Genomic DNA, 114012 nt, shown 5'->3' on the forward strand with positions numbered 1-114012 from the left:
GTTCACCGACGCACCCAGCGGCGGAAGCTCACTCAGGTGCGGCTGCAGGCGGATGTCGTGCCCCAGACGGTAGAACCGCGCACGCGTGTTGCGATACTCGCGCGGGGTCAGGTCCGTCGTCTTGAGGTCCTTGATGATGACAGCCTCAGTCGGAGGGTGCTTCTTGTTCCACTGCTCCCGCTGCCCCATCTCGCTGTTGTGCGCATCGCTCAACGGCTGCTTGCGGTGCTCGATCTTGTTGATGTCGGGAAGCTCTGACACCTGAATATCTGACATACGGCTCTCTCCTCCTGCTGTCGATGATGCGCGATCTCGCTCGCCCACCCGTGGCACCCGGCAGACGCGGCGCCGGAACTCAGTTATTCCGGCAAGTTACCAGCTATTGGATACAAGATCAACGGTTTCCTCTACGGCTCGATCGGCCCGCATGAACCCCGGTGTCGTGGCGGCCACGAGGGCACTCGGGTCGAGCCAATGGCCGCCGCGAAGGACGCGTGCCACGAATCCGCCGCCGCCCCCCTACTCCGGCTCATCTCACGAGGGGCCCACGATGTCGCGGCGCGCGACGAAGATCGCCGCCGCAACGGCAAGCGCCACGAACACGAGGAGCGATCCGTTGATCGAGAGCGAAGCGAGAGCGCCGGCGAGCAGAGCGAAGAAGGGTCGCAGGCCCAGGTGGGCCATCGTGAACGCCGCCATCACGCGACTCCGGTAGCCGTCCGACGCACTCATCTGTAACCCTGCGCTCAGCCTCGGGATACTCAGGGCGAAGCCCAGCCCGATGGGAAGCGCCCCAGCGACGGCCCACGCGAGCGTCGGCGAGAGCACGACGAGAATGAGGCCGAGGGCTTGAAGAGCGAACGCCGACAACAGGAGTAACCGCGGGCGGAGATGGCGGTCGGCCACGCCGAAGAGGAACAGACCGAGCAGCGCGCCGGTGCTGTACCCCATCACGATGAATCCGGCCGCCTCCGGGAGCCCTCGCTCGTCTGCCAGCGAGGGGGCCAGCGTGCGCAGCGCCTCCACGGCGCCGTTCGTCAGCACGATCGCGAGCAGCATGAGAAGCATGGTGCTGTCGCGAGCGATGTAGCGCAGACCTTCCATGATCGACCCCCGGGGTCGCTGCGCGCCGCTCTCCGGCTGCGCCGTCGGTCGCTCCGGAAACCGTATGATGAGCATGGCCGCGATGGGAGCGAGGTAGCTCACCGCATTGAGACCGAACGCCCACGTCGGCGACGACGTGAGGAGCAGTACCGCGGCCATGGCCGGGCCGGCGGCCTGGCCGATCTGGTACTGGACGATGTAGAGCGCGGTCGCGCGCCCGATCGCGCCGCGCGGCACCAGACCGGGGATCATCGCGCTCAGAGCAGGCTTGGCCAGCGGATTGGCAGACCCAATCACGAAGCACAGGAGGAGCAGGACGACCGGCGTCACGCCGCCGGCCATGCTGATCAGCGTGAGTGCCGCAGCGGCCACCGCTCCGAGTCCGCTCGAGAGACCCACGACCCAGCGTCGATCGAATCGGTCTCCCAGCACGCCGGCCGGGAGACTGAAGATCAAGTTGGGGATGAAGATGGCGAAGTTGAGAAGGCCGACCATGAGCGGCGATTCCGTGAGGGTGAACATCACCACGGATGCCGTGACGTTGTGCACCCAATTGCCGGGGGACGACACGAACCCGCTCCACCAGTAGATCGCGAAGTCACGGCGACGGAGCAAGGCGCGCGCGCTCAGCCACTCGGAAGGCTCGCCCGATACTGGCATTCGACGATCCCTCTTTCTCACGGCCCCCTGGCCTTTGAATAATCTATCCAACTATGCTGTGCTTCACTGCCACTCTCAACGACAGGGGGACGTCATGTCCGAGAACAGCACGCATCCGCGCGGACTGAGAGAGCTGGTCTACGCACGGTTGCCCGAGGGTGCGTCGCCCGTGGACACCGCTTGCCACCCCCTTCACCGTAGGATCATCGAGCGCGCCGGAGGCGATGTCATCGAAGAGACGACACGCAAGCTCGGGGCCGCGCTGGGCGGGCGTGCGCACATCGTCCTCGAGATTCGCGATGGCGATCTCGATCCGGCTCGCGATCACGAGCTCATGGGTCTCCTCACTCAGACAGATGGTGGCGTGCTGGTGTTCGGAGTGGCGTACGAGACTGCGGATGAGTCGTCGGTGCCGTGACCGCGTCGCTCATCCCGCGATCCGGAAGCACGTCAGTGACGCGCGCCGACCGTCGCTCACTGGCTGAAACGTCACCCCCGGGCACGGGAGTCAACCCCGCTGGCACACGTATGGCGGTCGGCTAGAATCCCCGAACCGGACACACGAGCCCTGGAGTGGAGAGCTGAACCATGACCGATGACCTTCGAGCCGACCCGTTGCCGCTCTCAGAAGGCATCGGTCTGATCGGGCTCGGCAAGATGGGCCTCCCGATGGCGAGAAACCTCCGAGAGAAGGGTTACCGCGTGCTCGGATTCGATGTCTTCGAGCCTGCGCGGCGAGCCGCGGCTGACATCGGTGTCGACGTCGTGAACTCCCCCGCGGAGATCGCGAGCACCACCGCACTGACTCTCGTGGTGGTCGGGTTCGACGAGCAGGTGCGCGAGGTCATCGAGGCCAAGACGACTGGTCTCCTCGCCACCGCGCGGCCGGGCCATGTCATCGCGATCTGCAGCACAGTCGAGCCGACGACGGTGATCGACGCAGCCCAGACGAGTGGCGCGCATGGCGTGCACGTGGTGGACTCACCAATCTGCCGTGGCGAGCCCGCAGCGGAAGACGCGACGCTCCTCATCATGCTCGGCGGTGACGAGAAGGTCATCGAGGCGATCAGCCCCGCCCTCTCCGCGATGGCCTCCGACATGTATCGGCTCGGTGGGTTGGGTGCCGGGCAGGTCGGCAAGATGCTCAATAACTTCGTGCTCTGGTCGACGGTCACCGCGAACTACGAGGCCATGCGATTGGGAGACAGTCTGCACGTCGACATGACCCAGCTTCGTGAGGCCCTGATGCTCAGTAGCGGCAACAACTGGGCTCTCGAGACGTGGACCCGCTCACGACCGATGCCCTGGGCGGAGAAAGACATGCGCATTCTCACCGAGCATGCCGAGAAGGCTGGTCTCTCCCTCCCCCTCGCGCGGCTCGTGGAGACCGAGATCGCTGCCATCAAAGTGGCGAAGAACGCGTGGACGGAGGGCGGCGGGGCGAGCTCGAGCATGGATGCTTTCGTGCGCAGCCTCAGCGAGACGGCGGAGTGAGTACCCTCGTCCACGCGACGAGAGCTCGTTGAGAGACGGGCCGCTTCGTCGCCTGCCCGATACGATTCACCCGGCTACCGAGCAGATTGGAAATTCATGTCATACGCCGAGACCTGTCCCGAGTGCGATTCCGCCGACAACACCGTGGTTCCCACGACGGAGGGGACGCCGGGGCTGAACACCGTCCTCCTGCAGTGCAACGAGTGCGGTGCGGCGTGGGACACGGTGCCGGGTCAACCCTCCCACGGGGGCGGACAGGTGCAACTGGCTCCGCGGAAGGACAACTCCTAGGCGGTCTGCGGCTCGGACTCGCGCCCCACGAGCTCCTGCAGCTTCTCCGAAACGCGACGGAGATGCTTCGCCAACCATGTGCGGGCGCCATCGAGGTCGCGAGCACGAACGAACTCGAACAGCTCCTCGTGCACCGGAGTATCGGCGACACGCTGCAGAAGCAGGTAGTGGCCGACCGAGGCGCGCAGGTTGTCGACGATGGTGACCGCGCGCGGGCTCTCCGCGTAGGAGTACAGCACGCCGTAGAAGTCCCGCCGCCGGTCGAGCCGTGACGGGGACTCGTCCGACGCGCTCAAGTCATCGAGAACTCCCTTGAGAGTCGCGAGGCCCTCGTCATCGAGACGTGCCAGCGCCTTCTCCAGCAGGAAGCTCTCCAAGACGATCCGGAGCTCGTATACCTCGGCAATCTCCTTCGCTCCGAGTACCGTCACCGAGGCGCCCCGGTGGGCGTGGATCGTCAGGAGCCCCTCGCCCTCGAGCTGTCGAAGGCTTGCCCGCACCGGCATGCGGCTGACACCGAGAGTCGAGGCGATGACATCGAGATTGAGTCGCTCCCCTGGCCGGAAGACGCCCTGGATGATCGCCTCCCGGATAAAGGTCTGCGACATCTCCTCGACAGTCTTGAACGACCCTCGAACGGAGTCCGCAATAGCGGCCAACGACTCAGGGGAGTCGGGTTGTTCTACGTTTTTGCCGGCGGTCATGCAGGTCCCTTAGCTATCTCTCGTCCACTCGATCTCTCGGTGGCGCGAATGCGGCCGCGCTTCGTTGACGGGGAAGGCGAGCAGACGGGCGAATCGACTCTATCGCAACCGACCTGCGCATCGAGGTTGGCTCACCCGACCGAACAGTACAGCATGAGCATGTTTTCCCTCGCGCGACACGGTCGAGTCTCCGTTCCGTAGCCTGAGACCGCCCCGTCGGGATGGGCGCGAGGGAACCTGCGGCGAATCGCGAGCTCGTCCTCCTCGACATTACGGTACGGTCGTGCTCGTGCACGCCCGGCACAGCCCCGAGAGCGCGTGATGCGACGCTTCCAGCTCGAACCCAATCTCTTCGCGCACGCGTTCGGCGACCTCGTCCATCAGGGAGCCTGGCAGATCGAACACTCGCCCGCACTGATGACAGAGCGCGTGAAGGTGCGCGACGTCCTGCGGCGACCCGAGCAGATGATAGGCCGCAGCGCCGTGGCCGAGGTGCACATGAGCCACGACACCCATCTCCGTCAATGTCTCGAGGGTGCGGTACACCGTCGCTCGATGGATTCCGGGGTGGTGCTGGGCGATCGTCGCAGAGAGGTCCTCGGCTGTGGGGTGTCCCCCCTGGGTGGCGAGGGCTTCGATCACCACGCGCCTCGCCGTCGTCATGCGATGTCCGCGGCGCCGGACCTGCTCGAGCGCCTGCTCGGCTATCGTGGAGCCAGCGGACCCCGCGTCCTTCTCGCTGAGTGACGACACGGTCGAAAATTATCACACCGGCCCGCACGCAGACCGGTGCAGAGTGCAGAGCTCATGAAGCCCAGGCCGAGTATCGACGGCCTTCCCCTGGCTACCAGCGCAGACTCTCTTGCGAGTTTGTCGCATGTAGGTGCATCATGTATTCATGCACGTACCCGACGGATTCCTCGATGTCCCCACGTCCATTGCCACCGGCACCATGGCGGCAGGCTTCCTCGCCCTCGCAAGCTACCGAGCTCGAGACGAACTCAGCATGCGGGGCCCCGCGCTGCCAGGCCTGACAGCAGCATTCATCTTCGCGGGCCAGATGGTCAACTTCCCCGTCGGAGTCGGAACGAGCGGCCACCTCATCGGAGCAGCGCTTGCAGCCGCCCTGGTCGGGCCGTGGATCGGAACGCTCGTCATGTCGGTCGTGGTCATCGTGCAAGCACTGGTCTTCGCGGACGGCGGCATCACCGCGCTCGGCACCAATCTCCTGCTTCTGGCGATCATCCCCGTGTTCGTGGCGTATGGAGTGCAGAGACTCGTGCTCCGGCTGGCGCGGTACCGCAGGCCCGCCGTCGTGCCGGCGGCCGCGCTTGCCGCGTTCGTCTCCGTCCCCGTGTCGGCGTTCGTCTTCACCGGCCTGTACCTGCTGGGCGGAGCGATCGAGCTTCCCGTCGGCGGGCTCCTCGCCTCCATGGTGGGCTGGCACCTCATCATCGGAATCGGAGAGGCCGTCATCACGGCCGCCGTGCTGGGTGCCGTCCTCGCCGCGAGGCCCGACCTGGTACGGATCGCCCGGCCGCTCACCGCCGAGGAGAGCTCCCAAGCCGCAGAGAGTCCCACGAGGGCCTCGAACCGCTCCATCGTGACCGTAGGCCTGGCCCTGTCGCTCATCGTCGGCGGCGGCGTGAGCCTCCTTGCCAGCGCGAATCCCGACGGTCTGGAGTACGTGGCCGAGAGCCTCGGCTTCCTGGACACCGCTGAGGAGTCGGTGGCGGTGGCGAGTCCTTTGGCTGACTACGCCCTGTTCGGCGAGAGCGTAATCGGTGCGAGTCTCGCGGGGGTGATCGGAGTCGTCTTCACGTTCGCTGTGACGCTCGCGATCGCATTCGCACTGCGCAGCCTGTCGACGCGCGCCTCGAGCACGGTGTGACGACGTGACACCGTGACGTCTACCGCGATCGCTCACCGGGTGGAGAGGCCGTCGGCCCGTGAGACAGGCGCGATTCCTGCCCACCCGAAGCTCCTCTCCCTAATCGTCTTCGCGCTGAGCGTCGTCGGCGTCTCCGCGGGAGCCTGGGAAGCACTCGCAGTGCACGCCGTGATCGTCTTCGTCGTGCTCGGCCTGGCCCGCGTGCCAATCGGACGCATCCTGCGCGGCCTTACCTTTGCCCTTCCCTTCGTCGTCTTCGCCGTGGTCACACCGCTCGTCGCCCTGGGGCCGCGCACTGAGGTGCTCGGAGTGTCGGTGTCGTCGCCCGCCGTTGACGCTGCGCTCCTCATGATCGCCAAGATCGTCATTGCGTTGCTTGCCTCGATCGCCTTTTCCGCCACGAGCAGCGCCCAGGAGCTGCTGCTGGCGTTCGACCGGTTGCGTATGCCCTCCACTCTGACGGCGATCGTCTCCTTCATGATCAGGTATGCGGTCATCGTCGGCGACGATGTCAGGCGCATGCGCATCGCTCGTCAGTCGCGCGGTGGGCAAGACCATCGCGTCGCGCACTTCCGCGCGATCGCATCCAGTGTGGGAACTCTCTTCATCAGGAGCTACGAGCGCGGCGAGCGGGTGCACCTGGCGATGCTGGCTCGCGCCTACGACGGCGTGTTCCCCGCCGCCGCAGGACGGTCGGCCTCCGCCGCGGAGTGGGCAGTGGCCCTGAGCCCCGCCGTGCTGGCGCTGATCGTGACCGTCGCGAGCCACGTCCTCGGATCGTGACTGACGGCATGACGGCGGCGATCGAGATCGAAAACCTGTCGTCGGCCTACCCCGATGGCACCCACGTACTCGACGGCGTCTCTCTGCGGATCGAGCGCGGCGAGCGCGTCGCGCTGCTGGGACCCAATGGGGCGGGCAAGACGTCCCTGGCGCTCCACCTCAACGGAATTCTCGGCATCGGTCGCGAGGGGTTGCGCACCGGACGTGTCAGCGTCGAGGGGATCGAGGTCTCCACGCGCACTGCAGCGGAGGTGCGCAGACGCGTCGGCATGGTCTTCCAGGACCCCGATGACCAGCTCTTCATGCCACGCGTTCGCGACGACGTGTCTTTCGGGCCGGCCAATCTCGGCCTGCGTGACGAGGCCCTCGACGAGCGCGTGCGCGACGCGCTGGCCGATGTGAACATGAGTGACCACATCGACCGCGCACCGCACCGGTTGTCCTTCGGCCAGAAGCGTCGCGTCGCGGTCGCGACGGTGCTCGCCATGAAGCCAGACATCATCGTTCTCGACGAGCCCTCAACTGGATTGGACCCTTCCAGTCGCCGCGAACTGGCGGACGTACTGGAGAGCCTCGACCTGACGATCCTCATGATCACGCACGACCTTCCCTATGCCGCGGAGATGTGCCACCGCGCCGTGATCCTCGATCAGGGGAGAGTCGTCGCAGACGGGCCGATCCTCGACATCCTTCGCGACACCGAGTTGCTCCACGCTCACCGTCTCGAGCTGCCCTACGGCTTCTCGCCTCCGTCGGCACACTAGGAAGGGTCGGCTTCGGTGTCGCGATGGTGAATCGGACCCGTCTGGCTGCCGAGGCGGGCTCCACTCCCCCCTGACGAGAGCGCGATGATCTCGGCCGCGATCGACACGGCCGTCTCCTCAGGCGTCCGGGCACCGAGGTCGAGGCCCAAAGGAGACGAGAGCCTCGACAGCTCCTCGTCCGTGAGTCCGGCATCCCGGAGCCTCTCCATGCGATCATCGTGCGTACGACGGGATCCCATCGCGCCGACATAGCGGATCTGCGGCGCCCTCAGGGCGATCTCGAGCACGGGAACGTCGAACTTCGCGTCGTGCGTCAGCACGACGAGCACGCTGCGATCGTCGATGCGTCGGTCCTCGAGCTCCTGGGCGAGGTACCGGTGGGGCCAGTCCACGACGACCTCATCGGCATCGGGGAAGCGGCTCGGCGTCGCGAAGACCTCTCGAGCGTCGCAGACGGTCACATGGAAGCCCAGGAAAGCTCCCACACGAGAGAGCGAGAGGGCGAAATCGACGGCCCCGAAGATTATCATCCGCGGACGCGGAGCGAAGGCCGCCACGAACACGCGCGCACCCGACTCCAGTCGCTCCCCCTCGGGCCCATAGGTCAGCGTCGTGCTGACGCCCGTGCTGAGAGCGCCGCGAGCGTCGGTCTCCACGGCGGCGTCCATGCGGTCCGACCCCAAGGACCCCTCCACTCCGACGGCTCCGTCAGGGTCAGCCCTCTCGTGGGACCTCACGATCATCCGTCGGCCCACGCGAGAGCGGTCCGGATGCTCGACGAGGGTCGCGACGGCGACAGGTCTGCCCGCCTCAACGTCGGCGACGATCGTGCCGAACTCTGGATAGCTCGCCGGGTCGATGCGCTCGATGAAGACGTCCAGCATGCCACCGCACATGAGTCCGACGGCGAACGCGTCATCGTCGCTGACGCCGTAGTGCTCAAGCGCCGGCTGACCGTCGGCGATCGCCTTCTGGGCGATCTCGTACACCGCACCCTCGACACATCCACCCGACACCGAGCCGACGACGGCGCCGTCGGAGTCGACGATCATGGATGCGCCGACGGGCTGCGGAGCAGACCTCCATGTCGCGATGACCGTGCCGAGGGCCACTGGCCGACCGGACTCCCATTCTTCGAGAACGTCACGAAGGAGTGCGCGCATACGCCCTCTCCCGCCGATCCTGCCTCTGCAGAACCGGTGACGCCATCCGATGTCTGCGACTACCGCCGCAGATGTTAGTCGGTCTCATCAAGATCGTTGAGGAGGCGCCACACGCGCTCGGGGGTCAGCGGCAGCCGCGTAGGCCACTTGCCCACCGCCCTGGCCACCGCCGACGCCACAGCGCCTCCGATGGGATTCAGCTGACCCTCCCCCGCACCTTTCGCGCCATAGGGGCCGACACCGTCCCGACGCTCAGCCAGGATGAGATCGAGTTTGCGTGGAACGTCCGTCATGCGAGGAACACGATAGTCGACGACGTTCGCGTTGATCAGCTGAGGACCGTCGTAGACGAGCTCCTCGTACAGGGCCGCGCCCAGACCTTGCGTCGCGGCGCCGAGATCCTGGCCCTCCACGGCACGCGGATTGATGGCGAAACCGACATCGGCGACCGTCACGAGCTTGTCGACCGTCACCATTCCCGTCTCCGTGTCGACGTCGACCGCCACTCCGACCATGCCCGTCTCCCAGAAAGGCGGCATCTCCTCGGTGACACCTTCTCGGCGAAGGAGACCGACGCCGGTCACTTCCCCCGCGGCGCCGCCGAACCATGTTCGCACGACATCGCCGAACGTCATCGTCGCGCCATCACCGTTCTCCACACCGCCGTCGACGTGCACAACATGCTCGGCAGAGCACTCCCAGATCTCCGCCGCCATGTCGCGCACGCGAGAGATCGCGTCAGCGCACGCCCGCTGGAGCGCGAGCCCGACAAGGGTCGTCGTGCGGCTCGCACCCGTCGTGCGCTCATACGGTGTGACGGAGGTGTCCGACTGCATGACGGAGACAACGTCCACCCTCACGCGCAACTCCTCGGCAGCGATCTGGCCGAGAGCCGAGCGGCTGCCCTGGCCCATCTCGGTCGAACCACTCAGGACGATGACGGAGCCGTCGGACTGGATGCGCACCTGAGCCGTGGAGATCGGGTAGGCGCCCGCGTCCGACGCCGAGCATCCGAACCCGATGCCGTATCCCGGACGATCAGTACGGTCCTTCTCGAGCGAGGCGACGACAAGCTCGAGATCGGCGGGCAGGTCCGCATCGATCCCGCGCTTGCCGCGCAGAATCGGCTCCCCGAACTGGACGAGATTGCGTCGGCGGATGTCAGCCGCATCGATGCCGAGCAGCTCAGCAGCGCGATCGATGTTCGTCTCGCCCGCGAGGTTGCCCTGCGGGGCGCCGAAGCCGCGATACGACGATGCTGGCGTCGTGTTCGTGTAGATCGATCGGCCTCGCACGCGGAGGTGGGGCACCCGATAGGGGCCGAAGCAGCGGTTCACCGCCTTCGCGAGAACGAGTGGACTGTTGTCGGCATACGCGCCCGAATCCATGACGATGTCAAACTCGCGCGCCTGGATGATCCCGTCAGCGTCGAAAGCGCTGCGAACATGGATCTTCGCGGAGTCCACGCGGGTGGTGTAGATGGAGTCCTCGATCGAGATCACCAGCTTGACGGGCCGGCCGCAGTACCAGGAGGCCACCGCGGCCATCGGCTCGACCTTGGTGTACGACTTCGTTCCGTACCCGCCCCCGAGGTAGGGCGCTGAGACGCGAACGCGTGACAGAGGCAGGTCGAAGATGCGGGCGAGATCATCACGCACCATGTAGGGGTGCTGCGCCGTGCTCGTGACCACCAGCTCGCCGTCACTGAACGAGGCGACCGCGTTGTAGGGCTCCATGGCGTACCCGTAGAGCATGGGATAGTGCACGGTGTCCTCGACGATCAGATGCGCCGTCTCGAAGGCCGCATCGACGTCTCCCCACGCGAGGCTCGCCTCGTGGGCAACATTCGACAGCGCGTCATCCGCCGCTGAGTCGCCGTCTGCCTTCTTGCCGGCAAGATTCTTGAAGCTGTCGTCCCCGGTGGCATCATAAGTCGTCTCATGCACGAGCGGAGCATCCTCGGCGAGCGCCTGCTCCGCCGTCATGACGGAGGGTAAGTCTTCATAGCTGACGTGCACCAGGCCGGCTGCGTCGTGCGCGGCCCCGCGCGTCTCCGCCAGGACGATGGCGACAGGCTCCCCGAAGTAGCGAACCTTCTCGGTCGCCAGGATGACGTGGTCGGCGATCACGTGCCCGAATCGGGCGAACAACGGCTCGAGATCGCTCGCCGTGACGACGCCGATGACGTCGGGCTGGGTGCGAGCATCCTCAGCATCGATGGTCACGATGCGCGCGTGCGCGCGGTTCGACCGCACGACCGCCGCGTGCACCATTCCGGGAACGGAGACGTCGACCGTGTACTGAGCGGTGCCGAGCACCTTCTCCACGAGGTCGGGGCGACGAACCGACGTCCCGACCGTGGCGTACTCACTCATGAGTCGACCCTTCCCTGAGCGGCGACGCGCTCGACCGCCTCGACGATTGGCTGATAACCGGTGCACCGGCAGATGTTGCCTTCGAGGTGGTCCACGATCTCCTCGTGCTCGACCTCCGGCGTGCTGTCCAGCAGCGCCTTCGACATCATGAGGAACCCGGGAGTGCAGAAACCGCACTGCAGCGCCTGGCAATCCACGAAGGCCTCCTGCAGGGGGTGCAGGGTCTTGCCGTCAGACAGCCCCTCGACCGAGGTGACGCGCAGGCCATCGGCGTCGACCGTGAGATACGTGCACGAACTGACCGGTCGCCCCTCGACGAGCACGGTGCACACGCCGCACACCTGGAGTTCGCAACTCACCTTCGTGCCGGTGAGCCCGAGATCGTCGCGCAGGAAGTCGACGAGCAAGGAGCGCGGTTCCACTGACCTGTCGACGACCGTCCCGTTGACCTCGATGCTCACGGGAACAAGCTCTGGCTGCCGACTCATGGCACCTACCCCACCTTCGCTAGGTTGTTGATCGCTCGATCGACGTAGACCTTGGTGATGTGACGCTTGTAGCGCTCCGACCCCGCGAGATCCGGTGTCGGGTCGATCTCGTTCGAGATCGCGGTCGAGTCGATGTCCTTCATGGAGGTGAAGTTCCACGCCATCGAGGTCTCCCCGACGGCACCGATGGCGAGCCGCGACTGTCCGGAATCCGGATCGTCGACGAGTGCGATGCCAACAGTCGGACGTTCCATCGTCTGGTACTTGAGATAGGTAGCCCGTGTCCCCTTCGCCGGTATCGGTATGCGCACGTCGACGAGCAGCTCGTCCGGCTCCTTCTCGGCGTAATAGGGCCCAACGATGAAGTCCTCGACGGTGAGCTCACGCCGACCGCGGGGCGATGCGAGGGTGACGGTCGCCTGGAAGGCTATGAGTGCAGTACCCAGGTCTGACTTGGGCTCGGCGAAGCACAGGTTGCCGCCCACGGAGCCCTGCGCTCGCACTCGTGCATTCCCGACGTTTCGTACGACGGAGACGAGCATGGGCAGATGGCGAAGCACGAACGGATTCGCGGCGACGTCCATGTGGGTTTCGCGTGCTCCGATCACGAGGTGGCCCCCGTCGACGGCGATGCCGGAGAGCTCTGGTAGGCGCTTGACGTCGACGAGAGCCTCCGGGCGCGTGAGCCCGGCCCGCATCGCGAGGAGCAGCTCGGTACCCCCGCAGTAGGCGACCTGATCCTCTCCCAGAGCCTCAAGCGCCTCGTCCAGAGTGGAGGGGCGTGCGAGCCTGAACGGGGGCAGCACTAGACCTCTCCGAGCGCCGCGACTGCCGTGGCGAAGAACTTCTCCATGATCTTCTCGGCTTTCTTGTTGATCGTGCCGGAACCCATGGAGGCGACTTTGCCGGACACCTCGTAGGAACCCTGCACCGTGACCACGGTGCCCGAGGGCTCGCGCGGCGCGAGGCGCACGCTGCCCTCGATCATGAGTCGAGATCCCACCTGGCGGTCTTCCCCGCTGGCCTTGCCCGCGAGGGACTCGCCCTCGACGACATCGAAGATGTCGATGTCGAGATCGGCGCGCAGCTTGAAGGGGCCGAGGCGATCCATGAGCACGGCGGTGTATTTGGAGAGGCGCTCCACCTCCACCGCGTCCTCGACGATGTCCACCCATCCCACGACGACCGGGACCGTCGTAATCACCTGCCAGGTCTCCTCCGGCGAGGAGGCAACAGCTATCTCTCGGTGGAACTCGTTGCGTGCCACTGGCCCATCCGTTCTCTCGTCGTCCACGGGAAACGTCGCGATCTGTCCCTCATTGGATATTAGATTCGACTGTACGCCGAGGTACCGTGTAGCGCAAAGCATGAACTGGCCGAGAATCGCCTGAGTCGGGCAGAACAGACGGCTGGTCGCGGCCCGCCTAGTCCCTCCTCTGCGGACGAGAGCGGAGGATACTGCGGGCATGAACACTTCGATACAGGGCGTGCTGCTCGCCGCAGGATCCGGGACGCGATACGGCATGCCCAAGGCACTCGCGCAGAACGGCGCATGGTTGGCCGACGCTGTGTCAGCGCTGCTCGGCGGCGGATGCCATGGCGTCGTCCTCGTCTTGGGGGCCGCCGACGCCACGAGAGTTGCGAGCCTCGGAGCGGTCGACCTCGGCAACCCCCTCGTCACGGTCGTTCAGAACGATGACTGGCAGAGCGGAATGGCCGGATCGGTGCGCGCGGGGCTCGACACACTCGAGCACACGACAGCCGACCTTGCCGTGATCCTCCTGGTGGACACCCCGGACGTCGAGGCCAGCATCGTCGCCCGGGTCATCGACGCCGTGACCGCGCGCGACACCGCGGATCTCGGTCAGGCCGCCGTGCCGAGTGCTTCGCGCGCGCCGCGCGGCGATGCGCGAGACGCGCTCGCGCGCGCCTACTTCGGATCCGTTCCGGGGCACCCTGTCGCGGTCGGCCGACACCACTGGCGCGCGATCACCTCGACGGCTCGAGGCGACGAGGGGGCTCGCCGCTTTCTGCACGATCACCCAGAACTCATCCGCGTACCGTGTGAGGACCTCGCGACGGGGATCGACCATGACGTCGCACAAGACAGGCGTGATGGGAGCTGAGGCCGCCCTGCACGACGTCGTGCCCGTCATACCTCCATGCCGCTCAACCCTCCATGCCGCTCGACACAACCTGCTTCTGTAGTGCATACTGTATTCAGTACCCTCGGCGAACATTTCGTCGATGATGACGCGCCTTTTCTTGGCTGTCCTGGTTGCGAGCCACGTTCGGTTCACCCCTCGACCTGACTTCATCCACTGCCGGGAGTACCATGCGCACTCGCACCTCGCCCATCGTCGCCCTCATCGTGGCCGTCACGGCCACCGGAGGCTGCACCGTCGTCAGTTCGGGCGCGGCGCCCGCTCCGAGCGCTCCCTCGAGCGGCGCCTCGCTCACCATCGACAACTGCGGCACGGAAGTGATTGTCGACGCTCCGCCGCAGCGAGTCGTCACCGTCAAGTCCTCCTCGACGGAGCTGCTCCTGGCGCTGGGGCTCGGCGACCGCATCGTGGCGCAAGCGTTTCCCGACGGCCCCGTGCCCGAGCGGTGGAGCGACGGCGTCGACATCCCGACCCTCTCAGAATCAGCCCCGGGCCGCGAGGCGGTCCTGGCCCTCGAGCCCGACTTCGTCTTCGCCGGCTGGGAATCCGTCTTCAGTGCCGACAGTGCAGGAGAACGCGAGTCGTACGCGGCACTCGGCATCGATACCTACGTCGCCCCCAGCGCGTGCAAGGACCCGGCGTATCAGCCTGAGTCGATGACCGTCGACCTGTTGGAGGAGCACGTGCGCGAGGTCGCCCAGATCTTCGACGTGGACCCTGTCCCCTTCCTCGAGGATCAGCGCGCGACGCTCGACGGTATCGCACCGGACTCGCGCGGCCTCACCGCTCTTTGGTACTCCTCGGGCACCGAGACACCGTATGTGGGGGCCGGCATCGGCAACCCTCAGCTGATCATGGACCTCATCGGTGTCGAGAACGTCGCGGAGGATGTTCGCGACACATGGACCTCCATGAGCTGGGAAGCCATCGTGGACGCGAACCCCGATGTCATCGTGCTCGTGGACGCGAGCTGGAACTCGGTCGAGGACAAGATCGCGCTCCTCGAAGGGAATGCCGCAACGTCACGGCTCGAGGCGGTCGTCAACGGCCGCTACCTGGTCATCCCGTTCGCCTCAACGGAGGCGGGTGCGCGAACGGCATGGGCTGCGGAAGACCTCAGCGCACAGCTCAGGATGGTGTCGCTGCCGTGACATGGACGCCTGTTCGTGAGGTGGCGGGGGGGCGCGCGTCACAGGGTCGACCGCTCGCTCCCCGGCGGACGCCGCGCCGACGCACCGTCGTCGCGACGTACGTGCTCGGGAGCGCGGCGCTCGTGCTCTCCCTCGTTCTCGGCGTCGTCATCGGGCCAGCCGACATCGGACTCGTCGAGCTGGGCGCCATTCTCGTCGACGGAGTCACCGGTGATCGGGCGGACCTCGCACTGCGGGCGAGCATCGTGTGGGAGCTCCGGTTGCCGCGCGCGCTTACGGCGGCGGCCGTGGGCGCGGGCCTCGGCATCGCCGGCGTGATCATGCAAGCCGTGACGCGGAACCCTCTCGCCGACCCCTTTCTGCTGGGCTTGAGCTCCGGGGCGTCGCTCGGCGCAGTCTCTGTCATCGTGCTGGGGGCGAGCCTGCTTCTTCCCGTCGCGGCCTTCCTGGGCGCTCTCCTCGCGCTCGGGGCCACCCTCATGATCGCGCGAAGCGCCGGCCCCCTGACGCCGGTGCGCACGGTGCTCGCGGGCGTCGCGGTCTCGGCGGTCTTCGGAGCGCTGACGAGCTTCGTGATCTTCTGGACGGCCACCGGCGACTCCTATCGCGAGATTCTGGGATGGCTCCTGGGTACCCTGGGCGCCGCCGACTGGAACAGCGTCAGGATCGCCGGCATCGCTCTTCTCGTCGTCGGCGGCGCGCTGCTGGCCACGGGGCGTACCCTCGACGCATTCACCTTCGGGGATCGATCTGCTGCGCTGCTGGGCGTGAACGTCGCGCGAACGCGCCTCATGCTCCTCGTCGCTACCGCGCTGCTCACGGGGGCCATGGTGGCCGTGAGCGGCGCCATCGGCTTCGTGGGTATCGTGCTGCCTCACATGGTTCGACTCATAGTCGGTCCCGGCCATACGTCGCTGCTGCCCCTCGTCGCGATCAACAGTGCCGCCTTCCTCGTGCTGGCGGACACCCTCGCGCGGACGGTGTTCGAGCCTCGGGAACTGCCCGTGGGGGTCATCACGGCTCTCGTCGGCGCCCCCGTCTTCGCCGCTCTACTCGCACGTCGGTCATCGATGGGAGTTCGATCGTGAGTACTACGCCTGGCCTGTCCGCCTGGAACGTGAACGTCGTCACCGGAGGCACGCCCCTCGTGGACTCGATCGACGTCGAGGCCGCGGCAGGAACGATCACCGCAGTCGTCGGGCCCAACGGGGCCGGCAAGTCCAGCCTGCTCGCGGCGCTGGCGCGCATCCACGGCACGGGAGTCGTGCAGCTCGACGACGAGGACCTGGATGGCCTGACCCGGCGTGAGCGTGCGCGCAGGGTGGCTCTCGTCGAGCAGTCCACCGAGGCGAGTGTCGACCTCACCGTGCGCGACGCTGTGGCCCTGGGCCGCACACCACATCTCGGCGCGTGGGGAGGCGACGACGCGCCCGATGTCGTCTCGGACGCGCTCGAGGCCGTCGGAATGTCCTCCTTCGAGCACCGCAACCTCGCCACGCTGTCGGGGGGCGAGCGTCAGCGCGTGGCCATCGGCATGGCGCTCGCCCAAGAACCTCAACTGCTCCTCGTCGATGAGCCCTCGAACCATCTCGACATCTCTGCTCAACTCGCGGTCATGACCCTGCTACGGGAGCGTGCCGACGCCGGCACGACCGTCGTGGTGGCGCTGCACGACCTCACCCTCGCCCTTGAGCACAGTGACCATGCACTCGTCCTGTCCCACGGAAGGCGGATCGTCTCGGGGCCGACAGACCGCACCTTGACCGCGTCTCTCATCAGCGAGGTCTACGGGGTCGACGCCAGTATCCTCGTGGATCCCGACACGGGGCGTCGGGCGCTCAGCTTCGCCCCGAGCGCGTCCCCCGCCCGCGACACGCGGATTCCCGCGCGGGAGGCAGAGCGCACATTCCGCGAGGTCGCCGCCGTCTAGCTGCTCAGGTGCGGGAGAACGTCCCGGCCGAACACCCGAAGGAACTCGTCGTGGTTCCGGCCGACATTGTGGAGCATGATCCGCGAGAAGCCCAGATCGAGGTACTTCTGGATGCTCGCACGATGCCGCTCGAGATCACTGGTGATGAGCATCCGCTCGTCGAAGTCTTCCGCGCGTACCAGGTTCGCGATCTGCTCCACGTCGTAGGGGGAACGGATGTCGCTCTTCGCGAAGCGCATCCCCGCTTGCGGCCACTCGGCGAGCGCGTTCGCCATCGCCTCTTCATCCGTCGGCGCCCAGGAGAGATGAATGCGTATGGCGTGCTGCGGATCGGCAGATCTCGATCGGCCGGCTTCACTCAGGCCCTCCGTGAAGCGCTGCAGGAGCATCCCCGTCTTCTCGTAGGGAACCGAATCCAGGAGGAGCCCGTCGGCGACCTGACCGGCACGCTTCGCGGTGACCGGACCGGCAGTGGCAATGAGCAAAGGGGGAACCTTCTCTGGCATGGTCCACAGTCGTGAGGACTCCAGCTGGTACCAGCGCCCGGAGTACTTGACGTCGCGGCCGCTCACTCCCGACGCGAAGAGCTTCTTGATGATCGCGACGGCCTCGAACATGCGATTGACCCGTTCGGCGGGCTCGGGCCAATAGCCCCCGACCACGTGCTCGCTGATGGCCTCTCCGCTCGAGACCGCCAACCAGTGACGATCCGGGTAGAGCGCCGCGAGCGTCGCCGAGGCCTGAGCCACGAGCGAAGGATGCCACCGGTAGGTTGGCGTGAGCGCACCGACGCCCAGGTCGCCCACCGTGCCGGCGCCTATGGCAGACAGAACGTTCCACACGAAACTCGCCTCGCCCTGGCGATGCGTCCACGGTTGAAACGCGTCCCCCGCCACCGTTCCGCGAAAACCGTTCTGCTCGGCGACGACCGCCCAGTGAACGGCCTCGAGCGGACGGAGCTGCTCGAGCGAGGGGGCGAAACCTATGAGTGGAGTGGCCACTGGCCCATCCTAAGGTTCGCCCTCTCGTCGACGAGCCTATCTGTCGGGCATCGGGACGCGACGCCCGACAGTCGCCGGAGCACTAGAGAGCGCGCAGTCGCGGTGCGAGGTCGCGCTCGAAGAGCTCCAGGAAGCGGCGCTGGTCGTGACCAGGGGCGTGGAACACGAGGTGGTTCAAGCCGTAGTCAACGTACTTGGCGACCTCGGCCACGACCTCATCAGGGTCACTGCCGACGATCCAGCGCTTCGCGATCTGCTCGATGGGCAACGCATCCGCTGCCTTCTCCATCTCGATCGGATCGGTGATGTCGTGCTTCTGCTCGGCGCTGAGCGACAGCGGCGACCAGAAGCGCGTGTTCTCCAGCGCCACGTCGGCGTCGGTGTCATAAGAGATCTTGATCTCGATGAGACGGTCGACGTCGTCGACGTGCTTGCCGGCGGCTTCCGCGCCCTCCTTGACGGCCGGGAGGAGCTTGTCAGCGTAGAGTTCCTCGCCCTTGCCCGACGTGCAGATGAATCCGTCGCCGAGGCGACCGGCGAACTTCGCGACCTGGGGGCCGCCCGCTGCGATGTAGATCGGGACGGGCGTCTCGGGGCGGTCGTAGATGTTCGCGTCCTGCGTGGAGTAGTACTCGCCGCGGTAGCTCACGCGCTCCTCGGTCCACAACTGGCGCATGAGCTCGATCGACTCGCGCAGGCGACCCAGGCGCTCCTTGAACTCGGGCCAGGTCTGTTCACCGGCGCCTCGGAACCCGGTCGCGATCTCATTGAGAGCCTCACCGGTACCCACGCCGAGGAAGATTCGGCCCGGATACAGCAGACCCATGGTCGCGAACGCCTGTGCGAGGACAGCGGGGTTGTAGCGGAACGTCGGCGTCATCACGCTCGTGCCGATCATGATGGACGAGGTGCGCTCCCCCACCGCCGCCATCCACGAGAGCGAGAAGGGGGCGTGCCCGCCCTCGTGCCGCCAGGGCTGGAAGTGGTCGCTCACCGCGACGCTCTCCATGCCGTGCGCTTCGGCCGCTACTGAGATCTCCACGAGTTCACGCGGATCGAACTGCTCAGCTGAGGCCTTGTACCCGAGTTTCAAAGGACGTGTCATGGCACCATTATCGCATACAGTATCTAACATCCACCAGGTCTCAAACGACTTCCCGGTAACCTGCCGTCCCCGTCCCCGGGAGGGGCGCCCACCTTCGTGAACTCCATGCCCATCGTAGGCATGGTGTCGCACTGTTATCCGTGGCGGAGATCATTTTTCAGTCTGGCTCGACAGGCGCAACCTCCGCAGTCGGATCGACACCCCCTCGCCTCGTTGTTGCGGCGACAGAGGCAAGTAGCGCACTGAGACCCCAGAAGATCCAAGCGGGCCCGGCGAACGCCACCAAAACACCCATAGCTGGTGGGACGAGTATCTGACCGGCCTGAATGACGCTCAACCGAGCACCAATTCCGAGCGATCGGTGCTCATTCGGAGAAGTGCGTACCAACCAAGCCATGGTGATCGGCTGGCCTACTCCGATACCCACACCAAAGATGAACAGCGCCACCGCGGCCACGACGGTTCCGTGAGGCAAGGGCACGAGGGGAGGAATCACGAGTGCGGCAGCGCCGAGAAGACTGCCCCCGACGAGTAGGCCAGACCGGCGCATGAGCGTGAGCAATCGGCCCAGCAGGAGCCTGCTCAAGATCGACGCGGCGGCGCGGAGCCCGAGAAGGACCGTCACTGTGCCGATGGACCAGCCTACGTGGACACCGTATGCCGGCAAGAACGTGCTGAGGAGGTCGACCGCGAGAAAGACCAGTGTGCTCACGAGCAACGCACGTCGAGCCGAGCCAGATCGAAGAATTTTCCCCACAGCCCGAGTCCCGTTTTTCCTCACGGTCGCTGGCACCGAAACTCGCGAATCTGGCAGCACTAGTGCGACCGCCGCGCCCATCACTGCGAGCACGACCACGCCCAGCAACGCTCCTCGGGCTCCGTAGGGCTCGTTTCCGGCCATGCCAAACTCAGCAACCGCACCAGCGAGTATCGGTCCAATGAGTTGTCCGGTCGCAACGACTACGGAGAAGGTTCCGAATCTTGTGTCTCCCCCAGAGAGCGGCCCCACGTTCGCCACAAGACTATGAAATCCCACTGCGGACCCCACCAACCCGACCCCGCACAACGCTTGCGAGACCAGCAGAACTGAGAAGTTCGGGGCCACTGTCGCTAGACCCGCGCCGCACGCGAGTGTCGCAACGGACCACACGATCACCGGCTTCGCCCCCCGCGAGTCTGCGGCACTCCCCAACGGCATGGCGAGGAGGAGAGCGACCGCCCCGAAAGAGAGGTTCAGTAACCCCAGCGACTCGGTGCCGACTCCGAGCTCGAGAGCACGGTACGAAGACATCGGTCGAACCCCGTTGATCCCCACATGCACGAGTAGTGCGCAGGCAAACGTCGCGCGGAGTCGGTACACCTTAGGCTCAGGATGCGACCGCGACCGCACGTGCATACTGAGCCGCCTCTCGACCTGCGAGACGGCCGTACACGGTTCCTGCGGTCAACCCACTGCCTCCGGGGTAGTTGATGGAGAACAACCCGCCCACGATCTCGCCCGCCGCGAAGAGGCCACCCATTGGCAGACCATCAGCACTCAATACCCGTGCCGACTCGTCGACCTTGAGGCCTCCGAAGGTGAACGTGATGCCACAAGTAACGGGATAGGCATAGAAGGGCGGGGAATCCAGCTCGAGAGCCCAGTTCGACTTGGGCGGTTCCGTGTGCGCGGCACGGCCATCCTTGATCGCCGGGTCGAACGGCTTCTGCTCGATACTCGCATTGAAGTCGTGTACGGTGCGCTCAAGTCCGCCAGGGTCGATTCCCGCGGCCTGCGCAAGTTCATGAAGAGAATCGGCCACGAATTCCGTGACTCCCGCACTCTCATACTCCTCACGACGCAATAGCGAGCGCGTCTTCGAGTCGTAGAGCTGGAATGCGCGGCCTTCTGGTTGCGCGAGAATCTGTGCGCCGTACTTCGCATAGGTGTAGTTGCGGAAATCCGCTCCCTCGTCGAGAAAGCGCATGCCCATCACATTCACCACCACACCGATCGGATAGCTCTGGCGAGTGTATTGATTGGTGAGCAAGCGGTCGCCTCCCGCAGCAGGCGCGGCAACGTCCCATGCCGTGGAGTGACAAGTACTCCAGTCACCGTGCCGCGATGCACCGTGCCGCAGCGCCAGCTCGAGCACATCGCCGGTATTGAGCGGGGTGCCACGAACATACGCTTGATCCCACCCGGTTCCGAGATGTTTCTCGCGCATTCGAGGATTGGCTTCGAACCCGCCCGCTGCGAGCACTACCGACTTCGCATGGAACTCCTCCTCACCGCCCCCCGCAATCGCGACCCTCACGCCCTCCACCGCTTCACCCTCGGTCAGAAGCTCAGTGACCTCGGCGCCGTATCGAACGTGAACGCCGGCGTTGGCGGCTGCCTCCTCGTGGGCGCTGATGAGGCCTTTTCCACCGCCAACGGGCGAGACGGCCAAACCCCCGAAGAAGACTTGCTTCCCCTCAGAGAAGTATGCCTGGCGCTCATACATGAGTCTCCACACGAACCCGTGCGAGGCCAGCCAAGGAACCACCTCACGACTCCCCTTCGCGAGAACCTGAGCCATGGTGCGATCGCCCCGACCCTCCGTCACGCGCTCGAGGTCGTCGAGGAACTCGCCTTCCGTATAAGGCGCGAGTTCGGTTTCGGGCAACCGAGCCTGCGTCTCCGCGTCGAAGTAGCTCCCGAGAGCATCTCCGCCGTCGTGGACGACGCGGAAGGCAGCCGCCGTGTAAAACGAATTCCCTCCTGACTCGTGTTCCTCGCCTTTCTCGACGAGCAGCACGCTCGACCCGTTCTCACGCGCCGAGAGCGCAGCGCAAAAGCCAGCGTTCCCCCCACCCACCACGATCACGTCGTACTGCTTGATCACGCTATTCATTCCTTCTATGCCTTTCGTTGTGTGTCGGGGCCAAGAACGCCTGTGCCGGCGATATCCCGCAACAGAGCTGAGTCGTACGGGTATTGGGTGAGGACCTCATATCCGCTCGCCGTCACGGCGACGAGGTCTTCGAGTCTCACTCCGCCGCCGCCGGGTACTCCTTCGACGACGATCGTCGGTACGACCGCAAGGATCATGCCCTCTTCCAGGACCAGTGGAGGGGTCGGACGGCCCGGGGGTGAGATGAAAGGCGGCTCCGCGTACCCCACCCCGATTCCATGAGCGATGATCATTTTCTGAAGCTTGTCCTCGTAGGGACTAGTGCTGAGGACGTCCCCAGCCACCCGCTGTAGATCTTCTCCGGTTACACCAGGCGCTATCGCCCCGATGATGGCCTCGTGCATCTCGTAGACCACGCGAAAGATGTCCCGTTGGCGTGCGTTCGGTTCGCCGCAGACGATGGTCCGAGTCGCCTCACTGAAGACCCCAGAGAAACAGGCTCCGATATCCATGAAGACGAGGTCTCCGTCACGTACTGCGCGTTCTCCCGCATAGCGCTGCATAGGCGCAGTGTTGTCACCCGTGCACACGATGAGGTTGCATTGCGGGACTTCCGCACCACGGCGGTAGAAGGTGCGCATGACTTCCGCGAGGATCTCGCACTCGAGCACCCCTGGTTGCGCCGTTGCGACCGCCACCGCCATGGCCTCGTCGACGATCGAGGACGCCTCTCGAAGGAGCTGCACTTCTTCGGGAAATTTGACTGATCGAACCCAGTTCAAACACGCGTTGGCATCAGCAACTTCGGAGTCTGGAACCAACGCCAAGAGATTCTGCAGGCTTGCCGGCGTCCCAATGTCGGTGCCGAGTCTTCCCTTAGTGAACCCCAGCTCCGCGAGCGCATCACCGATGGGCGCGAGAGCCTGGGCGCCACCGCCCTCGAGCATGACCCCGGTGGGAAATGCTCGCACATTGGCATCAGGAACCCATTCCATGAGCTGACGTCGATGGGGAGTGTCGTCCTGATGAACGAAGACGATGACCTCCGGGGATTGGAGAGTCACAACCACCGCCTGGCGCACAAGGAAATTCGGTGCGTACAGCGGACGCAGATCGATCGCGTAGCGCCCATTGGCGTACTCGAACACCACGAGAGCATCGAATCCGAATCGCTCCATGCCCTCCCGGAGCCGTTGGGTCCTCTTACGTCGCAAAAGCTCGATATCGATGGTCATCGTGGATTCTCCTTTTCAGTCGAGACGGCAAGCCTCAACCTCGCACTCTCGAGCACGTCGGGATTTGCGAGGAAACGGGGCGATCGGCCATCGAGCACATCCTCGATGTTGTCGATGACGCCACGGCGTAGTGATGCAGCGGACTCCTTGCCTTTGGCGGCGGCATGGCCCGTGAGAATCGCTCCGGGCAGGGTGCGGAGCGGATCCTCATCGGCCAGCGGCTCATGGAGCGTCACGTCGAGACCAACGGCACCAACCCGGCCGTCAGCGACGGCACGCGCAAGAGCCACCTCATCAACAAGAGAGCCACGCGCCGTGTTGACGATCACGACCCCCGGTCGCACGGCGCGCAGCGCCCGCTCATCGATCACCACGGCACCGCCGGGTGCGTGAAGCGAGATCGCGTCGGATCGCGCGACTACCTCGTCAAGCGGCACGATCCGGACGCTGTCGTGCATGCTCCGCAACTCGAGCAGTGGATCACAAGCGATGATTTCACCGAAGACGCTGCGCGCTTTCCGAGCGAGAGCGCGGCCGATGCGGCCAAACCCGACTATGCCCAGGGTCGTGGAGGACAACGGCGGAAGTGAACTGCCGATGCGCGCTGTTGCGGCGCCGTCCGTTGCACGAGCTGCGGCGTCGAATTCACTCAACCTGCGCAAGCCCGCGAGCAGAAGGGCAAGAGCGTGGTCCGACACCTCTTCAACTGACGCCGCAGGGACATTCCCCACCAGGATTCCGAGTCGACGTGCGGCGTCGAGGTCGATATTGTCGACACCGATTCCCCGACGTATGACAGCGACTACCGAGGGAATCCTCGCCAGAGTCTCCGCGTCGAGTGGTTCAACCGCTCCCACGACCAGAATGGTGGCCCCCTCCGCGGCCGCCGCGATCGAGTCGCGATCACTCAGCTCTGCGACGGCGACTCGCGCGCGGGGCAGAAGTTGCTCCTCCATCTGAGTGAGGGCGCCGAGTCTGGCACTGAACACGACGAGTGGCGCTGTCACGATGGTCCCCGTCTCCTGGCCACGTCAAGTTCAAGGGGCGGCAGGCCGTCGACGTCTAGCCGAACCTTGTCTCCCGGGCTGAGCGGCCCTACTCCCTGAGGGGTGCCCAGAAGTATCAGGTCACCGGCCTCCAACTCGATGACAGACGAGGCGAGCATCACAAGGTCGACGGCGCCCACGATGAGCTGAGCGAGTGTGCCCTCCTGCCTGAGCTCGCCGTTCACGGACAGTCGGAGCCCGAGCGTTTCCTCCATCCCCGGTGCGGCCGGCAGCACCGCCGGCCCAGTAGGGGTGAAGCTCGCAAAGGATTTTCGCATCGAGCGTTCTTCTCGGTGATCGGTCTCCAAGCGCATCGTGACGTCGAGAGCGCCCGTAAATCCTGCAATCGCCGCTCGCGCCGCTTCTCGATCCAGATCCAGACCGCCAGCTCCGATCACGATGGCGATCTCCCCTTCGTAGTGGAATTCGCGACCGGGCAGATCCGGCAGAGTCACAGAGGAATCGGGACCGCTCACGCTGCCGCTCGCCTTGACGAACAGTCCCATGTCCTGAACTGTGCCCTTCGAGGACCGTTCCGCTCCCAACTCGCCCTGATGCGCTCGGAAGTTCACCGGTGCGCCGAGCACGTTGATGGGCCGGGGAATGGGTGCCCGGACGACCACCGACTCCCAGGGCCGGCCCACGACCGCCCGTGCAACCTTCTCGATCTCGGGCCAGGCGGCGATCGCAGCGGGGAGGCACGCTCGTGCGTGATCGGGGCTCTCGTCCACCGCACCGTGCAGGACTTCGCAGAGATCTCGCGCCGCCCCATCTTCCAGGACTACCACCGTTCGGTGATCATCCACGGTCGCGAAGAAGGGTGCCGCGAACGCCGGGTCGTTCATGCGAAGTGCGGAATGACGTGTGAGCCCACCGCGTCGATCATGCGTCGTGTGCCCGCAAGGTCGTCCGTTGGCAAGAACGCGAGAGAGATGTACTCCATGCCTGCCGCCTTGTACTGCTCGATGTAGTCGATGATCTCGGAGGGCGAACCGGCGAGCACGATCGCCTTCTTGCGGAACTCCTCGCGTGAATAGGTCGACCAATCTGTTCGGCGACGAAGCATGTCAAGTGCGCGTTCAACCTCAGATGGGTCCTCCGTAACGACTGCATAGAACAGCGCAGCTGGCGTGACTACGCGTTCATCGGTGACCTGATCACGAATCTCCGCCATTGACTCGCGGAACGCCTCAGGCGTGATCCCGCCGTACTGTGGAGCAGCCGGGGTCCAACCGTCTCCGTGGTGTGCGACCAGGGATTTGATGGCGGTAGAGCCTCCACCCAGCCAGATCTCTGGCCGCTCCTGATACGGCTTCGGGAAGAACGGCACATCCCGCAGCACGTAGTGCTCTCCCTCGTAGTTCGCGACATCCTCGCTCTCCCAGAGTTCCCGGATGACCTCGATGCCCTCCTTGAGCCGTTCTACACGCCGCGCGAGATTCGGATACTCGAAGCCATACGACTCGTATTCGATCTTCTGGTGCCCGGCCCCCACCTGCAGCAACAATCGACCCTCCGAGATCTGGTCGACCGTCGCACCCCACTTCGCAATGAAGACAGGGTGCCGCAAACCTATGGGCGTGACTTGCGGTCCGACCTTAACGCTGGTGGTAGCTTGCGCAATCGCTGCCAGAGCGGTCCACGCGTCGTGGAAGTAGGGCTTCTCCACCGGTGCATTCGTGTAGCCGACGAGGCGGGAGCCGGGAAGCAACAGGTGGTCCACCACGAAGACGCCATCGAAGCCGACACCTTCGGCTCGACGAGCGAGGTCGATGAACTCTGAGAAGCGTGTGTCGGTGTGCTGTCCATGAATGCTGAGCTTGAAACCGAATTTCACGATGGGTCCTTCTGTGTTGAGGGAGTACCACTCTCGGGGGAGTCCGAGGTGGGTGATGGTGAAGTGGAAGGCGTGGAATTGGGGTCCGCGGTGGAGTCGCTAGTGACTCCCGGACGCCCGTGGGTGGCAACTGACCGCGAGGTCGCCGACTGCTCGGCGGCGGTCGCAGCCACGCGAGCGCGCATCCTGCGACTGGTGCGAATCGTGCCGACGATCCCGTAGACGAGAAGAAGAATGGAAATGATGACCATCGTGAGAGTGATGGGTCGCGTAAAGAACTGGCCCCAATCACTGTCGGTCAGGAGAATCCCTCGCCGGAGCAGGCCTTCAAATGATCCGCCAAGCACGACGGCGAGAGCGAAAGCCGCAGTCGAGTAGCCGTATCGCAGCATGAAGTATCCGATGCCGCCGAAGACGAGCATGACGACGACGTCGAAAATCGAATTGCGCAGGGCATACACGCCGATGATGCTGAGGACCAGCGCAATGGTGAGCACGATTGACCGGTTGATCGTGACGATGCCCAACAGCATTCTCGCGATGGGCCAGCCGAGCGCCGCAAGTACCAAGACCGCTCCGAGCAGGCCCGCAGTAGCCGCATACAGCATCTCCGGTGTCTCCTGGATGAGGAGCGGGCCCGGCACAAAACCATGCACGGTGAGTGCTGCGAGCAGCAGCACCATTGAGCCTGAACCGGGGATGCCGAACCCGAAGGTGGGTACCATTTCTCCGGCCTGTGATGCGTTCTGCGCCGACTCGTTGGCAGCAATGCCCTCGACACTGCCCTCGCCAAACTCCTCGGGATGCTTCGACCACATCTTGGCCTGCTGATACGCAAGGAACGTCCCTGCGGTACCCCCCACACCAGGGATCACCCCCATCGCGGTCCCCGTCACCGCGCCGATGCCAATCGGTCGCATCATTCGCCGCAGTTCGAACCAGCGAGGGAAGCGACCTTGGAAACCTCCCGACACTTCCTTCCAGGAGTACACCTGGCGGCTGGACCGGATAAGTTCGCTGATCGCGAGGGCGCCGATCACGACGGGCACCACCTCGAACCCTCCGCGCAATTCGAACACTCCGAAGTGGAAACGAGAAACGAGTGAGACCGGATCTGGCCCAACCATCGCCACGGCGAGCCCGAAGAGTGCGGCGATGAGTCCCTTGAACACGTTCTTGCCTGCGAGAGCGACGATCGCCGTCATCCCGAGCAAGTGAAGAGCCCACAGTTCCGGGGTCAGAAAGACGTAGAGCAACTGGGACAGAGGCACGACTAGGGCCACGAAGAAGACGGTGCTGATGAGCTGGCCCACGAGACCACCGAAGTATTGCGCGCCCAGTGCGAGGCCGCTCTTCCCTTGCATGTGCAGCTTGTAGCCATCGATCGCCGTGAGAACTGCAGTGGGGGTACCCGGGACCCCGACCAGAATCGCTGGGATGCTGTTGCCGTAGTTCACCCCGACGGTGATGGCGACGAGGAACGCTACTGCAGCTTCTGGGCTCATGACGAAGGAAAGCGGCAGTGTGACGCTCACGGCGAGGGTCGTCGTGATGCCAGGCAGAGCGCCGGCAATACTGCCGAGGATGGCGCCGATCAGCATGACAATGACGACGTTGGGGTTGACGAGCAAGAGGCCGGCTTCGGCGAAGGTATTCAGGAACAGTTCCATGTCAGAGCACCCCTTCTAGTAGTCCGTGCGGCAGACGCACCTGCAGAATCAGGCCGAAGAAAACGTAGAGTGCAGCGGTCGAAATCGACGACAGCAATAGGAGATGGCGCCAACGCCGTACGTCGAGTAACCAGAGCAATGCCCCGACCAGAAGGGGTGTGACTAACAAGAAACCGACCCACGGCAGGACTACTGTGTAGATGACGCAGGCGAGCCAGACCAGGCCGACCCTCGAGAGACTTGCGGAGTAGCCCGGCACATCCGCCGATCCTTCAGTCGGAAGGAGTTGGGGGTCAGCACGCCACCGCAGAAGCCTGCGGATCACCAGGCTGAGTCCCAGCAAGACAGTGAGCGCGCCGGTGATGAACGCAACGTCGCCCGTACCGATAGGACCCGCGATACTTCCGGGAGACAAGAGCGATGCCGCGATCATGAGAAAGATCCCGAACGCTGTCACTACGATCGCCATGCTCAGGTCAAGGCGCTTGTCCATGCCTTCGGCCCGATCGACGACTCTCTTCTCGCCGACTCGCTCTGGCTCGGTCGTCATCTCATCTCTCCCAGGATGTGGCGAATATTGCCACTGAGGATCGAGGCCTTCTCTTCCATGTTCAACATGTGGCTTCCCCGCACAAACCCAGCTGCGTCGACTTGCCCCATGTCGGCAGGAAAATCGGTACCCAGAAGCACGTGGTCCGAACCGACGACATCGATGAGGTGCCGCAGCGTCAGCTCGTCATGCACGAGCGTGTCGTAGTAGAAGCGCCGGTGAAGGTCGGCGCGCACCTCCAGTGCACGGTCGGTGAACTCGTGACGTACGCGGCTTGCATGCGCGAGTCTGCCCATCGCCGCGCACGTGTAGCCGCCGCCATGGGCGAGGCAATAGTTCACCTGTGGGTACTGCTCCAAGCGACCGCTCGCCATCAGGCTTGCTGCGGCGATGGTCGTCTCGAGCGGATTCCCAATAACGTTGCGGAGGTAGTGCTGGTCGAGAGCACCCATCCCGTCTCTCGGAGCGATCGGATGGATGAGCACGAAGCTACTGAGCTCGTCAAGCACCGTGAAGAAGGGCTCGAGCTCCCGCGCGTCGAGATTAACGCCAGCGACATGGGTTCCGATCGTCACACCGACAATTCCCGCGAGGGAAAGAGCCCTGCGCGCCTCCTCGGCCGCGAACTCCGCATTCTGTAGCGGTACAGTCGCCAAACCGAGGAACCGACCGGGATACCGAACGGTGAGTTCGGAGAGCTCGTCGTTGTGTTCGCGTGCGGCAGCGAGTCCTTCGGGCGCTGGTCGGTCGTAGCGGAACAGGGGCGGCAGCAGCGAAAGCACCTCCGTGTCCACTCCGCGCTCTTCGCTCAGCGCGATGCGCTTCTCGAAGGGTTCGAAGTGAAGAGGCGATCCGAACGCGAAGCGGCTTGCGCCCGTGACAGCCACGGGTACTCCGCCTCGTCCTGCTTCGAATTCGATTCCGTGCCATGCCCGACCCGAGCGATAAGCCGTCACCGCTGACTCGGGAAGGAAATGCGCATGCACGTCTATCGCTGCGTTGCCGCTCCTGTTCACACTCACGCCGATGACTCAGTTCTGCTCGTAGTGCAGGCCGAGCTCACGGATGATCGGCTCCGCAAAGTCGACCGCGTTGGCGATCGCGGTGCGGGCTTCATCACCGTCGAGCAGGATCGCGAATGAGCCAGGCAGCTGAGCGAGACGCTCGGCATAGACGGGCTGCTCGGAGGCCGCACGAATGAGTTCGAAGAGCCATTCCTTGTGCAGCTCAGGAATCTCGGGAGATGCCACGAAGCCTCGGGTGGATCCCCAGGGCTCGTCAGGCAGACCAATCGCAGCCGTGGTCACGGCATCCGGATAGCCTTCCGGGGCCTCCATCTCGGACGAAACGATGAGCAATACCTTGCCGCGCCCCGACTCAAGGTGAGCACGTGCCACTGACGGCGTCAGGACAGTGACGTCACCCTCCCCTGCCGCAACGATCGTGCCTGCTTCGTCGCTTCCGCCCGCAGGAATCTTCTGAGCATCCCAACCGCCCTCGGACTGAAGGCGCGTCATGGCGATGTCAAGCTGCGAGCCGACTGCCGCCATGTATCGCAATGTGCCGGGGTTGGCCTTGGCGGTCTCCACCATCTCTTCGTAGCTGTCCCACGGGGCGTCGGAGCGCGTCATGAGAACGAAGGGGGTCTGCTCCGTAGCGATAACCGGGTTGAGGTCGTCCAGAGTCAGTCCGAACTCATCGGTGATGGGCTCTGTGAGCAAGTCCATGCCCGAACCGGTGAGCGCGGTGATGAGCATGAGGTAGCCCTCATTGCCGCCCGGTTCAGACGTGAGCGTCTGAATACCTGCCCATGTTCCGAAGGTCGGGTATCCCTCATCGCGCACCGCGATGCTGACTGGCGAAATGCCATCTAGCGCCGCCTGAATCGCTCGCGCGTAGAGTCCATCGTCGTGACTGGCAACGTCAGGGTTGATGAGCGTGATCTGTTCGTTCGGGAATCCGTCGGGCAACGGTTGAAGTACGCCGTCGACATACTCTGGCGTCCACGACTCGGCGTCGCCGCCGCCATCTGGTTGTTCGGTTGGGGCGGTGCTGCTGCAGGCCACGAGAGCGAGAACTGCGAATGTTCCGAGTATTGCGCTGACACCTTTGTGAGCTTTCATACTGTGAGCCTTTCTCCACGGAGGGTCTCCGACGCGCGCCACTCTGCGCACGTACTATGCACCGTATACAGTGTGTTCAGAACGGTCAAGTGCTGAATTATGGGAGGCCGCGCCCACTCTGGAATAATCGTCGTATACAGCGCACATACTGCGTGCATCTCAAGGGTTGGGAGACATGAAGGTGGACATCGCCAAGGACACGACTGCCGCGGCAATCGCGCAGCTGTGGGATCAGTTCAGCACCCTGGGGCGCTCGTCGGAGGCTGTCTACCTGACTCTGCGAGAAGCGATCCTCTCCCGAGCTCTCGAACCCGGAAGTCAGTACAGCGAAGAAGATCTGTCAGGCATGCTCGGGTTGAGTCGCACTCCGATTCGAGAGGCATGCTTGCGTCTAGTTGCGGACCACCTCATGGTTCGTCGTGGGCGTCGTCTCGCAATCAGCGAAATCTCGCATGAAGAAGTGCTCGAGATCTACGACGTACGTGCCGTCCTCGACGGACTTGCCGCCCGACAGGCTGCCATCCAAGCAACCCCTCCCGAGATCGCACAACTGCGCTGGTTGCTCGAGCAGATGTCTCGCTCTGTGGCAAGCGGCAACACCGCCGAGAGCTTCAAGCTCAACCACGAGTTCCACGACTATCTGGCCTACGCGTCACACAACTCATTTCTGCAGGTTCAAGTTCGAACCGTGCAAGACCGGGTGCGGCGTTTTCCCACCACGACGTTCGAGTACCAAGGGCGTCCGCAGACAATCCTCCAGGAGCACGCCGCGATCGTCGATGCGATCGAGTCGAAGGACCCCGAAGGGGCAGACGCAGCGGCTGTCGATCACATCGCCTCGTCGCGTCTCATTCGACTCAAGATGCTGCCGGAATCGACGTGAGCTAGCTCGCCGGAATCGACCTTGCGCAGAGCGCAAGTGCGCCCCGGTGGCATCCGTGCACACGTCCTCGTTAGCGACCTTGCTCACCGAATGTCATGCATACCAACAGTCGGTGACCCGCTTCGCCGCTACTCTGCCTCGTCCGCCTGCAAGAACTCGGCGACCGCCCGCGGTACATAGGGCGCCACGTCTCCCCCCAGCGCGGCGACCTGCCGCACGAGCGAACTCGACACGTGCGCATGCGCAGGATCGGGCAGCATGAACACCGTCTCGACGTCGGCGAGGTCGCGGTTCACGATCGCCATCGGTGTCTCGTACGCGACATCGACCTGGCTGCGCACGCCCTTCACGAGAACACTCGCTCCCACGTCTGTGCAATAGTCGACGAGCAGGCCGACGCTCCAGCTGGTGACGAGGATGCTCTGCGGCAGCGCCCGGTCGGCCACGGCCTGCTCGATGAGGGTCACACGCTGCGCGATGGGCAGCATCGCCGTCTTGCCGGGGTTGTGCACCACGACGACGTGCACTTCATCGAAGATCGCCGCCGCCCGCTCGATGACGTCGAGGTGGCCCAGCGTGACGGGGTCGAACGACCCAGGAACAACGGCGATCCTGCTCATGACCCCAGCCTATCGGCGCGCACGCTACGGGGAGGTGACGGGCTCATCGGCACCGTCCGCGGTGCTGGCGTCCGCCACGGGCGACGCCTCCTCCGTGTAGTCGGCCTTCACGAAGATCGGCAGGTGATCGCTCGCGCCCTGCTCGAGAGTGGTGACGCTGCGAATGGTCAGCCCGATCGACGTCGCGAAGTCGAAGTGGCCGCGGAAGAACTTGTATCGCGTGTACGTGCGCGCGTCGCTCAGCGTCACCTCGTGCCCGGTCTGCTGCAGACGACGGTTGAGGAAATCCTGGAAGACGGGGTAGTTGAAGTCGCCCACCATGAGCGTCGGCAGCGTCTCGCCGAAGGTGTCGAGCGCGTCGTGGGCGGCCTTGATCTGCGTGCGGCGCAGCGAGTTCAGCGCCGTGAGCGGCGCGGCGTGGAACGACCCGAGCACGAGTTCGCGCTGCTTCGTGCGGTCGTGCAGGTGGCTGCCGAGCAATCGCTCGAGGGCCGGCTTGGCGATGATGTCGTGCAGCGATTTCTTGAGGGCGAACGCCTTCGTCTCGAGCGCCTCGAATCGCTCGTTGTCGTAGTAGATCGCGAGCCCGAGCCGGTTGAGCTTGGTCGCGTCGGCGAGGTGCAGGGGCCCGAGATCGACCGGGAGGCGGTCGGTGTCGATCTCTTGCAGGCACAGCAGGTTCGGCCGATGATCGGCGACGAGCGCGGCGAGCTCGCCAACGGCCGCATGCTTGCGCAGGTTGTAGCTGATCACTCTCATCGCCTTAACCCTACGACGGGCGACGCCACCCTCCGCCGCCTCGGGGCAGTCCCTCAGGTGTCGCACCGCGGCTCGAGTCAGTTCTTGGCGAGGAACTCGCGGGCGTCGTCGTCCAGTCGTCGCGCGAGAGCATCTGACAGGGCTGGATGCTCCGCCAGGCCCGCATCCGCCTCGAGCACCTCCGCCGCCGCGACGCGGGCGTCTCCGATGAGGTCGCCGTCGGTGGCGACCCTCAGCAGCGTGAGGCTCGAACGCCCTCCGCTCTGGGTCGCACCGAGCACGTCGCCCTCGCGCCGCAGCTCGAGGTCCACCTGCGCGAGCTCGAAGCCGTCGAGCGTCGACGCCACCGCCTCAACACGTTCGCGCGCAAGAGTCTCCGGCTGCGCGGCGGTCACGAACAGGCACAGCCCGGGAACCCCGCCACGCCCCACTCGACCGCGCAACTGGTGCAACTGGCTCACCCCGAAGCGGTCGGCCTCGACGACGACCATCGTGGAGGCGTTCGGTACATCCACGCCGACCTCGATGACCGTCGTCGCCACGAGCACGTCGACCTCGCCGCGTGCGAACGCCTGCATGGTGGAGTTCTTCTCCTCTGTCGACATGCGGCCGTGCAGCGGCTCGATGCGCCGACCCTCGAGCGCGGGATGCGCACGCAGCAGCGGCGTCAGCTCGGCCACCGTCGCCGGCAGTGGGGGCAGAGCATCCGGTGCCGCCTCGACTCGCCGGTCATCCTCGGGCGCGAGCGCGTCGGGATCGTCCTCGACGGTCGTCGGGTCGATGGCCGGCACCACCACGAAGCCTTGACGGCCCTGCTCGAGCTCCTCGCCCAGCCGCTGCCACGCCCGATGCCACAGCTCGGGTCGCTCGGCGAGTGCGACGACGTGGCTCACGATCGGCACGCGCCCGGCGGGCAGGGTCGCGATCGTCGAGATGTCGAGATCGCCGAACACCGTCATCGCGACCGTGCGAGGAATCGGCGTCGCGGTGAGCACGAGAACGTGCGGCGGCACGGCACCCTTGCGGCGCAGGCTCTCGCGCTGCTCGACCCCGAAGCGGTGCTGCTCGTCGACCACGACGAGCCCCAGGTCGACGAACTGCACCGTGTCTCCCAGCAGAGCGTGAGTTCCGATGACGATGCGGGATGCCCCGCTCGCGATGCTCAGCAGAGCGCGCTTGCGCTCGGCCGCGCCCAACTGGCCGGTGAGCAGCACGGGGCGCATCCGAGCCGCACGGTCGGGGCCCAGAGTGTCGACGATGCTGCGGTAGTGCTGATGGGCGAGCACCTCCGTCGGGGCGAGCAGCGCCGACTGGCCGCCGCCCTCCGCGACCGTCAGCATCGCCCGCACCGCCACGAGGGTCTTGCCCGAGCCGACCTCGCCCTGCACGAGGCGGTTCATCGGCACCTCCGCCGCGAGGTCGCGCGCGATCTCCTCCCCGACGAGCCGCTGATCATCGGTGAGCGTCCACGGCAAGGCGGCGTCGAACCCCATCAGCTCGTCACCCGCCACGCGGGGCGCGGCCGGCTGCGCGCGAAGGGCCGCCCGCTGCTGCAGCAGGGCCGCCTGCAGCACGAACGCCTCGTGGAAGCGGAGGGTGTCGCGCGCGCGGCGCCACTGGCTGTCCTGCTCGGGCCGGTGGATCCACTGCAGCGCCTGAGCGAAATCGAGCAGCCCACGCTCCTCTCTCAGCTGCCGCGGCACCGGGTCGTCGAGCGGCGGCAGGGTGTCCAGCACGATCGCGAGGGTCTTCGCGATCTGCCAGCTCGCGACCGTGCTCGTCGCCGGGTAGATCGGAATCGGCTGCATCGCCCACTTCTGGGCGTCGCGGCCCCCCGACCCCGGGTCGCGCTCGTCACCGGTCTCGAACAGCTCGTAGTCGGGGTGGGCGAGCTGGCGCGCCCCCCGGTACTCGCCGACCTTGCCGGCGAAAATACCGCGGCGGCCGGGCGTGAGCTCAGCCTTGCGCCACGTCTGGTTGAAGAACGTGAGGGTGAGGATGCCCTTGCCGTCGCCGATCGCCACCTCGAGGATCGAGCCCTTGCGCTGCTTCATCGTGCGCTCGCTCACGCTCAGCACGTCGGCGACGATCGTGACCGACTCGCCGACCGTGAGCTCGCTGAGGGCGGTGAGCTCACCGCGACGGGCGTAGCGACGCGGGTAGTGGGCGAGCAGATCGGCCACGGTGCGCATCCCGAACGCCTTGGTCAGCGCCTTCGCCGTGCGGTCGCCCAGCACGCCGCCGAGCCGCGCATCCAGGGGGTTGGTCACGGCCCCCACGCTACCGCCGCCTCCCCCCTGTGCCAGATCTGACGCGACGGGGCGATCTCGGCGGCGATGAGCGCCCATTCGCGTCAGATCTGGCGCGGGTGCGCGGGTCGGTGGGTGCGAGGGGCGGGGGTAGCGTGGGGGTCGTGACGCGCATCATCGCCGGCCACGCGGGCTCCCACACCCTGCAGGTGCCGAAGTCGGGCACCCGCCCCACGAGCGACCGCGTGCGCGAGGCGATCTTCTCCTCGCTGGAGGCCCGCGACCTCGTGGCGGGCGCACGCGTGCTCGACCTGTACGCGGGCAGCGGGGCGCTGGGGCTCGAGGCCGCGAGCCGCGGAGCCGCCGAGGTGGTCCTCGTCGAGCGCGCGAGCTCGGCCGCGCGCGTCTGCAGCGGCAACGCGCGGCTCGTCGCGGCGCGGGTCGAAGCCGCTGGCGACGCGCGCCGCGACGCGACGGGAGGCTCGGCCCCGAGCATCCACGTCGTCACGAAGGCGGTCGCGACGTTCCTCGCCTCGGCGACCGGCCCGTGGGATCTCGTCTTCATCGATCCCCCGTACGACCTCGGCGACGCGGAGCTCGCACGAGCACTCGAGTTGCTCGACCCGCTACTGAGTGAGGATGCGGTGGTCGTGCTCGAGCGAGGGGCGCGCTCGGCGCTGCCGGCGTTGCCCGCACGACTCGAGCTCGACCGGAGCACGAACTACGGCGACACGGTGCTGCACTGGCTCGTGACCACCGGCGAGTAACCGCCGACTGCGTCAGATCTGGCGCACAAGGGCGGTTCGGTGCGCCCCGAGCGCCCCTTCGTGCCAGATCTGGCTCGGGAAGGCGGCGGGGGGTTAGGCGCGGCGCTTGAGGTAGAGCAGCGGAACCTCGATGGTCACCTCGGTGCCTTCGCCCTGCAGGGTGTGCCAGTCGATGACGCCGCCGAGCTCGCCCTGGATGAGGGTGCGCACAATCTGCGTTCCGAGGCCCGAGCCGACCTTGCCCTCGGCGAGGCCCACGCCGTTGTCGCGCACCTTCACGGCGAGTGTGTCGTCGGTGCGGCTCGCGATGATCTCTACCTCGCCGTCGGCGCGGCCCGCGAAGCCGTGCTCGACGGCGTTGGTGACGAGCTCGGTGAGCGCGAGGGCCAGCGGCGTGGCGTACTCGCTGGGCAGCGTGCCGAAGCTGCCGGTCGACTTGGGGCGCACGGTCGTCGAGTGCCCGGAGGCGACTTCGGCGATGAGCATGAGCACGCGCGCGAAGACCTCGTCGAAGTCGACGTTCTGGCTGAGCCCCTCGGAGAGGGTGTCGTGCACGACGGCGATCGCGGCGACGCGGCGCATGGCCTGCGTGAGCGACTCGCGCGCGACGTCGCTGTGCGTGCGGCGCGCTTGAATGCGGAGCAGGGAGGCGACGGTCTGCAGGTTGTTCTTCACGCGGTGGTGGATCTCGCGAATCGTCGCATCCTTGGTGATGAGCTCGCGCTCCTGGTGCCGCACTTCGGTGACGTCGCGCACGAGCACGATCGCGCCGATGCGCTGGCCCTGCTGTCGCAGCGGGATGGTGCGCAGCGAGACGGTGACGCCTCGCGACTCGATGTCGGTGCGCCACGGCGCGCGGCCGGTGACGACGAGCGGCAGCGATTCGTCGACCTGAAGCTTTCCGCTGAGCAGGCGCGTGGTGACGTGCGCGAGCGATTCGCCTTCGAGCTCGCCGGCGAATCCCATGCGGTTGAAGGCGCTGAGGCCGTTGGGGCTCGCGAAGGTGACGGTGCCGTCGACGTCGAGCCGCAACAGGCCGTCGGAGGCGCGGGGCGCTCCACGGCGGGGCCCGCTCGGGGCGGTCATGTCGGGAAAGTCGCCGGCGGCGATCATCGCGAAGATGTCGTTGGCGCACTCGTTGAAGGTGAGTTCCTGACGGCTGGGCATGCGGGCTTCGCTGAGGTTGGTGTGGCGCGTCATGACGGCGATGGGATGCTCGCTCACCGCTTTTCCGCCCGCATCGCGGCTCAGCACGGGTATGGCGCGCAGCCGCGTGGGGGTCTCCTCGTACCAGTCGGGCGTGCTCGAGTCGATGATGCTGCGCGTGCTGTAGGCCTCGGTGACCTGGTCGCGCCACTCGGGGCTGATCTCCTGCCCGACGAAGTCGCGGTAGAACAGGGTCGCCGAGCTCGACGGCCGCTGGTGCGCGACGGCGACGAAGCCGCCCTCCGCGGTGGGCACCCACAGCACGATGTCGGCGAACGCGAGGTCGGCGATGAGCTGCCCGTCGGCGATGAGCAGGTGCAGCCACTCGATGTCGGTCTCGCTCGAGGCGGCGTGCTCGTGCACGAGATCGGAGAGGGTCGACACCCCCTCAGGCTAGCCGCTGCGTCCGGGCAGGAGCGCCGCCAGACCGTCGATGAACCGGCGCTGGGGTGGCGCAGCCTGATCGCTGAGCTGGAGGGCGTCTGCAACTCGCACGATGCCGGCGCGCAATGCCGACCGGGGTGCCGCGTCGACGACGCTGCGGGCGGTGAGCAGTGCGGCGTCTGCAGCGTGCGGATCGTCGTCGATGAGCACCGCGTCGTTGACGCCGCCGAAGCGTTCCAGGGTCTGTCGCACCTGCCCACCTGGATCGAGCCCGAGGACACTTGATCGCACGCGGTTGACGACGACGCGCACCCGCGTGGTGTGCACCACGTCAAGCAGGTCAGGGTAGATGCGGAGCAGTCGGGCGAGCCCGAGCGGATCGGCCGCGCCGACCGCGACGACATCGTCTGCCGCGCGCAGAGCGGCGATCGTCGCAGCATTACGCCGCGGTGCGAGCAGGTCGCTGCTGAGCTCTTCGTCTGTCTCGAGGTTGAAGCCGGTGTCGACGATGATGATGGGGCACCACCCTCGGCACTGTTCGAGCACGTTCGTCACGCGCTCGGCGGAGAGTTCGGGCCATCGGTGGGGTCGCCCGATGCCGGTGAGCACCCGCAGCTCGCCGTGCGGTGCGCGCAATGCTGAGCCCCGAGGTACGCGTTGAGCGACTCGATCGAGCTCATCCGCCGTCAGCGCACCCGAGCCCGCCAGGCGGCAGGCTGCTGCGAAGCCGGGCGATTCGTCGAGTAGCCCGAGCGACGGAGCGATCGCACCCCCGTAGGTGTCGGCGTCGACGAGGCACACGGGCAGTCCGCGGGCAGCGAGCTCCGCGGCCAGCCCGATGGCGATCGTCGTGCGACCGGGGGCCCCGGCGGGCCCCCACACGGCGACGATGCGGGGCGCGATGGAAGCCGGGTCGAGCGCCTTCCGGGTGAGTGCGCCGCCACGTGGTGCGCGCCCGTTACCCCCGTCAAACCGTGGGCGTGATCGCGTCGACCGCCGCACTCTCTGTGGCGCGCTCGGGGGCTCATCGTCGAGCACGAGTTCGTCGGCACGCGGGTCAGGCGCGAGCGCACCTTCATCCTCGACCGGCGCCACGCTCGTGGCGCCGAGTGGCCCCGCGTCGAGGGCGGCCAGGTCGATCGGCGCGCCCGGTCGAGCAGTGAGCTGCTCGTGCACGCCCAGGCGGCGGGCCGCTGAGCTGAGTGGCGAGCCCGTCGTGACGAGTACGCTGCGCACGCCCAGCATGTCGCAGGCCCCGACGACGGCGGTCGTCGCCACATCGACATGGTCGGCGAGGAGGAGGACGTCGGGTGCGACGTCGGCCAACTGGCCGATGATCCCATCAGCGTCGAACGCCCGCCAGACCACCCGGTGCCCGGCCCGCAGCAGGGCGAGCTCGAGGGCGTCGGCGTCGAGGCCGGGTGCGGCCAGGGCGATGCGCATGTCAGGGCCCCACCGCGAGAGACACCGGGAGCGCCGAGAGTGCATCACCGTTGGCGACCGCGTGCAGGATTCGTGCAATGTCGCGCCGAGGCACCAACAGTTCGACCCGAGCGGCCTCGCCGCCGGCGACGATGCCGTCGGGGGCAACCGTTCGCACGAGCTGCGCGCCGGATGCGAGAACGGTGGGCGCCCCGTAGCGGCCCGCGTCGAGGGCAGGCGCCGACCAGAGATCGAGAATGTCGCCGGCGCGCACGGTGCCGCCCAGATCGGTCGCCAGGGCGACGACGATGGTGGTCGAGGATGCTCCGCGCGCGTCACCGACCGCGGCGAGCGGCACGAGCTCGCCCGCGCCGACGCTGCGGCTCACGATGACGCCACCCTCCGGCAGCTGCCCATCGCGCAGATAGGCGCTGCTGTCGGGGCCGAGCGAGACGCGCCGCAGTTCGAGGTCCTGCGCGACGATGCGCTCGCCCACCATGAGGAGACGCGGTGCCGCGTACACCTCGACACCGTCGTCGACGGCCGCGACGACCCCCACGACACCGAGCACCGAGACGACGACGAGCACGAGGCCGATGAGCAGTCGAGGGTCACGGTAGCGCCGGGGTCGGGGCGCCGGCTGGTCTCTCGCAGTCTGTGCTGCCATGCGAGGGCCTCCTTCGGGGTGCTGGGCACGCGGTCGTCGGCACTGATCCTGACGAGAGCCGGAGTCTGCGGCTCGCAGTTATCCACACGCCGTACCGCTCGCGCGGGTCGACGACGATAATCGACTCATGCCCGATGACCCGCTGAACCCGATCGGACGGTTCGTGACCCTCGCCGATGTGGCGGAGATCTTGAGCCTGTCCGCCGCGGAGGTGCTCGCGCTCGTGCGCTCGGGGGAGCTACCGGCGATTCGTCTCGGCTCCGTCGGTCAATGGCGGGTCGAGTCGAGCGTGCTCGAGGCTTTCATCGCTGACAAGTACGACGAGACCAAGCGTCTCGCCCTGTGGAACGAGGCGGAATTCGCCGACGTCGCCGAACTCTTCCCGGAGCAGAGGCGGGCCGGTCAGAGGCGCACGAGCAGCACCTGATCCAGCCGTACGATCCTCACCTGGGTCACCGCGATGGCACGACGCGGCGCGTCTCGGTCGTGCACGGCCAGGTCGAGGTGGTCGCGTCCGACGCGATCGATGGTGCCGTGCAGATCGCCGACCGCGGTGCGCACGGTGAGCGTGACGCGACGCCGGCACAGATCTCGCAACAAGAAGCTGAGCCCCAGCCGAGCCGAGAGGTCGTCGCGCGCCGGGGCGGGCGTGAGCGTGCGCTGAGCCTGATCGGTGTCGAGCGCGAGCGACTCGACAGCCCGCAGGGGAATGACGGCCTGGGTCGCGGTGCTGTCGGTGAGGTCACCCGCAAGCCAATCGCGGCCGAGCGAACGCAAGCGCACGCGGTGGAGCTCACCGTTCTGGGTGCGCACCGTGAGGATGCGACGCTCAGGCTCGCGCTCGCGCAGGACGACCGCCAGCCGATCGCGCAGCTCGAGCCGACCCAGTCGCAGGCGTTCCTCCTCCTGCTGCAGATCGACCTCTTCTGCGTGGAGCTCATGTTCGAGTTGCCCAGCAAGATCGTCAAAGAGGTGGTCCCAGCGCATGCGGTGACGGTAGCGATCGGCCCCGACGCTCGGTCATGGGTTTTCCACAGTTGCTGCGCGGGCCTGGACAATTGAGAATAAGTTCTGATTGGGTAGGGCTACCCCGATCAGGGGTGCATAGACCGGTCTGCTCACGAGCGCTCCCTCGCGTGCTGACCCGACCCCTCACCGGGAGAGGAGCCGACGGTGTCCACCGCCCTTCCGCTGCACGCGCACGCCCCCCGAGGTCGCTCTGCGGCCGCCCGCATCGCTCAGGAGGAGTTCTTCGACTACCAGCCGACAGCGTCGAGCGAGCTGCCCGACCCCCGGCCGCTGGTGGAGAACCTCACGCGCTGCGTCATAGAGATTCTCGCGGGCGCACGCGAGCTCGAGCAGATCGCACGATGGGTGACCGATGACGTGTACCGCACCCTTCTCACCCGCTCCATCATCAGCGCTCGCGCCCGTGCGGCACGTCGAGCGCCGACCCGCCGGCCCTCGTTCAGTCTCGGGGGCGTGCGCATCTGCGAGCCGCGGGACGGAGTCGTCGAAGCCGTCGTCATCGTGATGAACCGCGCGCGATGCCGCGCTGTGGCGATCAGGCTCGAGGGGCTCGATCGTCGCTGGCGCGCGAGCGCCATCCACGTGCTCTAGCGCTTCTTGCGCTTCTCCTGCGCGCGCCGCTGTGCCCGGTTGGCCGGCGCAGGACCGCCCGCGGCAGGCTTGCGCTGCTGGCCGAACGCACCCGTCGCGCCGACCTGCTGGGCCTGGCCGCCCTGAGACTGTCCACCCTGCGCCGCAGGGCGCCGTGCCGTGCCGCCGGAGCGCGAGGGCGCGGGTGCCGCAGCGCCCGCCTGCGCACCGGCGAACGTCGGGCTCACCTGCTGACCGCGCGCCACCTCGGCGGGGGCGTTTTGGATCTGCCCGCGCTGGTTGCGCACCTCCACCTCGCCGTCGGCGCTCGGCGCCGTGTAGCTGAGGTTCTGCGGCGTCTGCGGGGCGTTGAGCCCCTTCGCCGTCACCTGCGCCGTGCCGGAGCTGCCCGTCACCTCGACCTCGAGGTTGAACAGGAACCCGATCGCGTCCTCGCGGATCTGGCTCATCATGCTCTGGAAGAGCGCGAAGCCCTCGCGCTGGTACTCCACGAGCGGGTCGCGCTGCGCCATCGCGCGCAACCCGATGCCGTCCTTCAAGTAGTCCATCTCATACAGGTGGTCGCGCCAGCGACGATCGATCACGCTGAGCACAACGCGGCGCTCGAGCTCGCGCGTCGCCGAGCGGCCGAGAGACTCTTCGCGGCGCTCGTACGCGAGCCGGGCATCCGACACCAGCTCACGAATAAGGAAGCCGCTCGTGAGCTTCGCCCCCGCCTCGCTGATGACCTCGTCGATCGTCAGCGTGATCGGGTACAGCGTCTTCAGTTCCGTCCACAGCTGGTCGAAGTCCCAGTCGTCGGAGTGGCCGACGGCCGTGTGCGTCTCCACGATCTCCGTGATCGTCTGCTCCAGGAACACCTGCACGCGATCCTGCAGGTCGTCCCCTTCGAGGATGCGCCGGCGGTCGGTGTAGATGGCCTCGCGCTGACGGTTCAACACGTCGTCGTACTTGAGCACGTTCTTGCGAATCTCGGCATTGCGCGACTCGACCTGCGACTGCGCCGAGCGGATCGCTCGGCTCACCACCTTCGACTCAATGGCGAGGTCGTCAGGCACGTTCGAACGGCCCATGAGCGCCTCCGCGGCACCCGCATTGAACAGACGCATGAGGTCGTCCTGCAACGACAGGTAGAAGCGGCTCTCGCCGGGGTCGCCCTGGCGGCCCGAGCGGCCGCGCAACTGGTTGTCGATGCGGCGCGACTCGTGGCGCTCGGTACCGAGCACGTACAGACCGCCGACCTCGACGACCTTCGCAGCCTCCTCGGCGACCTGCGCCTGCACGCGCTCGAACACCGCGTCCCACTCGGCCTCGTACTCCTCAGGCGTGTCGATCGGCGACAGCCCGCGGTTGTTCATCTCACTGACCGCGAGGAACTCGGCGTTGCCGCCGAGCATGATGTCGGTGCCGCGACCGGCCATGTTCGTCGCGACCGTCACCGAGCCGACCCGGCCCGCCTGCGCGATGATCGCCGCCTCGCGCGAGTGGTTCTTCGCGTTCAGCACCTCGTGCTTCACACCCCGCTTCGCGAGCAGGCGCGAGAGCAGCTCGCTCTTCTCCACGCTCGTCGTGCCCACGAGCACCGGCTGGCCCTTGTCGTGGCGTTCCTGAATGTCGGCCGCGACCTGCTCGAACTTCGACTGCTCGTTCTTGTAGACAAGGTCGGGCTGGTCGATGCGCTTCATCGGCTTGTTGGTCGGAATCGCGACGACGCCGAGCTTGTAGGTGCTCATGAACTCGGCGGCCTCGGTCTCAGCCGTACCCGTCATGCCCGAGAGCTTCGAGTAGAGGCGGAAGTAGTTCTGCAGAGTGACGGTCGCGAGCGTCTGGTTCTCCGCCTTGATCGTCACCCCCTCCTTCGCCTCGATCGCCTGGTGGATGCCTTCGTTGTAGCGGCGACCGGCGAGGATGCGGCCCGTGTGCTCATCGACGATGAGCACCTCGCCGTTCATCACGACGTAGTCTTTGTCGCGCTTGAAGAGCGCCTGCGCCTTGATGGCGTTGTTGAGGAACGAGATGAGGGGGGTGTTCGCCGACTCGTAGAGGTTGTCGATGCCGAGGTAGTCCTCGACCTTCTCGATGCCCGGTTCGAGCACGCCCACGGTGCGCTTCTTCTCGTCCACCTCGAAATCGGTGCCGGCGATGAGACGCTGCGAGATGCGCGCGAACTCCGCATACCAGCGGTTCGCCTCCCCGCTCGCGGGGCCCGAGATGATGAGCGGCGTGCGCGCCTCGTCTATGAGGATCGAGTCGACCTCGTCGACGATCGCGAAGTAGTGGCCGCGCTGAACCATGTCAGCCACCTGACCGGCCATGTTGTCGCGCAGATAGTCAAAGCCGAACTCGTTGTTCGTGCCGTAGGTGATGTCGCACGCGTACTGCTCGCGGCGCACGGGCGGGGTCTGGCCAGAGAGGATGCAGCCGGTCGTCATGCCGAGAGCACGGTAGATGCGCCCCATGAGCTCGCTCTGGTAGCTCGCGAGGTAGTCGTTGACGGTGATGACGTGCACACCGCGCGAGGCGATCGCATTGAGGTAGGCCGCGAGGGTCGCCACGAGGGTCTTGCCCTCGCCGGTCTTCATCTCGGCGATGTTGCCGAGGTGCAACGCCGCGCCGCCCATGAGCTGCACGTCGAAATGCCGCAAGCCCAGAGTGCGCTTGGAGGCCTCGCGCACGGCCGCGAAAGCCTCGGGCAGGAGGTCGTCGAGCGATTCGCCGTTGCTGTAGCGCTCCCGCAGCTCGGCGGTCTCGTTCATGAGCTCGTCGTCGGTGAGGTCGCTGAAGTCGTCCTCGAGCTGGTTGATCGCGTCGGCGTACGACTTCAGTCGGCGCAGGAGGCGGCCCTCGCCGACCCGCAGAACACGCTCGAGAACATTCGCCACTTGGTCACTCCCCGTCGTCGGGCCGCGTATGCGCCTGGGTGGGGGCACCGCGAACACGCCGCAGGCCCGCGCGAGCGCGGCGCGCCCATGCTAGCAAGCGTTGGTCGCCGCCCGGTGCGAGCGCGAGCGCTGACACCGGGCGCATCCCACTCAGCCCCGTCGGCGCGCCTTCGCGGGCGTCTCGGCAGCGGGCTCGGTCTCCAGGCCGATGACGCCGTAGTTCCAGCCGGTGCGACGGTAGACGACGCTCGGCCGGTCGGTCTCGGCATCGATGAAGAGGAAGAAGTCGTGCCCGACCAGCTCCATGTGGTCCACGGCCTCGTCGACCGTCATCGACGTGGAGGGGAAGACCTTCGTACGGATCACGACGGGGCTGTACGCCTCGTCACCTTCGGCCGCAGCCTCCCCCGCCGTCGGGATCGCGCCCGTGGCGACCTTCTCGATCATCTCGGGGTCAGCGGGCGTGATGTCGACGACGCTGAAGCCGTCGGCCGTCGCCTCCCGCAGCGACACCGGGCGGTGCTTGCCGCGATGCACCTTCTTCTTGTCCTTCGCGCGACGCAGACGCTCCATGAGCTTGTCGATGACGATGTCGAAGGCGACGTACTTGTCACTGCCGGAAGCTTCGGCGCGCACGACGGGGCCGGGGCCGATGAGCGTCATCTCGACACGGTCATCGCCGACGTGACCGCCACGACCGGCCTTGTCATGATGCCGCGACACCTTGATCTCGAGAACCTGCGCGCGATCGGCGAGGTGCTCGACCTTCTCGGCCTTCTCGGTGGCGTAGTCGCGGAACCGGTCCGTGATTCCCATATTGCGTCCGGTGATGGTGATATCCACGTCGACCTCCCTCGAGTCGGTGCGCGCCGCCCGGGGTCAGGCGGTTGTCGCGCCTTCCATGACCTCACGCTAGTCCCCCGCTTCGCGGTTGTCATCGATTCCGCCGAGAGGGTCATCGGAGATTCTCCAGAGGATGCTCGACTCGCCCACCCGGCGGGGTGTCGCCGCGATCGCCGCGCATGCCACGACCTCGGCTCCCGCCGTGCTGAGCGCGTCAACCGCCGCGCGCAGCGTGGAGCCGCTCGTCACGACGTCATCGAGCAGAACCACCCGCGCGCCCCGCACCCGCGGGCTCACGCTCCAGCGCGAGGGGTCGATCTCGCGCCGGTGCGCGAGAGTGAGCCGCTTCTGCGCTCGCGCGCGGCCCCTCGCCGGGCGCAGAACGCGCGTGACCGGCAGCCCGGCGCGACGCGCGAGAAGCTCGGCCGGATGGTACCCGCGCCGAGCCGCACCGGACGCGCCACCGGGCACGGGGACGAGCAGCGGCGGCGCGCCCGGGGTGACTCCCGCGCACGCACTCTCGACGGCGGCGAGCACTGCTGGCCGCAGAGCACCGGCGAGCTCGGTGCGATCGCCTTCCTTGAGCGCGAGGATGACCCGGCGCGCCACGCCCTCGTAGAGCAGGGGCGAGACGAGCGGCACGGCTCCGACCGGCCCGTCGAGGGTTGCAGCCCGCGGCCGCGGCCTCAGGTCGCCAGCGCACGCCGGGCACAGCACGACATCGGGGGCGGAGCATCCCGCGCATTCGACCGGGGCGATGAGCGCCCAGGCCGCTGCGGTCGCTCCGGCCGCCGCCCTCACCAGCGCATCCATGCGACGAGCCTGACGGCGCGGGCGCTACGGTGGTGCGCCTGGCCGGGAGCGGTGGAGAGCCCCTACTGCTGCGTCGCCAGGAAGGAAGCGCGCACACCGGTGCTCTGCCAGCCGCTGCCGCGCGGTTCGAAGATGGCGCCGTTCTGCCCGAGCACGCGGATTCCCTCCACGCCGCTGTTGCCGCCGACGATCTGCACCGCTCCCGGGGGCAGCCCCAGCGAGCGCGAGCGTCCCCCCACCTCGTGCAGCTCCACGACGGTGCCGTCTTCCGTCACCGACACGCTCGCGACCCGCACTTCGTCGACCCACGTGGCATCGATCGCGCCGTCGCCCGAGATAGGCAGCTCGCGAAGCTCGCCGAGCCGCACCGGAACCCCCGTCGCCTCATCCCGCACGATCGAGGCGACCACGAGCCGCGGCCCGGTCGCGCCATCGAGCAGCAGCAGTGCGCGCGTATCGTCCCGCGAGATCTGCATGCTCACGATGCGCTGATCGTCGGGCAGCGCGGCGTCGACCTCGCGAGGAGTGCCATCGAGCTCGAACGCGAGCACGCCGCCCGCGCCGTCCGCGGCAACCGACCATACGAACTGATAGCCGTCGATGCCGGGCCCGACGAGCCCTGGCCGCGCATCCAGCAGGAGGTCGGGAGCGCTGCTCGTGCGAGCGAGCCACACGCCCTCTGGCCCGAGGAGCGCGGCGATCGTGCGCGAAGGGCCCAGAACGAGCCGCGTCGCCTCGCGCTGCTCGACCGAGTCGGCGAGCGAGCCAAGCGCCTCCACCTCGCCGGCGCCCGTGACGAAGCCGAAGCCGTCCTCCGTGAGGGCGAGAGTTCGAGCGTCGACCTGCGGTACGACCTCCGGAGCGCCCGCGGTGAAGTCGGGAATCGCGAGGACGTTCTGATCGACGGTCACCTGCACGCCGGCGACGCCGCTTACCGCTCTGAGGCTCGCCGCCAGCTGCAGCCGCAGCAGCTGCCGGGCGTCGTCGCTCAGCCCGAGCACTTCGTTCGTGAGGTCGACGCGCGCGACGCCGTCGACAACCTCTACGGGCGCCGCTGCGAGCTGAGTGCCTTCCGGCACCGCCGACACGGTCGCGTCCTGCAGCCAGCTCGTCGGCGACTCGAGCAGCGCGCGTACGATCCTGGTAGGCACCTCGGCCCGCGCGGGGAACCATCGAAGGTCGGGCACGAGATTGCGGAACGCGAGGTCGTAGTAGTAGAGCGTGTGCTGGCTGAACGCGTTGGGGAACGCCTGCTGCGAGATCAGGATGCCGTCGCCGAGCTCGGCGATGCGCCACTCCCCCTCCACCTGCACGAAGCCGAACGGCGGCAGGCTCTGCGCCGTCGCTGACTCGCTCGACGTGTAGCGGCCGACCGAGTCGACCGATGCCGTCACCGGCACGGTGTAGCTCAGGGTCGTGTCGTCGACCCGCACGACGGTGCCCTCGCGCGCGCGCACGAGCGTGCCGGCGTAGGGGTTCCAGGTCTCGGCGGTGTCGTCAGCGAGGTAGGAGCGGGCGATGCGGTAGTTGTCCTGCGAGGCCGTCGTCGCCGTGAGGAAACCGGAGAGGATCTCCTCCTGGCTCGCACCCTCGCTCGGCCCTGACGGCAGAAAGTCGAAGTTCGCGTCGACCCCCGTGTCGATCGGGCCACCCGCCTCGACCCCGCTCTCGAAGGGCACCGAGACGCAGCCCGCGAGCAAGATCGCCGGCAGGGCGAGGAGAGCGAGCGCGCGCCGACGGATGCTCCGCCCCCGTGTGCGCGTCGCGCTCATCGCTGCCCCTCCCCTGCTGCGCGCTCGCCCGGCGCGTCGTGCGGCAGAGGCGCGTCGTCGGGCCGCAGCGCGTCGTCGAGCGGCTCAGCCGGCGGCAGGTCGATCGGGGAGCGGCCGATGGCCTCGCCGCGACGACGGGGCAGGGTGAGCCGGAAGCACGTGCCCTCTCCTGGCCGTGACCAGACATCGAGCTGCCCGCCGTGCACGTGAGCGTCCTCCGTCGCGATCGCGAGCCCGAGACCCGTGCCGCCCGTCGTGCGCTGCCGGGAGGGGTCGGCGCGCCAGAACCGGTCGAAGACGCGCTCGAGCTGCATCTCGTCCATGCCGAGGCCGTAGTCGCGCACGGCGATCGCCACGGCGTCCGAGTCTGAGTCGACGTGCACGACGATCGGCTTGCCCTCGCCGTGGTCCACAGCGTTGCCGAGCAGGTTCTGCAGGATGCGCCGCACGCGCCGGGCATCCACATCGGCTTCGAAGTAGCCGCCGGGGGCGACCAGCCGAAGCTCGCTGCTGCGCTCGTCGGCGAGCGGGCCGATGCTCTCGAGCGATTCCTCGACGAGCCGCACGAGGTTCGTCGGCTCGACGTCGAGCTCCACCGCGCCGGCGTCGTAGCGGCTCATCTCGAGAAGGTCGGCGAGCATCACCTCAAAACGGTCCACCTGCGTGTGCAGCAGCTCAGCGGTGCGCGCCGTCGTCGGGGTGAACTGGTCGCGCTGGTCGTACAGCACGTCGCCCGCGAGACGGATCGTCGTGAGCGGGGTGCGCAGCTCGTGGCTCACGTCGCTCACGAACCGCTGCTGCACGCGCGAGAGGTCGGCGAGCTGCGTGATCTGCCGCTGCAGACTGTCGGCCATGCGGTTGAAGGAGCGCGCGAGGGTCGCGATGACGTCCTCCCCCCGCTCGGGGATGCGCTGATCGAGCTGCCCGTCGGCGAGACGCTCGGCGGTCTCGGCCGCGAGGCGCACCGGGCCGATCGCGAGACGCACGACGAAGTAGGTGACGAGGCCGATCGTGCCGATCAGCAGCAGCGAGCCGATCACCAGCGTCTGCTGCACGAAGTCGAGGGTCTCCTGCACGTCCCGCACGTTGTAGACGAGGTAGAGCTCGTACTGCCCTGCCGTCGGCACCTCGAGGGCGCTGCCCACGACGATGCCGGGGTCCATGCGCTCCTCCTGGGGAATCGACACCGCCTGCGAGTACAGCACCCCGTCGTCGTCGGCGACCTGGTCGCGCAGCTCATCCGAGATGACGCTGAGGTCCAGCCCCGTGCTGAACCGCGCCGTCATCGTCTGCTGCGTCACCTGGCCTGGGGTACGCAGAATCGCGAGCTGGCTGCCTCCGGGGCTCGCGGTGACGTTGCTGATCGCCAGCTGCGCCGCCTGGTTGGCCGCTTCCACGTCGATCGTGCCCGTCTGCGTCACCGAGCTGTCGAAGAGCTGCTGCGCGCTCGCCGTGGCCTGCCGGGCCTCGGCGAGCACCTGCTGCTTGCGTGCCTCGTAGAGGTTCGTCGCGATGCTGAGGGACATGTAGCCGCTGATCAGGGTGACGCCCGCTGCCGTGAAGAGCACCGTGATGGCGACCGTGCGCAGTTGCAGCGAGGTGCGCCACAGGCGCCGCAGCCGGCCGACCGTGCTGCGCCAGCCGTACGGCACCGGCGCGGGCATCACTCGGGTCACGGCGAGGTCGTCGCCCCGGCCCGATAGCCCACACCGCGCACCGTCATGACGATCGCCGGGTTGTCAGGGTCGAGCTCGACCTTCGCGCGCAGCCGTTGCACGTGCACGTTGACGAGGCGCGTATCGGCCTTGTAGTGGTAGCCCCAGACCTGCTCGAGCAGCATCTCGCGCGTGAAAACCTGGTTCGGCTTGAGGGCGAGGGCGAGCAGCAGGTCGAACTCGAGGGGGGTGAGCGAGATCTGCTGGGCCTCGCGCGTCACCTCGTGACCCGTGACGTTGATGAGCAGGTCGCCGATGCGCAGCGTCTCCACCGAGCTGTCGGGCGTCGGGCGCAGGCGGGTGCGGATGCGCGCCACGAGCTCCTTCGGATTGAACGGCTTGACCACGTAGTCGTCGGCCCCGCTCTCCAACCCGTCGACGATGTCAGAGGCATCGCTTTTCGCGGTCAGCATGATGATCGGCGTACCGCTCGTTTCGCGGATGCGGGCGCACACAGCGATGCCGTCGAGACCCGGCAGCATGAGGTCGAGCAGCACCAGATCGGGCTTCAGCTCGGCAAAGGCGTCGAGAGCCGCCTCCCCGTCGTACGAGAAGTGCGTCTCGAAGCCTTCGGCCCCCAGAACGATGCCGATCATCTCGGCCAGGGCCGTGTCATCGTCGACGACGAGGATGCGCGCGGTCATCAAGCCTCCGCTCTGTCGGCACCGTCACCGGCAAGATTCGACCTTTAGTCGCTCCAGCCTAGACGAGTGTGACACCATACGTTCGATACGCAGACAGAGCGCGGCGCGAAGGACGACACGGTGACCAACGACTCTCCCTGGCAGTCCCCGGGCTGGCAACCCGACGGCAACAACGGCGCTGACGGCGGCGGCGCTTCGGGCGTGTCGCCCGGCGGCTACGCACCGACCCCTGGTCAGCCCGCCGCCGGGTGGACCCCCCCGCCCAAGCCGGGGCTCATCCCGTTGCGACCGTTGGACTTCGGCACCATCCTCGGGGGCACCTTTCAGGTGCTGCGCCGCAACCCGCGCCCCACGTTCGGCGCGGCCCTGCTGATCAACGCCCTCGTCGTCATCGTCACCTTCGGCCTGAGCTTCGCGGTGAGCTTCTGGGCCGTTGACCGAGAACTGCGGGCTTCCGCCGACGACCTCGAAGCGGTTAGCGCCGGCACGATCGGGCTCATCATCGTGAGCGGCATCATCGCCGTCGCCGTCTCCCTCGTCGCCCAAGCCGTTCTGCAAGGCGTCATCGTGCTCGAGGTGTCGAGGGGCACCCTTGGCGAGAAGCTCAGCCTGCGCGCCCTCCTCGCCCGCGGGCGGGGGCGCTGGTGGGCGCTCATCGGCTGGACGGCGCTGCTCTCCCTCGCGCTCGTCATCGCCCTCACCGTGCTCGTGCTGCTCATCGCCGGCATGGCTGTCGGGGCAGGCCCTGCCGGCCCCTTCCTCGCCGTGGGCCTCGGCATCTTCGGGGGGCTCGGTTTCGTCGTTCTCGCGGCGTGGCTGTGGATCAAGCTGGCGTTCGTCCCCACCGCGATTATGCTCGAGCGTCTCCCCCTCGGCGCGGCGATCAGCCGCGGGTGGACCCTCGTCGTCGGCCACTTCTGGCGCACCCTCGGCATTCTGCTGCTCGTCACCGTCATGGTGCAGATCGCCTCGGGCGTCGTCTCCTTCCCCTTCCAGCTCGCCGCCGGGTTCGGCGGCGTGCTGGTCAACCCGGCCGGTGACCCCACGGGCAGCATCGCGCTCATCATCGGCTCGAACGTGCTCCTCATTGCCGTCACCGTCGTCATCGGCGCGATCGGTGCTGTGCTGCTGTCGAGCGCCACCGCGCTGCTCTACATCGACATCCGCATGCGCAAGGAAGGCCTCGACCTCGACCTTCAGCGCGTCGTCGAAGAGCGCGCGGCCGGCCTCAACCCCCACGATCCGTACGAGACGGACACGCAGCGCGAACAGCCTCACGGCACGTGACGCGGCTCCTCGCCCACGCGCGCGTGCCACGGGGACGCGCGCCCCTGGAGCCCGATGCACCGGATGCCCGCGACCTGCTGCTCGAGGAGCTGAGCGACCCCGCCTACGCCGAGACGCAGCCCACGTGGTTCGACCTGCTCTCGCAGGCGGTGCTCGACTGGTTCGGCTCGTGGCAGCTTGTCGGCGGTGGCGGCCCGCCCGCGCTCGCGCTGGTCGTCATCGCCGTGCTGCTCGCAGCGGGCATCCTCATCGCGATCCTGCTCTACGGTCTGCCCCGCTGGCGCCGCCGCAGCACCGTCGCCGTCGAGCTGTTCGGCGAGACCGACCGGCGTACGGCTCGAGAGCTTCGACGAGACGCCGAGAAGGCGGCGAGCGGCGGAGACTGGGCCACTGCCATCGCCGAGCGCTACCGCGCGACAGCCCGCGCCCTCGACGAGCGCACGATCGTGAGCGTGTTGCCTGGCACCACGGGGCACGGCTTTGCCCGCGCCGCCGCGGCCCGCTATCCCGAGCTGCGTACTCTGCTCGAGACCGCCGCGGATCGTTTCGACGATGTGCGGTACCTCGGTCAGGAGGGCGACGCCGCCGGCTACGCCCACGTGCGCGACCTCGACGAGCGGCTCGAGCGCAGCCCAGCGCCGCTGGCCCGGGCAACCGCGAACACGAGCGGAAGCGCGGGCGGCGGCACCGTCGACCCGGGGGCGGTGCCCCGATGAGCCTCACCGCCCCCTCCACCGCGGCCTCCCTCCCCGATTCGCTCGCCACCGTCGTCACCACCCCCACGGTCCGGCGCGTCGTGCGACGCTCCCTCTACTGGGGTGTCGCCATCGCCGGGCTTCTGAGCTTCGGCATCCTCATGGTCGTGCTGAACGGCTCAGGCCGCGAGCTCGCCCGCTGGGGCGCCGACGAGGCCGCCCCCGTTGGCTCGCGCGCCGTACTGGAGGTACTGCGCGCTGAAGGCATCGACGTCACCGCGGTCGGTACCCTCGCCGATGCACGACGCGCGCTCGCAGGCGACAGCCCAGCCACTCTCGCCGTCGGCGACCCGCGTCTGCTGCTCGACGCCGACCGCTGGGGCGAGCTCGCCGGGCTCGCCGAGCACCTCGTGCTGCTCGAGCCCCCGCTGTTCGGCCTCGACGCGCTCGGGCTCGATGCGATACCCGGCGACCAGCTCGACGAGCGCGCCGAGGCCGACTGCGACCTGCCGCTCGCGCAGCGCGCCGGCGCCGTGGACGCCTCTGGCGTCGGCTACACGAGCACGGCGGGGCTCGAGTGCTTCACGAGCGACGCCGGTGCCGCACTCGTGCAGTACGGCACCGGCGCGACGGATGGTGCGGTGACCGTGCTCGGCGCGGGCGGCGCCGTGCAGAACGACCAGATCACCCAGGCCGGCAATGCCGCGCTCGCGCTGGGGCTGCTGGGCGAGCATCCGAGACTGGTCTGGTATCTGCCCACCCCCGCCGACCTAGCGAGCCCCTCCCTCGACGAGCTCACCCCCGGCTGGGTGAACCCCGTCGCCTGGCTGCTGCTCGCCACCGGGCTCGCCGCCGCCGTCTGGCGCGGACGCCGACTCGGCCCCGTCGTCGTCGAGCAGCTGCCCGTCACCGTGCGCACGACCGAGACGATGGAGGGCCGCGCGCGCCTCTACGCGCGCGACGGCGCCCGACTGCGAGCACTCGACGCGCTACGCGTCGGCACCCTGCGCCGCCTCGCCGAAGGGCTCGCCCTCGGGCGTGCCTCCGGTGTCGACGACATCGTGAACGCCGTCGCCGCCATTACCGGCCGTGCCCCGGATGCCCTGCGCCGCCTGCTCGTCGACCGCGAGCCCGACAGCGACCGTGCGCTCGTCGCCCTCAGCGACCAGCTTCTCGAGCTGGAGCGCGACGTCCAGCAGCGCGTCGGCCTCGACGAGTCGGCAGACGCGCCCGACCCCACCGCCGACCCGTCCCGAACCCAGCCGACGACCGGAAGAATGGACCCATGACCGCAGACCCCCGCCGCACATCCGACCTCCGCAGTCGCTTCGCACAGGTGCGCACCGAAGTCGGCAAGGCCGTCGTCGGGCAGGACGGCGCCGTGAGCGGCCTCATCGTCGCCCTGCTCACCGGCGGCCACGTGCTGCTCGAGGGCGTACCCGGAGTCGCCAAGACGCTTCTCGTGCGCTCGCTCAGTGCGGCTCTCGATCTCCGCACCACACGCGTGCAATTCACCCCCGACCTCATGCCCGGAGACGTCACCGGGTCGGTCGTCTACGACGCGAAGGCGGGCGACTTCGAGTTTCGCCCAGGGCCCGTGTTCACCAACATCCTGCTCGCCGACGAGATCAACCGCACGCCCCCCAAGACGCAGTCAGCCCTCCTCGAAGCGATGGAGGAACGGCAGGTCACCGTCGACGGCGAAACCCACCAGCTGCCGCATCCCTTCCTCGTGGCCGCCACCCAGAATCCCGTCGAGTACGAAGGCACCTACACGCTGCCTGAGGCGCAACTCGACCGGTTCCTGCTCAAGCTCGTGCTCGACCTGCCTGCCCGTGACGCCGAAGTGGAGGTCATGCAGCGCCACGCCGACGGCTTCAACCCGCGCGACCTCGCCGCCGCGGGCGTCACCGGAGTCGTCGACGCCGACGCCATCACCGCGGCGCGCGCCTCCGTCGCCGAGGTTCGCTCCTCCGCCGAGCTTCTCGGCTACATCGTCGACCTCGCGCGCGCCACACGCCAGAGCCCCTCGGTAAAGCTCGGCGTGAGCCCGCGCGGCACCACCGCGCTCCTCGCCGCGGCGAAGGCCTGGGCCTGGTTGCAGGAGGCCGAGGCGATCACGCCGGACCACGTGCAGGCCATGCTGCTTCCCGTGTGGCGGCACCGCATCGCCCTGCGGCCCGAAGCCGAGCTCGAAGGGGTCTCTGCCGACACGATCCTGCGCTCGATCGTGCAGCAGGTGCAGGTGCCGCTGTAGCCATGGCCGTCACCGGCTGGTTCGTCCTGCTCGTCGCCGCCGGCGTCGTGCCCGTCGTGGTGCTCGTCGACACTCCACTCGGCGCGGTCGGCGCGGTCGGGCTCTGGTTGCTTGCCTGCGTGGTGCTCGCGGCGCTCGACCTCGCGCTGGCCGCTTCGCCTCGCGCGGCCCGCCTGGAGCGGGATTCCCCAGGCAGCGTGCGCCTCACCGAGAGCGCCAGCGCCACCCTGCTCGTCTCGAACCCCGGTCGGCGCACGCTACGCGGCATCATCCGCGACGCGTGGGAGCCCTCCGCCGGGGCGCGACCGCGACGGCAGCCCCTGCGCGTCCCGCCCGGCGAGCGGCGCGCGGTCATCACGACTCTCACGCCCTGGCGTCGCGGAGAGCGTCGTGCCGATCTCGCCACGATCCGTGCACTCGGCCCGTTGCGCCTCGCCGGGCGCCAGGCGAGCATCCGCGTGCCGGGCACCATCACCGTGCTGCCCGAATTCGCCTCCCGCAAGCACCTGCCCTCGCGGCTCGCGAAGCTGCGCGAGCTCGACGGACGCACCGTGGTCATGGTGCGCGGCCAGGGCACCGAGTTCGACTCGCTGCGCGAGTACGTGCGGGGCGACGACGTGCGCTCCATCGACTGGCGCGCGACAGCACGGCGCTCGGGCGGCCCCGGGCCGAGCGGCGGGCCCGCCCAGACCCTCATGGTGCGCACATGGCGCCCCGAGCGCGACCGGCACGTCGTCATGATCGTCGACTCGGGGCGCACCTCCGCCGCGCGCATTGCCGACGAGACCCGCATCGACACAGCCTTCGAGTCGGCACTGCTGCTCAGCGCCCTCGCCGACCGCGCTGGCGACCGGGTCGACGTCGCCGTATTCGACCGCCGCGTGCGCGGCCGCGTCCAAGGGGCGCGAGGCGCCGAACTGCTGACCAGGCTCGTCGAGACGATGGCGCCCATCGACCCCGAGCTGCTCGAGACCGACTGGTCGGCTGTACCGTCGCTCGTGCGATCGATGACCTCGCAACGCGCACTCGTCGTGCTCGCCACGCCGCTCGAGTCGCCCGGCGCGACCCGCGCACTGCTCGCCATGCTGCCCCAGCTGACCGCGAAGCACCTCGTCGTCGTCGCCTCCGTGACCGACCCCGCGCTGCTCGACGCGGCCGCGGACCGCTCGGATCGGGCATCCGTGTACCGCGCCGCGGCCGCCGAACGGGCGTTGCTCGATGCCGAACGCGTCGGAGCCGCCGTCCGCCGACTCGGTGGCGACGTCGTCGCGGCCGCCCCGCTCGACCTGCCGCCGGCCCTCGCCGACCGCTACCTCGCGTACAAGGCCGCCGGGCGCCTGTGAGCATTCACGCGGCCACTCAGGGTGCGGCCACGACCACCTGGCGTTGCACCCCGAGGCCCTCGATACCGAGCTCGACCACGTCCCCCACCGACAGGTACGGGAATCGGCCCGAGATGCCGACACCCTGAGGGGTCCCGGTGTTGATGACATCGCCAGGCTCCAGCACCATGTACTGCGAGAGGTGCCACACGAGGAAGTCGATCGTGAACACCATGTCAGCCGTCGTGGAGTCTTGACGCGGCTCGCCGTTGACCGTCGACCACAGCCGGAGGTTCTGCGGGTTCGAGAGGTCCTGCGCGGTCACCAGCTCCGGGCCGAGCGGGTTGAAGGTCTCCGCGACTTTGCCCTTGGACCACTGCCCCCCGGAGTCTTCGACCTGCCAGGTGCGCTCCGAAACGTCGTGGCTCACCACGTACCCCGCGATGTGGGCCGAGGAGTCGTCCGGCGTCGCGAGGTAGCGCGCGCGGCGCCCGATCACGACCCCGAGCTCCACCTCCCAGTCGAGCTTCGTGGAGTTCGGAGGGAGGTGCACGTTGTCGTAGGGCCCCACCACCGTGTTCGGATGCTTGAAGAACATGATCGGAACACGGGGAGGACTGTCACCTGACTCTGCAGCATGAGCCGCATAGTTCTGGCCGATGCAGATCACAGCCTGCGGCCGTACGATCGGCGGGCCGACCCGCAGATCGGCAGAGTTTGCCAGCAGCTCGAGCGAACCGCGCTCCAGGGCGTCCGCGGCGCGCGCGGCTCCGTCTCCGCCCAGGAATCCGCCGTCGATGTCCTCGGTGACCGGCGTGAGGTCGAAGACCCGGCTCTCAGCGTCGACGACGACAGGGATCTCCTGGCCCGCGGGGCCCAGTCTGCGAAATCTCACGATGTCTCCTCTCCCCGGGCTGCCCCGGGCTCGTTGAATGCGACCAGCACCTTCCCCGCCGGGCCGTGCCCCTCGGCAAGCTGGGTGAACATCGCCGGTGCCTCATGAGGCGAGATAACCGCGCTGATCAGATGCTCGATACCGAGCCCCGGCTGCTCGATCCAGCGCGACGCCTCGCGAAAGGCGTCGGCCGAGTAGGTGAAGGTGCCCACGATCGTGCGCTCGGCCGTGCTCACCGAGAAAGCATCAAGGTCCACATGCGGTGCGCCCATGCCGACGAGGCACACAGTGCCGCCCAGCGAAACCGCGGCGAGGCAGTTCGCGAGCGTGGCCGACACGCCCACAGCGTCGAACGCGACGTCCGCCGGAGCCCCGAAGGCCGCCACCACGCCGTCGTACACCGCCGAATCGGCAGCGAGCGGGTCCACGGCAATGGCCCCCAGGAGTGCAACGAGGTCGCGCCGGGCCGGGTCAGGCTCGCTCACGACGATCTGCTCGACTCCTGTCATGCGCAACGCGATCACCAGCGATTGCCCGATGGGCCCGCCGCCGGCGACGAGAACCCGCTGGGCGGCGACCACACTCGACCGACGCACCGCGTGCGCTGCGACCGCGAGAGGCTCGACGAGCGCACCTGAGCCTCTCGGGGCCTCCGGGTGGATCGGCACGACGTTCCGCGCAGGAACGACGACGAGATCCGCGAAGGCTGCCGGCAGGTCGGCGCGAACCCCGATCACATGCTTGCGAGGGCAATGCTGCTCGCGCCCGTCGAAAGCCTCAGCATCCTCGACCGGCACGACCACGGGGTTGAACGTCACACGCTGGCCGTGCGGGAACAGCTCAGGGCTGACCCCTGCCCCGAGGGCGGCAATGGTGCCCTCGGACTCGTGCCCCATCACCTGGCCGGGGAAGCGCCGGCCGTTCTCCCCCGTGAACCCATGGACGTCCGATCCGCAGATACCGGTGTGGCTGACCGCGATCTGCACCTCGTCCTCACCTATGGCAGCATGGGGAACCTGCTCGACAGCCATGGTTCCGAACTCACGCAGTACGAGCGCCGTCATGGTGGTCATGCGTTTCCTTTCGCCTTGCTTCTGGGAATTCTGCTCCTCGGGACCAGAATCACCGGCGGATCCACCCGCCGTCGTGGACGAGCAGTTCTGAGACCGCATCCTCGTTGACGGTGACTCCGAGACCGGGGCCAGCGGGTGCGCTCAGGCACCCTCCGACAGCGACAGGGTTGCCGTCGAACAGCCTCCAAAACAACTCGTTTCCGGTGTCAGGCTGAACATCCGGAAAGTACTCGACGATGGGGCACACATGAGCCCCCTGCGAGAACGTGATGGCGAGATTGTGCGCCTCGTTCGAGTGCGGGACGAGGGGCAGCCCGGAGACCTCGGCGAGCGCCGCGATCTTGCGCCCCTCGGTAACGCCCCCCGCTCGATTCATATCGGGCTGCACGATGTCGGACGCTCCAGCATCGATGATCTCGGCGAAGTCCCATTTGGTGTAGCTGTGCTCGCCGAAAGACCAGCGCTGCCAGGGCACGCGCCGCCGGAGCTCCGCGTAGCCCGCGGTGTCATGAGGCATGAGCGGCTCTTCAATCCAGGAGAGGCGATACTCGCGAAGGCGCTCCGCCATCTCCGCGGCGTACGCGCGATCCCATCCCATGTAGGCGTCCGCTGCCAGTTCGACGAGGTCGCCGACGGCCTCACGGACAGTCCGAATCAGGTCGATGTTGCGCTGGATACCCTCGCGGCCGTCAGCGGGACCGAACCCGAAGCGCTGCTTGAGTCTCGTGAATCCTTGCGCGATGTAACCGCGAGCCTCGTCGGCCAGTGCCTCCAGGTCCTCAAGCGCGTACAAGCGCGACACGTAGCACGGGACGGAGGATTGTGCAGGGCCACCGAGCAGATCGATGACCGACCGACCATCCGTGATGCCGTGCGCGTCCCATGCGGCCAGGTCGATCGCCGACAAGCCCGACACCGCGGGCCCACGACGACCAAAACGTACCGTTGTTCGGTACATTCGCTGCCACAGCAGCTCGTGCTGTCGCACAGACTGCCCCAGCACGACGTCGACAAGATAGTCATCGATGATCTGCTGCGCGGCTCCATTGAAGGCGCCGGCGGTGGCGGCGCCACGAGCTCCGCCTCGAGTCTCCACTTCGACGAGTGTGCAAAAGGCAGGACCCATCCAACCGCCAGGCTTGGAGTCAAAGTCGTCGAACAGTGACGTGTTGGTCACAAGATTGCGTCGAAGGGTCGACGGAGCCTGTGAGTAGCCGATGATCCTCGATCGAACCGCCACAATCTCGTCAGATCGCATGGAGCTCATGATGGCCTCCCCAGCCGACGAAGCAAGATGTGCTCCAACCAGTCAACCTGGTGATCGGTCAGCGGACGACCGGGGCGACGCACGTGGGCTGACGCGATCACCCCTGACGTGGCCAGCAGATACTTCTGGACGGCCACAAAGACGTCTAGTGACGACATCTGGAATGCCAGCAAAGGCAGAATCCGCTCGAATTCTGTCCAGGCCTGATCAGACCCGCCGTGCGCTTTGCTCCAGAGTTGGACCATGTCAGCGATAGTGCCTGCGCCGTACATCACGCCGCAGATGCCTGCCTCCACGTCCTCAAGAATGTGGAGCGCGCCGTAGCCCCCGACACAGGTAAAGCCCGCTGCCGATAGTGCCGTGATGGTGGCGTACTGAGGCGGATTCTCGACCTTGACGTGCGTAACGTTGGGCGCGACATCCCGCACGCGCTGCAGCAGGTCCAGAGGCAGAGGGACTCCCGTCCAGGTCGGTGCATCCTGCACGATGACCGGCGCCCCGGCGGCAGCGGAGGCGACTTCCCTGTAGTACTCGATGACAGAACCCTGATCCGGCTTGACGAAGCTCGGCGGCAGCGTCATCACGGCGGCCACGCCAGCGGCGCAGTACTCGGCCGTGCGCGCCACGGCAGTCTCGACACTGTTGCTCTCGGAACCCGCGATCACCGGCACCCTGCCCGCGACCTGCGAGAGCACGACGGACAGGATGCGGGTCCTCTCCGCGTCGCTGAGCTTGTACAGCTCGCTCGCCAAGCCGAAGCACACCAGACCGGTGGACCCCTCGGCGATGGCGTGGTCGACGAGAGAGACGAGTGAGTCGACGTCCACCGCGCCGTCGTCGTCGAAGGGCGTCGGCAGGACGGTCATGACGCCCGAGATGCCGTCTGTCGGCACGCCGCGCGGCGGTGTCATCTCGTCTCCCTCCGAGGCACGACCAGGGAAGCGATAGTTGGTCGGCAACTTGGTCCCTATGCTTGACAACTTATCATAGAAGATATGAAACTACAGTTGGAGGCACTCCCGGCGACCGCACGGGGCCTGACAACGCAGTGAAGCGAATGAGGCAGAACATGAAGATCGTGTCAGTAGACATGCGCGTGACACCCATGTCGGGGTCATGGCTGACCGAGAAGGTCATCGCCAACCCCATGTCGCCGTTCCCCGAGTACGCAGAGCGCCGCAGCTCCTGGTACGGCACGATGACCTCTGGCCTGGTCTCGATCACCGTCGAGGACGGCACTGTCGGCCACGGCTTCGTGGGCGGAGGGCGCGCGAATGCCGGGGCCACTCTGATCGATGACCAGTTCCGCAGCCTGCTCGTCGGCAAAGACTGCTTCTCGACCGAGGCGCTGTTCGACCACTTGACGCGTGCCAGTGCGTTCTACGGACACGGCGGCATTCCCATGGCCGTGATCAGCGGAATCGACATCGCCCTCTGGGATCTGAAGGGGAAGCTCCTCGAACGACCCGTCTACGACCTGCTGGGGGGCAAGGGCACGCCTCATCTCTCGCCCTATCTCACGTCATGGAACCCCCACGCTATCGAGGAGTTCGGCATCCACGATGTGAAGATCGCGGTTCCGTACGGTCCAGCGCACGGCGAGGCGGGGATGCGCGCCAACGAGGCCGTCGTCGCGGAGGCCCGCGAGCTCATCGGAGACGACGGTTTCATCGCCCTCGATTGCTATATGGCGTGGAGCGCTCCCTACGCGCGCGAGATGATGCGCCGACTCGAGAGCTATCAGATCGCCTGGATCGAAGAGCCCGTCATGCCGGAGGACATCGAGGGGTACCGACGCGTCGGCGAGGTCGTCAACTGCCGCGTCAGCGGAGGCGAGCACTCCTTCACTCTTCCTCAGTTCGAGCGCCTCATCACCGAAGGACGCATCGATCTGGTGCAGCCCGACATCTACCGGGCCGGGGGGATCACCGGACTCCGGAGGATCGCCTCCCTCGCGCGTGCGCACAATGTCGACCTGATCTGCCACGGAGTGGGCTCGCCGACCTATCACTTCCTGATCTCCAACGGTCCGGTTCTCTCCCCGCGATGCGAGTACCTCGACATCTATGACGGCGGAAGCGCCATCTGGGTGCTGAGCGATGATCCCCGACCGGCAGATGGTCAACTCGTTCTCAGCGACGCGCCTGGCTTCGGCTACGACATCAACCCCGACGCCTTCCTCGACGGAGCGACCGTGGCCCCGATCTGGTAGCGCTCCACACTCTCTCGATCTCTGACACAACCAACGATGAAGGTGACGACATGACACACGAATCCACGACGGGCATTGGCGTAATCGGCACAGGGTGGTGGGCTACTCAGTTCCACATCCCGGCCATCCTCAGCAGCAGAGGCGGCCACCTGGCCGGTATCGCTGACCAGAATCATGACAGGCTCCTCGCGGCATCGACGGCCTTCGAGCCACGACTCGCGACAACCGATCACCGGGATCTCCTGGAAGACGACGACGTGACGGGCGTTGTGATCGCCACCCCGCACTCATCGCACTTCGGTCTCGCCAAGGACGCGCTCACGGCCGGCAAGCATGTCCTGGTCGAGAAACCGCTCACCCTCCACGGAGAGGAGGCGCGGGAGCTTCAGGAGCTCGCGCGCGCGCAGGATCGTGCCCTCCTGGTCGGGCACACCTACCAGCACACCCGCCATGCCAAGAGGGCCCGCGAGGTGGTCCGCAGCGGCGCCATCGGCGAGGTGACCTTCGTCTCCGCGCTGTTCGCCTCCATGGTGACGGCGTACTACCAGGGCAACCCCGATGAGTATCGGGCGGTGTTCAATTTTCCCGTCAATGGGCCGTCCCCCGATACCTACTCGAATCCCGCCCTCAGCGGCGGGGGACAGGCCTGGACCCAGATGACGCACCTCATGGACATGGTTTTCTGGGTGACGGGCCTCAGCGGCGATCGAGTCTTCGCACGAATGGAGAATCGAGATCTGGATGTCGACCTCATCGACTCCATGAGCTTCATCCTCAGCAACGGTGCGATCGGCACCGCTGGGTCCACCGGTCAGCTGCAAGCCGGGCAGGGCCAGCAGCAGGAGCTGCGCTACTACGGCACCGAAGGGTACGTGCTGCAGGAACTCATCAACGGCACGCTGACGATCGTGCTCAACGACGGCAGCGTCGAGGAGGTTCCTGACGCCGGGCCCGACGAGATCTATCCGACGGGCGGGCCGGTTCAGTCACTTATCGACGTATGCTCGGGGGGTGCGTTCGGGCCGGAGACCGCCGATTCGTCGATCGCAACGGTCGAGTTCCTCGAGGCTGCCTACCGTTCATCGTCGTCCGGTCGAGACGAGAGGATCGGCTCCTCGAACGCGTGACGACGTGCGTGCGGCAGAGCCTTGAGGAGAGAAGGTGACCGTGGCTGAGGAGAAGGACGGACTCCGGCGCGAGTCCTTGGTGGAGCAACTGGCGGAGCGACTGCTGGATCTGATCATCGAGCAGCGCTGGGATGAAGGAGCGTCGCTCCCGAGCACCGCGGAGCTCTCCTCGCGATTCGGTGTCAGCGTCATCGTCGTCCGGGAAGCGATCGCCATACTCGTCGGCCGCGGCATCGTCCGCCGCCAGCAAGGCCGAGAGCCGCTCATCCGGCGCCCGGGCTCCGAAGTGCTCGAATCGCTCTTTCGCGTTCGCGCGTCGCAGGACGGCATCTCCGCAGTCGAGATACAGCAGTGCCGCTCTTCGCTCGAGCTGCAGGCTGCCGCTCTCGCCGCGACCTCCGCGGATTCCGGTCGCCGCCGGGCCGTTCTGGAGCCACTGATCGACGCCATGGCGAAAGCCGAGGGGGTCGATCAGCTCACCGCTGCAGACCAGGCGTTTCACGAGGGAATCATCGAGCTCTCGGGAAACCGGGCACTCGGTCTCATCATCGGGGCTGTGCGATCAGCCGTGCTCAATGGGGTCGATGAGAACTGGCATCGCTGGTTCGAGGTTCACACGGACGGCTCGCCGGGCCCGGCGATCGCGCGTCACCAGGCGATCGCCGACGCCATCATCGATGGGGACCGCGAGAAGGCGATCAGAGCCATGGCTGATCACTTTCTGGAGTGGGAGGAGTACGTCGATTTCGGGCAGGTGAGCGTGCTGGGCACTCCATCGCGTGATCTGATCGGATTCTCGAAGTCCCCCTGAACCGTCAACCCTCGCCGATCGTGATCAGGTCGAGATCGAGATGACGACACACCTCGGCCAGGTCCCGCGTGACGTCCGCGTTCGTGGCGCACGCATGGTGGCCGGCGCCAGCCCGCACCCAGTCTCGCCAGCCCGAGGCCGCCGGAGACCCCGCGAACCGGAACGACGCTGACATCGTCCCGACGTCCTCCGTGGGTCGATCCGTGAACTCTCCTCGCGCGACGACGACCGTGAGCCGCCCGCCGAGGACCGCGACCGCGACGACACTCGCTGGCCCCGGCGCGACCTGGAAGCGGACGATCGGAGTGGGGTTGGCCCCGGGAAACCATGGGTTGGCCACGACGCGAGCGGCAGAGAGCGGGGCGAAACGATTATCGTGCTCGCCCGAGTTCGCCAGAACGACGTCGTTCGTGGTCTCGTCGATCGCCTCCATCTCGTGATACATCGTCGGGTGCCCCAGTGCGGTGACGAGGAGCATGGCCAAGGAAGTGTTGAGATCACCGGTGCAGGTGAAGGGGCACCCCCGACTAGTCTCTCGGCCCAGCGCGAAGCACGGCGCAACACCTCCGCCCCGTGCTCCCGTCCGGAGGCTCGGCACATGGCAGTTGAGAGTTCCCGCTCGCGCCTCGCTGCTGTCGACCGCGCATCGCAGCGCGTGGGCGTAGCGCAACGCGGATTCCTCCCCTTCCGCCGTCGTCGCCTCACGCAGGCTGACGCCCAACTCGGCTCTCAGAGCGGCCAACTCTCGCTCGCTCACGTGCTCAGCATCCGAGGCGATGTCCTCGGGAGTGCGGGTCACCAGCGTCATACCTAGCCGAGAGATCTCGCCTTCGGGAGGCATGACGAAGTCGTAGCCGTCGAGGGGTTCTCCGACGACAAGGATCCGGCAGCCGCGAATCGACGCGGCCGCAGCCGCGCAGCGCAGCGCATCATGCACCTGGGGCGACGCCGCGTCGCCCAGCACCACGTCATGCCGGATGCCCGCCTGCGACAACGACGCCGCGACCATCGATGCGCCCACCGTCGCACCGCGCACGGTGATCGACTGGTGAGTGAACGGCTCGGGAAGCCGGGGGAATGCGTGATGGGCCCAGACCAGCACGACGCAGTCTTTTCGTTCGGCCAGGAAGGCGCGAAGAGCGGCGGGGGGCGACGCCATCGTGACGGCAACCACGACGAGATCGACGGGAGCCAGCTCCGGTTCGAGGCCCTCGGCAGCAACGCTCCAGACGACGTTACCGTAGCCGGTGAGCACCTCCGCCGACCGGTGCAAGAGCTCGCTGTGTACCGCTCTAGGGTCGCCGTCGACCACCCCTTCCCAAAAACTCCAGTACGGGGAAACAAGCCCGATTCTAGGCGGTTTTGTCACAGTGGAAACCTTCCCGGTAACGATTGCGGGTTCGCGCTCTAGACACTACAGTCGGAGGACGCACCTGATCCAGACGGAGTCGCAATGTCAGCCCTTACCTTCTCGGAAGTACTCGGCCGCCGCATCCGATCGGGCGACTGGGTTGACCAGAAGGTATCCACATTCCGCGAGGTCGGCCGGGCCATCGACGAGGGCCGCTGGACCGACGCGAGCGAACTCGCGAACTACTTCGTCGACGAGGCCCGAGTGTGCTGGGACCTCTACCGGCAGTGGACTCGCGAGCTCGAAGACTTCATGCTCTCACGGGGTGTGAGTGACGAGGACGTTCGCACCATCCGCACCGAGATCGCGGAGGTCACGCGCATGCCGGACGGTCAGCTCTTCGAACCGGAGAAGGAGTGGTCGACCCTGCACACGCTGATCGCCGACGTGACCGAGGCCGCTGATCGCCAAGACGCCGGCCGGGCCCACGAGCTCATGGGCGAGGCGAAGGAGACCTGGCGGAGGACCCACGATCGAGATGTCGACACCATCTACGGCTACTCCTCCGAGATCTCGACGAGGCTCGGCGAGGACGCGATCCTCGAGATGTGGCAGGTGATCCTGCAGCCCTGGTTCGACGCTCGGTACAAGCGATTCGACATCGATACCTTCGAGTGGGGCGAGTCTCTCGATGTACTCATGTATGTGACGTTCGAAGCCATGAGGGGTCACCTCGTCGGGCCCGAGCGTACCGGCGACATCGGTCTCGAAGAGTTCGACGATCGGTACGTGGTCAGTTTCGACCCGTGCGGCTCCGGTGGGCGCACCGTGCAGGGCGACGAGATCGAGCACACGGGGCCGCGGATGGAGGCGCCCTACAACTGGAAAGTTTCGGAAGAGCCGCACGATTGGAACCACTACACCCCCGGCGTGTGCCTGTATTGCGCTCACTGCATCGTGCTCACCGAGCAGATGCCGATGGACAACTTCGGGTACCCCGTCCGCGTCGTCGACCCCCCGGTCTACACGCCCGGCCAGACCGAGCGCCAGCAGTGCCGCTGGACCATGTACAAGGATCCGACCGCAGTACCGGAAGAGATGTACACCCGAGCCGGGCGCACCAAGCCCACAGAATTCGGCTCACGTGCCCACCGAGACCGAAAAGTCTTTCTCGGCCCTCTGTCTGCTCCGGATCCAGAGTGACGCAGCTGTCCGACGCACCCGAGAGCGGGCTGGCATGGAGTCTGCCCGCCAAGGGCGAAACGGTGATTCCCGTGCGCCGTCCCGTCGACGTTCCGAACGCCGGTGAAGCACTCATCAAGGTCGAGGCGGTCGGGCTGTGCGGTTCCGACAGGTTCCTGCGATCGGGGGGATTCGGCGACGATGTCTTTCCCATTATTCCCGGCCACGAGGCTGCCGGCACGGTCATCGCGGTCGGGCAGGGAGACGACGAGCATCAGTGGCTCGGTCAGCGCGTCGCGGTCTACTACATCGATCCCGATACCGACTTCGCAGCACGCTCCGGCAAAGAGAACCTCGGCCCCGGCGTACGACGCATGGGCGTCGACGTCGACGGGGCACTGAGCCAGTTCATCACGCGACCCCTTCATTCCCTCGTCCACGGGCAAGGGCTCCCGGCGATCGAACTCGCGGTACTGTCCGACGCGGTCGCCACGCCCTATCACGCTCTCCGCCTGGCCGAGGTGACCTCGGGCCAGGTCGTCGCGGTGATCGGCACCGGAGGCATTGGGAGCAACGCCGTCCAGCTCGCGACCCTGCGTGGCGCCCGAGTGATCGCCGTCGGTCGCTCGCGCGAGAAACTCGAGGTGGCTCGGTCGCTGGGGGCCGAAAAGATCATCGCCTCCGTCGAGGGCGCCGACGCGATCCGAGCTGCCGCCGGTGGTCACATCGATGTCGTGATCCAGTGCGTCGGCTCTGGGGAGATGGATGAACTCGCGATCGAGATCGCGGGAATCGGATCCACAGTGGTGCTGGTAGGAGCGTCTGCCACTCCGTTTTCCACCACGTCCATGTCGCTCATCCAGAAAGAGTTGAGGGTGCTCGGCAGTCGGGGCTTCACCCGTCAGGACATCGCCGACGTGATCGCCATGCGCATCGAGCACGGCCTGCGCCTCGAGCACCTTCTCACCGACGTACGGCCTTTCGCCGACGCCGCAGGAGCGTTCGAGACCATCGGCGACAACGGGCGGCTGCGCACGATCATCGAACCCTGGGTGGGCTATGGCAGCATCCAACCCCGAGAAAGTGGAGAAGCGACATGACGTGGAGAAACGACAGCGGGCTGGTGGGCAACGTCGTCATGGTGACGGGGGCGGCGGGGGGTATCGGGAGCGCGGTGTGCCGCGCACTCGCCGAGTGCGGTGCGATCGTCGCGGGCGTCGACCGGCCCGGGTCGAGCCTGTCAGAAACCATTGACGGCCTCATCGGGGACGGACATGTTGCCATCGAGGAGAACATCAGCGACGTCGGCTCGCACTCCGCCATCATCGCGGCAGCGAAAGCAGCAGGCACGGTGGTGGGGCTCGCCCACGTCGCTGCCGTCATCCTCCGCAACAACGACCTGTACGCGATCACCGAAGAAGAGTGGGATCTGCAGTTCGATGTCAACATGAAGGCGACGTTCTTCCTCAACAGAGAGCTCGCCGCCGAGTGGCGCTCCACGGGCGCCCGTGGTTCGATCGTCAACTTCTCGTCGCAGGGCTGGTGGACGGGAGGTATCGGCAACTCGATTCCCTACTCCGCCACCAAGGGCGGCGTCGTCTCGATGACGCGCGGCCTCGCCAAGACCCTCGCCGCCGACGGAATTCGCGTCAACTCGATCGCACCGGGTGGCGTCGACACGGCCATGATGCGCGAAGGTCTCTCCGCAGAGGCCCGCGCGGCCTTCATCGCCACCGTTCCGATGGGACGAGTAGCAGCCCCCGAAGAACTCGCCGGCGCCGTCATGTACCTGCTCTCCGATGCTTCCACTTTCGTCACCGGCACGGTTCTCAACGTGTCGGGCGGGCAACTGATCTATTAGGAGAACAATGGAACTCGAGGGATTCACTGGTCGTGTCGCGCTCGTCACCGGGGGCGCAGGCGGCATCGGTGCAACGATCGCGAAGACGCTTCGGGACCTCGGCGCCCTCGTCGCCGTCGGCGACATCTCGGTGCCCGATCACGAGGGCATCATGGGGCTGAGCCTCGATGTCACCGCGGAAGAATCCGTGCGGACGGCGGTGGACACCGTCGTCCAGGAGCTCGGCCCTCCCACGATCCTCGTGCTCAACGCGGGAATCTTTCCGATCGAGCCGTTCGAGGAGACGAGCCTGGCGAGTTTCGACCGAACCCTTCGCGTCAACCTCACTGGCGCCTTCTTGTGCGCACGCGAGGTGCTACCGCACATGCGGGAGGCAGGCTACGGACGAGTTCTCACCCTGGGCTCCAGTGCGGGAATCACCGGGGGTAGCCGGAATGTTGCCGCGTACGGTGCATCCAAGGCAGGGGTGATGGCGCTGACGAAGGCCATTGCCACGGAGTACGCGCCGCACGGCATCACGGCGAACTCCCTCGCGCCGGCCCTCATCAACACCGACATGGTCACCGGGATTGCGGACATGGTCGGGCGCATTCCTGTCGGTCGCCTCGGTGAGGCCCACGATGTGGCCGATATCGCCGCGTTCCTGTGCTCCACCCACGCCGGTTACATCACGGGAGCCGTCGTCGACGTCAATGGCGGCTTCCTCATCCACTGACCCCGTCCGAAAATCCACTCATCACCGCAAAGGAGCGACACATGGTTCATCCGATTGTTGACACGCACGTACACTTCTTCGATCTTCAGCACCCGGTGCTGAAATACGTCTGGCTTGAGCCCGATTTCGTCCACCCGGACCTCGGGAACATCGACGCGATGAAGTCACTTCGGTACGACATCGATGCCTTGTGGGCAGAAGCGCGGTTCGCCGACGTCGAGTCGTTCGTGCATGTCCAGGCTGCGATCGGCACGGAGGATCCCGTCGATGAGACGACGTGGCTGACAGAGATGCACGAGAGCGCGCCTGCACCCTTCACGATCGTGGCTCACACCGATCTCGGCACCGACGACGCCATGCGGCAGCTCGATGGCCACGGAGCGTCGCCCTACTTCGTCGGAGTGCGCGACTTCGCATCGGAGCCCTACCTCGCGTCGGGCGAGACGCATGCCCAGTTCGAGGCTTCACTCGTCGAGATGACCAAGCGAGGACTGGTTTTCGACCTCGACTGCGGCTGGCCCAACATGGCCGCTGCACGCGCGCTCGCCGAGCGCCACCCCGATCTGCAGATCGTGCTGGAGCACATCGGCTTCCCTCGCCGCCGAGACGACGAGTACTTCGCCTCCTGGCGCGAGGGAATCCGTGATCTGGGCCAGGCACCGAACGTGATCTGCAAGATCTCGGGAGTCGGCATGACCGACCAGCGCGGTGAGTACGCCGATTTCGAACCGTGGATGATGACCTGCCTCGAGGCGTTCGGCGCTGACCGCTCCGTCGTCGGATCCAACTGGCCTCTCGACCGCATCGTGTCGTCCTACGACGCCATCATGGCGATCTACCGGAAGGCTGCGTCCACGCTCTCTGATGCAGAGCAGGCGGCCTTCCTGTTCGAGAACGCCCGTCGCATCTACCGCCTGGATTCCGGGGCGTAGCGGCACCGCGGACGACCACGGCAGCCGGGAGGGAGCTTCGCAGGAGCATGCTCCCGGCTGCCGCGGACGGTCAGCATCGCCCTCGCCCACGGCGGGTCAGGACAGCGCGAAGTCTCCGGATTCCAAACGACCCTTCACGGTCGCCAGGAATCGCGCCGCATCGGCTCCGTCGACCGCGCGGTGGTCATAGGAGAGGGCGAGATAGACCATGGACCGCACAGCGATGTACTCCTCGCCGTCTCGGTGTAGGGCGACCGGACGGCGCGAGACGACGCCTGTGCCCAGGATGGCCACCTGAGGAAGGAACACCACCGGGGTATCGAAGAGCGCCCCCCGAGACCCCGTGTTGGTGATGGTGAAGGTGCCGCCCGTCAGATCGTCGGGCGATAGCTCACCACCGCGCGCCCGAGTCGCGACGTCGTCGATCGCTCGCGCGAAACCCTCGACCCCGAGATCGGCAGCGTCGCGCACGACCGGGCTGTAGAGACCCTTCTCCGTGTCGACCGCGAAGCACACGTTCTCGACACCGGGATACACGAGGCTGTCGCCCTCGATGCGCGCATTAATGATCGGATGCTGTGCCAGCGCTTCCGTGGCAGCCACGGCGAAGAACGGCAGGAAGGTCAACCCCAGGCCGGTGCGCGCTCGAAACGACTCCTTGTACTCCCGACGGAGGTGGTCGATGCGAGAGACATCGACTTCTATCACCGTGGTGAGTTGTGCCGTCGCCGACATCGACTCGACAGCCTTGGCCGCCAGGACCCGTCGCAGTCGCGACAACGGCACCGTGGTCCCGCGAAGAGTCGCCTGGGCCACCGGTGAACTGTCTGAGCCGACGGCCGCGAGCACGTCATCTCGTCGAATGCGCCCTCCGCGACCTGTTCCGGCCAGCGACGACACATCGATCTCATGGTCCGCGATGAGTCGACGCACAAGAGGAGACAAGAAGCCCTGCGGACTCGATGCGGCGGGATCGTTGGATGCCCGTTCGTCGCGACTCTCGTGTAGCGAGGGCATCGGCGAGGTGTCTGTCGCCGTTTGCGGCGAGCGCTGCGTCGTGCCTCGATCTGCGGGGGCGGGAGCAGCAGCCCCGACCTCCTGGCTGGAGATCTGTGCGATGGGGGTGCCGACATCGACCGTCTGATCCTGGTCGATCAGCAACGACTCGACGATCCCTGACGCGGTCGAGACGATCTCGGTATCCACCTTGTCTGTCGACACCTCGACGAGGGGTTCGCCTTCGTCGACCGCATCACCGACCTGCTTCAGCCATCGCGTGATCGTCCCTTCAGAGACGCTTTCCCCGAGCGCGGGCAGCACGATGATTGTGCTCATGGTCGATACTCCTGGTCTACGGTGTGCTGGCGGTCGGAGGTCACGCCGACGATGAACTCGCTACAGCGAGGCGCACGACAGCCATGCGATCGATCTCAACGCCCAGACCTGGGCCCGGCAGCACGCCCACGCGCTCGTGGGGGACCTCGAGGCTCGGTGCCAGCTCGGTCATCAGCTCGTTGCGCAAGGGCGCGACCTCGAACTGCCGGCACGTCGTCGTGGTCAACGAGACAGCGAGGCCGGCCGCGTACGAGCTCGGGCCCGCGAACGCGTGCGCGTTGACCTGCTTCGACGCGGCTTCGATGCTGCGCACCGCATCCGTGAATCCCGTGATCCCTTCGGCACGGCCGGCATCGATGCCGACGACATCCACGGTGTCGGTCGCGAGAATGCGACGAACCCCGTTGGCCGTCCACTCACGCTCTCCGTAGGCGATCAACACCGATGTGGAGGCCTTGAGCCGGGCGTACCCTTCGGGGTTGTCCGCGCCCAACGGCTCCTCGATCCAGTAGAGGCCGTACCGCTCGAATGCGGCCACTCGATCAATGGCCTCCTGCGGACTCCATGTGATCCGAGCGCCGATGTCGAAGATCATCAGGCTCTCTGCGGGGAGTGCGTCGCGGAGCTTTCGCGCGAACAGCTCGTCGCGAACCGGGTCGAGCCCGAGCCCAGCGCCCCCTGCCTTGCCCCAGCCGACCTTGACCCCTGCAGCGGCGATCTCGGCCACGCACTGCGCCAGGAACTCCGACTGGTAATCCAAGTCCTCATAGAAGGCATGCGTGCTGACGATGATCGGCAGAGTGGCATCGTGCGCCCGGGCCGGGCCGCCGAGCAGGTCGACGACGGTGCGCTCCTGCAGCCGTGCAGCGAGATCCCATGCGGCGATGTCGAGGGCGGAGAGTGCGAAGGCTGCAGACCCGCCTCCCGAATACCACCAGGCGCGCTCCTGCACGGCCCGGCGCACCACGGCCGGGTCTGCCTCCAGACCCATCACGAGCGGTGACCAGCCATCGAGAAGCAGCATCGTCGATCGTGCCGCTTCCTCGAAGATAGTTACGGCCTCGCCCCAGCCGCTGGCGCCCGAGCTATCGCGAAGGTGCACGAAGACCGAGTAGCGGGTGCTGCCGTGATCATTGGGTTCCGCATAGGGGACGACCCAGTACTCCAGACCATCAATCACCCTTGCGCACGACCCGTCCCGCTGCCGCTCCGGCGTACACGAGCTCGAGGGCATCGACCGTCCGTGCGCCGAGTCGGCCGTCCGCGTGGTTGGCCTCCAACCGACCCTGGCCGACATCGAGCAGAGCATTGGCGGGGCCGAACATGTCGTACGCGCCGGCCGAGGGGGGCAGCTCCGCCGTGAAGTCAGTGCCGTCCGGCCGGAACACCCAGACGAGTTCTCGGTGCAGGTCGACGATGAACTGCCCCTCGCTGCCGATGGCGCGCACCTCCAGCTCATGCTTGTTGCCCGAGGCTCCGACATGGCTCGAGCCACCTGACATTGCCGCGATACCGCCGCCGGCGAACTGCAGAGTTGCGGCGTCGTGCAGCTCGACGGGTGCGTTGAGCGGATTGGTCATCATCGCGAACGCGGCGACGACATCGTCATCGGGAACGAGAGCCAGCGCCAGCGCGAGCGCGTGGCTGAGCTGCGCCTGTCCGTAACCGCCACCGGAGAGGGCAGGATCGGTCCACGTGCTGGCCTGCGGAATCGTGTCGGGGTCAGCATCGGGGTAGGCGCCCGTATTGCTCAGCAGCTCCCTGGTCTGCGACGACATGTGAATCGTCATGTGCTCGAGCTTCCCGATACCGATATCGCGAACCGCCTTCACCGCGGTTTGCACGATCGGCATGTAGTTCCAGCCGAAGCTCAGCAGCAACTGCCGGTCGTTCTCCTCGGCGACGCGCACGATGTCCCACGCCTCGGACGCCGCGATGGTCATCGGCTTCTCCAGGAGCAGATGCGCACCGGCTCGCAAGGCCGCAGTCGCGTGCTCGTGGTGCAGTCCCGAGGGCGACGCGACGATTGCGATGTCCAGGTCCTGCTCGAGAACATCGCGATAGTCGGCCGATGCCATCGTGAACCCGTACTGCTCCTGGATTCTGGCCAGTGCAGTGGGGTCTGACCTGCACACGCCGACGAATTCCACCTCATCCGAACGAGCTGCGAGCGCGGGAAGGTGAGCGGCCACCGCCCACGAACCGGCACCGATGAGGCCGAGGCGAAGCTTTGCCATGATGTGTTCTCCTTCTCTTGCGTCGGGGTGGCGCCCGAGGCGCCTTGGAGGCGCTACTTGGCGGACTCGTCCAAGTGCCATACCTCGGTGTATCGAATGAGGTCGCCGGTCTCGTCCGTCATCGACGCGATGACGTGTGAGAGCGACTCACCCCAGCGAGCGTTGACCTCTGCAGCACCCATCTGGCTGAGAACGGTGGCGATGTCAGGAACGCATTCGGCGTAGCCGATGACCTGGGTTCCTCGGCGGAACAGCGAATAGTTCCGGAAGCCCGCGGCGACGACCGCTGCCTCCATCTCGGGCCAGATTTCGTCGTGGCGCTTCTCGTATTCGGCCTCCATGCCGGGAACGAGGTGCATGAGGAAGCACAGTCTTTCCATAGTGATCTACCCCTGTCTCGCGTTGATGCGTTCGCGTAGTCGGTCGAAGGACACTGCAAGGATGAGCAAGACGCCTCGGGCCACGTCCTGCCAGAACGAGCTCACGTTGAGGAGCACCAGCCCGTTGTTCATCACGCCGATGATGAGGAGCCCGAACATCGTGCCGGTGATGCTGCCTCGGCCACCGGAGAGGCTCGCGCCACCGAGGACGATGGCCGTCACGACCGTCAACTCCAGCCCGAGACCTGCGTTGGTGGATGCGGCGCTCAGCTGACTCGTGAGGATGAGCCCACCGAGGCTCATCGCCAGGCCGGTCAGGGCAAAGGTCACGAACAAGATCAAGCCCGTTCGAATACCGACGAGGCGGGCTGCGACAGGATTCGCGCCAATCGCGTAGAGAGACCGGCCGAACACGGTGTAGCGCATCACCAGGATCGCCGCGATCGCAATGGCCACGAAAATCAGGACTGGCAGGGGGATGCCCAGTATCGGGCGTGCGGTGCCCAGAAAAGTGAAGTCATTGACCACGGCGGTCTGGCCGTCGGTCAACAATCGAGTCCCTCCGCGAAGCACCGCCAACGTCCCGAGCGTGGTGATGAGGGAGTTGATGCCCACCACGGTCACCAGGAATCCGTTGACCATTCCCGCCAGCAAACCGACGGCCACCGAAATGATGATCGCCGACACGACCCCCTGACTCGAGTACACAACGGCGAACACGACGCCGGCGAATGCCGCGCCGGAGCCGACAGACAAGTCCACCTGGCCTGCGATGAGCAGCATGGTCGCTGGGATCGCGAGGATGCCCGTGACCGCGATCGCGGTCAAGATGTTGAGCAGGTTGTCTGGCCGCAGGAAGAACTCGCTTGCGATCGAGAAGTAGCCGATCATGATGACCAAGACAACACTCAGTGCTGCAAGCTCGGGAACAGATCGGCCCTTGCGAGTTGAGAGGTCGGGCGCTTTCTTGGAGCCAGCAGACTGTTGGGGTTCTGCACTGAACACGATGAGTTATCCGTTCCTTCTCTTAGTTTCCCACGGCGAGGGCGAGTGCGCCCGAGGTGATGTCGTCGCCCACAAGCTCCGAAGTAATGCGACCGCGGTCCATGATGATGACGCGATCCGCGACTTGTACTACTTCCTCGCCGTCAGACGTGGCGATCACGACCGCACGCTGGTCTGCTTTCGCTGTCTTGCGCAGGATTTCGTAGATGTCTGCACGCGCTCCCACATCGACACCGCGGGTCGGTTCGACGAGGAGCAAGACCTTCGACTGGCGCTCGAACCATCGGGCCAGCAACACTTTCTGCTGGTTTCCGCCAGAAAGCGTCGAGATGAGCTGTCCTGGACTCTCCGTCGACTTGATCTTGAGATCAGTGCGCCAGCGCAGGAACGCTGCGAACTCGCGTGCGGTGCTCAGGAACCACCACTTGGCCATGAGAGGCCAAGACGGCGCGGCGAGATTCTCCGCTGCGGAGCGAGCGGCGAAGATCCCTTCGCGCTTGCGATCAGCTGGCAGGAATCCGAGACCGGCGCGCACTGCGGTGAAGGGGCTCTGTGCGGTGGTCTCCGCACCGTAGAGACGAATGCTGCCCGTGACCAAGCCACGAAGCCCAAAGATCGCTTCCGCCGATTCCGCTGTTCCTGAGCCGATCTTGCCGTAGAGCGCGAGCACCTCGCCCTCGCGGCACGTAAAGGTCACATCGGAGAAAACGGAACCGGACGTGAGGGACTCAGCTTCGATGGCAATCTCACCGAAATCGGGGTTGTCGCGAGGTCGCTCAACGTCACCGGCCTCCCGACCAATCATTGCCGAGACCATCATCGCTCGATCAACGGCCGACACGGGCTCGTTTAGTGTCAGGTAGCCGTCACGAAGCACTTCGACGCGATCTCCGATACGTGTCACTTCGTCCAGACGGTGCGTGATGTACACCATCGCCACTCCAGCCGCCTTCAGCCTCTCGACCGTCGCGAAGAGACGATCCACCTCGGAGGAAGACAGAGCCGCGGTCGGCTCGTCGAGCACAAGAATTCGCGCTGATCCCGAGACGTTGCGGGCAATCTCCAGCAACTGGCGCTGCCCGATCGAGAGAGTTCGCACGGGCGCATCGACGTCGATATCGGTACCGCCCAGCAGCTCCATCGCTTCGCGGGCCGTACGTCGCATCTCCTGCCAGTCGACACGGCCATGCCTCATGGGCCACCTGCCCAGGGAGATGTTCTCCGCGACGGTCAGATCGGGTGCATCCGCAATCTCCTGGAAGATCATGGCGATACCGGCCTTCTTGGCGAGAATCGGGTCGAGAGCAGCGTGGCTCGTTCCGTCGAAGGAGATCTCTCCCGCATCGGGCCGATAGCTTCCGGCGAGAATCTTGACCAGGGTCGACTTTCCCGCACCGTTCTCGCCCAGCAGTGCCAGAACCTCGCCACGACGAAGGTGGAGGTCCACTCCGTGGAGGACCTCCACCCCGCCGAACGATTTCCGGATTCCCGTCGCGCTGAGAATCAGTTCATCGTTGTCGTGTGACATGAATCGCTAGCAACCCGACAGGTCGTAGTAGTCACCGATGTTGTCTGCCGTGAGCCACTCGTGAGGAACGAGAAGGTCGAACGGAATGTCAACGCCGTTGATCAGGTCGATCATGTAGGGGATACCGATCTCGCCGTACCGCTCCGGGAAGTACGCCACGTCACCGACCCAGTTGGGGTTGTTCGCGATCTCGCAGTGCGCCGAAGGGTCGCCGCCCTGACCGGACATGTAGAGGTTCCCTTCGCGATCACTGGTGCGAGCGGCAGCGAGGGCGCCCAGCAGCACGTCATCGTTGATGCCGACGACGACGATGCGCTCTGCACCGGGCAGAGTGGTGAGAACGTCGGTGAAGACCGTGCGCGCGGTGTCGGTCACGCCACCCGCGTCGATCTCACGAAGGTTCTCGATCGGGCCGCAGATCGACTCGAAGCCCTCCTTGTAACCACCCATGCGGAAGTCGTTCACGACGCCGGCAGCCGGCTGCTCGAGTGACACGAAGGCGTCATACTCGCAGTTGAAGTTGTCAGAGAAGTACTGACCCAGTGACTCGCCGCCGATGAAGCCCGCACGCTCGTTGTTGGCTCCCATGAAGGCCTGCTGGCAGGGCTCCTGGCGAATGTCAACAGCGATCACCGGCACCTGGGGTCCGGCCTCACAGATGCCCGCGGCCGCAGCCGAGTCGAGCTGGAAGTTGATGTAACCATCGACCTCTTGAGCTGCGAAGTTCAGCACGCAGTCGAGGGCCTTGGCGCCATCGAAGTCGCTGTCGCACACGATGAGCTCGGCACCGGCTGCTTCAGCCTGCTCGCGCATGCTGTTGGTGACGAGCGACGAGAAGGGAATCGAATCGCCGAGAGCGATGAATCCGAGCTTGAGGCCCTCGCCGGATCCTGCCTCCGGAATCCGGAACTCGACAAACTCGGGCGAGTCATCCGCGACGGAAGGCGTCTCGGGCTCTGCGGGCTCTTCTGCGGGACTCGACGTACAGCCGACGAGGACCAGGGCTGCGATGCCCAGGCTCGCCACGACGGACAAGCCGTTGCGTGTTGATTTAGTGATCACTGCGCTCTCCTTTGATGTGACAGTGCTGGAAAGGATTCCAGTATGGTGTGGTGCATGTCTAGTTGAGACAGCGCCGCAAGTCAAGCGATGACGGAGTGCCGCACAGCAGCGCCGCTGCCTGGCGAATTCCTGGCTCCTTGGCCTGCGGTTATCTGCGGCACATGACTGGTCACAGAGTTCCTACTTGCACCTCCGCCGCCTGATCGTTATGTTTTAGAAACGTTTCCAGAATCCCAGACGAGGATGAGTATGCACAATCCCATGAAGGCGCCCATTCAATCGGACGAGGCTGCCGAGAGCGGGCTGATCATCACCTCGATCACGACCATCCCCATCGTGGCGCCGCTCGCTCGCGAGTTCAAAGGCAGCTACTACTCGATGACGCATCGTGCGACGCTGATCATCCAGTTGCACACGAGTGACGGCATCATGGGCGAGGCGTACGTCGGCGACGAGCTCGCCGGCCTGCGGGAGATCAACGACATCGTCGTCAACGAGATCGCTCCGCGCCTCATCGGCATGGATGCACTGCGCACGGCGCAGTGCTGGGAGACGGCGTATCCCGCCACCTACGATATTCTTCGCGACCGCCGGCTCGGTCTCGTGGCCCTGGCCGCCACCGACGCCGCGATCTGGGACGCCGTCGGGAAAGCGCTCAAGCAGCCCCTGTGGAAGCTCTGGGGCGGCTTCACCAACAAGGTCCCCATGATCGCCATCGGCGGCTACTACGGAGATCCGCTCGGATCGATCGCGGAAGAGATCTCGAGTTACAAGGCCATGGGCCTGGGCGGCATGAAGTTCAAGATCGGAGGCGCCTCACCAGAGGTTGACGCAGAGCGAGTGCGTGCGGCGTTCGATGCGGGCGGCAGCGACTTCCTCATCGCTGTGGATGCCAACCAGGGCTACACCGTCCAGGATGCGATCGAGTTCGGGAGGCGAACAGCCGACCTCGACATCATGTGGTTCGAAGAACCCGTTCGCTGGCACAATGACCGTCGGTCGATGGCTGCGGTACGTCAGTCGGTACCGCATCCAGTGTGCGCTGGACAGGGCGAATTCAGCCCGAGCGGCTGCCGGGATCTCATGGAGCACCAGGCGATCGACGTCTGCAACTTCGATGCGTCATGGTCGGGCGGCCCCACGGCATGGTTGCGAACCGCGGCGGTGGCGCACACGTACGACACCCGCATGGGCCACCATGAGGAACCTCAAGTCTCGGCTCACCTGATCGCGAGCCAATCACACGGCACCGTGATCGAGTGCTTCCACCCAGATCGTGACCCGTTCTGGTGGAACATGATCGCCAATCGCCCGGAACTCGACAGCGGGTACCTCACGCTCTCCGACGCTCCTGGGCTCGGGTGGGAGCTCAACTGGGATTACATTGATCAGTATCGGATTTCCGAGGAGTGATCACTGTGCCCCCACGCAAGTTCAGAGCACCATGACGGAGAATCGCCCCCCGGATGCTCGTCCGGCAGCGCCCCCGCGCCCCGGCATGAAGGAAGTCGCTGATCGAGCCGGTGTCGCCATTTCGTCCGTCTCGCGCGTCCTCTCCGGACATCGCGACGTCAGCGCCGTCATGCGCAACAGAGTGCTGGATGCGGTCGCCGCGCTGGGCTACGAGCCAGACATCCTGGCGCAGAGCATGCGCACCGGCGAGACGATGACCATCGGCTTTATCGTGAGCGACATCAGCAATCCCCTGATCTCGGAGATCGCGCTCGGGGCGGAAACGGTGCTCCGCGAGTCAGGCTACGGAATGATCGTCGTCAATTCGATGAACGAGTCGCACATCGAGCTCGAGCACATCTCGCTCATGAATCGTCGACGCGCTGACGGACTGCTGCTGTCGCTCGCCAGCGAGACCAATCCGACTCTTCCCAGCACGCTCGAGAGACTCCACGTTCCCGTCGTCCTCGTGGATCGGCACATGAAGGGTCTTGAGGCGAACCACATGGTGCACTCCGACCATCGAGCCGGCATGAACGAGGCTCTCGACCGCCTGTACTCGCTGGGCCATCGATCCATCGCGCTCATCAACGGGAGCTTGGCGGTTCGCCCGAGTCGGGAGCGCGCGAACGCGTTGCGGCGATTCGCGAAGGCGCATCCCGACCTGCAGACCAGTGTGAGGTCAGGGGAATTCACGGGCACATACGGTTACGCCGTGGCGCACGAGCTGCTGCAGGAACCCTCTCCGCCGACCGCGCTCATCGCCGGCAGCAATCAGATTCTCGTTGGAGTGCTGAGGGCGCTCCGAGATCTCGCACTGCGAGTTCCCGACGACGTCAGCCTCATCGCGTGCGATGACAGTCCACTCGCCGAATTCATGTCACCAGCACTCGACACCATCAAGCGCGACCCCAAGCGACTGGGGGGCGAAGCGGCGTCAGTCCTCCTGGCACTACTGCGGGGCGAATCACCCGACCCCGTCACTCTCCCGACCTACTTCGAACAGCGCGCAAGCAGCGCTTCACCGCCGACCACTCAGAAAGAAGCATTGCTCCGATGAGTACAACCGAAGCACGAACACTGACCGACGGCGTGCCCGCCGACGCTGCCGATCTGCTGCGTCGGATGTGGGAGATTCGCCACTTCGAGAACGAAGTGATGTCGCTCTTCTCGAAGAACCTCGTGCGCGGCAGCACGCACCTCTGCCAAGGCCAGGAGGCCGTCTCCGTCGGCGTGTGCTGGGATCTGCGCCACTCAGATCAGATGACGTGCACCTACCGTGGGCACGGCGCCGTGCTCGCCAAGGGAGCGCCGCTCGACGGCAGCTTCGGCGAGATCCTCGGGCGCGAGATCGGGCTGTGCGGTGGCAAGGGAGGGTCGATGCACCTCACCGATCTCTCGGTGGGCGCCCTCGGCTCCAACGCCATCGTCGGCGCACACCTGCCCATCTCGGTCGGTTCGGCACTGAGCGCACAGGTTCAGGGCCGCGACGACGTCAGCGTCGCAATCTTCGGCGACGGATCTACCAACATCGGTGCGTTCCACGAGAGCCTCAACATGGCGTCAATCTGGAAGCTGCCCGTGGTGTTCGTGATCGAGAACAACCAGTACGGCGAGTACAGCCCCATCGCCTCGACCACGCCCATACCCCAGCTTGTTCGGCGCGCCGACGCGTACGGAATGCCCGGCGTGCTCGTCGACGGGAACGACGTCGTCGCTGTGCGCGCCGTCATGCACGACGCTGTTGCCCGAGCTCGACGAGGAGAGGGCCCCACCCTGATCGAAGCGTCGACCTATCGTCAAGCCGGACACTCCCGCAGCGACCCCGGCGCGTATCGGCCGGAAGGGGAGCTTGAGCACTGGCTCACGCTCGACCCGATTCCGCGCCTCGCCGATGCCATGGTGTCATTCGGTGTCGCGACACGAGAGCTGGTGTCTGACATCGAGACCTCGGCTCACGCTGACGTTCTCGCGGCGTTGGATCGGGCGCTCGCCTCGCCGACCCCCGACAACAGCCTCCGCTCGAAGGACGTGTTCGCATGACGACGACCTACAACTATCGCCAGATCATCTCCAAGGCGATCGCCGACGAGATGCGCGTTGACCAGGACGTCATCCTGATCGGGGAGGACATCGGAGCAGCAGGGGGTGCGTTCAAGACCACCCCTGGTCTGTTCGAGGAGTTCGGACCCAACCGGGTCAGAGATACTCCCATCTCTGAACAGGCCATCGTCGGTGCCGCCCTGGGATCTGCCATGACCGGGTTGCGGCCGATCGCTGACCTCATGTTCGCGGACTTTGCGGGCGTGGGCTTCGATCAGATCGCGAATCAGATCGCGAAGTACCGGTACATGACCAACGGCCAGGTCACGGTGCCGCTGGTGATTCGCATGGCCAACGGAGCTGGCTCGGGCTTCGGTGCGCAGCACTCGCAATCTGCCGAGAACTGGTTCCTGAACATTCCCGGCCTGAAGGTGGTGACACCCGGAACCGTTGCGGATCTCTACGGGCTGCTTCGCTCGTCCATCCGCGAGAACAACCCTGTGCTGTTCTTCGAGCACAAGAACCTCTTCGCCATCAAGGGAGATGTGGAAGGGCTCGAGTCAGAGATCGTGCCTCTCGGCGTCGCCGACGTCGTGCGCAGCGGTACGGATATCACCGTGGTCGCCAATCAGATGATGCGCCACCGAGCCCTGGAGGCTGCCGACGAGCTGGAAGCCGACGGGATCTCGCTCGAGGTCATCGACCCGCGCACGATCGTGCCCTTCGACGACGACACGGTGCTGCAGAGCCTGCGGCGCACGAGTCGATTGATGATCGTCCAGGAGGGTCCCCGGGACGGCAGTTGGGGCGCCTCGCTGGTGTCTCGCGTGGTCACGGAGAACTTCGAGCTCTTGGATGCCCCTCCGGTCGTGCTCTCCTCCGAAGACTCGCCCGTGCCGTACGCCGGGAACCTCGAGGAGCTGTGGTTGACGTCGGTGGCAGACATCGTCGCTGCGGCGCGACACCAGGTGCGATATTGACCGTGCGGCACTTTCTCGTGCACACCACGGTCACGCCACCCCAGCTCGACGACGACGCGATGGACGCTCTGCGAGAGCAGGAGATCGCGCGCGCGCAGGAGTTGCAGAGAGCCGGGGTGCTCGTCGTGCTGTGGCGGGAATCGGGCCGACTCGCCTCGTTCGGTCTGTGGCGAGGCCGCGACGAAGGGGAGGTTCGCGACCATCTCGACACTCTGCCCTTCCGACGCTACATGTCGGTCGAGTTGACGGAGGTCGAGAGACACCCGAACGCTCTGCAGCCGTTCCCCTTCGATGATGCGTGCCCGGCCCCGAGCATCCAGGATCCGCGGGCCGGGCGATAGGGTTCTGTCGTCCATCCCCTGTTGCACCGAAGGAGCTTTCCGTGGCGAAAGAGATTCCCACCCCGTCCTCCCCGTCGATGACCGCGCGCCTCGGTGCCGAAGTCTTCGGCACCTTCCTGCTCGTCGGCGGCGTCATCGGCACCGCTTACTTCTCGTCCTCGAACACGGGCATTCTGGGCCCCGCCCTGGCGGTGGGCCTCGCCGTGCTGGCAGGCGCCTACGCGGTCGGCCACATCTCGGGCGCGCACTTCAACCCCGCCGTGACGATCGGCGCCGCGGTTGCGGGCCGCTTCGCCTGGAAGGACGCCCCGGCGTACATCGTCGCGCAGTTCGTCGGAGGCCTGCTCGCGACCAGTATGCTCGCGCTCATCGGTGCCTTCGGCCCCAGCGGCTCGCTTGCGAGCGCGCAGGAGGGCGGCTTCTTCTCCACCGGGTGGGACGCCCTCTCGCCCGACGGCTACGGCTTCGTCGCCGTCGTCGTCGCCGAACTCGTCCTGACCGCCGTGCTCGTCATCGTGATCCTCGGCGTGACCGACGACCGCGCGTTCGCCGGGTTCGCCCCGCTCGCCATCGGCATGACGCTCACGGTGCTGCACCTCGTTGCGATCCCCGTCAGCAACGCCTCGTTCAACCCCGCGCGCTCGCTCGCGACCGCGGTCTACGGCGGGCCGGATGCCCTGCTGCAGCTGTGGGCGTTCCTGATCGTTCCCGTCGTGGGCGCGATCGTCGGCGCCGCGATCTACCGCGGAGTGTTCGCCGGCAAGCGCTGAGCGCCGACGCCGCGGCGAGCGGGTTCAGTCGGCGACGACGACCCGCGCGCCGCGGCTCAGCGGATCGAGGTCGCCCGTCTCGCCGTCGCGGTACGCGCGTCGGCCGAGCATCCACTGGTAGGCCAGGAAGGCGGCCAGCGCCACCGTGCCGATGCCGATGCGCGCGACCTCCGGCCACTCCTGACGCGTCACGTAGCCCTCGATGATGCCGCTCACGAGCAGTGCTGCCACGAGACCGCCGATCGCGGCGAAGAACGCCCGGCCGTCCTCGGCGAGCGCCTGACCGCGCGTGCGCGAGCCGGGCGCCACCCACGACCAGAAAATCATGAGCCCCGCAGCGCCCGCGACGAAGATCGCGTAGATCTCGAGCTGGCCGTGCGGGGCGATGCTGAGGAAGAAGACGTCGAGGCGGTCGAACTCGGTCATGATACCCGCGCTCGTGCCGATGGCCTGAGCGTTCTGGAAGAGCACGACCGGCACCCAGAAGCCGACGATGCCGAAGGCGACGCACTGGGCGGCGATCCACGCGTTGTTGCTGAACACCTGCAGGCCGAAGACAGCCTCGCTCGACTCGGAGTAGTAGCCCACGAAGTCTTCCTCCGCATAGCGCCGCAGCTCGTCGTACGGCCCGAGCGCGGCGACCACGTCGGGGTTCGTCGCCACCCAGACGGCGTACAGCGAGGCCACGGCGGTGAAGGCGACCGCGATGGCGATGGTCAGATAGCGGAGGCGGTACAGCGCCGCCGGCACCTCGCGCGTCGCGAAGCGGGCCAGCTGCGACCACGGTTCGGCGCCTGCGCCGGTGAAGCGAAGTCGCGCGCGCGACAGCAGGACGCTGAGCCGCGCGGCCTGCGACACTTGACCGGCGCTCGTCGTGATGGCGGAGAGCTGGGTCGTGCCCGCCTGGTAATGGTCGATGAGCTCGTCGGCGTCGCGCCCGGCGAAGCGCCGCTGGCGCGACAACTCGCGCAGGCGGCGCCATTCGGCGTCGTGCGCGGTGGAGTAGGCATCGAGATCCATCTGTTTAGATGATGCCATGTCGAGTCTGCAGAGCGGCCCGAGAGCGCCGCACGTTGCCGGTGCGCAGCCTGCTTCGCGGGCCACACGGGGCGGCTACGACTCCGAGAGCGAGCTGCTCACCGGTGAAGCCGTGGCCCTCGAGTTGCGGCCGGCGAGCGTCATCGCGCGCATGGCGGGCGGCATCATCGACTACCTGACGTACATCATCGCGACAGGCCTGCTGCTGTGGCTGATGCTCTCCGCCGCGAGCGCGATCGGTATTCCTGACGCGCTGTTCGCCGCCGTGAGCATCGCCTGCGTGTTCGTCGGTGTCGTGCTCGCGCCCGCCGTCGTCGAAACCGCGTCGCAGGGCAAGTCGCTTGGCCGGCTCGCGCTCGGCGACCGCATCGTGCGCGATGATGGTGGGGCGATCGCGTTCCGCCATGCCTTCATTCGCGCGTTCGTCGGCTTCTTCGAGATCGTGCTGACCTTCGGGGGCGCGGCCGTCGTCGTCGCCCTGCTCAACCCGAGGGCGAAGCGGCTCGGCGACCTGCTCGCGGGCACGTACAGCCAGTACGAGCGGGTAGCCGCCGAACGATCGCTCGTCTACGGTGTGCCGGTGCAGCTCACCGAGTGGGCCGCCACCGCGGACGTGGCCAGGATGCCCGACGCTCTCTCCCGCCGCATCGCCCAGTTCCTTCGGCAGGCGTCCGGGCACACCGGCCCGACGCGCGAGCGGCTCGCCAGGAGCCTCAGCGCCGAAGCTGCTCTGTACGTCTCCCCCGTGCCGAATGTCGACTCCGGGCTTCTCAGCCCCGAGCTGTTCCTGGCCGCCGTGGCGGCGCTGCGCCGCGAACGCGAGGCGACCGGGCTGCGGCTCGAGCAGGCGCGACTCGCCGAGCTGCAGCCCACGCTTGCCGCACTGCCGCACGGGTTCCCTGACCGGGGATAGGGCATCCCCCGATGATCGGGCCACGGCTGGCGTGCCCGGTCAGGCGCGGGCGAGAGCCTCGTCGGTGGCGAAGAGGTAGTTGCGGGTGCCGAGCTGCACGGCGTCGACCCGGCACCAGGCCTCGCCAGCCCAGTTGTACATGCCGTACTCGGGCCAGCGCGCCAGAATCGAGTCGACGAACCCCGCCGCGTCGCGGCCGTAGCGCGCGAGGTGGCGATCTTCGATCTCGAGCAGCAGGCTCGGCAGGTCGCGGCTGATCATCGCCGACGCCCCCTCGATGACCTGCGGCTCGAACCCCTCGACGTCCACCTTGATGAACGAGATGGGGCCGATGCGCTCGGCCTCCACCCAGTCATCGAGCGCGGCGATGGGGGTCAGCCAGTGACGCACCATGTCGCGCGAGCCCACCGGCGCGGCCCCTTCGGTGAGGTGCGCGCGCCCGTAGATCGGCAAGCCGAAGAACAGGGGCAGTCGCATTGTCAGCTGTCCCTCCTCCCGCCCGACCGCCGACGGATTGACGCTCACGTGCGGCGCCGCCAGGATGCGCCGCCAGCGTCGCAGCGTGCCCTGCTGACGAGGGTGGGGGTCGAACGAGTCGACGCGTCCCCCCGCACCGACGATATGGGCGAGGGGGATGGTGTACATGCCGTGAGCGGCACCCACGTCGATGACGCGGTCGCCCTCCTTGACGAGCGCGCCGAGGCCGCGCAGCTCGGGCTCGGCCCACTTGATGCGGCTCGCGAGGAGCATCACATCGTGGCCGAATCGGAGCCGAGACGAAACCCCCCGCGTCGCAGGCTGCATGTCGATAACCATCGTTCTCTCAGTATCGCGGGTAATCGACTAGTAGCGGTAGTGATCCACCTTGTACGGGCCGTCGGAGGGAACTCCGATGTAGTCCGCCTGCTTCGGCGTGAGTGTCGTCAGGCGCGCGCCGAGGGCGTCGAGGTGCAGGCGGGCGACCTTCTCGTCGAGCAGCTTGGGCAGCACGTACACCCCGGTCGGGTACTGGTCGAGGCGCAGGTGCAGCTCGAGCTGGGCGAGCACCTGGTTGGTGAACGAGGCGCTCATGACGAAGCTCGGGTGCCCGGTCGCGTTGCCGAGGTTCATGAGGCGGCCCTCAGAGAGCACGAGGATGCTCGTGCCAGTCGGCAGGCGCCACTCGTGCACCTGCGGCTTGATCTCGATGCGCTCCGCCCCGGGCAGGCTCTCGAGCCCCGCCATGTCGATCTCGTTGTCGAAGTGGCCCACGTTGGCAACGATGGCGAGGTGCTTGAGCTGCTGCAGCTGGTCGACGGTGACGACGTTCTCATTGCCGGTGGCGGTGACGAGAATGTCGATCTCGCCGAGGTGGTCGTCGAGCCGGGCCACCTGGTAGCCGTCCATGGCGGCCTGCAGGGCGTTGATCGGGTCGATCTCGCTCACGATGACTCTTGCGCCCTGCCCGCGCAGAGCATCCGCGCTGCCCTTGCCCACGTCGCCGTAGCCGCACACGAAGACGGTCTTGCCGCCCATGAGCACGTCGGTGGCGCGGTTGAGTCCGTCGGGCAACGAGTGACGGATGCCGTACTTGTTGTCGAACTTCGACTTGGTGACCGAGTCGTTGACGTTGATCGCCGGAAACAGCAGCTTTCCGTCGCGGTGCAACTCGTAGAGGCGGTGGACGCCCGTGGTCGTCTCCTCCGTCACGCCCTGGATGCTCGCGGCGATGCGCGTCCACCGCTGCGGGTCGCTCTGCACCGAGTCGCGCAGCACACTCAGGATGACGGCGTACTCGTGGCTGTCGCCGGGGCTCGTATCGGGTACAGCACCCGCCGCTTCGAACTGCACACCCTTGTGCACGAGCAGGGTCGCGTCGCCGCCGTCGTCGAGGATGAGGGTCGGGCCCACCGGGTGCCCGGCGTCGTCGACGCCGAAGTCGAAGATCTGCTGGGTCGCCCACCAGTACTCCTCGAGCGTCTCGCCCTTCCAGGCGAACACGGGGGTGCCGGTGGGGCTCTCGGGCGTTCCGGTGCGGCCGACGACGACCGCGGCGGCCGCCTCGTCCTGCGTCGAGAAGATGTTGCAGCTGGCCCAGCGCACGTCGGCGCCGAGGGCGACGAGGGTCTCGATGAGCACCGCCGTCTGCACGGTCATGTGCAGGCTGCCCGCGATGCGGGCGCCGGCGAGGGGCTGGTGCGGCCCGAACTCGTCGCGCAGGCTCATGAGACCGGGCATCTCGTGCTCGGCGAGGCGGATCTGATGGCGGCCCGACTCGGCGAGTGTGAGGTCGCGCACGCGGTGCGGAACACCCCCGCTGCTCTCGACGGTCAGCTCGGGGCGCGCGGGGGTCTGGATGCTCATGGTCGCCATTCTGTCAGGCCACGCCGTGAAGTTCTGCAGGGTGTGGAGGACGTCACGACCCTCGCGGTGCAGAGTCTCTCAGTGGCTCGAGGGCGGCCAGCACGAGGTCGAGCCCAAAGGCAAACTCTGACGCCGGGTCATACCCGGAGGCGCCGAGTGCTGCAGCCGACTCGTACAGGTAGGGGAACTCCTCTTGAGGAAGCTGGGGGAGGTAGACAGCGTCGGCCATGGCGGAGAGTTCATCGACTGTCTCGAAGGGCAGACTCGCTTCCTGCAGCGCGAATCCGTAGACGTAGCTGTCGAGCAGCCACGTGGCATGCGCAGACATCACGATAGAGAAACCCGCGTTTCGCAGGCACGACGCCACCGCTTCGCGGTGACGGAGGTTCGCCGGTCCTGGCGTCGTGCGCGACTCCATCAGCCCGATGGCCCAGGGGTGGCGTGCGAGTGCCGCACGTGCCGATGTCGCCCGCAGCCGCATGGCGGACTGCCAGTCGCGGTCGACGGGCGGGGGGTCGATCTCCGTGAACACGACGTCGATCATGGCGTCGAGAAGCTCTTCTCTGCTCGCCACGTAGTGATAGATCGACATCGCGCCGGCTCCCAGAGCGGCGGCGAGCTTGCGCATGCTCGCGCCGTCGATTCCCTCGCTGTCGGCGAGCCGCATCGCCTCGAGAACCACACGCTGCTGGCTGAGGCCGGCTGCGGCATCGGCGCTCCGGTGGCTCTTCGCAGACACGGCTCTCCTCGCGCTTCGTCGACCGACTTGACAATGGTACAGCGTACGGGCAATAGTACAGCGTACGACGTACGGTGTACGAAGCTCCGCGTCGACACCCGACCGACCGCCCGGCGGCTGACGGACCACCCGTGACGAGAGAAGAGAACCCATGACCACGACCCAGACCAGACCGACCCGGCTCGACAGCACCCCGTTGCCCGTGCCGCTCAAGATCGCTGCCGCCTGGACGAGCCTCATGTTCCTGTACGTGTACGTCGACATCTACGGCTTCTTCAAGCCCGGAGTCATCGACGACATCCTGAACGGCATCGTCTTCGAATTCGACATCAGCGCGACGCTTCTGACCTCGTTCCTCGTACTGCTGGCCGTGCCGGCCATGATGGTGATGCTCTCGACGACCCTGCCTGCCCGCGCGAACCGCGTGACGAACCTCGTCGTCGCGGGTCTCTACATTCCGGTCACAGTCTTCAACGCCGTCGGCGAGACGTGGGAGTGGGCCGCATTCTACGGACTGTCGATCGGCCTCGAACTGTTCCTCCTCGCCGCCATCCTGCGGTGGGCCGTGACCTGGCCGAGGGTTCCCACGCTTCCGGCCAGCGCCGCGATCGCAGACGGTCACGATGGCCGCCGGCCGTCCGCGTGACTCGCGCACCCTCCGGATGGGCGGCGATCTGCGGACTGCTGCTGCTCAGTGCACTGCCGGTGCTCGGCGGTGTGCTTCGACTGGCAGAAGGGAGGGGCGACCGCGACGGTGAGCTGCTCGTCGCCTCCTTGGTCGCGATCGGGGCGCACATCGTCGCCATGAGCCTGTTCTGCGTTCTGGGCGCCTTCCAGTTCTCTCCGGCACTCCGCACCCGGCACAGCTGGCACCGCGCCGCGGGGCTCGTGCTCATTCCCGCAGGTTTCATCGCGGCGCTGTCGAGCATCTGGCTCGCGGTGTTCTTCGGCGGCCCGCCGGAGGAGTTCGCGCTCGCCATGGTTCGACTCGTCGTCGCCGTACCGATGATCGCGTTCCTCGCCTGCGCCGTCGTCGCGATCACGCGTCGCAACGTCGTCGCCCACGGTGCATGGATGACCCGGGCCTACGCGATAGCGGTCTCCGGCGGGACCCAAGCCCTTCTCGTCGCGCTGTGGTCGATCCCCGTCGGAGACGTCGATTCGGTGGCCGAGACCTGGCTCGTCGCCGCGGGCTTCGCAATCAACAGCCTCGTCGCCGAGGGCATCGTCCGGCGTCGGTCTCGCACTCGCTCGCGCGGGCGGCGCTCGCGCCGCGAGCGGACGGCCGGGATCGCGATCACGCCCGGATGAGGGCGAGCACCTCGTCGCGGATCGCCGCCATGAGCTCGGGCGTCTGGGCCTCGGCGTTGAGTCTCAGCAGCGGTTCGGTGTTGGAGGGGCGCACGCTGAACCAGTACCACCCGGTGTCGCCGTGACCGGTGAAGAACAGCCCGTCGAGCTCGTCGACCTCGGCGCGCCCGTGGAAGGCGTCGACGACGCGCGTGTACGCGGCCGGCACGTCGTCGACGGTCGAGTTGATCTCTCCGCTGGCCGTGTACGGCGTGAATTCGGCCGCGAGCCGAGAGAGCGGCCCGTCGTACTGGCCGTACTGGGCGATGAGGTGCATGGCCGCGAGCATGCCGTTGTCGGCGCCCCAGAAGTCGCGAAAGTAGTAGTGCGCCGAGTGCTCCCCGCCGAAGATCGCCCCCGTCTCGGCCATGCGGTCCTTGATGAGCGAGTGGCCGACCTGGGTGCGCACGGGCGTCGCTCCGGCGGCGGTGATCGTCTCGGCCACCGATCGCGAGGTGATGAGGTTGTGGATGACGTGGATGCTCGCGCCGGCCTCCCCCGCCGCCTCGAGCCGTGCCTGCTCGCGCCGGATCTCGCGCACCGCGACGATCGCGGCGACGGCGCTCGGCGTGACGGGCTGGCCGAGCTCGTCGATGACGAAGCAGCGGTCGGCGTCGCCGTCGAAGGCGAGGCCCAGGTCTGCCCCGTGCTCGAGCACGGCCGCCTGCAGGTCGCGCAGGTTCGCGGGCTCGAGCGGGTTGGCCTCGTGGTTCGGGAACGTGCCGTCGAGCTCGAAGTAGAGCGGCATGATGTCGAGCGCGAGCGCGGGCAAGCCCGCGGCGGTTCCGAGAACGGCGGGCACGGTCATCCCGCCCATGCCGTTGCCGGCATCGACCACGATGCGCAGGGGGCGCACCCCGCTGAGGTCGACGAGCTCGCGCAGGTAGGCGGCGTAGTCGGGCAGCACGTCGCGGTGCGTCTCGACACCGGGCGTCGCGACCGCTGGTACCGCGCCGGCCGCGAGGTAGGCCTGGGCGCGGTCGCGGATGCCGCGCAGGCCGGTGTCGAAGCTCACACCCTGGGCACCGGCGCGGCAGAACTTGATGCCGTTGTACGTGGCGGGGTTGTGGCTCGCCGTGAACATCGCCCCCGCGGCGCCGTAGCGGCCGGAGGCGAAGTAGCTCTCGTCGGTCGAGCACAGGCCGAGGTGCACGACGGTCGCGCCGCGCGCGGTCGCCCCGCGGGCGAAAGCGGCGACGAATGCCGGTGAGGAGTCGCGCATGTCGTGGCCGACCACGACCTCCTGGCCGGCGACCCCCAGTTCGTCCACGAACCCGGCGCCGAGAGCCTCGACAACTTCGTCGGTGAGCTGAGTGCCGACGAGCCCTCGCACGTCGTAGGCCTTGATGAACGCGCTGAGATCGGGTGTCGAAGTCACGCAGTAAGCGTAGCCGCGGCTCAGCCGGTCTCGCCGAGCACGCTGTAGCGCACGACCTGCCAGCCGTTGGGGGCGGAGAGTCGCTGGGAATGCCGCGCGCACAGATCGTAGCTGTGCGGCTCGGCTCGAGCGCTGAGCGGGCCGAGCACGGCCATCGAGTCGGCGTAGACGTAGGTGAGGGTGCCCGCGGCGGGCTCGCTGCACGCGACCTTGCTGCACGGACGACCGTTCATGATGAGGCCAGCATAGGCCGGTCGTGCGACGTCGCGGCGGTAGGCTGACCGCGTGGCACGAGCGAGCAGGCAGTACCCGAGCGCGCGCGCCCGGGCTCGCCATGGGCGCGCCGGCCGTTCCGCTCTCACCGGCCCCCACTTGCCTCTCGTGAACACGCGTCGCGACCTGTTCGAGGCGACGGTGCGGGCCAGTGCCGACTACCTGGTGGATCTGTGGCCGCATGAGCTCGCGTCGCTCACGATCGACGTTCTGCCGATGCCGGATCAGCCCGAGCAGGTGGAGGGTGTGGCGCGCTGGCGCGTCGTGCCCTCGCGCATGCGGGTGGTGCTGTTCCGCATCCCCATCGAGCGCATGAGCCGGCTGCACCGCGACGACGACTGGCACCGGCGCCTGATGGTGGAAAGCTGCGTGTTCCGGGCGGTCGGCGAGCTCATCGGCAAAGACCCGTGGGAGCTCGCGCCCGACCGCTTCCGCCACGGGTAGCCGCGACGCAGGTACGGCACAGTCCGCTGGGGCGGCCTACGGGAAGACGAGCACCGGCTGGGCCGCGAGCGGCGGGGGCAGGATGCGCGTGCCGGCGATGAGTCCGTCACCGCGGTAGCTCGCGCTCGCGTGCAGCACGCCGTCCGCCGCGAGCCGCACACCGACGTTGGAGGCGGTCTCGAGCACGACGCTCTGCCCCAGCGGCACGAGCACCTCGCGCCCGTCGACCGTCGCCGTCACGTCTCCCTCGGGGGCGTAGAGGTGCAGGCGCGCGCTGACGCCGCCGGGGGTGGGGGCGATGCTCGTCAGCACCTCCTGCCCGGCCTGGAGGGCTCCGCTGGGGACGAACCAGCCGATGTCGAGGCCGCTGGCGCCGCCAACGGTGGTGCGGCCCGCCACGACGAGCGGCTCGCTGGCGTCGACGGTGACGGCCCAGTCGCCGTCGGGCAGGTCGGTGAGGGGCAGGTCGAGCACGGCGCCCGCGCCGACCGTCGTGGTGATGACCTGCCCGGTACCGCCGTCTGCCGGGCGGAGGGTGACGGTGACGTCGGAGTCGATGTCACCGGGGGCAAGCATCCTCAGGGTCGTGAGGGCGTCGCCAGCGTCGTCGCCGGTGGCCCGCTCGAGGGCGAGCTGGCTGCCCACGACGGGCAGGGCGGGAATGATGTGCCGTGTCGACGGCCGCTGCACCGGGGTCACGAGCGCCACGCCGGAGGGGTCGAGACCGCGCACGATGGACTGCTGCAGGTGCGCGGCGATCGCGCCGCCGCTGCTGGCGACGGCGATGACGGGTGACGCCTCGTCGACCGCAATGCCGGCCAGGGGCAGTGCGCGCTGCGTTCCCGCGCCCACGATGATGCCGCTCGTGCCGGGAGCATCGATGAGGCCGCGCTCGCCCCACACGGTCAGGTCGACGGTCGCGTCGACCTCGCCCGGGTTGGTGAGCACGATCCACGTGGTGCGACCGACTTGGGTGGAGCCGCCGACGAGCCAGGCAGTGCGCTCGGCGCGCGCGCACTCGGCGGCGGCGAGGCCTCGCAGCTCGTCGGTCTCCGCGCGCGTCGACTCGGCCGCGGCGACGGAGGTGTCGGGGGCGTCGACCGGCAGCGTGACGACGACCGGCGCCCCCTCGAGTGCATCGCTCGCGGGCACAGCCGACTCGATGAGGCCCGTGCCGACGCTGCGGCGCTGCGGCTGGTGCGCGACGGTGAGCTGCGGGTCATCGCCTCGAGTGAGGCCGAGCACTCCCCCGGTGCAGACGACCGACTGGGCCGACCGGTCGGGGGTGACGGCGATGCCGGCGGTATCGGGGGCGAGCTGCGGCACGGGGGCGAGCAGTACGACCGCGCCGAGCGCGACCGCCGCGGCCGTGCCTCCGAGGGCGAGGCCGGCTCGACCCGTGGCGGCGAGGATACGCTGGGTGGCGGTCACGAGCGCCCTCCCGTCGGGGCGCCGGAGGGGTCGGCGCCGAACTCGCTCTCGAACTCGTTGTCGACCTCGAAGGTGGGGGCGGGCTCGTCGAGAGCGGAATCTGAGCGGGGGCGCCGCGGGCGAAGACTCGTAGGGATCGCGAGCAGCAGAGTGAGGGCGAGGATGCCGAGCTGGGTCGCGAGGATCACCACCGCCCCTGGGCGCTCGGCCGCCATCACCACACGGGTGTCGGCCGCGCTCTCGGAGGCGCCGGCAGAGACGCGCCACAGCCGCCCGGCGGAGGTGTCGCCGACGGGGTCGAGCAGGGCCGTCGCGTCGAGCGAGGCGCTCGACGATGCCGCCAGCTCGGCGGCGGACTCACCGGCGACAGGCTGCTCAAGAAGCACGAAGCGCACGCCGAGTGCGTCGAGGGTGTCGGTGACGTCGCGTCCGCTGGGTGCGGCCAGGTTCGCGACGAGCTCGGCAAGCTGTTCACGCTCGGCGAGCGCGGCGAGCGTCGCCGTGGCACTGCCGCCTGTGTCGACGACGGCGGCACTGTCTGCTTCAGCTCGTGTTCCGGGCAGCCCAGAGCCGAGCAGCGACCGCGTCGTGCGCATCGTGCGCTGCTCGATGAGCGTGACGCCGGTGCCGCGGTCGATGCGGGCGGCGAGACCGGGCCGCCCGGGATCACCCGAGCCGACCACCGGCGTGAGCACGAGGGTGCCCTGCGCGGGGTCGCTCACTGCTTCGGCGGCGACAAGCGCGGGCAGGGTGCGATCGGGGCTGGGCTGCACGGCGCCGCCGCCGAGCAGCAGCGCACCGAGCACGGGCAGCACGACGGCGGTGCCGCCGAGGACGGCGAGCAGACCCGGGTAGGCGGCACCGCGGCGCAGCCCGTCGAGGCCGGCGGCCGCGGCGAGGACGAGCCCCAACCAGTAGAGACCGAGTGCGGGCGCAACGTCGAGTCCGACCGGGGTGCCGCCCACGGTCACGAGCGCCACGCCGCTCAATGCGAGGGCGGTCAGCAGGCCGGCGGCGGCGAGACCGAGCGGCAGAAGCCCGCGCCGCCCGCGGGGCAGGGCGAGCCCGACGAGCGCGAGCACGGGCAGCACCACCACGAGTGCGGCGACCACGAGCAGCGCCACGAGAGGCGGCGTGCCCGCCGGTAGGAGCGCGATGAGAGGGTCCAGCACCAGGGAGGTGTCGGGCCAGCCGAACAGCAGCCCCGCGCGGCCGGGCTCACCGGTCGCCGACGGCAGACCGGGGTCGGCCAGCAGCCCGAGGGGCGTGCCGCGCAGCACCTGGTCGACGACGAGCGGCGCCCAGAGCGCGGCGGTCGGCACGATGAGGGTGAGCAGGCGGCCGATGCGGCGCGGGTGCAGCACCATCCACGCGACCCATGCGAGCAGCAGCGCGGGCACGAGCGTGGGGGCGGCGGCGGTCACGATCGCGGCGGCGAGGCCGGCGATGGCGGCGGCGCTCCACGAGCGGGGGGCGCGGGCGGCACTCGCGACGAGCACGGGCAGAGCGAGGTGGGCGACGACGGCGGCGACGCGGCCCTCGGCAAGGCTCACGAGCAGGGTGGGCGAGAGCGCCCACAGCCACGCGGCGACGGCGGCGGGGCCCGCGCGACGCACGAGGCTCGCGGCCGCCCACCACGCGGCGAGGCCGGCGAGCGGCACGGCGATGATCCACAGCAGCACAAGCGCGAGCGAGGGGTGCCACGGGGTGAGGGTGCCGAGAAGGGCGAGCACGAACGCGAACGGGTCGGCAGCGGCATCCTCAGTGGCCGTCAGGCCCGCCCACAGCGTCGCGAGATCCGGCGCCAGCGGGGCGAGCGCGCCGCCGAGCAGAGCAGGTGCGCCGAACAGGGGCGAGGCTGCGATCGCGCCGATGAGGGCGAGCACGGCGACGATGAGGCCGCCGCCGGGCAGGAAGTCGGGGCGCGGCGGCCGGTCGTCCTCCCGCGCGCTCAGCAGGGCATCCCGCGCGATCGCTCGGCGGCGACGGGCTTCATCGCGCGGCATGCGCAAGGGCTCGATCGCCTCCCAGCCGACGGTGCGGCCGCGGGCCAGTCGGGAGCGTGCGCTCGAGACCGCCGTGCCGGAGAAGGCGACAGCGAGCGCGGCGAGCAGCTCACCGACGACGAGGGTCGGCCGCTTGCGCAGCAGGTGCAGGATCGAGCGCAGCAGGGCCAGCGGCACCAGGCTCACCCAGTGCACGGGCACGGCGGCGAGGGGGGCGTAGACGAGGCGGCGGTGCAGCTGGGCGCGGCGGCGCCAGCGCGCCTCGACGCGCGGCGGCAGCGTGGGAGGGGTGCCGGCTCGCGCGAACAGCGGCGTGCTCTCGTGGATGAAGATGCGTGCGTGCGGTACGACGACGATGCGATGGCCGGCGAGGCGGATGCGCACGCCGAGGTCGAGCGCCGCATCGACGTGCGGCAGCGCCGGGTCGAAGCCCTCCACCTCGTGCCACGTGGAGCGCCGCACGAGCATGCCCGCCTCGCCGATCGCGAGCACGTCGCTGGTGCGGTCGTGCTGCGCCTGGTCGAGTTCGCGCTCGGCGAGGGCGATGCTCGCGCCGTACCCGGTCATCGTCTCGCCGAACTCGGCGATCATCGTCGGCTGTGCGGCGTCCATCTGCTTGGGCCCGGCCGCGGCCACGGAGGGGGCGATCTCCACGGCCGCAAGCAGCCGCTCGAGGGCGCGCGCGTCAGGCGTGGAGTCGTGGCGCAACAGCCACAGCCACTCTTCGACGCCGCCGTAGGGGGAGGAGGTCTGCTCGGGCGCCGGCAGGGCTGCGACGGCGCGGTCGACGAGCTCGCCGAATCCGAGCGCCGCGCCCGCGGTGACGAACTGGGTCGGGGCGATCGACGCGAGGGCGGCGGTGGCCTCGTCGTCGCCGGCGGCGTCGACGACCACGAGATGGTCGGGGTGGCGGGACTGCTCGGTGAGGGCATCCAGCGTCTGCTGCAGCGGTGCGCCGCCTCGGCGGGCGATGAGGACGGCGGTGACGCGCGGGTGCATCCTCTAGGCGCGGCGTCGAAGCTTGCGGCGCTCCCGCTCGCTGAGGCCGCCCCAGATGCCGAAGCGCTCGTCGTTCTGCAGGGCGTACTCGAGGCACTCGGAGCGCACCTCGCACGTCGTGCAGATCTTCTTCGCGTCGCGGGTCGAGCCGCCCTTCTCAGGGAAGAACGCCTCGGGGTCGGTCTGCGCGCAGAGGGCGTCGGCCTGCCAGGCGAGCGCGCTGTCGTCGTCGTCGATGTCACGGGGGCGGCGTACGCCGGGCACTCCCAGTCGGACCGGGTCGACGAACCAGTCGCCGGGTACCGTGTTGCGGTATTCGCTCATGTGCTGCTGCCCTCCCCCGTCACGTGGCGGACTCTGCCGCGTGTGCCCTAATTACACTCGTGTCATTCGCTCGCGTCAAGTCGCGGGATAGTAAAAGGTTCGACCGAGTATTCAGGGTTGCGACGCGCCGGGAAAAGTGCAAGACCGGCGAGGGATGCTCAGCAGAGGTTGCCGTAGAGCACGCGGTCGCTGAGCACGGCCCGGCCGCCGAGCGCGTAGATCTCGCGCACGAACATGCCGGAGATCTCGATGTAGTTGTCGAGGCTCAGGCAGCGCTGCGTGCTGAGGTAGATGGGCGCGCCGAGGGCGGCGGCGAGCGGCCCGCCGGCGAGGGCGTCGGCGAAGCCCGCGCCGGTCGCGACGAACGCGTAGTCGGGTGCGCTCTCGCGGAAGAACTCCTGGTTCATGATGAGGGCCGTCTCGTAGCGGTCGGCGCCGCCGAACCGGTCGACGTCGGGGGAGCTCGGCAGGCTGCTCAGCGACGACGCCAGCCCGCTCGAGACGCTGCTCGTGCCGCCCGCGATCGCCACGTACTGCGGGGCGAGCTCGGTGAGGAAGGTGCGTGTGGCGAGGTCGAGGGAGGAGCGCTGGCCGTCGACGAGCACGACCGCGCCGCCGACGGAGCTGATCGCCGCGCCCGCGGCGAGTGCGTCGGGGAAGTTGCGCCCGGTGGCGACGGCGACGCTGTCGATCGTGCCCGGCCAGGCATCCGCGACGATGGCGCGCGAGGTGTCGTAGCGGTCGACGCCCGCGATGCGGTCGACCTGCGCGCTGGGCAGGAGGCTGCGCACCGTGCTGACGACGCTCGAGCGGATGGCGGCGGTGCCGCCGACGATGACGACGCGGTCGGGGTCGAGGCGCTGCAGCTCGGCGCGCACGATACTCGGCACCGAGCCGGGCTGGGTGAGCAGCAGCACGCCGCCGGTGGTGGCCGCGGCGGGGCCCGCCGAGAGCGCGTCGGCGTAGCCGAGCCCGTTGACGAGGTATACGACGTCTGCGCCTCCCGCTCCGGTCGTGGCCTGCGAGATCGCGACCGAGGTGGCGTAGCGGTCGGCGCCCGAGATGCGGCCGCCGGCGAGCTCGATCGGGGCGACCGTGATCGTCGGGAAGGCGTAGCCAATGTCTTCGCTCAAGGTGACGGTGTCAGCTTCGAACCAGAACTCCCGGTCGTTCCAGTACTCCTTGCCGGGGTCGTTCGTGTCGATCGTGAGCACCTCCACGCGGTAGCCGCCCGCGGGCAGGCCGGTGACACTGAAGTCGCCGTCGCCATCGAACGAGCTCACGGTCTCCTGAAGGAAGTACCGGCCGGCCTCCTCGCGCCAGAACCGCACGATCGTGTTGCCGGTGGTGGCGGGCTGCGTCGCGCCGCTGCCCGAGGGGTTGATGAGGATGCGCCCGGTCACCTCGCCGGCAGCGGCCGCGGTGAGGCCCGGTGCCGGCGTGGGCACCCGGTCTCCTGCACCGGCGTCGGCCGCCGGAGCGAGCCCGGCGGGTGGGGCCGGCTCTACCGTGCGCGCCTGTGCGGGCAGGGCGGCGAGGGGGACGAGCAGGGCCGCGGCGGCGATGGGCGCGAGCATGCGGGCGAGGAGTGACGTGGGCACGGCGTTCCGTTCAGGGTGATGGAGCGACGTGCGCTCACGAGCATTTCTCTGGCTCTAGTGCTCGTGAGCCATGCTCGGGTGTCCCGCGTTCTGGGGACACCCGAGCCCGGGGTGAGGCTAGCTGCAGACCTGCCCGCTCGCCCCCTGCTCGCTGATCGCCGCCGTGCCGCCCACGTTGATGATCCCGTTGGCGAGCACATCGAGAACGTCCTCGAAGACGACCTCGGGCACGCAGTCGCGACGGATGAGATAGAGCGGGCTGTTCTGGTCACCCGCGATGGGGCCTGCGGCAAGTGCATCCGGAAAGTTGAAGCCGTTGGCGAGGTAGGCGTAGTCGGAGTTCTCGAAGAATTCGAAGGCGACCTCCACGGAGGTTGCGAAGCGGTCGGCTCCGGCCACACGGAGGACATCGGGCGCAAGACCCTGCAGCTGCGAGAAGATTCCGCTCGAGACCACGCCCGTGCCCCCGATCACGTAGACGGGCACGTTGAGGGTATCCACGAGGTTGCGGGTCGCGGTGTCGAGGCGCGAGGCAGATCCGTCGACGAGCAGGAGCCCCGCGTTCACCTTCGTCGCCGCCGGAACGGAGGCGAGGGCATCCGGGAAGTTCGTGCCCGTCGCGATGAACAGCGCGTCGACATCGCCGTCGAAGCCTGGCGCCGCCGTGATGACGGTGCGGGAGGTCTCATAGCGGTTGGCGCCCGCGATGCGCAGCACCGGGTCGCCCGGCAGGTAGTTTTCGAGCACCGACTTGACACTGTTCGAGACGACGGCGGTGCCGCCCACGATCGTGATGCTCTGCGGGCTCAGCCGGCTCAGCTCGCCCTGCACGATGGTGGGCACACTGTTCTGCTCGACGAGCAGCAGCACGCCCTCCTCGACGGCGGCGAGTGCGCCTGCAGACAGCGCGTCGGGGAAGTTGCGGCCGTTGACGATGAAGACCTTCGGGCCCGACCCTGCCGTGAAACGACTCTGCGACAGTGCAACAGCCGTGGCGAAGCGGTCGGCGCCGAACTCGCGCGTCACGTCGAAGGTGCGCTCGCCCAGCGTGTAGGTGGGGAAGGTGAACGTGGCGTCGTCAGCGAAGGTGAAGATGTCGGCGTTGATGCGGAACCGCTCGTTGGCCACCCACTCCTTCACCGGCCACTCGGCGTCATCGCTGAAGGCCGCAATCTCGTAGGTGCCGACCGGCAGACCGGTGATCGACCAGTACCCGTCGACATCGGTGCGGGCGATGTCCACGAGCTCAGTGGGGTTGGAGGTCTCGTAGAAGTACATTCCTCCGTCGGCCACGGGGATGGCCGATCCGCCACCGGTCGGCGTGACCAGTAGGCGCCCCTGGAGGGTGCCGATCGCGGTGGGCGAGAGGCCGGTGTCTGCAGCGCCCAGGGCCTGCGCCGACCGCTGCTCGCCGCCATCCTGAGCGGGCGACGAGCCCGGCTCGTCGAACGAGGCGGCAGTGGCCGGCGAGGCGAACGTGACGGCGGCGACGGCGAGGGCCGAGACCATCGCGAGGGATCGGGCGAGACGAGTGCGCATGAGGTTCCTGCTTTCGGGAGCGAGGGAGCCGACCCTCACGCACGAGGATCCGCCTGGATAACCGAAACTTGGTCATATCGACCCTACGACTCTGCCTTGTGGAGAACAAGGGCGGTGAGGCGATCGCCGCGGGTGCGCAGGAGACATGCACCAGGATCAGGCGGATGCCCGCCGCGCCTCCCACGCCGACGCGACCATCTCGGCGAGCGTGTGGCGCATCGCCCAGTCGAGGTCGCGCGCGGCGAGGTCGCCGCTCGCCACGATGCGCGGCGGGTCGCCCGGGCGGCGCTCGGCCAGCTCGGGCTCGACGGCGATGCCGGTCACCTGCGCCACAGCATCCATGATCTGGCGCACGGAGACGCCGTCGCCCGACCCGAGGTTGTAGGCGGGCTCGAGCGGCTCTCCTGCGTCGAGGCGGCGGGCCGCCGCGACGTGGGCGAGCGCGAGGTCGGCCACGTGGAGGTAGTCGCGCACGCATGTGCCGTCTGGTGTCGGGTAGTCGGTGCCGTTGATGCGCGGCTGGCGCCCTTCGGCGAGCGCGTCGAACACGAGCGGGAAGAGGTTGTGCGGGCTCGTGTCGCGTACAGCAGGGTCGCCTGAGCCGACCACGTTGAAGTAGCGCAGGCTCGTGTGCCGCAGACCGGTCGCGACCTCCTGGTCGCGCAGCAGCCACTCGCCGATGAGTTTCGACTCGCCGTAGGGGCTCGTGGGGTTCTTCGCCGTGCCCTCTGTCACCAGGTCGACGTCGACCGCCCCGTAGACAGCGGCCGAGGAGGAGAAGACGCACTGCTGCACGCCCGCGCGCTGCATCGCCTCGAGCAGCGTGATCATGCCGGTGACGTTCTGCTCGTAGGTGTGCAGGGGGCGCTGCACGCTCACGCCCGCGTACTTGAACCCGGCCACGTGGATGACGCCGGTGACCCCGTGGTCGGTGAGCGCAGCATCCACCGCCGCAGCATCGAGCAGGGATGCGCGCACGAAGGGCACCTCCTCGGGCACGAAGGCGGCGTGCCCGCTCGAGAGATCGTCGAGCACGACGGGCGCGAGGCCTGCCTCACGAAGTGCGCGGACGACGTGCGCGCCGATGTAGCCGGCGCCGCCGGTGACAAGCCAGGTCATGCCTTCAGGCTAGGGCAGAGACGTTGCGGCCTCGCGCGGTGGATCTCAGTAAGGGGCGGTCAGGTCGGCGAACATCGGGAAGTGCTTGACGTTCATCGTGTACACCTGCGCATCGAGCGACACAGCGGTGGCCGCAATGACGAGGTCGGCGGCGTCGATTCCGCGATTGCCCGGCAGCCACTGTCGACCGAGCGCGCCAGCTATCTCGGCCACGCGCTCGTCGACTAGGTGCCACTCGAAGGCCCGGAAGAAGTCTCGGGTCGCGGACTCTTCACCGGGTCGCATGCCGGCGAGGATCTCGAGCCGTGTGATCTCGCTCGCATGCAAGGGCCCACTCTCGCGAGCAGCACGCAGGGAGCGCGCCGCGTCATCGCGACCTCGAAGCACATCGATGAGCACCGAAGTGTCGACGACTACGGTCATGTCGTGTCGACCCGCCACCGGCTCGCCGAGCGGAGACCCTCGACGTAGGTCTTGCCGTCGGACTCGCGACTCGCCCACGCACCGAGCGCGTCGTCGATCACTCGCGCGTCGGTGGCGGAATCACGACCCGAGCCGTAGGTGCGCGCCACCGCGTCGCGAATGAGGGCGGAGATCGACCGACCTGTGCGAGCCGCCTCACTGTCGAGCAGCCGCCGGTCTTCCGGCGTCAGGGAGATCTGCGTGCGCAACATGATGTAATCATACATCACTCTCGCGGTGCACGGCAGACCGTTGCGCGATTCGGCTACCGTCGCGGATAGTCGTAGTAGTTGCGCAGCGACGACGAGCGCACCCACACGTAACTGCCGTTGTGCACCACCTGGTACCAGGTACGAGCGCTCGCGTAGACCTCGATGCGGCGCCCGGAGGGCAGGGTGCCGAGCTGGTCGCTCGTGCTCGCGTAGCGGTAGTAGGAAGTGGACCCCGTGGTGACCGCGTTGAGGTCGCCGTAGGACGCCTGGGTGCCGATCGGCCCGTTGAAGTGCTCGTAGGCGATGCGGCCGAGCTCGCGCACTCCGGCGACGGTCGCACCCTGACTGCCGAGCACGGCGATCGCGTAGGAGCCGGCGGGCGAGGTGACGATGCCCGCGTCGGACTGGAACCAGCCTGCCGCCGACCACGCCGAGCCGGTCTTGTTGGCGACCGGGGTGCCGACCTCGACGCTGGCGGGAATCTTCGAACGCCACAGCTGCGTCTCGAGGAGCGTGAGGAAGAGGTCGGTGCTCTCAGGGCTCAGCAGCTCACCGCGATCGAGGCGGCTCAGCAGCAGAGCCAGATCGTCGGTCGTGGAGACCTTCGCGGGATAGTAGGTGCCGCCGCCGCTGTACCCCTCGTACACCGTGCGGCGGTAGCCGTCGGCCCAGAACTGGTCGTTGAGGTTCTGGTTGCCGACGAGCGCCACGAGATCCCAGTGGCAGTAGTTGTCGGAGACGTGAATCATGACACGCAGGCAGTCTTCGACGCTCACCCCTGATCGCGTCTCGGTCGAGAGGCTCACGAGCCCCCGGTCGACGCGGTCGAGCACGGCATAGGCCACAAAGAGCTTGATGACGCTCACGGGCTCCTGCCGCACCGAGCCGCGGATGCTCACGGAGGTCTGCAGGCCGTCAATCTCGCGCACGCTCACCGAGTAGGAGCCCGGCAGAGTGCGCAGTCGCTGCTGGAGCGCCGCGGTCAGCTCGGCGCTGCTCGTGGCGCGATCGTCGGCGACGCTCGTGCACGACTCGAGCGAGGCGACGCGCGACGACAGCACTGCGGTGCCGCCGAAGAGCGTGACACGGCTCGCGGCGAGCCGGTCGAGCATGTCGGAGCGCGCGGCGCGCGGCAGGCACGTGGGCCCGGAGAGGTACAGGGGCGCGTTCTCGATGCCGGCGAGCACGGCGCCCGAGAGAGCGTCGGCGTACCCGGCACCGGTGGCGACGAAGGCGCGCTCGGAGGTCGGAAAGGCGTGCGCGTTGATGGCAACCGCGGTGGCGTACCGGTCGGGCCCCGCGAGGCGCTGCACCGTGTCGACGTCGATGCTCGTGGCGATGCCGCTCGAGATCACGCTCGGGCCTCCGGCGATGTAGGCCGTCTGCACGGCGCGCGAGGCGATGAGCTGCCGCGTGGCCGTGTCGAGCATCGACGACGCTCCGTTGACGAGCAGCACCGGGGCGGCGGCAGCACCGGCCGCGGCGGCGGCCGCGAGCGCGTCGGGGTAGTTGCGACCGGTGGCGAGGTAGAGGGTGTCGCTCGCCGGCGCGAAGGTGGAGATGAGCGCGCGGGATGTCGCGTATCGGTCGGCGCCGGAGACCCGCCGCACGTCGAGCCCGAGGCGGCTCACCTGCGTGGCGACGGAGGATGTCACGACCGCTGTGCCTCCGACGATGACGACCTCGGCGGGGGCGAGGCGCGTGAGCTCGGCCGCGACGACGCTCGGCAGCGAGCGCGAGCCGGTGAGCAGCAGCGGGCCCCCGAGCGCGGTGGCGAGTGGGGCGGCGGAGAGCGCGTCGGGATAGTCGACGCCGCTCGCGAGGAAGACGATCGGCACGCCGGGTTCGAAGGTCTCCTGCGAGACGGCGACGGCGGTGGCGTAGCGGTCGGCGCCGGAGAGGCGGTCGGCGCTGCTCGCGGCCGTCGATGCGAAGGGAGTGGGCTCCGCCGTGGGCGCCGGCGCGACCGTCGAAATCGGCGTCGGCGTCGGCGTCGGCTCGACCGTCGAGTCGGGCGTCGGCTCAGGGCCGGTCGTCGCGACCGCCGCCGTTCCGAGCGACCCGCCCGTGAGCGCTGCGACGAGCAGCGCTACTCCTGCAATCTTCACAGCCCCCATGACCGCTCACCCCCCGGTGCGTCGCCTTCAGAGTAACTGACGCGCACGACGCGGTGCTGATCTCGCGGTCAGGCCCGGGGGTGCTGGCCGGTGGCGATCACGACGCGGCCCGTGCCCTGGATGCTCAGGGCCGCGTCGTCGCAATACGCAGCCTGCCCGCGCTCGAGCACGAGCGACCCCTGCAGGGTGGCGCTGCCCTCCAGGCAGAGCGCGATAGTCGGGCCCCGGGCATCCAGAGTGACCCCGTCGGCGGCGGCACCCGCATCGACGACGGTCAGGGCGAAATCGACGACGTCGGGCATGAAGCGGCGCACGCCCGGGGCGATCTCGACCGGGTCGATGCGGGGCTCCGGCACGGGCCGGGTGTCGAGCACGGCCATGAGCTCGGGCACGTCGACGTGCTTGGGGGTGAGGCCGCCGCGCAGCACGTTGTCGCTCGCCGCCATGACTTCGATCGCGAGGCCGTGCTGGTAGGAGTGGATGTTGCCGGTGGGCAGGTAGAGCGCCTCGCCGGGCCGCAGCACCACCGTGTGCATGAGCAGGGAGAGCAGGATGCCCGGGTCGCCCGGGTAGTGGTCGGCAAGGCGCCGCACGGTCGCCCAGCTTTGCGTGTCGTCGTCGGTGCCCTCGAGGTGCGCGGCCGTGAGGGTGGCGGCGACGACGAGGGCCGCGATGCCCTCGCCGCCGTCGATGATCCAGCGCACGATATCGGCCAGGGCCGAGTCGTTCGTGAGCTTGACCATCAGGGGGGCGAGGTCGGTGAGCTTCCCGAGCTCCTCGTCGTCGCCGTTGACGATCGCGATGTAGGCGCTGTGCACGTCAGCGCGAACCGCGTCGATGCTGCGAAAGCCGGCGAGCGCGGTGAAAGGGTCGCTGAGGGCGTAGACCAGCTCGGGCTTGTGCAGCTCGTCCTTGTAGTTGCGTCTCGGGTCGTCGACAGCGATGCCGGCGGCGTTCTCGCGTGCGAAGCCGTCTCGCGCCTGCGCGATCGTGGGGTGGGCCTGCAGCGAGAGGGGCTCGGCCGCGGCGAGCACCTTGAGCAGGAAGGGCAGCGTCTGGCCGCGAGCCTGCAAGTGCGCCGCCAGATCGGGCTCCTCGGCGCCGTCGACGATGCGCGCGGGCGACCCGGGGTGGTCGCCGAGCCACAGCTCGGCCTCAGGCCCGCCGCTCGGTGTCGAGCCGAGCAGGTCGGCGATCGCGGTCGTCGACCCCCAGGCGTAGGGGCGCGGAGTGTTGTCGATGCGCAGCAGCACGGTGAGCCCTCCCGGTCGTGGACCCCACGCTAGCGAAGCCGGAGGCATCCGTTCGTGCACACTCGACAAGCGGCACCGGCGGGCGCGCGCCAGCCGTGGAGCGCCTCGACAACGGCCGGGCACCGGCCGGGCTGCGGGGCGTAGCCTCGGCCCATGACCTTCCCCACCCTCGCCAGCGACTTCTACGGCTTCGAAGCGCTGCTGGCCGACCACGAGCGAGACGCCCTCGTGCGCCTGCGCACCTTCCTCGAGGCGGAGGTGAAGCCCGTCGTCAACGACTACTGGGAGCGCGCCGAGTTTCCCCGCCAGATTCTGCCCGGCCTGCACGATCAGCAGGTGTTCGGCAACCTGTGGGAGGAGACGAAGGCGGGTGACTACAGCGCCGTATACGGCGGCTGGACGGCGCTCGAGATGGCGCGCGTCGACGCGAGCGTCGCCACCTACGTGGGCGTGCAGAACGGCCTCGCGATGGGCTCGATCGGTGTCGCCGGCTCGCCCGAGCAGCGCACCGAGTGGCTGCCGAAGCTGAAAACCGGCGAGGTCGTCGGTGCATTCGGGCTCACCGAGCCGCTCTCCGGCAGCGACTCGGCCCAGGGTCTGCGCACGACGGCGACGCGCGACGGCGACGAGTGGGTGCTCAACGGCTCGAAGCGCTGGATCGGCAACGCCACGTGGAGCGACGTCACGATCATCTGGGCAAAGAGCACGGAGGACGGCCAGGTGAAGGGCTTCATCGTGCCGACGAGCACCCCCGGCTACTCGGCGACGAAGATCGAGCGCAAGCAGTCGCTGCGCATCGTGCAGAACGCCGACATCGAGCTCACGGATGTGCGCGTGCCCGAGTCGCACCGCCTGCAGAACGCGAACTCCTTCCGCGACACCGCGTCGGTGCTGCGCCTGACCCGCGCCGAGGTTGCGTGGGCGGCGGTCGGCACCGCGATCGGAGCGTACGAGGCCGCCGTCGAGTACGCGACGACGCGCGAGCAGTTCGGCAAGCCCATCGCCCGGCACCAGCTCGTGCAAGACCTGCTGAGCCGCAGCCTCGCCAACATCACGGCGAGCATCGCCCTGTGCACGCGCGTGTCGCAGATGCTCGACGACGGCGTGCAGCGCGACGAGCACGCCTCGCTCGCGAAGGCCTTCGCCACGACGGCGATGCGCGAGACCGTCGGCCTGTGCCGCGAGGCGCTCGGCGGCAACGGCATCGTGCTCGACTACGACGTCGCGCGGTTCCACGCCGATGCCGAAGCGCTCTACAGCTACGAGGGCACGCGTGAGATGAACAGCCTCATCGTGGGCCGTGCGATCACCGGCATGGGCGCCTTCGTCTAGAGCCCCCGGGAAGCCATACGGCGGCCTGTCGGCAGCCGCGGGAGCTCTACGGCACTGGGTGGGCACTCCACCGAAAGTCGGTGTGCTCGTTCGGCATGGGCAACCGGTACTTGTCCGGTGCCTCCCGGTTGTAGCCGGGTACCTTCGCGTTGATCAGCATCATGCGCTCACTGCGGTAGCGGAAACTGTGCCAGACCCCCGCGGGGATCGTGACCCCCGAGGGCCCGTCGGCGCCGATCGGCAGGAGAGACGTGACGACGAGCTCCCCGTTCGTGGGGCTGCCGTCGCGCGCGTCGAACAGGGCGAGGTCGAGCATGCCGTCGACCAGCACGTAGCGGTCGGTCACAACGTGGTGCACGTACCACTCGTCGCGGGCACGGGGGCCCGCATTGTCCAGCATGTAGAGGTGCCCGATGGGTTGAGCGAACATGTCGCCCCACGACGCGTTGACGATCTCGGTGAGAGCGCCGTGCTCGTATCGCACCGTGGGGAACCGCTCGACGATGACGCCCTCTATCGCGAGCCTCGTGACCTCGGGCGCGTGATCGGGCCCCGGGTCGTCTCTGCGTTCCGCCATGACCCCGCCGCTCCTTGCCTGCCGTCGCGCCGCATGCGCGCACGCGGCCGACAGTAGTGCCGGGGCGACCGCTCGCGGCGCTCCTCGCCGACGCAATAGAGTGTTGCTCGATTGGCCCACCCGACTTGGAGCGCTCATGAGCAACGACCCCTCCCTCACCTCCGGAATTCGCGACGAGCAGACCGTCACCCCCGAGGGCAGAGCCATCGCGACGGTCATCGACGGCGTGAAGGTGCGCTCGACGCCCCACCACGTCGACCACCGCGGCACGGTCTTCGAGATGTTCGAGGGGGTGGGCGACTACTGGGACGAGCCGGTCGTCTACGCCTACCAGTTCTCGATCCGACCGCATCAGATGAAGGGCTGGGGCCTCCACGAGCGCAAGGCAGACCGGTACACCATCATCTCCGGCGAGGTGCTGCTGTTCCTCTACGACGCCCGCGAAGACTCCCCGACGCACGGGGTCAGCATGAAGCTCGTGCTCTCCGACCGCGGAGTGAGGCAGGTGACGATGCCGCCGTTCGTGTGGCACCTGTCGGTCAACGTGGGCTCCGTCGACGCCCACCTCGTGAACTTCCCGACCGAGGTCTACCACCACGCGTCGCCCGATCGTCTCCTCCTGCCGTGGGACAGCCCCGACATCCCCGTGGACGTTCGGGCGCACCTGCCGAAGTTCTGACGCGGGATGCCCCGGGTCGCCGCCGTCATTCCCACGCTCGGCACGAATGTCGCGCGTCTTGCCGCGGCCGTGGAGGCGGTGCAGGCGCAGCGTGGCGACGTTGAGCTGGAGGTTATCGTTGTCCTCAACGGCGCGCCGCTTCCGGAGGCGGCAGGGCTGGATGCTCGCACGCGCGTCCTGACGACCGGCATCAATCTCGGCTGGGGTGGCGGGCTGCACGTGGGCCGAGCGGCGACCGACGCCGAGTTCCTCTGGCTCGTGCAGGACGACTCGTATCCGCAGGAGCACTGCTTGCGCGAACTGGTCGCCGCGCTCGACGCCTCCCCTGCCCAGGCGCTCGTCTCACCGATCGTCGTGCGCACGGAGCGCGAGAACGATGCCTCTCCGACGGTCCCGTACGCGCGGCGCGCAAGCTGGGGCGGCGTGCTCGGCTCTGACGGGGCGATGGACCACTGGGAGCCGAGGCGCGACATCCCGATCGACGAGATCGACGCGATCCCCGACCTCGACTACGTTCCGAGCCGGGGCATGCTCGTGCGCACATCGGTGTGGGACGAGGTGGGCGGCACCGACCTGCGGGCGTTCCCCGTGGGGTGGGTCGACGTTCTGCTGTGCTCGGCGGTGCGCGCGGCCGGGCACACGATCGGCCTCGCGCCGACGGCGCGCATCCGCCATGATCGCTCCGCGTCCACTCCCACGATCCTCAACGGGTACGTGCGCGAACGCGGGCCGCGACTGCTGCGTGAAGCCGGCGCACCACCACTGGGGGCCTCCGACGACGTGCCCGAGCATGTGCTCAGCGGCACACTCTCGAGCGCGACAGCGTCGGTGCTCGAGCTGGCCGAATTCGCCGAGCGCACGACCGTGCCTCGATCGCAGCACGAGGCGATCGCGCAGAAGCTCGAGACCGCCAGTAGGGAGCGGGACCGCGCTCAGCGCGAGCTCGAAGCGTTGCGCGGATCACTGTCGTGGCGCGTCACGGCTCCGTTGCGACGTCTGCGCGGCCTCGCCCGGCGACGCTCCTGACCCGTCGAGAGTCGACGCGCGATCAGAGCGCGCGGTCGGCGTCGACCATGCGGGCGACGATCTCGCGGAACCGCACCGTCGGCTCCCAGCCGATCGCCTGGCGAGCGCGGAGCGGGGAGCCCCTCAGCTCGGCGATGTCGGCGGGCCGCAGCAGCGCATCATCCTGGCGCACGAACGCGCTCCAGTCGTCGATGCCCACGTGCGCGAAGGCCGCCTCCACGAAATCCCGGATGCTGTGGCTCTCGCCCGTGGCGATGACGAGGTCCTCGGCCACCTCCGCGCAGCGCCGCAGGGCGTCGGCGTAGTCGGGCGCCCAGCCCCAGTCGCGTCGGGCGTCGAGGGCGCCGAGCACGAGCGAGTCCGCCCGCCCGTCCACGATGCTCGCCACCCCTTGGGTGATCTTGCGCGTGACGAAGGTGGGCGGCCGCCGCGGCGACTCGTGGTTGAACAGGATGGCGTTCGAGGCCCGCACGCCGCGGTGCCGATACGCCTGCACCAGGTGGTGCCCGAGGGCTTTCGCGGCCCCGTACGGGTTGGTCGGCCCGATCGGCGTCGACTCGTCCTGCGGCGCAGGTGCGTCGCCGAAGATCTCCGCGCTCGAGGCGTGCACGACGCCCGTCTCGCGGCCGGTCCGCTCGGCGAGCCGCTGGGCCGTGTCGAGGATCGTGGCCGTCGATGCCCCCGTGACGACCGCGTACTCGTGGGGCTGCGCCCACGAGGCGCCGACCGACGTGAGCCCACCCAGGTGGAAGATCGTGTCGGGCTCGAGCCGCTCGGCGAGCGCGGCGACAGCCGGGGCATCCACAAGATCGAGCTCGTGCAGGTCGGCGTCGAGCGAGATGCCCAGGTCGCTCAGACTCGTGTCGCCCGGGCGCACGAGCCCGTGGACGACCCAGCCGTGGGCGACGAGGTTCTCAGCGAGGTAGCTTCCCGTCTGCCCGGCGATGCCGGTGACGAGTGCGACCCGAGTCACGGGGCGGCCGCCTGTCCCCGCTCACGGGCGAGGTCGGCGTCGACCATGAGGGAGACGAGAGCGGGAAAGTCGACGGTCGGCGACCACCCGAGCACGCGCCGCGCCTTGCTCGCATCGCCGACGAGCTGGTCGATCTCCGCCGGGCGCAGCAGAGCCTCGTCCTGCTGCACGCGGGGCCCCCACTCGTCGATGCCGACGTGGGCGAAGGCGAGGTCGAGGTACTCCCTCACCGAGTGCGTCTCCCCTGTGGCGACGACGTAGTCGTCCGCCTCGTCCTGCTGCAGCATGCGCCACATGGCATCGACGTAGTCGCCGGCGTAGCCCCAGTCGCGCTGGGCGTCGAGGTTGCCGAGCGTGAGCGTGGCCTGCCGGCCCATCGCGATGCGGGCGACCGCCCGGCTGATCTTGCGCGTGACGAACTCGGGCGAGCGCATGGGCGACTCGTGATTGAAGAGCAGGCCGCTCGAGGCGTGCATTCCGTAGGACTCGCGGTAGTTGATGGTCATGTGGTGACCGAAGGCTTTCGCAACGCCGTAGGGCGAGCGCGGCCACAGCAGGGTCGACTCGGTCTGCGGCACCTCCTGCACCTTGCCGAACATCTCGGAGCTCGACGCCTGGTAGAACCGCACCGGTCGCGTGCCCGTTCCGCCGTAGAGCCTGACGGCTTCGAGCATCGTCAGCACGCCTTTGGCCGTGACGTCGGTGGTGAGCGCGGCGTTCTCCCACGAGTAGGCGACGTAGGAGATTGCACCGAGGTTGTAGACCTCGTGCGGCTGCGACGCCTCGAGAGCACGAAGGAGGCTCGAGAAGTCGAGCAGGTCGCCGGTGAGCACGCGCACAAACGGCAGCTCGCGCTGGATCATGTCGATCTTGGGGTTGCTCTGCCCCCGCACGAGCCCGAACACCTCGTAGCCCTTGTCGTGCAGCAGCCTGCTCAGGTAGTAGCCGTCCTGCCCGGTGACACCGGTGATGAGGGCGCGTCGCATACCTCCACTCTGCCACGACGCGCGCGCGCGTCGAACCGTCACGCACCGCAGTAGGCTGGGCGCATGTCGTGGCTCCGCGAGCGCCGTGTGGCTCTCGCCGGCCTGACCCTCTTCACGCTCCTCGCGGGCGATGCCTGGCGCTACAGCCTCAGCTGGTACGGGTGGGGAGCGGTGGTCGCTCTGCTCGGCGTCGCGTGGGCGATCGTCGCGGTGCGCGAGCGCGTCGACCTGCGGCGGGTTCCGGTGGCGCTGGGCGCCGTCGCCGTCTATCTGACGGCCTCGATCGCGTGGTCGGCGTATCCCGGCGCGTCTGCCATCGGCGTCGTCGTGACGCTCGTCACGGGCGTTGTCGCGGTCGTCATGACGCACGTGATGAGCCTGGGCGAGATGGTGCGCGCTCTGAGCGCGGCGGTGCGGTGGATTCTGGGGCTCTCTCTGGTCTTCGAGTTTGCGGTCGCGACGCTCGTACGGCAGCCGCTGCTGCCTCTGTGGACGAGTTACGACGAGCCCTACCCGGCCGCGTTCAACTGGTCGCGCAACGCGCTTTTCGAGGGCGGCCGCATTCAGGGCATCGTCGGCAACGCGAACCTGCTCGCGTTCGTCGCTCTGCTCGCGGTGATCGTGATCGCGGTGCAGTGGCGCGTGCGGCAGACCGATCTCGGCCACGAGGCGACGACGACCCGGCCTCTCGCGGCGGGGTGGCTGGCCATCGCGCTCGGCGTGCTCGTTCTCACCCGCTCGGTCACGGTGCTGGCGGCGGGTGCGGGTGTCGTGCTCGTGCTCGGAGTGGTGCTGCTCGCGCGTCGGCTCGCCGGCAGAGCCCGCGCCGCTCTCTATGCGGCGGCAACGACAGCAGCCGTGGCGGTCGCGACGCTCGCAGTGCTGTTTCAGGATGCCCTGCTCGCGCTCGTGGGGCGCAGCGACGACCTCACCGGCCGCCTCGACATCTGGGCGGCCGTCATCGAGCTGGCGCAGCAACGCCCGTGGTTCGGCTGGGGCTGGGTCAGCTATTGGGCGCCCTGGGTGGAGCCGTTCGACGATCTGGTTGTCATCCGCGGCGTCACGTATCTGCAGGCGCACAATGCGTGGCTCGATGTCTGGCTGCAGTTGGGCATCATCGGCCTGGTGCTGGTGTCGGTTCTCGTGCTCGCGACGACGGTGCGCACCGTCTCCTGGGCGGTAAACGCGCCGAGGGGCGATGTGGTCGACCCTCCGGCTTTGCGACTGGCTCCCGTACTCATCCTCGCCATGCTGCTCGTGCACGGTCTCGCCGAGTCTCGCCTGCTCATCGAAGCGGGCCTGCTGCTCCTCGTGTGGATCACGGTGGCGTCACGCCGGCACGAGCTTCGCTGGCACCGCGCGGGTGGCCCGTCGTGATCACCGCCGTGCGCTCAGCGCTCGGCTCGGCGCGTTTCAGCCAGGCGCTCACCGAGGCGATCGTCGGCTTCGCCCTGATCACCGGTGCGGTGCGGGCGGTGATGGGCTGGCCGGGTGCCCTCGCCGTGCTGGCCGGCCTCGTCGTGCTCGGGGGTGCCTCTCTGTGGGCGCAGCCGGAGCGCATCGAGTGGCGGGGGGTGCTGCCGATCTCGATCATGGCGCTCTTCGGCCTGCTCACCGTGAGCGTCGTCTGGAGCCAGTACACGTGGGCTACCGTCGGGGGCATCGCCTACGCGCTCGGCTTCGGCGTTCTCGGCCTGTACATCGCTCTCGTGCGCGACCTCATTCAGCTCGTGCGCGCGGTCGGCAACGCGTTGCGTGTGATCCTCACCGCCTCGTTCGTGCTCGAGATCCTCAGCGGCCTTCTCATCGACACGCCCCTGACGTTCCTCAGTATCTCGGGTTCGCTCGCCGGGGGCGGCCCCATCGAGGGTCTCGCCGGCACCCGCAACGCTTTCGCCTTCCTCGGCGCACTCGCCATCCTGAGCTTCTGGATCGAGGTGCGTACGCGCTCGGTCTCCCGCGCCGTGAGCGTCTACTCGCTCGCCCTGGCCGCGGCGACCGTGGTCTTCGCCCGGTCTCCGGTGTCGCTGCTTGTGCTCGCCGCCGTGCTCATCGCGGGGCTCGCCCTGGTGATTGTGCGGCGCCAGAAGACCGTCGCACGCCGGGCGACGCAGAGTGTGCTGCTCGTCTCGCTCGCGGTCTTCGGCGTGCTGGCGTGGATCTTCCGCACCGCTCTCGTCGATGCTGTCGACGCAGCCGCTGACGTGGAGGTGCGCACAAGCGTGTGGTCGCGCGTGACAGGGTTCATCGACCAGTATCCCGTGCAGGGCTGGGGCTGGGCGGGCCCGTGGCCGGCCGATGTCTTTCCGTTCGCCGCCGTCGTCGATAGCGCCGGCCGGCAGCCGTCGTCAGCCCTCAACGCCTACGTGGATGTGTGGCTGCAGCTGGGACTGGCTGGCCTGCTCGTGCTCATCGCCGCGTTGAGCCTGGCCTTTGTGCGGGCCTGGCTCGTCGCGTCTGAGCGCCGCAGTACCGTCTACGTGTGGCCCGCGCTCACGCTCGTGCTGCTCGCCACGACGAGCATGACCGAGAGCTACCTGCTGTACGAGGGCGGGCTCTTGCTCTTCGTCACCTCTGCCTTTGCCGCCGCGCGCAATCGCTCCTGGCGCGGCCGCCTCGACTAGCGGTCGCGGGCCGCGAGCACCGAGTCGAGAATGTCGTCGAGGTCGTGCTGCGCCCGCCACCCCAGCTCGGCCGCGATGAGGCTCACGTCGGCGACCACCGCGGCGGGGTCGCCGGGCCTGCGGGGGCGGGTGACGGTGGCGGGAGCATCCTCAATGCGGCGCCGGATGCCCTCCACGACGTCGCGCACGCTCGACCCGACTCCCGTGCCCACGTTGTAGGCGCGGTGCGGTTCGGGCTGCTCGGGCAGGGCGTCGAGCACCGCGAGGTGCGCGTCGGCGAGGTCGCGCACGTGCACGAAGTCGCGCACGCACGTGCCGTCGGCGGTCGGGTAGTCGTCGCCGAAGATCTGCGGCGCGCGCCCGTCGTCGATCGCCTCGAGCACCATCGGCACGAGGTTGAGCACGGCCGTGTCGGCCAGGTCGGGCCAGCCGGCGCCGGCGACGTTGAAGTAGCGCAGGCTCGTGACGCGTAGTCCCTCGGCGCGGGCGACGGCGGCGGCGAGCCACTCCCCGGCGAGCTTCGACTCGCCGTACGGGTTGACGGGCACCGTCGGCGAGTGCTCCGTCACGACGCCGTCGGCGTCGCCGTAGACGGCGGCCGAGCTGGAGAAGACCAGGTCGCGCACACCCGAGGCGACCATGGCCTGCAGTACTGCGGTCAGGGCGCCGACGTTTTGCCGGTGGTACCAGAGCGGGCGGGCCACCGATTCGGCGACCTGCTTGCGGGCCGCCAGATGGATGATCGCCTCGACGCCCTCCTCAGCGATGACCCGCGCGAGCGCGTCGGCAGCGCCGGCTTCTGCGAGGTCGAGCTCGTAGGCGGGCATCCCGTCGATGCGATGCCGCAGCCCGTGCACGAAGTCGTCGACGACGACGGGAGTGTCGCCGCGCTCGGCGAGAACGCGGCAGACGTGCGAGCCGATGTAGCCGGAGCCCCCGGTGACGAGTACGCGCACCGGGTCAGTCTAGGCGCGGTGCGTCAGCAGCGGCTCAGGGCCGCAACCCGCGAGTTGAGGACGGCGGTGCCGCCGAGAAGGCGAACTTCTTCAACGCCGGTCGACTGCATGTGGGTGAGCACGTCACGCGGAACGCAGTTCGGCGGAACAATGTAGAGCGGCTCCCCCGTGCCTCCGGCGAGGGCTGCTCCCGCGAGCGCATCCGCGTATCCGGTTCCGACCGCGAAGTAGCCGCCCGCATTCGTGCCCGCGAAGATCTCTTCCGTGATCTCCATCGATGTCGTGTAGCGATCGGAGCCAGCGAGTCGCGTCGCCGAGTCAATGAAGCTGTACCCGCGAATGGTGGAGAGGATTCCGCTCGAGACGACCGCGGTGCCGCCGGCGACGTACACGTCGGTGACTCCGAGATCAGCCAAGAGCGACCGGGTGGCCGACGGCACTCCAGAGCTCGACCCGTCGACGAGGACGACGGGCGCGCCGATGCTTCCCGCGGCGGACGCGGCGGCGAGGGCATCGGCGAACCCGCTTCCCGTCGCGACGAATGCCGTGGTTGCGCCACCCGATTCGAAAGCCTCCCTCGTCACGACCCGCGACGTGGAGTAACGATCCGAGCCCGCCTGTCGTACCACGATCGGCGCGAGATTCTTCAAGGCGTTCTCGACACCCGACGAGACGACGCTCGTGCCGCCCACGATGATGATCTTGTGGGGGCCGAGTCGCAGGATCTCTGACCGGATCACTGAGGGCAGGCTCGTCGGCGCGGTCAGGAGGAGCGGGGCATCAAGGTATGCGGCGGCTGCTGCGGCACTGAGCGCGTCGGCGAAACCTGTTCCGGTAGCGACGTACACCACCCCCTCGCCGGACGGGAAAGGGTCATACTCCTGCGCGATCTTGGCGGCTGTGGAGTAGCGATCGGCTCCCGCGATGCGACTGACCGCTGGAGGCCAGACCGGCATGTCGGGCAGGCTGATATCGATGCTGCTCGTGGTCTGCTCAGAGGTGACGGTCACGGGCGTCGCGCTCGCAGACGACGTCGCGTCGGGGAACCACCGCGACGCGTACGAACCGCCCGGGTCTATCACCTGAACCAGATAGTCGCCCGCCGCTAGATCTGGAGCCTGGAAGTCGCCATTGCCGTCAGTCTGGACCTCGCTGATGAAGACGCCGTTCGTGTCGTGAAATCGAACACTCGCGCCGCTGATCGCTGGACTCGGATCCTCCACAGCGTTCACGCGACCCTCAGCCGCGCCGGTGGGCACGCTGATCGAGCCGAGCACGGCGGCCGATCGCGAGCCCTCGCCCCACCGCGCTATGACCTCGTAGTCGGCAGTCGCGAGATAGGCCGTCGACGCGTCGATCGCCCATGTTCCGTCGCTACCGACGGGGGTGGTGAGGGTGCGGCCGTTGCTGAACTCGATGTCGACCGAGTGCCGAACGGTGCCGCCCTCGAGAGTGCCCGAAAAGTCGGTACCGTCTCGCAAGACCGCAGGTGTGCTCACGTCGATGATGGGTTCCCAGTTCGGGTAAATCTTGGTGACCTGCTCGA

Annotated in this window: 109 protein-coding genes (1 of these 109 only partly in view); 42 read left to right on the forward strand and 67 right to left on the reverse strand. The window is 67.7% G+C overall.

Features of this window, described 5'->3' with window-relative positions; translation table 11 throughout:
• Positions 1-276 (reverse strand): hypothetical protein (locus RJQ01_RS01135; protein ID WP_350474859.1); only part of this gene is annotated, 276 nt, incomplete at its 3' end.
• Between the two features lie 258 nt (positions 277-534).
• A complete protein-coding gene (locus tag RJQ01_RS01140; protein ID WP_350474860.1) occupies positions 535-1764 on the reverse strand; it encodes an MFS transporter in 1230 nt (409 codons plus the stop codon).
• A gap of 94 nt (positions 1765-1858) precedes the next feature.
• On the opposite strand from RJQ01_RS01140, the gene RJQ01_RS01145 reads away from it, so the two are divergent.
• Both RJQ01_RS01145 and RJQ01_RS01150 read left to right on the forward strand, forming a co-directional pair.
• The gene (locus RJQ01_RS01145) at positions 1859-2182 is read left to right on the forward strand and encodes a hypothetical protein (RefSeq protein WP_350474861.1); all 324 of its coding nucleotides are present in this window, start codon (positions 1859-1861) and stop codon (positions 2180-2182) included.
• 170 nt (positions 2183-2352) lie between these two features.
• Complete coding sequence (locus tag RJQ01_RS01150; protein WP_350474862.1) at positions 2353-3258, forward strand: NAD(P)-dependent oxidoreductase; 906 nt, start codon at positions 2353-2355, stop codon at positions 3256-3258.
• A gap of 287 nt (positions 3259-3545) precedes the next feature.
• On the opposite strand, the gene RJQ01_RS01155 is transcribed toward RJQ01_RS01150, so the two are convergent.
• Together RJQ01_RS01155 and RJQ01_RS01160 are read right to left on the reverse strand one after the other, a co-directional pair.
• The gene (locus RJQ01_RS01155) at positions 3546-4157 is read right to left on the reverse strand and encodes a GntR family transcriptional regulator (RefSeq protein WP_350474863.1); all 612 of its coding nucleotides are present in this window, start codon (positions 4155-4157) and stop codon (positions 3546-3548) included.
• A 366-nt stretch (positions 4158-4523) separates the two neighbouring features.
• On the reverse strand, positions 4524-4916 hold the full coding sequence (locus RJQ01_RS01160) for a Fur family transcriptional regulator (protein ID WP_350475023.1): 393 nt from the start codon (positions 4914-4916) through the stop codon (positions 4524-4526).
• A gap of 235 nt (positions 4917-5151) precedes the next feature.
• Between RJQ01_RS01160 and RJQ01_RS01165 the strand changes: the two genes are divergently transcribed.
• The 3 genes from RJQ01_RS01165 to RJQ01_RS01175 are packed head-to-tail and all read left to right on the forward strand — an operon-like array spanning position 5152 to position 7691.
• Entirely contained in the window at positions 5152-6144 is a 993-nt protein-coding gene (locus RJQ01_RS01165) for an energy-coupling factor ABC transporter permease (RefSeq protein ID WP_350474864.1), read from the forward strand.
• Positions 6145-6156: 12 nt separating this feature from the next.
• Positions 6157-6927 (forward strand): cobalt ECF transporter T component CbiQ, encoded by a 771-nt coding sequence (gene cbiQ, locus RJQ01_RS01170; protein ID WP_350474865.1) that lies wholly within the window; start codon positions 6157-6159, stop codon positions 6925-6927.
• Entirely contained in the window at positions 6924-7691 is a 768-nt protein-coding gene (locus tag RJQ01_RS01175; RefSeq protein ID WP_350474866.1) for an energy-coupling factor ABC transporter ATP-binding protein, read from the forward strand. The genes cbiQ and RJQ01_RS01175 overlap by 4 nt, the downstream gene beginning before the upstream one ends.
• Here the strand turns inward: RJQ01_RS01175 and RJQ01_RS01180 are convergent.
• The 5 genes from RJQ01_RS01180 to RJQ01_RS12800 form a co-directional block, all read right to left on the reverse strand.
• On the reverse strand, positions 7688-8854 hold the full coding sequence (locus RJQ01_RS01180; RefSeq protein WP_350474867.1) for an XdhC family protein: 1167 nt from the start codon (positions 8852-8854) through the stop codon (positions 7688-7690). The two genes, RJQ01_RS01175 and RJQ01_RS01180, sit on opposite strands and share 4 nt — an antisense overlap.
• A gap of 74 nt (positions 8855-8928) precedes the next feature.
• Positions 8929-11229, reverse strand: coding sequence for a xanthine dehydrogenase family protein molybdopterin-binding subunit (locus RJQ01_RS01185; RefSeq protein ID WP_350474868.1), 2301 nt, complete (start codon positions 11227-11229; stop codon positions 8929-8931).
• The gene (locus RJQ01_RS01190; protein ID WP_350474869.1) at positions 11226-11717 is read right to left on the reverse strand and encodes a (2Fe-2S)-binding protein; all 492 of its coding nucleotides are present in this window, start codon (positions 11715-11717) and stop codon (positions 11226-11228) included. Before RJQ01_RS01190 ends, RJQ01_RS01185 begins: the two co-directional genes overlap by 4 nt.
• A gap of 5 nt (positions 11718-11722) precedes the next feature.
• The gene (locus RJQ01_RS01195; RefSeq protein ID WP_350474870.1) at positions 11723-12523 is read right to left on the reverse strand and encodes an FAD binding domain-containing protein; all 801 of its coding nucleotides are present in this window, start codon (positions 12521-12523) and stop codon (positions 11723-11725) included.
• Positions 12523-13242 carry an SRPBCC family protein gene (locus RJQ01_RS12800; RefSeq protein WP_502885207.1) on the reverse strand — a complete coding sequence of 240 codons (720 nt, stop codon included), beginning with the start codon at positions 13240-13242 and terminating at the stop codon, positions 12523-12525. Before RJQ01_RS12800 ends, RJQ01_RS01195 begins: the two co-directional genes overlap by 1 nt.
• On the opposite strand from RJQ01_RS12800, the gene RJQ01_RS01205 reads away from it, so the two are divergent.
• The 4 genes from RJQ01_RS01205 (at position 13184) to RJQ01_RS01220 (ending at position 16963) form a co-directional block, all read left to right on the forward strand.
• Positions 13184-13843, forward strand: a complete 660-nt coding sequence (locus tag RJQ01_RS01205) for a nucleotidyltransferase family protein (protein ID WP_350474872.1) — start codon at positions 13184-13186, stop codon at positions 13841-13843. The two genes, RJQ01_RS12800 and RJQ01_RS01205, sit on opposite strands and share 59 nt — an antisense overlap.
• A 209-nt stretch (positions 13844-14052) precedes the next feature.
• The gene (locus RJQ01_RS01210; protein WP_350474873.1) at positions 14053-15033 is read left to right on the forward strand and encodes a putative F420-0 ABC transporter substrate-binding protein; all 981 of its coding nucleotides are present in this window, start codon (positions 14053-14055) and stop codon (positions 15031-15033) included.
• Positions 15030-16121 (forward strand): putative F420-0 ABC transporter permease subunit, encoded by a 1092-nt coding sequence (locus RJQ01_RS01215; RefSeq protein WP_502885208.1) that lies wholly within the window; start codon positions 15030-15032, stop codon positions 16119-16121. The genes RJQ01_RS01210 and RJQ01_RS01215 overlap by 4 nt, the downstream gene beginning before the upstream one ends.
• Entirely contained in the window at positions 16118-16963 is an 846-nt protein-coding gene (locus RJQ01_RS01220; protein ID WP_350474874.1) for an ABC transporter ATP-binding protein, read from the forward strand. Before RJQ01_RS01215 ends, RJQ01_RS01220 begins: the two co-directional genes overlap by 4 nt.
• On the opposite strand, the gene RJQ01_RS01225 is transcribed toward RJQ01_RS01220, so the two are convergent.
• From RJQ01_RS01225 to RJQ01_RS01280, 12 genes are all read right to left on the reverse strand, one after another.
• Entirely contained in the window at positions 16960-17964 is a 1005-nt protein-coding gene (locus RJQ01_RS01225; RefSeq protein ID WP_350474875.1) for a TIGR03557 family F420-dependent LLM class oxidoreductase, read from the reverse strand. The genes RJQ01_RS01220 and RJQ01_RS01225 overlap by 4 nt on opposite strands.
• Before the next feature lie 82 nt (positions 17965-18046).
• Positions 18047-19069: a glucose-6-phosphate dehydrogenase (coenzyme-F420) gene (fgd, locus tag RJQ01_RS01230; protein ID WP_350474876.1), complete on the reverse strand. Its 1023-nt coding sequence runs from the start codon at positions 19067-19069 to the stop codon at positions 18047-18049.
• Positions 19070-19226: 157 nt separating this feature from the next.
• Complete coding sequence (locus RJQ01_RS01235) at positions 19227-20465, reverse strand: MFS transporter (protein WP_350474877.1); 1239 nt, start codon at positions 20463-20465, stop codon at positions 19227-19229.
• Entirely contained in the window at positions 20437-21945 is a 1509-nt protein-coding gene (gene tcuA, locus RJQ01_RS01240; protein ID WP_350474878.1) for an FAD-dependent tricarballylate dehydrogenase TcuA, read from the reverse strand. The genes RJQ01_RS01235 and tcuA overlap by 29 nt, the downstream gene beginning before the upstream one ends.
• Before the next feature lie 5 nt (positions 21946-21950).
• Positions 21951-23180, reverse strand: a complete 1230-nt coding sequence (locus tag RJQ01_RS01245; protein ID WP_350474879.1) for a M24 family metallopeptidase — start codon at positions 23178-23180, stop codon at positions 21951-21953.
• Positions 23177-24136 (reverse strand): NAD(P)-dependent oxidoreductase, encoded by a 960-nt coding sequence (locus RJQ01_RS01250; RefSeq protein ID WP_350475025.1) that lies wholly within the window; start codon positions 24134-24136, stop codon positions 23177-23179. Before RJQ01_RS01250 ends, RJQ01_RS01245 begins: the two co-directional genes overlap by 4 nt.
• Before the next feature lie 47 nt (positions 24137-24183).
• Positions 24184-25071 carry a fumarylacetoacetate hydrolase family protein gene (locus tag RJQ01_RS01255; RefSeq protein ID WP_350474880.1) on the reverse strand — a complete coding sequence of 296 codons (888 nt, stop codon included), beginning with the start codon at positions 25069-25071 and terminating at the stop codon, positions 24184-24186.
• Positions 25068-26063, reverse strand: a complete 996-nt coding sequence (locus tag RJQ01_RS01260) for an LLM class flavin-dependent oxidoreductase (protein ID WP_350474881.1) — start codon at positions 26061-26063, stop codon at positions 25068-25070. The genes RJQ01_RS01255 and RJQ01_RS01260 overlap by 4 nt, the downstream gene beginning before the upstream one ends.
• Positions 26060-27733, reverse strand: a complete 1674-nt coding sequence (locus RJQ01_RS01265) for a tripartite tricarboxylate transporter permease (protein ID WP_350474882.1) — start codon at positions 27731-27733, stop codon at positions 26060-26062. The genes RJQ01_RS01260 and RJQ01_RS01265 overlap by 4 nt, the downstream gene beginning before the upstream one ends.
• A gap of 1 nt (position 27734) precedes the next feature.
• Positions 27735-28283 (reverse strand): tripartite tricarboxylate transporter TctB family protein, encoded by a 549-nt coding sequence (locus RJQ01_RS01270; protein WP_350474883.1) that lies wholly within the window; start codon positions 28281-28283, stop codon positions 27735-27737.
• A complete protein-coding gene (locus RJQ01_RS01275; RefSeq protein WP_350474884.1) occupies positions 28280-29305 on the reverse strand; it encodes an amidohydrolase family protein in 1026 nt (341 codons plus the stop codon). Before RJQ01_RS01275 ends, RJQ01_RS01270 begins: the two co-directional genes overlap by 4 nt.
• A gap of 9 nt (positions 29306-29314) precedes the next feature.
• Positions 29315-30448, reverse strand: a complete 1134-nt coding sequence (locus RJQ01_RS01280; protein ID WP_350474885.1) for a Bug family tripartite tricarboxylate transporter substrate binding protein — start codon at positions 30446-30448, stop codon at positions 29315-29317.
• A 133-nt stretch (positions 30449-30581) separates the two neighbouring features.
• On the opposite strand from RJQ01_RS01280, the gene RJQ01_RS01285 reads away from it, so the two are divergent.
• Positions 30582-31289: a GntR family transcriptional regulator gene (locus RJQ01_RS01285; protein ID WP_350474886.1), complete on the forward strand. Its 708-nt coding sequence runs from the start codon at positions 30582-30584 to the stop codon at positions 31287-31289.
• Between the two features lie 128 nt (positions 31290-31417).
• On the opposite strand, the gene coaD is transcribed toward RJQ01_RS01285, so the two are convergent.
• From coaD to RJQ01_RS01300, 3 genes are all read right to left on the reverse strand, one after another.
• The gene (gene coaD, locus RJQ01_RS01290; protein ID WP_350474887.1) at positions 31418-31909 is read right to left on the reverse strand and encodes a pantetheine-phosphate adenylyltransferase; all 492 of its coding nucleotides are present in this window, start codon (positions 31907-31909) and stop codon (positions 31418-31420) included.
• A 24-nt stretch (positions 31910-31933) separates the two neighbouring features.
• Positions 31934-32668: an endonuclease/exonuclease/phosphatase family protein gene (locus tag RJQ01_RS01295; RefSeq protein WP_350474888.1), complete on the reverse strand. Its 735-nt coding sequence runs from the start codon at positions 32666-32668 to the stop codon at positions 31934-31936.
• Positions 32669-32745: 77 nt separating this feature from the next.
• The gene (locus tag RJQ01_RS01300) at positions 32746-35016 is read right to left on the reverse strand and encodes an ATP-dependent DNA helicase RecG (RefSeq protein ID WP_502885209.1); all 2271 of its coding nucleotides are present in this window, start codon (positions 35014-35016) and stop codon (positions 32746-32748) included.
• Between the two features lie 65 nt (positions 35017-35081).
• On the opposite strand from RJQ01_RS01300, the gene RJQ01_RS01305 reads away from it, so the two are divergent.
• Positions 35082-35684 carry an RsmD family RNA methyltransferase gene (locus RJQ01_RS01305; RefSeq protein ID WP_350474890.1) on the forward strand — a complete coding sequence of 201 codons (603 nt, stop codon included), beginning with the start codon at positions 35082-35084 and terminating at the stop codon, positions 35682-35684.
• 93 nt (positions 35685-35777) lie between these two features.
• Here the strand turns inward: RJQ01_RS01305 and RJQ01_RS01310 are convergent, their stop codons facing one another.
• Genes RJQ01_RS01310 through RJQ01_RS01320 form a run of 3 tightly spaced genes read right to left on the reverse strand, consistent with a single transcriptional unit; the run spans position 35778 to position 39363 of the window.
• Positions 35778-37274 carry a sensor histidine kinase gene (locus RJQ01_RS01310; protein WP_350474891.1) on the reverse strand — a complete coding sequence of 499 codons (1497 nt, stop codon included), beginning with the start codon at positions 37272-37274 and terminating at the stop codon, positions 35778-35780.
• A gap of 9 nt (positions 37275-37283) precedes the next feature.
• Complete coding sequence (locus RJQ01_RS01315; protein WP_350474892.1) at positions 37284-38717, reverse strand: CpaE/TadZ family protein; 1434 nt, start codon at positions 38715-38717, stop codon at positions 37284-37286.
• A gap of 1 nt (position 38718) precedes the next feature.
• Positions 38719-39363, reverse strand: a complete 645-nt coding sequence (locus RJQ01_RS01320) for a hypothetical protein (protein WP_350474893.1) — start codon at positions 39361-39363, stop codon at positions 38719-38721.
• Positions 39364-39490: 127 nt separating this feature from the next.
• Here RJQ01_RS01320 and RJQ01_RS01325 point away from each other — a divergent pair, with 127 nt between their 5' ends.
• On the forward strand, positions 39491-39790 hold the full coding sequence (locus RJQ01_RS01325) for a helix-turn-helix domain-containing protein (RefSeq protein WP_350474894.1): 300 nt from the start codon (positions 39491-39493) through the stop codon (positions 39788-39790).
• Here the strand turns inward: RJQ01_RS01325 and RJQ01_RS01330 are convergent.
• Entirely contained in the window at positions 39766-40350 is a 585-nt protein-coding gene (locus RJQ01_RS01330; RefSeq protein ID WP_350474895.1) for a hypothetical protein, read from the reverse strand. The genes RJQ01_RS01325 and RJQ01_RS01330 overlap by 25 nt on opposite strands.
• 186 nt (positions 40351-40536) lie before the next feature.
• Between RJQ01_RS01330 and RJQ01_RS01335 the strand changes: the two genes are divergently transcribed.
• Complete coding sequence (locus RJQ01_RS01335) at positions 40537-40983, forward strand: Rv3235 family protein (protein ID WP_350474896.1); 447 nt, start codon at positions 40537-40539, stop codon at positions 40981-40983.
• Here the strand turns inward: RJQ01_RS01335 and secA are convergent.
• The 6 genes from secA to mtrA all read right to left on the reverse strand — a co-directional run bounded on the left by secA (position 40980) and on the right by mtrA (position 49652).
• Positions 40980-43865, reverse strand: coding sequence for a preprotein translocase subunit SecA (gene secA / locus RJQ01_RS01340; RefSeq protein WP_350474897.1), 2886 nt, complete (start codon positions 43863-43865; stop codon positions 40980-40982). The two genes, RJQ01_RS01335 and secA, sit on opposite strands and share 4 nt — an antisense overlap.
• Positions 43866-44015: 150 nt before the next feature.
• Positions 44016-44708, reverse strand: coding sequence for a ribosome hibernation-promoting factor, HPF/YfiA family (gene hpf / locus RJQ01_RS01345; protein ID WP_350474898.1), 693 nt, complete (start codon positions 44706-44708; stop codon positions 44016-44018).
• Positions 44709-44777: 69 nt separating this feature from the next.
• A complete protein-coding gene (locus RJQ01_RS01350) occupies positions 44778-45521 on the reverse strand; it encodes a ComF family protein (protein ID WP_350474899.1) in 744 nt (247 codons plus the stop codon).
• Between the two features lie 62 nt (positions 45522-45583).
• Complete coding sequence (locus tag RJQ01_RS01355; RefSeq protein ID WP_350474900.1) at positions 45584-47293, reverse strand: LpqB family beta-propeller domain-containing protein; 1710 nt, start codon at positions 47291-47293, stop codon at positions 45584-45586.
• The gene (mtrB, locus tag RJQ01_RS01360) at positions 47290-48957 is read right to left on the reverse strand and encodes an MtrAB system histidine kinase MtrB (RefSeq protein ID WP_502885210.1); all 1668 of its coding nucleotides are present in this window, start codon (positions 48955-48957) and stop codon (positions 47290-47292) included. Before mtrB ends, RJQ01_RS01355 begins: the two co-directional genes overlap by 4 nt.
• An 8-nt stretch (positions 48958-48965) precedes the next feature.
• Positions 48966-49652: an MtrAB system response regulator MtrA gene (gene mtrA / locus RJQ01_RS01365; protein ID WP_350474902.1), complete on the reverse strand. Its 687-nt coding sequence runs from the start codon at positions 49650-49652 to the stop codon at positions 48966-48968.
• A gap of 120 nt (positions 49653-49772) precedes the next feature.
• Between mtrA and RJQ01_RS01370 the strand changes: the two genes are divergently transcribed.
• Genes RJQ01_RS01370 through RJQ01_RS01390 form a run of 5 tightly spaced genes read left to right on the forward strand, consistent with a single transcriptional unit; the run spans position 49773 to position 55234 of the window.
• Positions 49773-50939, forward strand: coding sequence for a hypothetical protein (locus RJQ01_RS01370; RefSeq protein WP_350474903.1), 1167 nt, complete (start codon positions 49773-49775; stop codon positions 50937-50939).
• Entirely contained in the window at positions 50936-51655 is a 720-nt protein-coding gene (locus RJQ01_RS01375) for a DUF4129 domain-containing protein (protein WP_350474904.1), read from the forward strand. The genes RJQ01_RS01370 and RJQ01_RS01375 overlap by 4 nt, the downstream gene beginning before the upstream one ends.
• The gene (locus RJQ01_RS01380; RefSeq protein WP_350474905.1) at positions 51652-52923 is read left to right on the forward strand and encodes a DUF4350 domain-containing protein; all 1272 of its coding nucleotides are present in this window, start codon (positions 51652-51654) and stop codon (positions 52921-52923) included. The genes RJQ01_RS01375 and RJQ01_RS01380 overlap by 4 nt, the downstream gene beginning before the upstream one ends.
• Complete coding sequence (locus tag RJQ01_RS01385; RefSeq protein WP_350474906.1) at positions 52920-53891, forward strand: AAA family ATPase; 972 nt, start codon at positions 52920-52922, stop codon at positions 53889-53891. Before RJQ01_RS01380 ends, RJQ01_RS01385 begins: the two co-directional genes overlap by 4 nt.
• 2 nt (positions 53892-53893) lie before the next feature.
• A complete protein-coding gene (locus tag RJQ01_RS01390) occupies positions 53894-55234 on the forward strand; it encodes a DUF58 domain-containing protein (protein WP_350474907.1) in 1341 nt (446 codons plus the stop codon).
• A gap of 16 nt (positions 55235-55250) precedes the next feature.
• Here RJQ01_RS01390 and RJQ01_RS01395 read toward each other — a convergent pair whose 3' ends face one another.
• Genes RJQ01_RS01395 through RJQ01_RS01410 form a run of 4 tightly spaced genes read right to left on the reverse strand, consistent with a single transcriptional unit; the run spans position 55251 to position 59359 of the window.
• Positions 55251-56108, reverse strand: a complete 858-nt coding sequence (locus RJQ01_RS01395; protein WP_350474908.1) for a fumarylacetoacetate hydrolase family protein — start codon at positions 56106-56108, stop codon at positions 55251-55253.
• Positions 56105-57181, reverse strand: a complete 1077-nt coding sequence (locus RJQ01_RS01400) for a zinc-dependent alcohol dehydrogenase (RefSeq protein WP_350474909.1) — start codon at positions 57179-57181, stop codon at positions 56105-56107. The genes RJQ01_RS01395 and RJQ01_RS01400 overlap by 4 nt, the downstream gene beginning before the upstream one ends.
• A gap of 49 nt (positions 57182-57230) precedes the next feature.
• Complete coding sequence (locus RJQ01_RS01405; RefSeq protein WP_350474910.1) at positions 57231-58448, reverse strand: enolase C-terminal domain-like protein; 1218 nt, start codon at positions 58446-58448, stop codon at positions 57231-57233.
• Positions 58445-59359, reverse strand: coding sequence for a dihydrodipicolinate synthase family protein (locus RJQ01_RS01410; RefSeq protein WP_350474911.1), 915 nt, complete (start codon positions 59357-59359; stop codon positions 58445-58447). Before RJQ01_RS01410 ends, RJQ01_RS01405 begins: the two co-directional genes overlap by 4 nt.
• A 158-nt stretch (positions 59360-59517) precedes the next feature.
• On the opposite strand from RJQ01_RS01410, the gene RJQ01_RS01415 reads away from it, so the two are divergent.
• The 3 genes from RJQ01_RS01415 to RJQ01_RS01425 are packed head-to-tail and all read left to right on the forward strand — an operon-like array spanning position 59518 to position 62598.
• Positions 59518-60660 (forward strand): enolase C-terminal domain-like protein, encoded by a 1143-nt coding sequence (locus RJQ01_RS01415; protein WP_350474912.1) that lies wholly within the window; start codon positions 59518-59520, stop codon positions 60658-60660.
• Between the two features lie 50 nt (positions 60661-60710).
• Positions 60711-61787, forward strand: coding sequence for a Gfo/Idh/MocA family protein (locus RJQ01_RS01420; protein WP_350474913.1), 1077 nt, complete (start codon positions 60711-60713; stop codon positions 61785-61787).
• A 40-nt stretch (positions 61788-61827) separates the two neighbouring features.
• A complete protein-coding gene (locus RJQ01_RS01425) occupies positions 61828-62598 on the forward strand; it encodes a FadR/GntR family transcriptional regulator (RefSeq protein WP_350474914.1) in 771 nt (256 codons plus the stop codon).
• A gap of 4 nt (positions 62599-62602) precedes the next feature.
• On the opposite strand, the gene RJQ01_RS01430 is transcribed toward RJQ01_RS01425, so the two are convergent.
• Positions 62603-63871, reverse strand: a complete 1269-nt coding sequence (locus tag RJQ01_RS01430; RefSeq protein WP_350474915.1) for a hypothetical protein — start codon at positions 63869-63871, stop codon at positions 62603-62605.
• Positions 63872-64051: 180 nt separating this feature from the next.
• Between RJQ01_RS01430 and RJQ01_RS01435 the strand changes: the two genes are divergently transcribed.
• The 5 genes from RJQ01_RS01435 to RJQ01_RS01455 are packed head-to-tail and all read left to right on the forward strand — an operon-like array spanning position 64052 to position 68639.
• Positions 64052-65152: a hypothetical protein gene (locus tag RJQ01_RS01435; RefSeq protein WP_350474916.1), complete on the forward strand. Its 1101-nt coding sequence runs from the start codon at positions 64052-64054 to the stop codon at positions 65150-65152.
• Complete coding sequence (locus tag RJQ01_RS01440; protein ID WP_350474917.1) at positions 65149-66231, forward strand: alcohol dehydrogenase catalytic domain-containing protein; 1083 nt, start codon at positions 65149-65151, stop codon at positions 66229-66231. The genes RJQ01_RS01435 and RJQ01_RS01440 overlap by 4 nt, the downstream gene beginning before the upstream one ends.
• A complete protein-coding gene (locus RJQ01_RS01445) occupies positions 66228-66992 on the forward strand; it encodes an SDR family NAD(P)-dependent oxidoreductase (RefSeq protein WP_350474918.1) in 765 nt (254 codons plus the stop codon). Before RJQ01_RS01440 ends, RJQ01_RS01445 begins: the two co-directional genes overlap by 4 nt.
• A gap of 7 nt (positions 66993-66999) precedes the next feature.
• Positions 67000-67707 carry an SDR family NAD(P)-dependent oxidoreductase gene (locus RJQ01_RS01450; RefSeq protein ID WP_350474919.1) on the forward strand — a complete coding sequence of 236 codons (708 nt, stop codon included), beginning with the start codon at positions 67000-67002 and terminating at the stop codon, positions 67705-67707.
• 41 nt (positions 67708-67748) lie between these two features.
• On the forward strand, positions 67749-68639 hold the full coding sequence (locus RJQ01_RS01455; protein ID WP_350474920.1) for an amidohydrolase family protein: 891 nt from the start codon (positions 67749-67751) through the stop codon (positions 68637-68639).
• A gap of 96 nt (positions 68640-68735) precedes the next feature.
• On the opposite strand, the gene RJQ01_RS01460 is transcribed toward RJQ01_RS01455, so the two are convergent.
• The 6 genes from RJQ01_RS01460 to RJQ01_RS01485 all read right to left on the reverse strand — a co-directional run bounded on the left by RJQ01_RS01460 (position 68736) and on the right by RJQ01_RS01485 (position 75007).
• Positions 68736-69974 carry a 2-oxo acid dehydrogenase subunit E2 gene (locus RJQ01_RS01460; protein ID WP_350474921.1) on the reverse strand — a complete coding sequence of 413 codons (1239 nt, stop codon included), beginning with the start codon at positions 69972-69974 and terminating at the stop codon, positions 68736-68738.
• Between the two features lie 40 nt (positions 69975-70014).
• Positions 70015-71076: an enolase C-terminal domain-like protein gene (locus RJQ01_RS01465; RefSeq protein ID WP_350474922.1), complete on the reverse strand. Its 1062-nt coding sequence runs from the start codon at positions 71074-71076 to the stop codon at positions 70015-70017.
• 70 nt (positions 71077-71146) lie between these two features.
• Complete coding sequence (locus tag RJQ01_RS01470) at positions 71147-72211, reverse strand: Gfo/Idh/MocA family protein (RefSeq protein WP_350474923.1); 1065 nt, start codon at positions 72209-72211, stop codon at positions 71147-71149.
• A 53-nt stretch (positions 72212-72264) separates the two neighbouring features.
• Positions 72265-72591 carry an L-rhamnose mutarotase gene (locus RJQ01_RS01475; RefSeq protein ID WP_350474924.1) on the reverse strand — a complete coding sequence of 109 codons (327 nt, stop codon included), beginning with the start codon at positions 72589-72591 and terminating at the stop codon, positions 72265-72267.
• A 6-nt stretch (positions 72592-72597) separates the two neighbouring features.
• Positions 72598-73596, reverse strand: a complete 999-nt coding sequence (locus RJQ01_RS01480) for an ABC transporter permease (protein WP_350474925.1) — start codon at positions 73594-73596, stop codon at positions 72598-72600.
• Between the two features lie 22 nt (positions 73597-73618).
• Positions 73619-75007 (reverse strand): sugar ABC transporter ATP-binding protein, encoded by a 1389-nt coding sequence (locus RJQ01_RS01485; protein ID WP_350475026.1) that lies wholly within the window; start codon positions 75005-75007, stop codon positions 73619-73621.
• Here RJQ01_RS01485 and RJQ01_RS01490 point away from each other — a divergent pair.
• Positions 74906-75121: a hypothetical protein gene (locus tag RJQ01_RS01490; protein WP_350475030.1), complete on the forward strand. Its 216-nt coding sequence runs from the start codon at positions 74906-74908 to the stop codon at positions 75119-75121. The genes RJQ01_RS01485 and RJQ01_RS01490 overlap by 102 nt on opposite strands.
• A 9-nt stretch (positions 75122-75130) precedes the next feature.
• Here RJQ01_RS01490 and RJQ01_RS01495 read toward each other — a convergent pair whose 3' ends face one another.
• Positions 75131-76186, reverse strand: a complete 1056-nt coding sequence (locus tag RJQ01_RS01495) for a sugar ABC transporter substrate-binding protein (RefSeq protein ID WP_350474926.1) — start codon at positions 76184-76186, stop codon at positions 75131-75133.
• 261 nt (positions 76187-76447) lie between these two features.
• On the opposite strand from RJQ01_RS01495, the gene RJQ01_RS01500 reads away from it, so the two are divergent.
• Genes RJQ01_RS01500 through RJQ01_RS01525 form a run of 6 tightly spaced genes read left to right on the forward strand, consistent with a single transcriptional unit; the run spans position 76448 to position 81772 of the window.
• Positions 76448-77599 carry a mandelate racemase/muconate lactonizing enzyme family protein gene (locus RJQ01_RS01500; protein WP_350474927.1) on the forward strand — a complete coding sequence of 384 codons (1152 nt, stop codon included), beginning with the start codon at positions 76448-76450 and terminating at the stop codon, positions 77597-77599.
• A gap of 31 nt (positions 77600-77630) precedes the next feature.
• The gene (locus tag RJQ01_RS01505; RefSeq protein WP_350474928.1) at positions 77631-78698 is read left to right on the forward strand and encodes a LacI family DNA-binding transcriptional regulator; all 1068 of its coding nucleotides are present in this window, start codon (positions 77631-77633) and stop codon (positions 78696-78698) included.
• A complete protein-coding gene (locus RJQ01_RS01510) occupies positions 78695-79681 on the forward strand; it encodes a thiamine pyrophosphate-dependent dehydrogenase E1 component subunit alpha (protein WP_350474929.1) in 987 nt (328 codons plus the stop codon). Before RJQ01_RS01505 ends, RJQ01_RS01510 begins: the two co-directional genes overlap by 4 nt.
• Positions 79678-80661, forward strand: a complete 984-nt coding sequence (locus RJQ01_RS01515; protein WP_350474930.1) for an alpha-ketoacid dehydrogenase subunit beta — start codon at positions 79678-79680, stop codon at positions 80659-80661. The genes RJQ01_RS01510 and RJQ01_RS01515 overlap by 4 nt, the downstream gene beginning before the upstream one ends.
• A gap of 2 nt (positions 80662-80663) precedes the next feature.
• Positions 80664-81002, forward strand: coding sequence for a muconolactone Delta-isomerase family protein (locus RJQ01_RS01520; RefSeq protein ID WP_350474931.1), 339 nt, complete (start codon positions 80664-80666; stop codon positions 81000-81002).
• 41 nt (positions 81003-81043) lie between these two features.
• Positions 81044-81772 (forward strand): aquaporin, encoded by a 729-nt coding sequence (locus RJQ01_RS01525; RefSeq protein WP_350474932.1) that lies wholly within the window; start codon positions 81044-81046, stop codon positions 81770-81772.
• Between the two features lie 24 nt (positions 81773-81796).
• Here the strand turns inward: RJQ01_RS01525 and RJQ01_RS01530 are convergent, their stop codons facing one another.
• A complete protein-coding gene (locus RJQ01_RS01530; RefSeq protein WP_350475027.1) occupies positions 81797-82792 on the reverse strand; it encodes a stage II sporulation protein M in 996 nt (331 codons plus the stop codon).
• 16 nt (positions 82793-82808) lie between these two features.
• On the opposite strand from RJQ01_RS01530, the gene RJQ01_RS01535 reads away from it, so the two are divergent.
• Positions 82809-83723, forward strand: a complete 915-nt coding sequence (locus RJQ01_RS01535; protein ID WP_350474933.1) for an RDD family protein — start codon at positions 82809-82811, stop codon at positions 83721-83723.
• Positions 83724-83762: 39 nt separating this feature from the next.
• Here RJQ01_RS01535 and RJQ01_RS01540 read toward each other — a convergent pair whose 3' ends face one another.
• From RJQ01_RS01540 to RJQ01_RS01550, 3 genes are read right to left on the reverse strand one after another with little or no spacing between them, the layout of a single operon-like run.
• Positions 83763-84539: an FkbM family methyltransferase gene (locus tag RJQ01_RS01540; RefSeq protein ID WP_350474934.1), complete on the reverse strand. Its 777-nt coding sequence runs from the start codon at positions 84537-84539 to the stop codon at positions 83763-83765.
• Positions 84540-84566: 27 nt separating this feature from the next.
• On the reverse strand, positions 84567-86066 hold the full coding sequence (gene ahcY, locus RJQ01_RS01545) for an adenosylhomocysteinase (RefSeq protein WP_350474935.1): 1500 nt from the start codon (positions 86064-86066) through the stop codon (positions 84567-84569).
• A gap of 52 nt (positions 86067-86118) precedes the next feature.
• A complete protein-coding gene (locus RJQ01_RS01550) occupies positions 86119-86805 on the reverse strand; it encodes a TetR/AcrR family transcriptional regulator C-terminal domain-containing protein (RefSeq protein ID WP_350474936.1) in 687 nt (228 codons plus the stop codon).
• A 151-nt stretch (positions 86806-86956) separates the two neighbouring features.
• Here RJQ01_RS01550 and RJQ01_RS01555 point away from each other — a divergent pair, with 151 nt between their 5' ends.
• Together RJQ01_RS01555 and RJQ01_RS01560 are read left to right on the forward strand one after the other, a co-directional pair.
• Positions 86957-87451, forward strand: coding sequence for a DUF6326 family protein (locus tag RJQ01_RS01555; RefSeq protein WP_350474937.1), 495 nt, complete (start codon positions 86957-86959; stop codon positions 87449-87451).
• Positions 87448-88116, forward strand: a complete 669-nt coding sequence (locus RJQ01_RS01560; RefSeq protein ID WP_350474938.1) for a DUF2306 domain-containing protein — start codon at positions 87448-87450, stop codon at positions 88114-88116. The genes RJQ01_RS01555 and RJQ01_RS01560 overlap by 4 nt, the downstream gene beginning before the upstream one ends.
• Here the strand turns inward: RJQ01_RS01560 and RJQ01_RS01565 are convergent.
• Positions 88103-89533, reverse strand: coding sequence for a phosphomannomutase/phosphoglucomutase (locus tag RJQ01_RS01565; protein ID WP_350474939.1), 1431 nt, complete (start codon positions 89531-89533; stop codon positions 88103-88105). The genes RJQ01_RS01560 and RJQ01_RS01565 overlap by 14 nt on opposite strands.
• Before the next feature lie 20 nt (positions 89534-89553).
• The gene (locus tag RJQ01_RS01570) at positions 89554-89766 is read right to left on the reverse strand and encodes a DUF3499 family protein (RefSeq protein WP_350474940.1); all 213 of its coding nucleotides are present in this window, start codon (positions 89764-89766) and stop codon (positions 89554-89556) included.
• A 148-nt stretch (positions 89767-89914) separates the two neighbouring features.
• On the opposite strand from RJQ01_RS01570, the gene RJQ01_RS01575 reads away from it, so the two are divergent.
• Entirely contained in the window at positions 89915-90250 is a 336-nt protein-coding gene (locus RJQ01_RS01575; RefSeq protein ID WP_350474941.1) for a metallopeptidase family protein, read from the forward strand.
• 36 nt (positions 90251-90286) lie between these two features.
• Here the strand turns inward: RJQ01_RS01575 and RJQ01_RS01580 are convergent, their stop codons facing one another.
• The 10 genes from RJQ01_RS01580 to manA form a co-directional block, all read right to left on the reverse strand.
• Positions 90287-91681 (reverse strand): DUF5719 family protein, encoded by a 1395-nt coding sequence (locus RJQ01_RS01580; protein WP_350474942.1) that lies wholly within the window; start codon positions 91679-91681, stop codon positions 90287-90289.
• Positions 91678-94686 carry a glycosyltransferase family 2 protein gene (locus tag RJQ01_RS01585; RefSeq protein ID WP_350474943.1) on the reverse strand — a complete coding sequence of 1003 codons (3009 nt, stop codon included), beginning with the start codon at positions 94684-94686 and terminating at the stop codon, positions 91678-91680. The genes RJQ01_RS01580 and RJQ01_RS01585 overlap by 4 nt, the downstream gene beginning before the upstream one ends.
• A gap of 3 nt (positions 94687-94689) precedes the next feature.
• Positions 94690-95010 carry a WhiB family transcriptional regulator gene (locus RJQ01_RS01590; RefSeq protein ID WP_350474944.1) on the reverse strand — a complete coding sequence of 107 codons (321 nt, stop codon included), beginning with the start codon at positions 95008-95010 and terminating at the stop codon, positions 94690-94692.
• A gap of 158 nt (positions 95011-95168) precedes the next feature.
• Entirely contained in the window at positions 95169-96611 is a 1443-nt protein-coding gene (locus tag RJQ01_RS01595; RefSeq protein ID WP_350474945.1) for a cell wall-binding repeat-containing protein, read from the reverse strand.
• Positions 96612-96728: 117 nt separating this feature from the next.
• Positions 96729-98150 carry a cell wall-binding repeat-containing protein gene (locus RJQ01_RS01600; RefSeq protein WP_350474946.1) on the reverse strand — a complete coding sequence of 474 codons (1422 nt, stop codon included), beginning with the start codon at positions 98148-98150 and terminating at the stop codon, positions 96729-96731.
• Between the two features lie 156 nt (positions 98151-98306).
• Entirely contained in the window at positions 98307-99269 is a 963-nt protein-coding gene (gene galE / locus RJQ01_RS01605) for a UDP-glucose 4-epimerase GalE (protein WP_350474947.1), read from the reverse strand.
• 45 nt (positions 99270-99314) lie between these two features.
• Positions 99315-99692: a type II toxin-antitoxin system VapC family toxin gene (locus RJQ01_RS01610; RefSeq protein WP_350474948.1), complete on the reverse strand. Its 378-nt coding sequence runs from the start codon at positions 99690-99692 to the stop codon at positions 99315-99317.
• Positions 99689-99943 (reverse strand): ribbon-helix-helix domain-containing protein, encoded by a 255-nt coding sequence (locus tag RJQ01_RS01615; RefSeq protein WP_350474949.1) that lies wholly within the window; start codon positions 99941-99943, stop codon positions 99689-99691. The genes RJQ01_RS01610 and RJQ01_RS01615 overlap by 4 nt, the downstream gene beginning before the upstream one ends.
• Before the next feature lie 53 nt (positions 99944-99996).
• On the reverse strand, positions 99997-102060 hold the full coding sequence (locus RJQ01_RS01620; RefSeq protein WP_350474950.1) for a cell wall-binding repeat-containing protein: 2064 nt from the start codon (positions 102058-102060) through the stop codon (positions 99997-99999).
• A gap of 68 nt (positions 102061-102128) precedes the next feature.
• Positions 102129-103313 carry a mannose-6-phosphate isomerase, class I gene (gene manA, locus RJQ01_RS01625; protein ID WP_350474951.1) on the reverse strand — a complete coding sequence of 395 codons (1185 nt, stop codon included), beginning with the start codon at positions 103311-103313 and terminating at the stop codon, positions 102129-102131.
• 153 nt (positions 103314-103466) lie between these two features.
• Here manA and RJQ01_RS01630 point away from each other — a divergent pair, with 153 nt between their 5' ends.
• On the forward strand, positions 103467-104645 hold the full coding sequence (locus tag RJQ01_RS01630) for an acyl-CoA dehydrogenase family protein (protein ID WP_350474952.1): 1179 nt from the start codon (positions 103467-103469) through the stop codon (positions 104643-104645).
• A 46-nt stretch (positions 104646-104691) separates the two neighbouring features.
• On the opposite strand, the gene RJQ01_RS01635 is transcribed toward RJQ01_RS01630, so the two are convergent.
• Positions 104692-105222 carry a cupin domain-containing protein gene (locus tag RJQ01_RS01635; protein WP_350474953.1) on the reverse strand — a complete coding sequence of 177 codons (531 nt, stop codon included), beginning with the start codon at positions 105220-105222 and terminating at the stop codon, positions 104692-104694.
• 136 nt (positions 105223-105358) lie between these two features.
• Between RJQ01_RS01635 and RJQ01_RS01640 the strand changes: the two genes are divergently transcribed.
• Positions 105359-105901, forward strand: coding sequence for a dTDP-4-dehydrorhamnose 3,5-epimerase family protein (locus RJQ01_RS01640; protein ID WP_350474954.1), 543 nt, complete (start codon positions 105359-105361; stop codon positions 105899-105901).
• A 6-nt stretch (positions 105902-105907) separates the two neighbouring features.
• The gene (locus tag RJQ01_RS01645) at positions 105908-106927 is read left to right on the forward strand and encodes a glycosyltransferase family 2 protein (protein ID WP_350474955.1); all 1020 of its coding nucleotides are present in this window, start codon (positions 105908-105910) and stop codon (positions 106925-106927) included.
• Positions 106928-106949: 22 nt separating this feature from the next.
• On the opposite strand, the gene RJQ01_RS01650 is transcribed toward RJQ01_RS01645, so the two are convergent.
• Together RJQ01_RS01650 and RJQ01_RS01655 are read right to left on the reverse strand one after the other, a co-directional pair.
• Positions 106950-107900, reverse strand: coding sequence for a GDP-mannose 4,6-dehydratase (locus tag RJQ01_RS01650; RefSeq protein ID WP_350474956.1), 951 nt, complete (start codon positions 107898-107900; stop codon positions 106950-106952).
• Positions 107897-108886, reverse strand: a complete 990-nt coding sequence (locus RJQ01_RS01655; protein WP_350474957.1) for a GDP-mannose 4,6-dehydratase — start codon at positions 108884-108886, stop codon at positions 107897-107899. The genes RJQ01_RS01650 and RJQ01_RS01655 overlap by 4 nt, the downstream gene beginning before the upstream one ends.
• Before the next feature lie 63 nt (positions 108887-108949).
• Here RJQ01_RS01655 and RJQ01_RS01660 point away from each other — a divergent pair, with 63 nt between their 5' ends.
• Positions 108950-110263 carry an O-antigen ligase family protein gene (locus RJQ01_RS01660; RefSeq protein WP_350474958.1) on the forward strand — a complete coding sequence of 438 codons (1314 nt, stop codon included), beginning with the start codon at positions 108950-108952 and terminating at the stop codon, positions 110261-110263.
• Positions 110260-111510, forward strand: a complete 1251-nt coding sequence (locus RJQ01_RS01665) for an O-antigen ligase family protein (protein ID WP_350474959.1) — start codon at positions 110260-110262, stop codon at positions 111508-111510. The genes RJQ01_RS01660 and RJQ01_RS01665 overlap by 4 nt, the downstream gene beginning before the upstream one ends.
• Here RJQ01_RS01665 and galE (RJQ01_RS01670) read toward each other — a convergent pair.
• Together galE (RJQ01_RS01670) and RJQ01_RS01675 are read right to left on the reverse strand one after the other, a co-directional pair.
• The gene (gene galE, locus RJQ01_RS01670) at positions 111507-112466 is read right to left on the reverse strand and encodes a UDP-glucose 4-epimerase GalE (RefSeq protein WP_350474960.1); all 960 of its coding nucleotides are present in this window, start codon (positions 112464-112466) and stop codon (positions 111507-111509) included. The two genes, RJQ01_RS01665 and galE (RJQ01_RS01670), sit on opposite strands and share 4 nt — an antisense overlap.
• 23 nt (positions 112467-112489) lie before the next feature.
• Positions 112490-114012, reverse strand: the 3' portion of a protein-coding gene (locus RJQ01_RS01675) for a cell wall-binding repeat-containing protein (RefSeq protein WP_350474961.1). Its footprint extends 1189 nt past the window's final position; only the last 1523 of its 2712 coding nucleotides appear in the window; the start codon falls outside the window, past its right edge; the stop codon is at positions 112490-112492.

This window comes from Microcella sp. (assembly GCF_040286215.1).
Classification (GTDB): domain Bacteria; phylum Actinomycetota; class Actinomycetes; order Actinomycetales; family Microbacteriaceae; genus Microcella.

Bases quoted from the DNA above. Each gene is read 5' to 3' on its own strand.
- RJQ01_RS01300 (WP_502885209.1), bottom strand. From the start codon at position 35,016: ATGGGCGCTCATCGCCGCCGAGATCGCCCCGTCGCGTCAGATCTGGCA.
- RJQ01_RS01205 (WP_350474872.1), top strand. From the start codon at position 13,184: ATGAACACTTCGATACAGGGCGTGCTGCTCGCCGCAGGATCCGGGACG.
- RJQ01_RS01165 (WP_350474864.1), top strand. From the start codon at position 5,152: ATGCACGTACCCGACGGATTCCTCGATGTCCCCACGTCCATTGCCACC.
- RJQ01_RS01180 (WP_350474867.1), bottom strand. From the start codon at position 8,854: ATGCGCGCACTCCTTCGTGACGTTCTCGAAGAATGGGAGTCCGGTCGG.
- RJQ01_RS01540 (WP_350474934.1), bottom strand. From the start codon at position 84,539: ATGGTTATCGACATGCAGCCTGCGACGCGGGGGGTTTCGTCTCGGCTC.
- RJQ01_RS01250 (WP_350475025.1), bottom strand. From the start codon at position 24,136: ATGGAGGAGCAACTTCTGCCCCGCGCGCGAGTCGCCGTCGCAGAGCTG.
- RJQ01_RS01555 (WP_350474937.1), top strand. From the start codon at position 86,957: ATGACCACGACCCAGACCAGACCGACCCGGCTCGACAGCACCCCGTTG.
- RJQ01_RS01285 (WP_350474886.1), top strand. From the start codon at position 30,582: ATGAAGGTGGACATCGCCAAGGACACGACTGCCGCGGCAATCGCGCAG.
- RJQ01_RS01535 (WP_350474933.1), top strand. From the start codon at position 82,809: ATGTCGAGTCTGCAGAGCGGCCCGAGAGCGCCGCACGTTGCCGGTGCG.
- RJQ01_RS01530 (WP_350475027.1), bottom strand. From the start codon at position 82,792: ATGGATCTCGATGCCTACTCCACCGCGCACGACGCCGAATGGCGCCGC.
- RJQ01_RS01315 (WP_350474892.1), bottom strand. From the start codon at position 38,717: ATGCGCATCGCCCTGGCCGCACCCGGCCTCGACGCCGACGCCCTCGAG.
- RJQ01_RS01460 (WP_350474921.1), bottom strand. From the start codon at position 69,974: ATGAGCACAATCATCGTGCTGCCCGCGCTCGGGGAAAGCGTCTCTGAA.
- RJQ01_RS01390 (WP_350474907.1), top strand. From the start codon at position 53,894: ATGGCCGTCACCGGCTGGTTCGTCCTGCTCGTCGCCGCCGGCGTCGTG.
- RJQ01_RS01640 (WP_350474954.1), top strand. From the start codon at position 105,359: ATGAGCAACGACCCCTCCCTCACCTCCGGAATTCGCGACGAGCAGACC.
- RJQ01_RS01615 (WP_350474949.1), bottom strand. From the start codon at position 99,943: ATGTTGCGCACGCAGATCTCCCTGACGCCGGAAGACCGGCGGCTGCTC.
- RJQ01_RS01140 (WP_350474860.1), bottom strand. From the start codon at position 1,764: ATGCCAGTATCGGGCGAGCCTTCCGAGTGGCTGAGCGCGCGCGCCTTG.
- RJQ01_RS01660 (WP_350474958.1), top strand. From the start codon at position 108,950: ATGTCGTGGCTCCGCGAGCGCCGTGTGGCTCTCGCCGGCCTGACCCTC.
- RJQ01_RS01350 (WP_350474899.1), bottom strand. From the start codon at position 45,521: ATGGATGCGCTGGTGAGGGCGGCGGCCGGAGCGACCGCAGCGGCCTGG.
- RJQ01_RS01325 (WP_350474894.1), top strand. From the start codon at position 39,491: ATGCCCGATGACCCGCTGAACCCGATCGGACGGTTCGTGACCCTCGCC.
- mtrA (WP_350474902.1), bottom strand. From the start codon at position 49,652: ATGACCGCGCGCATCCTCGTCGTCGACGATGACACGGCCCTGGCCGAG.
- RJQ01_RS01655 (WP_350474957.1), bottom strand. From the start codon at position 108,886: ATGCGACGCGCCCTCATCACCGGTGTCACCGGGCAGGACGGCTACTAC.
- RJQ01_RS01410 (WP_350474911.1), bottom strand. From the start codon at position 59,359: ATGACACCGCCGCGCGGCGTGCCGACAGACGGCATCTCGGGCGTCATG.
- RJQ01_RS01610 (WP_350474948.1), bottom strand. From the start codon at position 99,692: ATGACCGTAGTCGTCGACACTTCGGTGCTCATCGATGTGCTTCGAGGT.
- mtrB (WP_502885210.1), bottom strand. From the start codon at position 48,957: ATGCCCGCGCCGGTGCCGTACGGCTGGCGCAGCACGGTCGGCCGGCTG.
- RJQ01_RS01380 (WP_350474905.1), top strand. From the start codon at position 51,652: ATGAGCCTCACCGCCCCCTCCACCGCGGCCTCCCTCCCCGATTCGCTC.
- RJQ01_RS01600 (WP_350474946.1), bottom strand. From the start codon at position 98,150: ATGCGCACTCGTCTCGCCCGATCCCTCGCGATGGTCTCGGCCCTCGCC.
- RJQ01_RS01185 (WP_350474868.1), bottom strand. From the start codon at position 11,229: ATGAGTGAGTACGCCACGGTCGGGACGTCGGTTCGTCGCCCCGACCTC.
- RJQ01_RS01265 (WP_350474882.1), bottom strand. From the start codon at position 27,733: ATGGAACTGTTCCTGAATACCTTCGCCGAAGCCGGCCTCTTGCTCGTC.
- RJQ01_RS01160 (WP_350475023.1), bottom strand. From the start codon at position 4,916: ATGACGACGGCGAGGCGCGTGGTGATCGAAGCCCTCGCCACCCAGGGG.
- RJQ01_RS01400 (WP_350474909.1), bottom strand. From the start codon at position 57,181: ATGACCACCATGACGGCGCTCGTACTGCGTGAGTTCGGAACCATGGCT.
- RJQ01_RS01445 (WP_350474918.1), top strand. From the start codon at position 66,228: ATGACGTGGAGAAACGACAGCGGGCTGGTGGGCAACGTCGTCATGGTG.
- RJQ01_RS01245 (WP_350474879.1), bottom strand. From the start codon at position 23,180: ATGACCATCGATATCGAGCTTTTGCGACGTAAGAGGACCCAACGGCTC.
- RJQ01_RS01235 (WP_350474877.1), bottom strand. From the start codon at position 20,465: ATGCACGTGCGGTCGCGGTCGCATCCTGAGCCTAAGGTGTACCGACTC.
- RJQ01_RS01635 (WP_350474953.1), bottom strand. From the start codon at position 105,222: ATGGCGGAACGCAGAGACGACCCGGGGCCCGATCACGCGCCCGAGGTC.
- RJQ01_RS01405 (WP_350474910.1), bottom strand. From the start codon at position 58,448: ATGAGCTCCATGCGATCTGACGAGATTGTGGCGGTTCGATCGAGGATC.
- RJQ01_RS01255 (WP_350474880.1), bottom strand. From the start codon at position 25,071: ATGAACGACCCGGCGTTCGCGGCACCCTTCTTCGCGACCGTGGATGAT.
- RJQ01_RS12800 (WP_502885207.1), bottom strand. From the start codon at position 13,242: ATGCCGTATCGCGTCCCGGATCCTGCGGCGAGCAGCACGCCCTGTATC.
- galE (WP_350474947.1), bottom strand. From the start codon at position 99,269: ATGACCTGGCTTGTCACCGGCGGCGCCGGCTACATCGGCGCGCACGTC.
- RJQ01_RS01385 (WP_350474906.1), top strand. From the start codon at position 52,920: ATGACCGCAGACCCCCGCCGCACATCCGACCTCCGCAGTCGCTTCGCA.
- coaD (WP_350474887.1), bottom strand. From the start codon at position 31,909: ATGAGCAGGATCGCCGTTGTTCCTGGGTCGTTCGACCCCGTCACGCTG.
- RJQ01_RS01470 (WP_350474923.1), bottom strand. From the start codon at position 72,211: ATGGCAAAGCTTCGCCTCGGCCTCATCGGTGCCGGTTCGTGGGCGGTG.
- RJQ01_RS01645 (WP_350474955.1), top strand. From the start codon at position 105,908: ATGCCCCGGGTCGCCGCCGTCATTCCCACGCTCGGCACGAATGTCGCG.
- RJQ01_RS01630 (WP_350474952.1), top strand. From the start codon at position 103,467: ATGACCTTCCCCACCCTCGCCAGCGACTTCTACGGCTTCGAAGCGCTG.
- RJQ01_RS01435 (WP_350474916.1), top strand. From the start codon at position 64,052: ATGTCAGCCCTTACCTTCTCGGAAGTACTCGGCCGCCGCATCCGATCG.
- RJQ01_RS01475 (WP_350474924.1), bottom strand. From the start codon at position 72,591: ATGGAAAGACTGTGCTTCCTCATGCACCTCGTTCCCGGCATGGAGGCC.
- RJQ01_RS01320 (WP_350474893.1), bottom strand. From the start codon at position 39,363: ATGGCAGCACAGACTGCGAGAGACCAGCCGGCGCCCCGACCCCGGCGC.
- tcuA (WP_350474878.1), bottom strand. From the start codon at position 21,945: ATGAATAGCGTGATCAAGCAGTACGACGTGATCGTGGTGGGTGGGGGG.
- RJQ01_RS01585 (WP_350474943.1), bottom strand. From the start codon at position 94,686: ATGCACCCGCGCGTCACCGCCGTCCTCATCGCCCGCCGAGGCGGCGCA.
- RJQ01_RS01210 (WP_350474873.1), top strand. From the start codon at position 14,053: ATGCGCACTCGCACCTCGCCCATCGTCGCCCTCATCGTGGCCGTCACG.
- RJQ01_RS01355 (WP_350474900.1), bottom strand. From the start codon at position 47,293: ATGAGCGCGACGCGCACACGGGGGCGGAGCATCCGTCGGCGCGCGCTC.
- RJQ01_RS01155 (WP_350474863.1), bottom strand. From the start codon at position 4,157: ATGTCGCAGACCTTTATCCGGGAGGCGATCATCCAGGGCGTCTTCCGG.
- RJQ01_RS01510 (WP_350474929.1), top strand. From the start codon at position 78,695: ATGAGTACAACCGAAGCACGAACACTGACCGACGGCGTGCCCGCCGAC.
- RJQ01_RS01270 (WP_350474883.1), bottom strand. From the start codon at position 28,283: ATGACGACCGAGCCAGAGCGAGTCGGCGAGAAGAGAGTCGTCGATCGG.
- RJQ01_RS01515 (WP_350474930.1), top strand. From the start codon at position 79,678: ATGACGACGACCTACAACTATCGCCAGATCATCTCCAAGGCGATCGCC.
- RJQ01_RS01145 (WP_350474861.1), top strand. From the start codon at position 1,859: ATGTCCGAGAACAGCACGCATCCGCGCGGACTGAGAGAGCTGGTCTAC.
- ahcY (WP_350474935.1), bottom strand. From the start codon at position 86,066: ATGAGCATCCAGACCCCCGCGCGCCCCGAGCTGACCGTCGAGAGCAGC.
- fgd (WP_350474876.1), bottom strand. From the start codon at position 19,069: ATGACACGTCCTTTGAAACTCGGGTACAAGGCCTCAGCTGAGCAGTTC.
- RJQ01_RS01415 (WP_350474912.1), top strand. From the start codon at position 59,518: ATGAAGATCGTGTCAGTAGACATGCGCGTGACACCCATGTCGGGGTCA.
- RJQ01_RS01295 (WP_350474888.1), bottom strand. From the start codon at position 32,668: ATGAGAGTGATCAGCTACAACCTGCGCAAGCATGCGGCCGTTGGCGAG.
- RJQ01_RS01190 (WP_350474869.1), bottom strand. From the start codon at position 11,717: ATGAGTCGGCAGCCAGAGCTTGTTCCCGTGAGCATCGAGGTCAACGGG.
- RJQ01_RS01450 (WP_350474919.1), top strand. From the start codon at position 67,000: ATGGAACTCGAGGGATTCACTGGTCGTGTCGCGCTCGTCACCGGGGGC.
- RJQ01_RS01150 (WP_350474862.1), top strand. From the start codon at position 2,353: ATGACCGATGACCTTCGAGCCGACCCGTTGCCGCTCTCAGAAGGCATC.
- RJQ01_RS01620 (WP_350474950.1), bottom strand. From the start codon at position 102,060: ATGGGGGCTGTGAAGATTGCAGGAGTAGCGCTGCTCGTCGCAGCGCTC.
- RJQ01_RS01505 (WP_350474928.1), top strand. From the start codon at position 77,631: ATGACGGAGAATCGCCCCCCGGATGCTCGTCCGGCAGCGCCCCCGCGC.
- RJQ01_RS01500 (WP_350474927.1), top strand. From the start codon at position 76,448: ATGAAGGCGCCCATTCAATCGGACGAGGCTGCCGAGAGCGGGCTGATC.
- RJQ01_RS01420 (WP_350474913.1), top strand. From the start codon at position 60,711: ATGACACACGAATCCACGACGGGCATTGGCGTAATCGGCACAGGGTGG.
- RJQ01_RS01590 (WP_350474944.1), bottom strand. From the start codon at position 95,010: ATGAGCGAATACCGCAACACGGTACCCGGCGACTGGTTCGTCGACCCG.
- RJQ01_RS01330 (WP_350474895.1), bottom strand. From the start codon at position 40,350: ATGCGCTGGGACCACCTCTTTGACGATCTTGCTGGGCAACTCGAACAT.
- RJQ01_RS01570 (WP_350474940.1), bottom strand. From the start codon at position 89,766: ATGAACGGTCGTCCGTGCAGCAAGGTCGCGTGCAGCGAGCCCGCCGCG.
- RJQ01_RS01455 (WP_350474920.1), top strand. From the start codon at position 67,749: ATGGTTCATCCGATTGTTGACACGCACGTACACTTCTTCGATCTTCAG.